The following is a 115,343-nucleotide window of genomic DNA, read 5'->3' as shown; positions in this document are numbered from 1 at the left end:
CCCGGATCGCCGCGCTGGTCCCGCCGGGCGAACGCGCCCTCGCCCCCAAGATCGCCCGGCACGGCGCCGACGAGGACAAGCACGGACGGATCTTCAACGCCCTCCTGAAGAAGCGCGGCCTCGAACCCGTCGAGGTGCCGTCCGACACCGACTACACGATGCTCCTGGAACGCCACGGCATCGGCCTCGCGCACGACAAGCTCAAGGGGGACCAGCCCCTCACCGTGCAGGACATCGTCACCTACCTGGCCCACAGCCGGGTCACCGAGCAGCGCGCCTCCGAGCAGATGGACCTGCTGCGCAAGCACTTCGCCGACCACCCCGACATCGGCCGTGCGGTACGGATGATCTCGGCCGACGAGGACAACCACCTCGCCTACTGCCACGAGGAACTGCTGCGCTTCGCCTACGCGGGACACGGCCGCGCCATCCAGCGGGCCCTGCGCGAGTGCGCGCTCGCCGAGATCCGCATCTACCGGGACGTCAGCCTCGCCGTGATGGCCCACATGGGCCGCCTCCTCGGCTGGTCCCGGGCCAAGGCGGCCGTCCTCGCCGCGGGCATCCACGCCGTGTACGCCTACGAGCGCGCCGCGGGCTGGCGCCGGATGGTCACCCTGGAGATGCCCGAGCGGCGCGGCGCCCTGAACGGCCCCGCCACCCCGGCACCGGAATTCGCCTGAACCGCGCGCGGAGCTACAGCCAGCCCCGCCGCTTGAACAACCGGTACAGCGCGAACTCCAGGACGACCATGCCCCCGATCACCGCCGGATACGACCACAGCCAGTGCAGCTCGGGCATGTGATCGAAGTTCATGCCGTAGATCCCCGCGATCATCGTGGGGACCGCGGCCATGGCCGCCCACGCCGAGATCTTCCGCATGTCGTCGTTCTGCCGCACGCTCATCTGCGCCAGATGCGCCGACAGGATGTCGGACACCAGCCGGTCCAGGCTCTCCACGGACTCGTTGACCCGCAGCAGGTGGTCGTTGACGTCGCGGAAGAAGGGCTGCGCCTCGCCGTCGACGAAGGGCACGTCCGCCGTCTTCAGGCCCGAGCCCGCGAGCCGGGCCAGCGGCATCGCCAGCGGCACGGTCGCCCGGCGGAACTCCTGGACCTGCCGCTTGAACGCGTAGATCCGCGAGGCGGTGTGCCGCGAGCCGCCGAGATGGGGCGAGAAGACCTCCGCCTCCAGCTCCTCCAGGTCGGTGCCGAGCTCGGTCGCCACGTCCAGATAGTGGTCCACGGTGGCGTCCGCGATCGAGTGGAGCACCGCCGTCGGCCCGTGCCGCAGCGTCTCCGGATCCGACTCCAGCCGCCGCCGGACCGCCTGCAGCGGCGACTCCTCACCGTGCCGCACGGTCACCACGAACGAGTCGCCCACGAAGACCATGACCTCGCCCGAGGTGACCGTGTCGCTCTGCGGCTCGTACGACACCGGCTTGAGGACCATGAACAGCGAGTCCTCGTACACCTCCAGCTTGGGGCGCTGATGGGCCTTGAGGGCGTCCTCGACCGCCAGCGGATGGAGCCCGAACTCCTGCGTGACCAGGTCGAACTCCTTCTCCGTCGGCTCGTGCAGGCCGATCCACACGAACGCGTGGCCCCCGGCACGGCACTGGGCCAGCGCCTCGGAGAGGTCGTCGGCGCCCTCGGTCCGGCGGCCGTCACGATAGATGGCGCAGTCGACGATCACGGTGCGCATTCTCCCGCCGTCATGGCCCCGCCGCACACCGGGGGCCGCTTTCCACTGGGCTCGCCGCACACCGGCGGCCGCTTTCCGCCGGTCCCGCCGGGCACCGGAGGCCGCTTTCCACAGGGCCCGCCGCCTTCCCGGGCCGTCCGTTTACGCTGGGCCGCATGCCCACCCTGATCCTCGTCCGGCACGGACGCTCCACCGCCAACACCGCGGGACTGCTCGCCGGCTGGACGCCCGGCGTCGCGCTCGACGAGCGCGGTACGCAGCAGGCCCAGGCCCTGCCCGGCCGGCTGGCCGGGCTGCCGATCGCCGAGGTCGTCACCAGCCCCCTCCAGCGCTGCCGGGAGACCGTCCAGCCGCTCCTCGAGGCCCGCCCCCAGGTCCCCGTGCACACCGAGGAGCGCATCGGGGAGGCCCACTACGGCGACTGGTCGGGCCGCAAGCTCGCCGAGCTCAAGGACGAGCCGCTGATGGACGTCGTCCAGGCGCATCCGTCCGCGGCCGCCTTCCCCGGTGGCGAATCGATGCGGGCCATGCAGCACCGCGCCGCCGAAGCGGTCCGCGAGTGGAACGCGCGCGTGGAGCGCGACCACGGCGGTGACGCGGTCTATCTCATGTGTTCGCACGGCGACATCATCAAGTCGCTCGTCGCCGACGCACTCGGACTTCATCTCGACCTCTTTCAGCGGATCTCTGTGGAACCGTGTTCCATCACAGCGATCCGTTACACCCGGCTAAGGCCCTTTCTCGTGCGTCTCGGGGACACCGGCGATCTCGCCTCCCTGGCCCCGCGCGAGGAAACCCCGGACGGCGACGCACCGGTCGGGGGCGGTGCGGGCGCACCGTGATCGTCGGCCGCAGTAGGGTGAAGCGGTCGAACCAGCACAGCAGTTGTCAACCCGTTCTCAGCCGACGCGGGCCGATGGCCGGCCGGCTCCCCTGCCGATTCAATGGAGACAGGACGTGTCCCGTCAGGTGTTCCTCTACGACCCCCCGGACCGCTTCGTGGCCGGTACGGTCGGGTTGCCCGGACGCCGTACCTTCTTCCTGCAGGCATCCTCCGGCCCCCGGGTGACGAGTGTGGCCCTGGAGAAGACCCAGGTCGCCGCGCTCGCCGAGCGCATGGACGAACTCCTGGACGAGGTCGTCCGGCGCACCGGAGGCAGCGCCCCGGTCCCGGCCATGGCCCCCACCGAGGTCTCCGACACCGCCCCCCTCGACACCCCCGTGGAGGAGGAGTTCCGCGTCGGCACCATGGCACTGGCCTGGGACGGCGAGGAACAGCGCATGATCGTCGAGGCGCAGGCCCTCGTGGAGGTCGAGGCGGAGTCCGACGAGGACCTCGCCGAGGCCGAGGAGCGGCTGCTCCAGGACGAGGAGAACGGGCCGCCCATGCTCCGCGTCCGGCTCACCGGAGCCCAGGCCCGCGCCTTCGCCAAACGGGCCCTCGACGTCGTCAACGCCGGCCGGCCCCCCTGCCCGCTGTGCAGCCTCCCGCTCGACCCGGAAGGACACGTATGTCCGCGCCAGAACGGATACCGCCGCGGAGCGTGACGACCGCCGAGCTGCTCGCCCGGGGCGAGCTGAAGGTACGCGGACGGATCCGCGAGGCCTCCAACGCGGTGCTCTACTGCTCCGTGTCCTACGAGGGCCATGAGGCCTTCTGCGTCTACAAGCCCGTCGCCGGGGAACGGCCGCTGTGGGACTTCCCCGACGGCACGCTCGCCCAGCGCGAGGTCGCCGCCTACGAGGTCTCCGAGGCGACCGGCTGGGGGCTCGTGCCCCCCACCGTGCTGCGCGACGGACCGTACGGCGAGGGCATGTGCCAGATGTGGATCGAGCCCTCCGCCACCGAGGACGGGGACGGGCTGCTCGCGCTCGTGCCGGGCGAGGAGCCCGCCGAGGGCTGGAAGGCCATCGGATTCGCCGAGGTCGGCGAGGGCGAGACGGCGCTGCTCGTGCACGCCGACGACGTCCGGCTGCGACGGCTCGCCGTCCTCGACGCCGTGATCAACAACGCCGACCGCAAGGGCGGCCATCTGCTGCCCGCGGAGGAGGGCCGCCTCTACGGCATCGACCACGGGGTCACCTTCAACGCCGAGAACAAGCTGCGCACCCTGCTGTGGGGATGGGCGGGCGAGCCGCTCACGGACGAGGCCCTCCAGGTCCTGGCCACCCTGCGCGAGGCCCTGGCCCCGGGCACACCCCTGGCCACCCGCCTGGCCGAACTCGTCACCCCGGCCGAGATCGAGGCCACCCGGGCGCGCGTCGAGGGCATGCTGGCCTCCGGAAGACACCCGGAGCCGAGCGGTGACTGGCCCGCGATCCCCTGGCCTCCGGTGTAGCGCGCCGCCGCGTCCGCACCGTACGACACGGTCCCACCGCCCTCGATCCATGCCCAGTTCGTATCCGGAAGTCCCGTCCGGTTACGCTCATGACATGTATGCCTGGCCCGCTTCTGAGGTCCCCGCCCTGCCTGGTGAGGGCCGCGACCTCCGGATCCACGACACCGCGACCGGTGGGCTCGTCACCCTTGCCCCCGGTCCCGTCGCCCGTATCTACGTGTGCGGCATCACGCCGTACGACGCCACCCACATGGGACACGCGGCGACCTACAACGCGTTCGACCTCGTGCAGCGCGTGTGGCTCGACACCAAGCGGCAGGTTCACTACGTCCAGAACGTGACGGACGTCGACGACCCGCTGCTGGAGCGGGCCGAGCGCGACGGCGTCGACTGGGTGGGACTCGCCGAGAAGGAGACCGCCCTCTTCCGCGAGGACATGACCGCCCTGCGGATGCTGCCGCCGCGCCACTACATAGGCGCCGTCGAGGCGATACCCGGCATCGTGCCGCTCGTCGAGCGGCTGCGGGACGCCGGAGCCGCCTACGAACTCGAAGGCGACGTGTACTTCTCCGTCGAGGCCGACCCCGACTTCGGCAAGGTGTCCAACCTGGACGCCGCCACGATGCGCCTGCTCTCCGCCGAACGCGGCGGCGACCCGGACCGGCCCGGCAAGAAGAACCCCCTCGACCCGATGCTGTGGATGGCCGCCCGCGAGGGCGAGCCGAGCTGGGACGGCGGCTCACTGGGCCGCGGCCGTCCCGGCTGGCACATCGAGTGCGTCGCCATCGCCCTCGACCACCTCGGCATGGGCTTCGACGTCCAGGGCGGCGGCTCCGACCTCGCCTTCCCGCACCACGAGATGGGCGCCTCGCACGCCCAGGTGCTGACCGGCGAGTTCCCCATGGCCAAGGCGTACGTCCACGCCGGCATGGTTGCCCTGGACGGCGAGAAGATGTCGAAGTCCAAGGGAAACCTCGTCTTCGTGTCCCGGCTGCGGCGTGACGGGGTCGACCCCGCCGCCATCCGGCTGGCGCTGCTCGCGCACCACTACCGGTCCGACTGGGAGTGGACGGACGCCGTCCTGGAGGAGGCCGTCGCGCGCCTGGAGGACTGGCGGGCCGCGGTGTCGCGTCCCGACGGGCCGTCCGCCGACGCGCTCGTCGAGGAGATCCGCGCCGCGCTCTCCGAGGACCTCGACGCACCGGCCGCGCTCGCCGCGGTCGACCGCTGGGCCGCGCTCCAGCACGAGACGGGCGGCACGGACGAGGGCGCCCCCGGCGTCGTCTCGCGGGCCGTCGACGCCCTTCTCGGCGTCGCGCTGTAGAACCCCTGTCCTGCCGCGCTCCCACGAGCGCGGCGGGACACCCGAGTGCCGGGCGGAGATCCTCCGCCCGGCACTCTTCGTGTTCCTGGAGCCCCGCGCCTACCTGGTCACGATGACGGACTGGAGGGCGCCGGTACCGGTGTCGTAGATCCCGTGGACCTGCTGCCCGAAGGCGAAGGCCCTCTGGACCACGTCATGGGTGACGGGGTCGGGGTGCACGAGGCGGCGCCAGCCGTTGTCGATGAACAGGTACAGCGCCCGCGGCTGGCCCGGGAGCGGGGTCACGACGTCCTGGAAGTGCTGGGCCGTGCCGATGGCCAGCGCCCGGGCCTCGACGGCGCTCGGCAGGATCATCGGCTCACCCTGCTGGATCTGCTGGATCTGCTGGATCTGCTGGCTCTGGTGCTGCTGCCCGCCGAGCTGCTGGAGCAGTTGCTGGAACGGCTGCTGCCGGCCGAGCTGCTGGAGCTGCTGCTGCAGGTGCTGCGGAACCTGCTGCCCGATCTCGTGCCGGTCGAAGGGCTGCTGGAACTGCTGCCCCGTCTGCGTCTGATCGGCCGGCATCTGCTGACCGATGGGCATCTGCTGGCCGATGCCCATCTGCTGCCCGAACGGCGTCTGCTGCCCGAACGGCTGCTGTTGGGCGATGCCCTGCTGCTGGTACGGCGACGTGCTCGGGTACTGCTGCTGGTAGGGCGACGTGCTCGGGTACTGCTGCTGTCCCTGCTGCCCTTGCTGGCTCATCTGCGGGATCACGCTCATGCGGGGGTGCCACCTTCCATCCGTGGTTGGTTGCGTTCCGTCCCGGTCCGGTGGGACCACGTCCTCAGCCCGTGACGACCAGGCCGACGATCTCGTCGTCCGAGAACCAGACCCGTACATCGGGCCGTCCCGCCGCGAAGGCGGCGTGCACCGCCTGCCGGATCTCGGCGGACGGCCGGTCGAGGTTGCGCCAGGCGCCGGACACGTACAGCCGGAGCCTCGGCGGGAGTTCGTGCGGATACGGCAGCAGCTCGTCCCAGTACCGCTCGGCGCGGCCCGAGCCGACCGCCTCCGGCAGCAGCCGGGTCACCGCCGCCTTGATGTCGGGCCGGCTGCCGATCCGCTGGGACGCGGGCCGGCCCGGCGCGTCCTGCTGCGGGGAACCCGTGCCCCGCAGCAGGACGCGCGCACGTTCCGAGGACATCGGTGGCCGGCCCGCGGCCTTGAGCATGCCCTGCAGCGCGGCCAGGGCGCCGACCACCACCGGGGAGGCGGAAGACGTCCCCGAGAACGTGTCCGTGTACCAGGTGATCTCCTCGGCCCCGCCCTGCAGATCGCCGGGCCGGTCCCAGAAGCCACCGGTGGTCGTGACCTCGCGTCCCCAGCCCTGGGCGTCCACGCGGGCGCCGTAGTTGGAGAACGCGAGCCGTGAACGGTCCGGCCCGTGGTCGCGGCCGTGGGTGCCGGGCGGCGGCGCGCCCGCGCCGACCAGGATCGCCCCGGAGGACGGGTTGGAGGGGTTGAAGGGATTGCGCCACCACTCGGGGAACTCCGCCGGCCGGCGTTCGTAGAGCGCGTCGTCCAGCGACTCGCCGCCGTTGCCGGCGGCCGCCACCACGAGGATGCCCCGGGAGGTCGCGTCCTGGATGGCCGCGAAGTCGTCGGGCCACCACTCCAGCGTGATGTAGCCCTCCTGGCTGTCGCGCTCCTCGAAGTCGAACCGGGGCCCCGGAGCGTGCAGTTCGACGAGGACGATGTCGCCGGGGCCCAGCCGCTCCGCCGCCGCGTGGATCGCCGCGGCCGTCCCGATGCCCCGGAACGACGCGGCCGCCGTCACGGCCTCCGGCGCGATGCCGGTGATCCCGTGCTCGTTGCGGTCCCCGCCGATCACGCCGATGACCGCGGTGCCGTGGTTGCGCCAGGCGAGGTCCGTGTGCGGCGTGCCCACGACCACCCCGGCGAGCTTCGACGCCAGGTCCTCGTGCCCGAGCTGCCAGGCACCCTCGACGTCGATCACCGTGACGCCCCGGCCCGCACCGCCCGGCCGCTGCCACGCCCAGTACGCGTCGACGCCCTCGGGTGCCGGGCGCAGGTAGCCCTGCCTGCTGGTGAAGTCGGGGGTGACCGGCGCCCCCTCCTTCAGCCGCCGGCCCTCGTCGGCGCTCCGGCCGGTCCACGCCGCCGGTTCCGGTGCCGCGGGAACGGCACCGGGCTTCACGTACGCCGCGTCGATGCCCGGCAGCGCGGCGATCCGGGCCCGCAGCTCCTGGGCGCGGCTGCGCGCGCCGCGCAGCCGGTAGAACAGCGCGAGGTCGGGCCCGCTGCCGGTGCCCGCCTCCGTGGACTGCCGGAGCCGGTCCTCGCTGCCGAACAGCGGCTCCAGGACGAGCTGTTCGTCGCTGAGGAACATGTCGAGGGCGGAGACGTCGGCGCCCGCCGCCGACCGCACGCCCTCGGCCCCGGCGCGCAGCCTGGCCTCCGGACGGGCGACGACGATCAGCTCCTGCTCGGCTCCTCGGTAGGTGAATCCGGCTCCGTCGGGCCCCGGCCCGGTCGTTCCCGGGCCTCGCGCCGGCTGTACCTGGTCGGTCATCGCGTACCGCTCCCTTCGATCCCTGGGGTGCCGGTCCCTGCGTGTGCCGTACGCCGCACAACCTGGCACGCCCCCGGCATCCCGTCCACCCCGAATTCGCCAACTTGGTTTGGGAACAAGTTGAATTGGGCAACGTGTGCAATCCGTCCTGAAACAGATGTCACGCCGCATTCACGCCAAAGGCCAAGGAGGCGGATGGGGTGTGGTGGGACGGCAGCGGCGTCCGGACACGCGGAAGGGGCGGTACGCGCGTGACGCGTACCGCCCCTTCCCGGCCCGTCGGGCCGTGTCCTCGATCCCCGCGGCTCGGCCGGGAGTTCAGCTCTCGGAGGAGTCCGTCCCGTCCGAGGTGTCCGGCGTGTCACCGGACCCGGGCCCGGATCCCGGCGTGCCGGGCGTGTCCGAAGGGCCCGGGGAGTCCTCGGAGCCCGGTGCGCGGTCCTGCGCGTCCGCGCCGGCGCCGTCGTCCGTCGCCTTCAGCGGTTCCCCGGCCCCGGTGTCCTGTCCGGCCTCCGACTCCGGGCGCTGGGGCAGCGGTGGCCGGGAGCGGCCGCCGGGGGTGTCACGGAGGTACGAGGCCGGCTCGCCGCTCTCCGTCGCGTGGCCCGGAGAACCGGCCGTCGGTCCGCCGCCGTCCCTGCGGCGCAGATAACGCTCGAACTCGCGGGCGATGGCCTCGCCGGACGCCTCCGGCAGCTCGGCGGTGTCCCGGGCCTCCTCCAGCGTCTGCACGTACTCGGCGACCTCACTGTCCTCGGCGGCGAGCTGGTCGACGCCGAGCTGCCAGGCCCGCGCGTCCTCGGGCAGCTCGCCCAGCGGGATGCGCAGGTCGATGAGGTCTTCCAGACGGTTCAGCAGCGCCAGCGTCGCCTTCGGGTTGGGCGGCTGAGACACGTAGTGCGGTACGGCCGCCCACAGGGACACGGCGGGTACGCCCGCGTGCGTGCACGCCTCCTGGAGGATGCCGACGATGCCCGTGGGGCCCTCGTACTTGGTCTCCTCCAGATCCATCGTGCGGGCCAGGTCGGAGTCCGAGGTGACACCGCTGACCGGCACCGGACGGGTGTGCGGGGTGTCGCCGAGCAGCGCGCCCAGGATCACCACCAGCTCCACGCCCAGTTCGTGCGCGAAGCCGAGCAGTTCGTTGCAGAACGAGCGCCAGCGCATCGACGGCTCGATGCCCCGGACCAGCACCAGGTCGCGCGGCTTCTCGCCGCCGATCCGGACCACCGACAGACGCGTGGTCGGCCAGGTGATCTTGCGTACGCCACCGTCCAGGAACACGGTGGGGCGGTTCACCTGGAAGTCGTAGTAGTCCTCGGCGTCCAGCGCCGCGAACACCTCGCCCTTCCATTCCCGGTCCAGGTGCGCGACCGCGGCGGAGGCGGCGTCGCCGGCGTCGTTCCAGCCCTCGAACGCGGCCACCATGACTGGGTCGATCAGCTCGGGAACCCCCTCCAGCTCGATCACCCAGCGCCTCCTTCCGATCTGCCCTCGCGTACGCCTCAACCTTACGGCGTGCCGAGGGGACCTCCGCAGCCCCCTTGCACGGGGGAGTGAACGGATCACTGCCCCGTCGAAGGCCCGGAAACACGCGAGCCCGCCACCGCGCCGCACCCGCCCGTCCGGGCCGCCGCCCGCCAACTCGTCCGCCCGCCATCGGCGTTGCCGTGCGGGAGACGGCCTCGGAGCACGCGGGCGCCCACCACAGGGGTGAGGGGCGGCACCCCCCGTGGGAGCCGCCCCTCACCCGTCCGTGGAGGCCTACTTGCCGTCGAGCAGGTCCTGCACCCTGCCGCGGACCTCGTCCGTGGCCAGACCCCGGATCGTCAGCGTCGTACGGCGGCGCAGCACGTCGTCCGCCGTCTCGGCCCACTCGTTGTCCCGGGCGTAGACGACCTGTGCCCAGATCTCCGGTGCGTCGGGGTGGACGCGCTCGCCGAGCGCCGGGTTCTCGTTCGCCAGCCGGGCGATGTCGAAGGCCAGCGAGCCGTAGTGGGTGGCGAGGTGCCGGGCCGTGTCGGCGGCCATGCGCGGACCGGGCGCGGGACCGTCCACCAGCAGGCGGTGGGCGACCGCGCGCGGGTTGGCGACACCCGGGAGCGGCAGCTTGCGCGGCAGCTCCGAGATCGGCTCGAAGTCCTCGCCGAGCGGCCGGCCCGGCAGCGCCTCCAGCTTCTTCATGACGGTCCGGCCGATGTGCCGGAAGGTGGTCCACTTGCCGCCCGCGACGGACAGCATGCCGCCGCGGCCCTCCGTGACGACCGTCTCGCGCTTGGCCTTCGACGTGTCGCCGGGACCGCCCGGCAGCACCCGCAGGCCCGCGAAGGAGTAGGTGATCAGGTCGCGCGAGAGCTGCTGGTCGCGGATGGAGAACGCGGCCTCGTCGAGTATCTGCGCCGTGTCCTTCTCGGTGACCGCGACGTCCGCCGGGTCGCCCTCGTACTCCTCGTCGGTGGTGCCGAGCAGCAGCATGTCCTCCCAGGGGAGGGCGAAGGTGATGCGGTACTTGTCGATCGGGGTGGCCAGCGCGGCCTTCCACGGAGAGGTGCGCTTGAGGACCAGGTGCGCGCCCTTGGACAGCCGGATCGACGGCGCCGCGTTCGGGTCCTCCAGCTTGCGCAGGTGGTCGACCCACGGGCCGGTCGCGTTCAGCACGAGACGGGCGTTCACGCCGAACTCGTCGCCGGACAGCCGGTCCCGCAGCTCCGCGCCCGTCACCCGGCCCCGGGTGAAGCGCAGGCCCGTGACCTCGGCGTGGTTCAGGACCGCGGCCCCCGACTCGACGGCGGCGCGGACCGTCATGAGGGCCATGCGGGAGTCGTTCATCTGGTCGTCGCCGTACACGGCCACGGCCTTGAGGTTGTCGGTGCGCAGCTCGGGCACGTCCTGCGCGGCCTTGGAGGGGCTGAGCAGGTGTCCGACGCCGTCACCGAACGCCGACAGCGCGGAGTAGGCGAAGACGCCCGCCCCGAGCTTCGCCGCGCCGTGCGGCCCGCCCTTGTACACGGGGAGGTAGAACGTGAGCGGATTCGCCAGGTGGGGTGCCACCTGGCGGGAGACCGCACGGCGCTCGAAGTGGTTCTCCGCCACCAGCTTCACCGCGCCGGTCTGCAGGTAGCGCAGCCCGCCGTGGAGGAGCTTGGAGGACGCGGAGGAGGTGGCGCCGGCGAAGTCGCCGGCGTCGACCAGAGCCACCCGCAGCCCGGACTGCGCGGCGTGCCAGGCGGTGGAGATGCCCAGGATGCCGCCGCCGATGACGAGAAGGTCGTACGTCGCCTTGGAGAGCTGCTCCCGGGTCTCGGCGCGGCTCGGGTTGGAGCCGGAGGCCGGGTGCGTACCGAGGGCAGGCACGGACTGCAGGGTGGACTGGCTGGTCATTGCGGGTTCTTACTCCTCGTCAGTTCTCGTCTTCGATCCAGCCCATGGTCCGCTCGACGGCCTTGAGCCAGCTCTTGTACTCACGGTCGCGGACGTCCGCGGCCATGTTGGGGGTCCATTCCGCGGCCCGGCGCCAGTTGGCGCGCAGGTCCTCGGTGTTGGTCCAGAAGCCGACGGCCAGACCGGCGGCGTAGGCGGCGCCGAGGCAGGTGGTCTCGGCGACCATCGGGCGCACCACGGGGGCGTCCAGGACGTCGGCCAGGGTCTGCATCAGCAGGTTGTTGGAGGTCATGCCGCCGTCGACCTTGAGCGCCGTGAGCTCGACGCCGGAGTCCTTGGTCATGGCGTCACTGATCTCACGGGTCTGCCAGGCGGTGGCCTCCAGGACGGCGCGCGCGATGTGCGCCTTGGTGACGTACCGGGTCAGGCCGGCGATCACACCGCGGGCGTCGGGACGCCAGTACGGGGCGAACAGACCGGAGAAGGCCGGCACGAAGTAGGCGCCGCCGTTGTCCTCGACCGAGGACGCGAGGGTCTCGATCTCGGCGGCGGACTGGATCAGGCCCATCTGGTCGCGCATCCACTGCACCAGCGAGCCGGTGACGGCGATGGAGCCTTCCAGGGCGTAGACCGGATCCTGGTCGCCGATCCGGTAGCCGACCGTGGTCAGCAGGCCCGAGTACGAGTTGATGATCTTGTCACCGGTGTTCATCAGCATGAACGTGCCGGTGCCGTACGTGGACTTGGCCTCGCCCTCGGCGAAACAGGTCTGGCCGAACAGGGCCGCCTGCTGGTCGCCGAGCGCGGAGGCGACCGGGATGCCGCCGAGCAGCTCGCCGAGCGGGCCGCCGGTGACCTCCCCGTACACCTCGGCGGAGGAGCGGATCTCCGGCAGCATCGCCAGCGGGACGCCGATCGACTCGGCGATCTTCTCGTCCCAGGCCAGGGTGTGCAGGTTCATCAGCATGGTGCGCGAGGCGTTGGTGACGTCGGTGACGTGCTTGCCGCCGTCGGGACCACCGGTCAGGTTCCAGATGACCCAGGTGTCCATCGTGCCGAAGAGGATGTCCCCGGCCTCGGCGCGCTCGCGCAGGCCCTCGACGTTGTCGAGCAGCCAGCGCGCCTTCGGGCCGGCGAAGTACGACGCGAGGGGCAGGCCGGTCTCGCGGCGGAAGCGGTCCTGGCCGACGTTGCGGCCGAGTTCCTTGCACAGCGCGTCGGTGCGGGTGTCCTGCCAGACGAGCGCGTTGTGGACGGGCTCACCGGTGTTCTTGTCCCACAGCAGCGTGGTCTCGCGCTGGTTGGTGATGCCGATGGCCTTGATGTCGTCACGGGTGATGCCGGCCTTCGAGATGGCCCCGGCGACGACCTCCTGGACGTTGGTCCAGATCTCGGCGGCGTCGTGCTCGACCCAGCCCGGCTTCGGGAAGATCTGCTCGTGCTCCTTCTGGTCGACGGAGACGATGCGTCCGTCGCGGTCGAAGACGATGCAGCGCGACGAGGTGGTGCCCTGGTCGATGGCGGCGATGAAGGGGCCGGCGGTGTGTGCGTCGGTCACGGTGTGCTCCTGGTTTCCGTGGGAGAGGGGCTGTATACGGCGCGGTGCTTCAAAGCGGTGCTGTGCGGCTCATGGTGCATGGGGCGCGGCTTCCAAGCGTGCTGGAGCGGGGGCTCCTAGGCGAAGGCGACGTTGTATATGCCTGCCGCGATCGCGCCGCCGATGAGCGGGCCGACGACCGGGATCCAGGCGTAGCTCCAGTCGGAACCACCCTTGTTGGGCAGGGGGAGCAGGGCGTGCACGATGCGCGGACCGAGGTCACGGGCCGGGTTGATCGCGTAGCCGGTGGGGCCACCGAGGGAGAGACCGATGCTCACCACCACGAAGGAGGTGATCAGGGCGCCGAGGACGCCGAGGCCGTCGCCGTTGTTGTTCAGTCCCTGCGTGAGGATCGCGAGGATCAGCACGACGGTCCCGATGATCTCGGTGGCGAGGTTCTGCACGGCGTTGCGGATCTCGGGGCCGGTGGAGAAGACGCCGAGCACCGGGCCGGCGGCCGCCTCCTCGGCCTCGACGGCCTTCGCGACCTTCTCCTCGGGAACCCCGACGATCTCGCTGTCGGTGAGGTGCGCGAGGAACTGGCCGTAGTAGGCCACCCAGACCAGTACCGCGCCGATCATGGCGCCGAGAAGCTGCCCGCCCCAGTAGGTGGCGAGGTTGCTGTAGTCGTCGTCCTTGATCGCGAGGGCGAGGCTCACGGCCGGGTTGAGGTGCGCGCCCGAGAGCGGCGCCGAGATGTAGACCGCGGTCATGACCGCGAAGCCCCACCCGAAGGCGATGGCCAGCCATCCGGCGGCTCGCGCCTTGGAGGCCTTCAGCGTGACGGCGGCGCACACGCCACCGCCGAGCAGGATGAGAACGGCGGTACCGATGGTCTCGCCGATGAAGATGTCGGAGCTGGACACCCGCGACTCCTTTGTCCTTCGTCCAGGGGAAGCCGAACCCCGGGTCCCACCGGTGGTTCGTGCTCTCGGGGAGTGAGAGCGATGTCGGCCCTGGCATTGGCACACCCTAACGCTTATTGCCGGTAGGTGTTCGACAATGCCGACCGATGGACGGGAGTCTTGCTCTCGCTTCGTCGACTCGTCAAGGGTTCGGTTATCGAAAGCGCGATCGTTATTGATTGCTGTGTGCTATCGATGCGTCGCCGCACGTCGCAGGGCATGCGAAAGAGGCCGGGAAGCATTCCGCTTCCCGGCCTCGAACCCAGCTGACCCCGGCCCTCACCCGGTACGAAAACGGGACCGAGGTGTGTGAAAAAGACCGCCGCGCGACGGACGCGTCAGCACCGCCGGCCGGGCGTGCCCACACAGGGGCCGCCCCGAGGGCGCTGTACGCGCCGGTACGGCCCCGCGAACGCCGTTCGCGTCAGAACCGCCCCGCGCCCAGGTCGCGCGACACCGCGCGGGCGCAGTCGCGTACCGCGGCGATCAGCTCCGGACGCAGCTCACCGTCCTTGCACACCCGCTCCACGGCCCCGGTGATGCCCACCGCGCCGACCGGCATGCGCCGCCGGTTGTGGATCGGGGCGGCGACCGAGGCGACACCCGTCCACGTCTCCTCGACGTCCTCCGCGTACCCCCGCGCGCGGGTCACGTCGAGAACGACCTCGAAGTCGTCCAATTCGCTGATCGTCCGCGGGGTGAACGGCTTGCGCTCGACCTCCAGAACCTCGCTGTGCGCCACCGGGTCGTAGGCGGACAGCACCTTGCCCAGGGCCGTGGAGTGCAGCGGCTGCATCGCCCCCACCTCCAGCACCTGGCGGCTGTCGTCGGGCCGGAAGACGTGGTGCACGATCAGCACGCCCTGCTGGTGCAGCACGCCCAGATAGACGCTCTCGCCGCTGGAGCGCGCCAGGTCGTCCGTCCACACCAGGGCGCGCGCCCGCAGTTCGTGCACGTCGAGATACGTGGTGCCCAGCCGCAGCAGCTCGGCGCCGAGCTGATAGCGCCCCGAGGCCGAGTCCTGCTCGACGAACCCCTCCTGCTGGAGGGTGCGCAGGATGCCATGGGCCGTACCCTTGGCCAGGCCGAGCGAGGAGGCGATGTCCGACAGGCCGAGCTGTCGCTCGCCGCCCGCGAGCAGCCGCAGCATCGCCGCTGCCCGTTCGAGCGACTGGATGTTCCGTGCCATCGCCGTGCTGCCTCCGTCCCCTTCGACCGTCGGCGCGACTGCCCGCAGCCGTTCGGCAATGTCGAACACTACCGGTCGTCACCGAGCTCCCGCCAATGGGTCGTCGCCCCGCGTTCCGACCGTCTCCACACCGCCGTCACCCACGCCACGCCCGTCCGCCTCGTGGACGCCCATGCCTCATCCGCGGTGCTCCGGGCTACCCTGACGGCGTGCGCCTTCCATGGGAAGCGCAAAGCCGACAGCCGTCGCACTCCAGGGAGCACCTTCATGGCCTCGTTGCCGAACCCGTCCCTTTCGTCCGGTCTTTCCGAAGGCCGTGAGCGAACCGACGCACTCCGAGAAGCGCTCGCCACCCGTGTCGTGGTGGCCGACGGCGCGATGGGCACGATGCTTCAGGCGCAGGACCCGACCCTCGAGGACTTCGAGAACCTCGAAGGCTGCAACGAGATCCTCAACATCACCCGCCCCGACATCGTGCGCTCCGTCCACGAGGCCTACTTCGAGGTCGGCGTCGACTGCGTCGAGACGAACACCTTCGGTGCGAACCACTCCGCCATGGCCGAGTACGACATCGCGGACCGCGTGCACGAACTCTCCGAGGCCGGCGCCAGGATCGCCCGCGAGGTCGCCGACGCGTTCGGCGCCCGCGACGGCCGCCAGCGCTGGGTCCTGGGCTCCATCGGCCCCGGCACCAAGCTGCCGACCCTCGGCCACGTCTCCTACGGCACCCTGCGCGACGGCTTCCAGGCCAACGCCGAGGGCCTGCTCGCCGGCGGCGCCGACGCCCTGATCGTCGAGACCACCCAGGACCTGCTCCAGACGAAGTCCTCCGTCCTCGGCGCGCACCGCGCCATGGAGGCCACCGGCGTCCGCGTGCCCCTGCTGGTCTCGATGGCCTTCGAGACCACCGGCACCATGCTCCTCGGCTCCGAGATCGGCGCCGCGCTGACCGCGCTGGAACCGCTCGGCATCGACATGATCGGCCTGAACTGCTCGACCGGCCCCGCCGAGATGAGCGAGCACCTGCGCTACCTCACCCGGCACTCCCGCATCCCCCTGCTGTGCATGCCGAACGCCGGCCTGCCGGTCCTGACGAAGGACGGCGCCCACTTCCCGCTGGACGCCGAGGGACTCGCCGACGCCCAGGAGAACTTCGTACGGGACTACGGCCTCTCCCTGATCGGCGGCTGCTGCGGCACCACCCCCGAGCACCTGCGCCAGGTGGTCGAGCGGGTCAACGGCCTCACGCCCGTCGAGCGCAACCCGCGGCCCGAGCCCGGCGCCGCCTCCCTCTACCAGACGGTCTCCTTCCGCCAGGACACCGCCTACATGGCGATCGGCGAGCGCACCAACGCCAACGGGTCGAAGAAGTTCCGCGAGGCCATGCTGGAAGCCCGCTGGGACGACTGCGTCGAGATGGCCCGCGACCAGATCCGCGAGGGCGCGCACATGCTCGACCTGTGCGTCGACTACGTCGGCCGCGACGGTGTCGCCGACATGGACGAACTCGCCGGCCGCTTCGCCACCGCCTCCACCCTGCCCATCGTGCTGGACTCCACCGAGGTCGACGTCCTGCGCGCCGGCCTGGAGCGCCTGGGCGGCCGGGCGGTCCTCAACTCGGTCAACTACGAGGACGGCGACGGACCCGAGTCCCGCTTCGCCAAGGTGACCCGGCTCGCCCGCGAGCACGGCGCCGCGCTCATCGCCCTGACCATCGACGAGGAGGGCCAGGCCCGCACGGTGGAGACCAAGGTCGCCATCGCCGAACGGCTCATCGAGGACCTCACCACCAACTGGGGCATCCACGAGTCCGACATCCTCATCGACTGCCTGACCTTCACGATCTGTACGGGCCAGGAGGAGTCCCGCAAGGACGGCATCGCGACCATCGAGGCCATCCGCGAGCTCAAGCGCCGCCGCCCCGACGTCCAGACCACGCTCGGCCTGTCCAACATCTCCTTCGGCCTCAACCCGGCCGCCCGCATCCTCCTCAACTCCGTCTTCCTCGACGAATGCGTCAAGGCCGGCCTGGACTCGGCGATCGTGCACGCCTCCAAGATCCTGCCGATCGCCCGCTTCAGCGAGGAGGAGGTCACCACCGCCCTCGACCTCATCCACGACCGGCGCGCCGAGGGCTACGACCCGCTGCAGAAGCTCATGGCCCTGTTCGAGGGCGCCACCACCAAGTCCCTCAAGGCGGGCAAGGCCGAGGAACTGGCCGCCCTCCCGCTGGACGAGCGCCTGAAGCGCCGGATCATCGACGGCGAGAAGAACGGCCTGGAGGCCGACCTCGCCGCCGCCCTCGAGGACCGCCCCGCCCTCGACATCGTCAACGAGACCCTCCTCGACGGCATGAAGGTCGTCGGCGAACTGTTCGGCTCCGGCCAGATGCAGCTCCCCTTCGTCCTCCAGTCCGCCGAGGTCATGAAGTCGGCCGTCGCCTACCTCGAACCCCACATGGAGAAGTCGGACGCGGAGGGCAAGGGCACCATCGTCCTGGCCACCGTGCGCGGCGACGTCCACGACATCGGCAAGAACCTCGTCGACATCATCCTGTCCAACAACGGCTACAACGTCGTCAACCTCGGCATCAAGCAGCCGGTCTCCGCGATCCTGGACGCCGCCGAGGAACACAAGGCCGACGTCATCGGCATGTCGGGACTCCTGGTCAAGTCCACGGTGATCATGAAGGAGAACCTGGAGGAGCTCAACCAGCGAGGCATGTCCGCCGACTACCCCGTCATCCTCGGCGGTGCGGCCCTGACCAGGGCCTACGTCGAACAGGACCTCCACGAGATCTACCAGGGCGAGGTCCGCTACGCCCGCGACGCCTTCGAGGGCCTGCGCCTCATGGACGCCCTCATCGGCGTCAAGCGCGGAGTCCCCGGCGCCGTACTGCCCGAACTCAAGCAGCGCCGGGTCCGCGCCACCGCGTCCGCCCCGATCGAGGAGCGCCCGCAGGAGGGCCACGTCCGCTCCGACGTCTCCACCGACAACCCCGTCCCCAAGACCCCCTTCACCGGCACCCGCGTGATCAAGGGCATCCAGCTCAAGGAGTACGCCTCCTGGCTGGACGAGGACGCCCTGTTCAAGGGCCAGTGGGGCCTCAAGCAGGCCCGCGTCGGCGACGGCCCCACCTACGACCAGCTCGTCGAGACCGAGGGCCGGCCCCGGCTGCGCGGACTGCTCGACCGGCTCCAGCGCGACAACCTGCTGGAAGCCGCCGTGGTCTACGGCTACTTCCCCTGCGTCTCCAAGGACGACGACCTGATCATCCTCGACGACCAGGGCAACGAGCGGACCCGCTTCACCTTCCCCCGCCAGAGCCGCGGCCGCCGGTTGTGCCTCGCCGACTTCTTCCGCCCCGAGGAATCCGGCGAGACCGACGTCGTCGGACTCCAGGTCGTCACCGTCGGCTCCCGCATCGGCGAGGAGACCGCCAAGCTCTTCGAGGCCAACGCCTACCGCGACTACCTCGAACTGCACGGCCTGTCCGTCCAGCTCGCCGAGGCCCTCGCCGAGTACTGGCACGCCCGCGTCCGCTCCGAACTGGGCTTCGCCGGCGAGGACCCCGACGAGATCACCGACATGTTCGCCCTCAAGTACCGCGGCGCCCGCTTCTCCCTCGGCTACGGCGCCTGCCCCAACCTGGAGGACCGCGCCAAGATCGCGCAGCTCCTGGAACCCGAGCGCATCGGCGTCCACCTCTCCGAGGAGTTCCAGCTCCACCCCGAGCAGTCGACCGACGCCATCGTCATCCACCACCCGGAGGCCAAGTACTTCAACGCACGGTGACGGTCCCGACGCGCCGCGGCCCGCGCCACGACGCACACTGATCGGATAAGTCGTACACTGGTCGGTCCACCGCAGGCCGGTTGTCCCCTGGCTCATCAGGGCACAGCCGGCCTGATCGTCCCTCAAGGAGGTGCGCCAGGATGACCAGTACGGTCCCCGCGCTCGGAACCCGTACGGCCGAAGGCTCAGCCCTGCAGGCCGTGCTCCTCGACATGGACGGAACCCTGGTGGACACCGAGGGCTTCTGGTGGGACGTGGAGGTCGCGGTCTTCGCGGCCCTCGGGCACGCGCTGGACGAGTCCTGGCGCCATGTGGTCGTCGGCGGCCCCATGACCCGCAGCGCCGGATTCCTCATCGAGGCCACCGGCGCCGACATCACCCTCCCCGAACTGTCCGTGCTGCTCAACGACGGTTTCGAGGAGCGCATCGGCCACTCGCTGCCGCTGATGCCGGGCGCCGCCAGACTCCTCGCCGAACTCGCCGCGCACGAGATCCCCACCGCCCTCGTCTCCGCCTCGCACCGGCGGATCATCGACCGCGTCCTGGGCGCGATCGGCTCCCACTTCTTCGCCCTGACCGTCGCCGGCGACGAGGTCGAACGGACCAAGCCGTTCCCCGACCCCTACCTCCTCGCGGCCGCCCGGCTCGGCGCCGAACCGGCCCGCTGCGCCGTCATCGAGGACACCTCGACCGGTGTCGCCTCCGCCGAGGCGGCGGGCTGCCAGGTCGTCGCCGTGCCCTCCGTCGCGCCCATCGCCCCGGCCGCCCGCCGCACGGTCGTGCATTCCCTCGAAGAGGTCGACCTGCCCTTTCTGCACCGTCTGATGACAAAAGCCATCTGACTGATCACTGAACGCCGAACAGCCCATCACTCAGCGTGCGGATCGCCGTGCGCGGGAAAGTCACGGCCCTTCCGTGTGGTAAGCGCGGGCGAGGGACTGCCGGAATGCATAACGGGGCGGATCAACGAATTCCGGGTGCGTCTCAATCAATTTTATGGTGTGACGTTCACCACGTGACGGAGGGTCGACAGCAAGGCCGACTTGTGCCCGCCCCGCCCATTCGTGAAGGTCCGGTGTGCCCTTGTGTCCCGATTGATGGAACGCTGCACTAATCCTTCCCGTGTCGGGTTATCGGTGCGTCCACGCCCGGTTTCGCAGCGTGAGCGGAAGAGCGCTCCCGCACAGGCCGGCCGACCTTGTGGTGCGGACTAATGTCATCGCGAGAACATCGCCGTATCCCCGTGACCGAGCCGCGCCACCCCTGCATGCCGGTTCGCGGAACCTACAGCTCTGGAGAAACACGAGCATGAACCGCAAGACTTTGGTGCTGCCGGCCGTGGTCGGCCTGCTCGCCCCAGTGCTCGCCGCGTGCGGCGGGTCCGCCAGCGGGGGCGACAGCGGGGATGCCATCGTTGTCGGTACCACGGACCAGTTCACCGCCTCGAAGGACGCCCCGGCGCCCTTCGACCCGGCGTACGCCTACGACGTCGGCACCTGGAACGTGCTCCGTCAGACCGTGCAGACGCTGATGGTGCAGCCGCGTGGTGACGGTGACCCGCAGCCCGAGGCCGCCGAGAAGTGCGGCTTCACCGACAGCGGCAACGAGCGCTACGTGTGCACGCTGCGCGAGGGCCTTGAGTTCTCCAACGGTGACGCGATCACCGCCAAGGACGTCAAGTTCTCGATCGACCGCGCCAGGGCCATCAAGGCCGACTCGGGCGTCTTCGCCCTGCTCTCGACCATCGACACCGTCGAGACCCGCGGCGACCGCGAGGTGATCTTCCACCTCAACAGCGCCGACGCGACCTTCCCGTTCAAGCTGTCGACCCCGGTCGCCGGCATCGTGAACCCGAACGACTACGAGAAGAACAAGCTGCGCGACGGCTTCTCGGTCGACGGTTCCGGCCCCTACACCGTGGAGACCGAGGTCAAGGACGACACCGTCGTCAAGGCCGTCTTCACGAAGAACTCCCACTACAAGGGGCAGTTGAAGGTCAAGAACTCCAAGGTCGAGCTGCGCTCCTACACGAGCGCGGACGACATGGGCACCGCCCTCGAAAAGGGCGACATCGACCTGATGACCCGCTCCATGACGCCGGACCAGATCAACAAGCTGGACAACGCGTCGGGCGGCAACATCAACCTGAACGAGATGCCGGGCCTCGAAATCCGCTACCTCGCCTTCAACACGAACTCCGCCTCGGTGAAGTCGACGGCCGTCCGTCAGGCGATGGCGCAGATCATCAACCGCGGCGAACTCGTCTCCAAGGTCTACGGATCGCAGGCCGAGCCGCTCTACTCGATGGTCCCGGCGACCATCGCGGGCCACGCCAACGCCTTCATCAACAAGTACGGCGACCCGAGCGTCAGCAGGGCCCAGGCGCTGCTCACCAAGGCCGGCATCAGCACCCCGGTCAAGGTCACCCTTCACTACACGACCGACCACTACGGTTCGGCCACCGAGAAGGAGTTCGAGGTCCTGAAGTCGCAGCTCAACAAGAGCGGCCTCTTCGACGTCAGCATCCAGGGCACGACCTGGGACAAGTTCGTCCCCGCCGAGCGCGCCGGCAAGTACGACGTCTGGGGCATGGGCTGGTTCCCCGACTTCCCCGACGCCGACAACTACCTGGCGCCGTTCCTCGACAAGGACAACTTCCTCAAGTCGCCCTACTCGAACTCCGACATCATCAAGAACCTCATCCCCGCCTCCCGGCGCGAAGAGGACCGCACCTCCTCCAAGGCCCTCACGACCATGCAGGACATCGTCGCCAACGACGTCCCGCTGATCCCGCTCTGGCAGGGCAAGCAGTACATCGCCGCGCGTGACGACATCACGGGCTCGGAGTGGGCGCTCAACTCGTCCTCCACGCTCCAGCTCTGGGAGCTGGGCCGAGGCGTCAGCGAGTAACCTGCCCCACCGACCCGGGGCCGACAGGTCCCGGGCCCGACCCGGGACCCGACGACGGTCCCGGGTCCTTCGGGTTCACAGACCCGGGTCCGCCGGGTCCGTACAACCCCGTGCGACGCCCAACCGCGCGACGTCAAAGGGCGCCCGTTCCACAAAGGAACGGGCGCCCTTTCACATTCGTATCCGCATTCACACCCGACGGAGGGGTGTACGACCCGTCGGCCCGGGCCCTACTGCGCCCCGGGACGCACCAGCCCACTCTCGTACGCGTACACCGCGGCCTGCACCCGGTCGCGCAGCCCCAGCTTCGTCAGAACATGCCCCACATGCGTCTTGACCGTGGTCTCGCTGACGAACAGATCGGCCGCGATCTCCGCGTTCGACAGACCACGCGCCACCAGCTTCAGCACCTCGACCTCACGATCGGTCAACGTGTGCAACGTGTCCGGAACCGGCTCGTCCCCCGACGGAAGATGACCCGCGTACTTGTCCAGCAGCCGCCGCGTGATGCTCGGCGCGAGCATCGCCTCACCCGCCGCGACCACCCGGATCGCCTGCACCAGCTCATTGGCCGGCGCGTCCTTGAGCAGGAACCCACTGGCACCCGCCCGAAGCGCCTCCACCACGTACTCGTCGAGGTCGAACGTCGTCAGCACCAGAACCTTCGCCGGACCGTCCCGGCCCGGACCCGTGATCTGCCGCGTCGCCTCGACACCGTCCATCCGCGGCATACGGATGTCCATCAGAACCACATCGGGCTGCAGGGCACGCACCTGATCGAGTGCCTGGAGACCGTCACCGGCCTCGCCGACGACCGCCAGGTCCGGCTCCGCTTCCAGAATCATCCGGAAGCCGGTGCGCAGCAGCGGCTGGTCGTCGACCAGTAGGACGCGGATGGCCACGTGAGTCTCCTTCGCTAGTCCGGCCCCATTCTGCCCTGCTCCACGACACCCGACCCGGGCGCCCTGACCGGGAGCGGATATGCCGGGGGAGTACCACCGAATTCCGGACACACGGCCTGGTGATCACACCAGCCGCACAGCTTCGTGGGCCGCGGCCGCCACTCACCCGTCTCCGTCGCCTCCCGGATCGCGTCCCACAGCGCCAGCAGCTTGCGCTCGACACGCTCCAGATCACCGATCTCCGGGTCGTACGTCAGCACGTCACCGCTGCCCAGATAGACGAGCTGAAGACGGCGCGGAACCACCCGCTTCAACCGCCACACCACCAGCGCGTAGAACTTCATCTGGAACAGCGCACCCTCGGCGTACTCCGGCCGCGGCGCCTTCCCCGTCTTGTAGTCCACGATCCGGACCTCGCCCGACGGAGCCACGTCGACCCGGTCGATGATCCCGCGCAGCGTCAGCCCCGAATCCAGCCGCGCCTCCACGAACAGCTCCCGCTCCGCCGGCTCCAGCCGCGTCGGATCCTCCAGCGTGAACCAGCGCTCCACCAGCCGCTCGGCCTCCCCGAGCCAGCGCGCGAGCCGCTCGCCCTCCGGATCGTCGGCGAACAGCTCCACGACCTCCGGCTTCGTCTCCCGCAGCCGGTCCCACTGCGCCGGGATCAGCGACTTGGCGCGAGGCGCGGTCCGGTCCGCGGCCGGAGCGTCGAAAAGCCGCTCCAGGACCGCGTGCACCAGCGTCCCCCTCGTCGCCGCCTCACTCGGCTTCTCCGGCAGCTTGTCGATCACCCGGAACCGGTACAGCAACGGACACTGCATGAAGTCACTGGCACGCGAGGGCGACAGCGAGGCGGGAGCGCGCGCGACCACCGGAGCCGGACCCCCGTCGACGGCTCCGCCGGCCACGGCCGATTCTTCGGGCACGGCGCCCTCGGTGCTGGTTTCCATGACAACAGACCATAAGGCCCGCCACCGACAGTGAACCCACGACCGACGCCGAAGCGGTCCCGGCGGGCACCGCGGCACGGAAAACAGAAGGGGTGCCGGGGCGGAACGCACCGCGGCAGCCGCATACCATCGACCCCAGACCCTCCCGTTCCGCATGGCCCGGGGGCGGGGGACGCTTCGAACGAGGGGACATCGTGGACGAGAGCGGCGGGAGCGGGCAGCCGCGGTCCGGCACCGAGGCCACCGAGCACCACGAGAGGCCGTCGGCCACCACCGGTCCGGCCTCGGGCGCGCGCCCCGGACCGGCAGGGCCCGGGACCACCGGGTCCCGGCCCACGGCCCCCGGACACGACTCCACCGAGCACACGGACGAAACCACGCCCCACGGCGAGCACACCGAGCCCGTCGACACCGTCGACACCTCCAGGGCTCCCGAGCCCTCCGAGCCCACCGAGAACTCGGGGGCCACAGATCCCTTCGGGGCCTCTGGGGCTTCCGGGGATCCTGGGCATTCTGGAAATCCTCGAGTTTCCGAGGCCACCGGAGCCTTCGAGCCCCCGGCCTCCGAGCCCACCGGGTCCTCCGAGTCCTCCGGGTCCTCCGAGTCCTCCGGGTCTGCTGAGCCCTCGGAGCGCTCCGCGCCCCTTGAGACCGCAGGGTCGCCCGGTGCTCCCAGGGTCCCCGAGGCTCCCGGTGCTTCCGAGGCCTCCGGCGTCTCCGGCGGCCCGTCCGGCCCCTTCGAGGCCGCCCGGCAGCCCGACGACCGGGGACAGGACCACGACGACCCCGCCGCCGCCCACCGCACCCCCGCCCGCACCGGCACCACCAAGGGACGCCCCCCGCGCCGCCCCAAGGACCCCGGCGGCGGACTCCTCATGGGCCGCCCCTTCGGCGTCCCCGTGTACGTCGCACCGAGCTGGTTCCTCGTCGCCGCCCTGATCACCTGGGTCTTCGGCGGCCAGCTCGACCGCGTCCTGCCCGACCTCGGCGCCGCCCGCTACCTCGTCTCCCTCTTCTTCGCCGTCGCCTTCTACGCCTCCGTCCTCGTCCACGAACTCGCCCACACCGTCGCCGCCCTCCGCTTCAAACTCCCCGTCCGCCGCATCCAGCTCCAGTTCTTCGGCGGCGTCTCGGAGATCGAGAAGGAAGCCGAGACCCCCGGCCGCGAGTTCGTCCTCGCCTTCGTCGGCCCGCTGCTCTCGCTCGTCCTGTCCGGCCTCTTCTACCTCGCCATGCTCCCCGTCGAGCCCGGCACCGTCCCCGGCGTGCTCCTCGCCGGCCTGATGGTCTCCAACCTCATCGTGGCCGCCTTCAACCTGCTCCCCGGCCTCCCCCTCGACGGCGGCCGCATGCTCCGGGCCGTCGTCTGGAAGATCACCGGCCGAGCCATGAGCGGCACCGTCGCCGCGGCCTGGGTCGGCCGCGCCCTCGCCGTCTCCGTCCTCATCGGCCTGCCCCTGCTCACCCAGTCCTCGGCACTGGGCGCCGCCCCCGAGAACGCCGGCAGCATGGACACCATCACCGACGCCCTCCTCGCCGCCATCCTCGCGGCGATCATCTGGACCGGCGCCGGCAACAGCCTCCGCATGGCCCGCCTGCGCGAACACCTCCCCGAACTGCGCGCCCGCTCCCTCACCCGCCGCGCCGTCCCCGTCGAGACCACCACCCCCCTTTCCGAGGCACTCCGCCGCGCCAACGACGTCGGCGCCCGCGCCCTCGTCGTCGTCGACGCCGACGGCGAACCCCTCTCTCTCGTCCGCGAGGCCGCCATCGTCGGCGTACCCGAACACCGCCGCCCCTGGGTCGCCGTCAGCGGCCTCGCCCAGGACCTCACCGACGGCATGCGCGTCTCCGCCGAACTCGCCGGAGAGGACCTCCTCGACGCCCTGCGCGCCAGCCCCGCCACCGAATACCTCGTCGTCGAGGACTCCGGCGAGATCTACGGCGTCCTGTCCGCCGCCGACGTGGAACGCGCCTTCGTCAAGGCCATGGCCCGCCCCTCCTGACCGTGGTCGGCGGCCCCGCCCGGGACCGGTAGGCTGTTCACATGTCCGAACCGACCGGTGCCGCCCGCAGGCGCGGGCCCTTCAAGGTCGGGGACCAGGTTCAGCTGACCGACCCCAAGGGCCGCCACTACACGTTCACGCTCGAGGCCGGGAAGAACTTCCACACCCACAAGGGTTCCTTCCCCCACGACGAGCTGATCGGCGCTCCCGAGGGCAGCGTTGTCCGCACCACGGGGAACGTCGCCTACCTCGCGCTGCGCCCCCTGCTCCCCGACTACGTCCTGTCCATGCCCCGCGGCGCCGCCGTGGTCTACCCCAAGGACGCGGGGCAGATCCTGGCCTTCGCCGACATCTTCCCCGGCGCCCGCGTCGTGGAAGCGGGGGTCGGCTCCGGCTCGCTGAGCAGCTTCCTGCTGCGCGCCATCGGCGACCAGGGCATGCTGCACTCCTACGAGCGCCGCGAGGACTTCGCCGAGATCGCCCAGCAGAACGTGGAGCGCTACTTCGGCGGCCCCCACCCCGCCTGGCAGCTCACCGTCGGTGACCTCCAGGACAACCTGAGCGACACCGACGTCGACCGCGTCATCCTCGACATGCTCGCCCCCTGGGAATGCCTGGAGGCCGTCTCCAAGGCACTCGTCCCCGGCGGCATCCTCTGCTGCTACGTGGCGACCACCACCCAGCTCGCGCGGACCGTCGAGTCGATCCGCGAGATCGGCTGCTTCAACGAGCCGACCGCCTGGGAATCGATGATCCGCAACTGGCACATCGAGGGCCTGGCCGTCCGCCCGGACCACCGCATGATCGGCCACACCGGCTTCCTGCTCACCGCCCGCCGCCTCGCGGACGGCGTCGAGCCGCCCATGCGCCGCCGCCGCCCCGCCAAGGGCGCGTACGGCGAGGACTACGCCGGCCCCAACGCCGACGGCGGCTCCGGCCGCTGACCCACCCAACGCATCCCGCCTGTGGCCGAGTTCCCGGAACCCTCCGGGAACTCGGCCACAGCGCTGTTCCGTTGACGCACCACCAGAAACCCCGCCCCGAACCACAGAAGCCCGAGGGCACACCCCAGGACGTCCCGGCCCCCCGCTGCCGAAGCGACCGCTTCCACCCGCCCGCCGGAGGCCTCGGGACGCGACCCGGCCTGTCCCACGGCCCGCGGCGGCTCGCCGCGGCGCCGCCCATTCCAGGTGATCCGCTCCGGGATCGAGGAGGGCCCCCGCGGCCGACTCGGTCCACGCGCGTGAGCCGAGGCTCGCTCGGAGTCACGGGGCGGCCCGGCGGCGACCGGGCCCGCGTCTTCCGGGCGGCCCCCGGAGCTAGCGGGGCCCGGGTTGCACAGACACCCCTGAGCCTGCTCCGCCCGGTGCTGCGCCGCGAGGCCTACGGCGGGGCCCGGCCCGGGCTCAGTCGTGGGACGTCCGGCGGTCTGGCCGGGGCTGTGTCATGGGGGCTTCGGGCAGGCCTGTCGGAGATCCGTCGTGGGGCTGTCCGGAGGGCCTGCCGGCGACGTGTCGTAGGGCCTCCCGCGGCCCCGGGTGGGGCCGTGCCGGGACCGTACGGCCGCCCCGGCGGAAACCGTGCCGGAACTCTTCACAACTCCGGACCCCGCCGTTCCACAGGGCTGTGACGTGTGGCACCATGCGGACACCCACCCCACCGGCACAGCCCTCGCGGGAGACACCCCTAGTGCAGCAATCCGTTGTCCCGGAACTGGCACATACGCAGGCCAGCCCCATCCAGTGGGTCGCCACGGCCACCGCCATCGCCGGAGTCGTGGCCCTGTCCTCCCTCGTCCAGCCGGATCCGGCGAGGGCGGCCCAGCCCGGCGCCGACCCCAAACCGGCGGCGGCCCCCGCGACCGCCCCCGACCCCACCGGAGTGGACTTCCCGATCGTCTGCGGCCCCGTCAAGGCCCTCGTCGAGAAGAAGGCCTCGGGAGACCTGGACGGCGACGGCCGCCCGGAGACCGTCGCGGTCGTCCGCTGCGACGCCGGCTCCGGCACCCCGCCCAGCGGCGTGTACGTCCTCACCCAGGCCGAGGGAGCCAAGGAACCCAGGGTCGTCGCGACCCTGATCGATCCCAAGGACCGCCTCAGCGTCACGGACTTCGCGGTGCGCGACGGAGCCGTCACCGCCACGCTCCTCGGCTATTCCTCGGCCGACGTACCGAGTTGCTGCCCGGACCTGAGAGAGAACGCCAAGTGGCAGTGGAAGAACGGCGCGTTCATCCGTTCCACACCGTCCGAAGCACGCGGCGCCTGAGCGCGCCCCCGGCGCGAGACCCGAACAAAAGAGGACACCCTCCGCGGCGCGGAGGGTGTGAGGAACCGGTCAGATGACGACACGGGGTGCCCGCGAGGTCACTCCGCGTCAGGTCCGAAGACTTCGACCTTGTCCGAAACGCGACGGACATGGATGCAGTCGCCCGGACACTCCTTCGCCGAGTCCACCACATCGCGCAGAAGCGGCAGGGGCACGGGCGTTGTGGCCCCCACGGCCTGCAGGAGCTCGTCCTCGTCGCCCTTCACATAGGCCAGACCGTCAATGTCCAGCTCAAAGACCTCGGGCGCGTACTGGACACAGATCCCGTCGCCGGTACAGAGATCCTGGTCGATCCAGACCTCAAGCGCCTCGCCGTCGACTCCGGCCTCCTGCTGCACGGTCATTTCTCCTGCCGTTTTCTGCGTCGAGCGAACCGAAGACTGGGGAATCGGGCCAGCTCTGACGGGTGTTGAACACTTCGACCCTACCTCCGCCCGCTTCCCAATCATGTTCGGTGGGTATTCCCCTGGCGTGAGGGAGAGCGCAAGGGTGAAGATCGGACACACCCCGACAGTCTTTGTGATCTAGGGGTTTCAATCGACACCCACCCAGGTAGGGTCTGGAAGCGTCCAGCTCCCCTTGGAGGAGGTGAGGACCGTGGCAGCCCACGACGACGACATGAACCGCGGCATCCGCCCGGGACGAGGGTCCGATGACCCCGCCGGGCAGATTGCCTACCTTGAGCAGGAGATCGCCGTCCTGCGACGCAAGCTCGCCGACTCTCCGCGACACACGAGGATTCTCGAAGAGCGGATCGTCGAGTTGCAGACCAACCTGGCAGGCGTGTCCGCACAGAACGAACGACTGGCGAACACACTCCGTGAGGCCCGCGACCAGATCGTGGCCCTCAAGGAGGAGGTCGACCGGCTCGCACAGCCGCCGGCCGGCTTCGGCGTCTTCCTCACGGCGAACGAGGACGGCACCGCCGACATCTTCACCGGGGGCCGCAAGCTCCGGGTGAACGTCAGCCCCAGCGTCGAGCTCGACGAGCTCAGGCGCGGCCAGGAAGTGATGCTCAACGAAGCCCTCAACGTGGTCGAGGCCATGGAATACGAGAGCGTCGGCGACATCGTCACCCTCAAGGAGATCCTGGAGGACGGCGAGCGCGCCCTCGTCCAGGGACACACGGACGAGGAACGGGTGGTACGGCTCGCCGAACCACTCCTGGACGTCAACATCCGTCCCGGAGACGCCCTGCTCCTCGAACCCCGTTCCGGCTACGTCTACGAAATCGTTCCCAAGAGCGAGGTCGAGGAACTCGTCCTCGAAGAGGTCCCGGACATCGGCTACGAGCAGATCGGCGGTCTGGGCGGCCAGATCGAGATGATCCGCGATGCGGTCGAGCTCCCCTACCTCTACCCCGACCTCTTCAAGGAACACGAACTGCGGCCCCCCAAGGGAGTCCTGCTCTACGGACCCCCCGGATGCGGAAAGACGCTCATCGCCAAGGCCGTGGCCAACTCACTGGCCAAGAAGGTCGCCGAAGTGACCGGCCAGGCCACCGGCAAGAGCTTCTTCCTCAACATCAAGGGCCCCGAGCTCCTGAACAAGTACGTCGGCGAGACCGAGCGGCAGATCCGCCTCGTCTTCCAGCGTGCCAGGGAGAAGGCCAGCGAGGGCACCCCCGTCATCGTCTTCTTCGACGAGATGGAATCCCTCTTCCGCACCCGCGGATCCGGCGTCAGCTCGGACGTGGAGAACACCATCGTCCCGCAGCTCCTCGCCGAGATCGACGGTGTCGAAGGCCTGCAGAACGTGGTCGTCATCGGCGCCTCCAACCGCGAGGACATGATCGACCCCGCCATCCTGCGGCCCGGCCGGCTCGACGTGAAGATCAAGATCGAACGCCCGGACGCCGAAGCGGCCAAGGACATCTTCCAGAAGTACCTCACCGAACGACTCCCCCTGCACTCCGAAGACGTCGGAGAGCACGGAGGCGACAGGGCGGCAACCGTCCACGGCATGATCCAGACAGCCGTGGAGCAGATGTACGCCGAGTCCGAGGAGAACCGCTTCCTGGAGGTCACCTACGCCAACGGCGACAAGGAAGTCCTTTACTTCAAGGACTTCAATTCCGGCGCCATGATCGAGAACATCGTGGGCCGCGCCAAGAAGATGGCCATCAAGGACTTCCTGGAACACAGCCAGAAGGGCCTCCGCGTCTCCCACCTCCTCCAGGCCTGCGTGGACGAGTTCAAGGAGAACGAGGACCTCCCGAACACCACCAACCCCGACGACTGGGCCCGCATCTCCGGAAAGAAGGGCGAACGGATCGTCTATATCCGTACGCTCATCACCGGAAAGCAGGGCGCGGACACCGGACGCTCCATCGACACGGTGGCCAACACCGGTCAGTACCTGTAAAAGACAGGGCGGCTGCGGGTGCCCTTCACGGGGCATCCGCAGCCGCCTGCTTTTCCGGTCACGGCCGGAACACAGCAATGACGCAAATGATCTCCCCACCAGCGCAGAGGCGTTCTAGGCTCTTTCGTACCGCCGAGTCGCGCAGTGCGGGGACGGGCACCGCACACGCACCGGAGCGCCAGCGGTACTTGAGCAGCGCCCCCGACCGAGGGCGCCGCCGGGCAAGGAGGGCCGCATGACCGTACGGCGAGTAATGGGCATCGAGACGGAGTACGGGATCTCCGTCCCCGGTCACCCCAACGCCAATGCCATGCTCACCTCGTCCCAGATCGTCAACGCCTACGCGGCGGCGATGCACCGGGCGCGCCGCGCCCGCTGGGACTTCGAGGAGGAGAACCCGCTGCGGGACGCGCGAGGCTTCGACCTCGCCCGGGAGGCCGCCGACTCCAGCCAGCTCACCGACGAGGACATCGGCCTGGCCAATGTCATCCTCACCAACGGTGCACGGCTGTACGTCGACCACGCACACCCGGAATACAGCTCCCCCGAAGTCACCAACCCGCGGGACGCCGTCCTGTGGGACAAGGCCGGCGAGCGCATCATGGCCGAGGCCGCGGAACGCGCCGCCCAGCTCCCCGGCGCCCAGCCGATCCACCTCTACAAGAACAACACCGACAACAAGGGCGCCTCCTACGGCACGCACGAGAACTACCTGATGAAGCGGGAGACCCCCTTCTCGGACATCGTGCGGCACCTCACGCCGTTCTTCGTCTCACGCCAGGTCGTCACCGGAGCGGGCCGCGTCGGCATCGGCCAGGACGGGCACGAGCACGGCTTCCAGCTCAGCCAGCGCGCCGACTACTTCGAGGTCGAGGTCGGCCTCGAGACCACCCTCAAGCGCCCCATCATCAACACCCGCGACGAACCGCACGCCGACGCCGAGAAGTACCGCCGGCTGCACGTGATCATCGGGGACGCCAACCTCTCCGAGATCTCGACCTACCTCAAGCTCGGCACGACAGCCCTCGTCCTCTCCATGATCGAGGACGGCTTCATCGCCGTCGACCTGGCCGTCGACCAGCCCGTACGCACCCTCCACCAGGTCTCCCACGACCCCACCCTCAAGCGCCTGGTCACGCTCCGCAGCGGCCGCACACTCACCGCGGTGCAACTGCAGATGGAGTACTTCGAGCTCTCCCGCAAGTACGTGGAGGAGCGCTTCGGGGCCGACGCCGACGAACAGACCAAGGACGTCCTCCTGCGCTGGGAGGACACCCTGAACCGCCTGGAGAACGACCCGATGAGCCTCTCCGGGGAGCTCGACTGGGTCGCCAAGCGGGAACTCATGGAGGGCTACCGGCGCCGCGACGGCCTCGACTGGGACGCCGCCCGGCTGCACCTGGTCGACCTCCAGTACGCCGACGTACGGGCCGACAAGGGCCTCTACAACCGTCTGGCGGCCCGGGGCAAGATGAAGCGCCTGCTGGACGAGAACGAGGTCGAGCGGGCCCGTACGACCCCGCCGGAGGACACCCGCGCCTACTTCCGCGGGCGCTGCCTGGAGCAGTACGCGGACGACGTGGCCGCGGCCTCCTGGGACTCGGTGATCTTCGACCTGCCCGGCCGGGACTCGCTCCAGCGCGTCCCAACCCTGGAGCCGCTTCGCGGAACGCGTAATCACGTCAAGGAGCTCCTGGACCGCTGCCGTACGGCGGAGGACCTGGTCAGGGTCCTTTCGGGCAACTGAGCTTCCGCCCGGACGGCACACGCCGGACAGGGTGGAATACCCGGCGTTACGGGAATCATCGAGGTGGTCCCCGTACGTTGTGGCAACTGCGGGGCCGATGTCGGACCCTGCTTGTAGGGTCTGATCAAGAACGTCGAACCGAGCGGGGTGAGGGTTATGGCGACCAAGGACACCGGCGGCGGACAGCAGAAGGCGACGCGTTCCACCGAGGAGGTCGAGGAACAGTCGCAGGACGCGCAGGCAACCGACGACCTCAAGGAACGCCAGGAAAAGCTGAGCGACGACGTCGACTCGGTTCTTGATGAAATTGACGATGTACTCGAAGAGAACGCCGAGGATTTCGTGAGGTCCTTCGTTCAGAAGGGTGGGCAGTAAGCCACCTTTTCCATCGAATCGTAGGCTCGAGTCGAGCGTGGCCGACGAAACAGGTGAGCGAAGCTGCTCGCGGTGTAAGCAGGACAAGCCGCGGGCGGCCTTCGCGAAGAACAGGTCCGTGTCTGACGGCCTTCAGGCGTACTGCCGGGAGTGCTCGGCGGAGTACTACCGGCAGCGTCAGGAAGCCAAGGGCAGGACGGTACGGGTCAAGGTGCCCGTGCCGCGCGGTCACAAGCGCTGCCCGCAGTGCGAGGCCGTGAAACCGCACTCCGCATGGGAGCGCAACAAATCCTCCTCGGACGGCTGGGCGAGCTATTGCCGTGAGTGTCGTGCGGAGCGAAACCGGGTCAGCTATTTCCAGCGCAAGTACGGCCTCACTCCGGCCGAGTTGGACGCGATGGTCGCGGAGCAGCGGGGAATCTGCTGTATCTGCCTAACCGCCCCTGCCGAACATGTGGATCACTGCCATCAGACGGGTAGGGTCCGAGGCGTACTGTGCTTCAGCTGCAATGCCGCGCTGGGGCAGTTCAAGGATCGGCCCGACGTCATGAGACGGGCTGCGACATACCTGGAAGGAAACGCGTGGAAGCCAACACTCGTAGCACCGGGCGTCTACCGGCTGCCTTCCTGACGCCCGGGTCGTCGTCCTTCATGGACTTCCTGTCCGAGCACCAGCCGGAGATGCTCCCGGGCAAGCGGCAACTGCCGCCCGTCCAGGGCGTGATCGAGGCCCCGCACGGCACGACGATCGTCGCCGTGACGTTCCCGGGCGGAGTCGTCCTCGCCGGTGACCGGCGGGCCACGATGGGCAACGTCATCGCCCAGCGCGACATCGAGAAGGTGTTCCCGGCCGACGAGTACTCGGCGGTGGGCATCGCCGGCACGGCGGGCCTGGCCGTGGAGATGGTGAAGCTGTTCCAGCTCGAACTGGAGCACTTCGAGAAGGTGGAGGGCGCGCAGCTCTCCCTGGAGGGCAAGGCGAACCGCCTGTCCACGATGATCCGTTCCAACCTCGGCATGGCCATGCAGGGTCTGGCCGTGGTGCCGCTCTTCGCGGGGTACGACGTGGACCGCGGCCGGGGCCGCATCTTCTCGTACGACGTCACGGGCGGTCGTTCCGAGGAGCACGGTTACGCGGCCACGGGTTCGGGCTCGCTCTTCGCGCGGGGCGCGATGAAGAAGCTCTACTCCAAGGATCTGACGGAGGACCAGGCCACCACGCTGGTGATCCAGGCCCTCTACGACGCGGCCGACGACGACTCGGCGACCGGTGGTCCCGATGTCGCGCGCCGGATCTACCCGATCGTCACGGTGATCACCGAGAGCGGTTTCCGCCGGCTCACGGACGAGGAGTCGTCCGATATCGCGCGCGTGATCCTGGAGGCGCGGCTCCAGCAGCCCGACGGCCCCCGTGCCGCGCTGTACTGAACGTCCGTCTCTCTTCCAGGTGATCCAGTGACTTCGACAGAAAGGGACGGATAGCCGGTGTCGACGCCGTTCTATGTCTCACCCCAGCAGGCGATGGCCGACCGGGCGGAGTACGCCCGCAAGGGCATCGCCCGTGGCCGCAGCCTGGTCGTGCTGCAGTATGCCGACGGCATCGTGTTCGTCGGCGAGAACCCGTCCCGTGCGCTGCACAAGTTCAGCGAGATCTATGACCGGATCGGCTTCGCGGCCGCCGGTAAGTACAACGAGTACGAGAATCTGCGGATCGGCGGTGTGCGGTACGCCGATCTGCGGGGCTACACGTACGACCGTGACGATGTGACGGCTCGTGGTCTGGCGAACGTGTACGCCCAGACGCTGGGCACGATCTTCTCGTCGGCGGCGGAGAAGCCGTACGAGGTGGAGTTGGTGGTCGCGGAGGTCGGGGAGACTCCGGACGGTGACCAGATCTACCGGCTGCCGCACGACGGTTCGATCGTGGACGAGCACGGTTCGGTGGCCGTGGGTGGCAATGCCGAGCAGATCAGTACGTATCTGGATACTCAGCACCGGGACGGCATGTCGCTGGCCGAGGCGCTGAAGCTGGCCGTCCAGTCGTTGTCCCGGGAGCCGAACGGCGGTGAGCGGGAGATTCCGGCGGAGCGGCTGGAGGTCGCGGTGCTGGACCGGACGCGTCCGCAGAAGCGGAAGTTCAAGCGGATCGTGGGTCGTCAGTTGTCGCGGTTGCTGGAGGTCGGGGGCGCCGAGACGGCGACGGAGGCCGAGGACGCGGACGACGACGAGTGAGGTGACCGGGTGCCCCTGTGGGGTGCCCGTACGGAAGGGGCCGCCCCGGTGCAGACCGGCGCGGCCCCTTCCGTGTGTCCGGGTCCGGAGGGTGCGGGCCTGGCGTGGGGTGCGGGTGTCAGGCGCCTGGAGGGGCTGTGGAGCCGCGTACGACCAGTTCGACGGGGATGTCCTCCTGTGGGGGTGTGCGGCCGTCCAGGACGGCGAGGAGGGCTTTCATGCCTTGTTCGCCGAATCGTTCGGCGTCGAGGCGGACCGTGGTGAGTTCGGGGTCGAGGGCGCGGGCGAGGGCGAGGTCGTCGAGTCCGGTGATGGAGATGTCGTCGGGGATGCGCAGGCCGAGGCGGCGGGCGGCCTTGTAGGCGCCGGCGGCGAGTTTGTCGTCGTCGCAGATGACGGCGGTGGGGCGGGGGCCCGGTGCGGTGAGGGCGCTGTGGGTGGCGGCGAGGGCGTCTTCGAAGGAGATGGGCGCGGGGGCGACGCGGAGGCTGGTTCCGGGGACTTCGACGAGGCAGGAGGCGAGTTCGCGGGCGCGGACCTCGAAGGTCCAGGAGGGGATGTCGGCGGCGAGGTGGAGGAAGCGTCGGTGGCCGAGGGTCAGGAGGTGGTCGGTGACCTGGCGTACGCCGTCGGCGATGTCGAGGTTGACGGTGGCGGCGCCCTGGCTGCCGGCGGGGTCGCTGTCGAGCATGACGAGGGGGAGCTGGTCGCCGCGGATGGCGGTGAGGGCGTCGGCGGCCATGGAGGAGGCGATGACGCCGTCGAGGGCGGCTTGTGCGGAGCCGAAGGGGTCGCGGGCGGGGCCGATGCCTTCGGGGGAGGGGTAGAGGACGACTCCGAAGCCGTGTTCGGCGGCGACGCGGGCGGCTCCGGTGTAGACGCCGGCGAAGAATTCGGTGGTGAGGGCGGGGACGACGAGGAGGACGGTGCGGGTGCGGCCGAGGCGGAGGTTGCGGGCGGCGAGGTTGGGGCGGTAGCCGAGTTCCTGGGCGGCGCCGCGGACGCGTTCGGCGGTGGCGGGGGAGACGCGGCCGCGCCATTTGTCGCCGAGGACGAGGGAGACGGCTGCCTGGGAGACGCCGGCGGCCTCGGCGACGTCCCGGCTGGTGGGGCGCGTGCTACCTCTTGCCACCGTGGGCCTGCTCCTTCGTCTGGACTCGCGGTCAGCGCACATGGTACGTATGGAGGCAGACGTTATACGTAACACTTGAACGTCGCGCGCTATCGAGAAGGGCATGCCATGGCTACGGGATACCTGGAGATCCTGAGGGCGAGGCACGCCGCCCGGCTCCTCGCCGGGACGCTGGTGGGGCGGCTGCCGAACGCGACCGCGGCCATCGCCGTCGTCCTGTTCGTGCGCGCCGAGGGCGGTACGTACAGCCTGGCGGGCGCGCTCGCGGCGGTGTACGGGGTGGCCAACGCGGTGGGGCAGCCGCTGCTGGGCCGGCTGGTGGACGTGCACGGCCAGCCGCGGGTGCAGTTGCCGGCGGCGGTGGTCTCGGCGCTCGGGATGGGTGTCTTCGCCGTGGCCGGGACGGAGCCGGTGGCGCTCGCGTACGCCGCGATGGCCGTGGCCGGGCTCTTCACGCCGCCGCTGGAGGGCGGTCTGCGGGCGCTGTGGCCCTCGGTGCTGCGCGAGGAGGAGCAGGTGCACACCGCGTACGCGATGGACGCGGTGGCGCAGGAGGTGATGTTCACCGTCGGACCGTTGCTGGTGACGCTGTGCGTGGCGCTCTGGTCCGCGGAGGCCGCCCTGTTGATCCTGGCGGTCGTCGGTGTCCTGGGGGCTCTTTCCGTGGTCGTCTCGCCGCCTTCGCGCGCGTGGCGTTCGGCTCCGCGTGAGGCGCACTGGCTCGGTGCTCTGCGTTCGCCGGGGCTGCTGGCGCTGCTGGGGGCGTTCCTGTTCGTCGGGATGGCGCTGGGTTCGATCACGGTGGCGGCGGTGTCGTACGCGGACGCGCACGGCGGGGACGCGGTGTACGGGTGGCTGATGGCGGGCATCGGGCTCGGCGCGCTGCTGGGCGGTGTGGTGTACGGCTCGCGGCGGTGGAGCGGGGCGCCGGAGCGGCGACTGCGGGTGCTGGTTGCTCTTCTGGCGGTGTGTTACGTCCCGCTGGTGCTGGTGCCGGGTCCGGTCGCGATGACGGTGCTGACGACGCTCGCGGGTGTGTTCCTGGCGCCGAGCATCGCGTGTGCCTTCGTGCTGGTGGACCGGCACGCGCCGACGGGTACGGTCACCGAGGCTTTCTCGTGGCTTGTGACGACGTTCACCGTGGGTGCTTCGGTGGGTACGGGCCTGGCGGGGCCGGTCGTGGAGTGGGGCGGGGCGGCCCGGGGGTTCGCGGTTCCGGGGGTCGCGGGTGCCGCCGCGCTGGTGGTTCTGCTGGCCACGGGCAGGGTCCTCGCAGCTACCGGGAGGGGCGGTGTTGTTGCGGCTTCATCGGAAAATGATCCAAACCGAGCTGTCGAACCCCGTTTCAGCTCAGGGGATCGGGCGTAATGTTCAGTCATGGACCGCCGCATTTTCGGGCTGGAGAACGAGTACGGCGTCACGTGTACGTTCAGGGGACAGCGCCGGCTGTCTCCCGACGAGGTGGCGCGGTACCTCTTCCGCCGTGTCGTGTCATGGGGCCGCAGCAGCAATGTCTTTCTGCGGAACGGTGCCCGCCTTTATCTCGACGTGGGATCACATCCGGAATACGCGACACCCGAGTGTGACAACGTGACGGAGCTCGTCACCCACGACAAGGCCGGCGAGCGCATTCTCGAAGGTCTCCTGGTGGATGCCGAACGGCGCCTGCACGAGGAAGGGATCGCGGGCGACGTCTATCTTTTCAAGAACAACACCGACTCGGCGGGCAACTCCTACGGATGCCACGAGAACTATCTGGTGGCCCGGCACGGGGAGTTCTCCCGGCTCGCGGACATTCTCATCCCGTTCCTCGTCACGCGGCAGTTGCTGTGCGGCGCGGGCAAGGTGCTGCAGACTCCGCGTGGTGCGGTGTACTGCGTCAGCCAGCGGGCAGAGCACATCTGGGAGGGCGTCAGTTCCGCGACGACGCGGTCCCGGCCCATCATCAACACGCGTGACGAGCCGCACGCGGACGCCGAGCGTTACCGCCGGCTGCATGTGATCGTCGGCGACTCGAACATGTCCGAGACGACGATGCTCCTCAAGGTCGGTGCCACGGATCTCGTGCTGCGCATGATCGAGGCGGGCACCGTCATGCGTGACCTGACGCTGGAGAACCCCATTCGGGCGATCCGGGAGGTCAGTCACGACATCACGGGGCGCCGGAAGGTGCGTCTGGCCAGTGGCCGTGAGGCCTCAGCGCTGGAGGTGCAGCGCGAGTACTACGAGAAGGCCGTGGACTTCTGTGAGCGCCGCGGTATCCGCACCGGGACCGTCGAGCAGGTCCTCGAACTGTGGGGCCGCGTGCTCGACTCGATCGAGGCGGAGGACCTCGACCGGATCGGCACGGAGATCGACTGGGTCATGAAGTACCAGCTCATCGAGCGGTACAGGGCGAAGCACAACATGACGATGTCGCATCCGCGGGTCGCGCAGATAGACCTCGCCTACCACGACATCCACCGTCGTCGCGGCCTCTACTACCTGCTGGAGAGGAAGGGGCAAGCCGCGCGGATCTGCAACGACTTGAAGATCTTCGAGGGCAAGTCGGTGCCTCCGCAGACCACTAGGGCGCGGCTGCGTGGTGACTTCATCCGGCGGGCGCAGGAGCAGCGGCGGGACTTCACCGTCGACTGGGTGCACCTGAAGCTCAACGATCAGGCGCAGCGCACGGTGTTGTGCAAGGACCCGTTCCGTTCGGTGGACGATCGGGTGGAGAAGCTCATCGCCGGAATGTGAGCCGGGAGTTCCGTGGGGGATGCGGAACGCAACGCGGGGCGCCGTACGTTTTCCGTACGGCGCCCTTCTCACGTCGTAGAGTTGCGCGCACGCCATCCACCAAGATCGACCGATACGAGGCTCCTACCGTGCGCCGACGCTCACTCCTTCTCTCCGTACCCGCTGGACTGGTCACGCTCGCCGGATGCGGTGACGACGGCAAGTCAGACACGGCGAAGTCCAGCAAGACCCCGTCGCCCTCGGCTTCGGCCGCGGCGTCCGCGCCGCCTCCGCCGAAGATCGTCGACGGTCCGCTGCCGGCGATCACGGCCGGTACGAAGTTCGGTGAGAAGCCGACGGTGGCCAAGGGCACGGGGGAGCCGTCGAAGGATCTCGCGGTCCGGACGGTGATCGCGGGGAACGGCAAGACGGTCGCGGAGAACGACTACATCCAGGCCAACTACCTGGGTCAGATCTGGGCCACGGCGAAGGTCTTCGACAACTCCTACGACCGGGGGACGCCGCTGGTGATCCAGTTGGCGCAGGGCGGGATCATCGACGGCTGGCGTTACGGCCTGGTCGGCAAGAAGACCGGCAGCCGGGTCGAGATGGCGGTGCCGCCGACCTGGGGTTACGGCTCGGAGGGCAACGCGCAGGCGGGTATCAAGGGCACGGACACGCTGGTGTTCGTGGTGGACATCGAGGACACGTTCAACTCGAAGAGTTCCGCCAAGGGCAAGGACGTGCCGCAGAAGGACGCCTCGCTGCCGACGGTCGGCACGAACACGGACGGTTCGGCTCCCAAGATCACGGTGCCGAAGAAGGACGCTCCGACGAAGCTCGTGGCGAACTACGTGATCGAGGGCGACGGCGACGAGGTCAAGGCCGACAGCAGTGTCCTGGTGCAGTACGAGGGTGTGCTGTGGGACAGCGGCAAGGAGTTCGACTCGACGTACAAGCGTGGTCAGCTCACGTCGTTCTCGCTGCAGCAGGTCGTCAAGGGCTGGGCGCAGGGGCTGACGGGCAAGAAGGTGGGCAGCCGCGTCCTCATCGTGATTCCGCCGGCTCTGGGCTACGGCGACAACCCGCCGGCCGGCAGCGGTATCAAGAAGGACTCCACGCTGGTGTTCTCGGTCGACATCCTGGCGAAGATGTAAACCCTCCGGGGATGTAAGACTGTCCGTGTTGTCCTTACGTACACAAAGCAGGAGCAAAGACGTGAGCATCGAGAAGCCCGAGATCGATTTCCCCGAGGGCGCGCCGCCGGCGGACCTTGAGATCAAGGACATCTGGGAGGGCGACGGCCCCGAGGCCAAGTCGGGTCAGAACGTCACGGTGCACTACGTGGGTGTGTCGTTCAGCACCGGTGAGGAGTTCGACGCGAGCTGGAACCGGGGCGAGCCGTTCCGTTTCCCGCTCGGCGGCGGCCGTGTCATCAAGGGCTGGGACAAGGGCGTGCAGGGCATGAAGGTCGGCGGCCGTCGCCGGCTGACCATCCCCGCGCACCTCGCCTACGGCAACCAGAGCCCGACCCCGGCGATCAAGCCGGGTGAGACGCTGATCTTCGTGGTCGACCTGATCGCGGTCTGATCACGGCGGACCGGATCCGGTCCGGATGGGATCATCCGGGGCCCATGCCCGTCCGGGCATGGGCCCTCGGCTTTTGCCGCGCCACTCCGGAGCGGTACGGTCATCGGTCGGAAGCACCATAGGAAGGGCGTCGATGGCCATTGCCAAGGCCGAGCGGCTGATGAACCTCGCACTGTGTCTGCTCGGGACGCGGCGGCCGCTCAGCAAGCGGGAACTCCGCGAGTCCATCGAGGCCTATCTGGAAGCCGGATCGGACGACAGCTTCAACCGGATGTTCGAGCGGGACAAGGACGATCTGCGCGAACTCGGCCTGGTCATCGAGACGGTGGAGAACCTCGACGGCGAGGTCGGCTATCTCGCCCGCCGCGACAGCAACCGCCTGCCGCCGATCACCCTCGATGCCGAGGAGGCCGCCGCCCTCGGTCTGGCCGCCAAGGTCTGGCAGCAGGCCCGCCTCGCCGGGGCCGCGAGCGGCGCGCTCCAGAAGCTGCGCGCCGCGGGTCTGCCCGAGGACGTGGACCCGTACGGATCCCATGGCGCCCTCGAACCGCACATCCCCGTGCACGAGGCGGCCTTCGAGCCGCTCATGCTCGCCTGCCGCGACCGCCGCCCGGTCGTCTTCGACTACCGCAAGGCCAACGCCGCGCAGCCCGGGACCCGGCACGTGGAGCCGTGGGCCCTGGAGTGCTGGCGCGGCCACTGGTATCTCGCGGGCTGGGACCGCGACCGCGGCGCCGAACGCGTCTTCAGGCTCTCCCGGATCACCGGCAAGGTCCGCGCCCGTGCGGGCAAGTACACCGCCGAGGTTCCGGACGTGGTGACCGTGCGCGAGACGGTGGCCGGCTGGGCGGGGGAGATCACCGACCGCTCCGCGCTGATCCGGCTGCGGTCCGGCGCCGGCTACCCGCTGCGCGCCAAGGCCGTCTCGGTGCGGGAACTGGGCGGGGGCTGGGACGAGTTGGAGATTCCGTACGGGCACGGTCTGGACGCCTTGCTGGTGGAGTTCGGGCCGGACGTGGTGGTCGTGGAGCCCGCCGAACTGCGGGCCGATGTGGTCGACCGGCTGCGCGCCGTGGCCAAGGGCTGAGGGGAAAAGTAAGAAAGTGGCAGGAAAACCGGCCAGGCCCACGAACGCGATCGACCAGACCCGGCGGATGCTGTCCCTGGTGACGTATCTGCGCGAGCGCCCCGGCGCCCACGTCAGTGACGTGGCCCGTGCCTTCGGGATCACCGAGGACGAGCTGATCTCCGACCTCGACGTGCTGCCGCTGTGCGGGACGAGTTTCCGCGGCGGGGATCTGCTCGACATCGACACCGACGGCGACCGGATCTGGTGGCACAACCCGGACGACGTCGCCGAGCCGCTGCGGATCGCCGCCGACGAGGCGACCGCGCTGCTGGTGGCCGCCCGCGCGGTGTCCACCCTGCCCGGCCTGCGCGAGGGCGACCGGCAGGCGCTGCTGCGGGCCACCGCGAAGGTGGAGGCCGCGTCGGGCGAGGCGGCCGGTGCCAGCTCCCGGCTGTCGGTTACCTTCGAGTCCGAGGGCGGCGTCTTCGCCGACGTGGACCGGGCGATCTCGGAGCGGCGCCGGCTGTGGATCCGCTACTACTCGCCCTCGCGGGACGAGCTCAGCGAACGCGAGATCGACCCGATCCGCCTGGTCAGCGTCGGTCACACCTATGTGGAGGCCTGGTGCCGGCGCTCCGAGGCGCGCCGCACCTTCCGGCTCGACCGGGTCGCCGAGATCCGCATCCTGGACGAGCCGTCCGCGCCGCCCGAGATCGAGCTGCGGGACCTGTCCGAGGGGCTCGTCCAGCCCGCGGCCGAGGATCCGGAGGTCGTGGTCGAGGTGGGTCCCGGCGGACGCTGGGTCGCCGAGTACTACCCGCACGACAGCGCGGATGAGCTGCCGGACGGCGGGCTGCGTATCACCTTGCGGACCCCCGACCCCGCCTCGCTGCGGCGGCTGGCCCTGCGTCTCGGCGGTGACGGCCGGATCGTCTCGCCGCAGGCTCTCGCGGACAGCGCCCGCAGCGCGGCCCGCGAGGCGCTCGCCGCCTACGACGGTCCCGGCGGGCCCGGGGTCCAGGACAGTCCGTACGAGGGGCGGGAGCAGGGGCTTTGAGGACGCCGACGTCTGGTGCGCAGGGAAGGCCGGGTGGCCCGGAGAAGCCGGGTTCCGTACGGCGGGCGGGTGGGACCGGACGTGCCGGGTCGGCCGCGGGCTCCGCGGCGCGCGCCGGGTCGGTCCCGGGCGGGCCGGAGATGTCGGTGGGGACGGCCTTCGCCGGGATGCGCCGGGTCGTCGAGGTCATGTTCAAGGCCGCCTGCCCCGACTGCCGGGCCGGTTTCGAGCTCACGCCCGGTGCCCTGCGCCTGGCCATCGGCGCCAGCAGCCGTACGACGTTCTACTCGTTCACCTGCCCCGCGTGCGGGTCGGCGGTCCGCAAGCCGGCGGGGGAACGCATCGTCGAACTGCTCACCGGGGGCGGGGTCCGCACACTGCGGCTGCACTCCACCCTCTAGGGTCGAGGTCATGTTCTGGCCGATGTTTGCGATCGCCGCGGGTTTCCTGGGAATCACCGTGCTCGGGATCCTCGCCGTCCGTGTCTTCCTGGAAGCGGAGCGTCTGGGCCGCCAGGTGGCCGATTCCGCGCGCCGTATCAGCACCGCCTCCGAGGACCTGGAAAGGGCCACGGTCGCGGCGGCACGCTCCATGGATACGGTATGAGTCGTTCCATGGATGCGTAATGCGTCACGCCAGCCTGTCGACTTGGTGCGGGGGCCAGGTACGCTCATGGACGCGGCCCGGAGAATGAGGCGCGGGCCGCGAACTGGGAGTACGCACAGGGATTGCCCCGCGTTCACCCCTGAGCGTTACGATCGCTGACATCACGATGATCGGACACATGTCCGATCGATCAGCCAGCACCCCGACCATGCAGCCTCGGTGAGAAGGTAAAGACTTATGTTCGGAAGGCTCGGAGCTCCCGAGATCATTCTCATCCTCGTCGTCATCATCCTGCTGTTCGGCGCGAAGAAGCTTCCGGACATGGCGCGCTCCCTCGGCAAGTCCGCCCGGATCCTCAAGAGCGAGGCCAAGGCGATGAAGGAAGAGGGCAGCAGCCCGGCCCCGGCCGGTCCGCCCGCCGACGAGCAGCAGCCCCCCGCGCAGCGCACCATCCAGGCGGCCCCCGGCGACGTGACCAGCTCGCGCCCGGTCAACGAGCCGACGGACACCACCCAGCGCTGACGCAGGGCCGGTGACCTCCGGCCCGCCGCATGAGATGAGGATGTGGGTTGCTCACGTCTGCCCGCAACACGGAGAAGGACCCCGAGGGGCGCATGCCCCTCGCGGACCATCTTCGCGAGCTCCGCAACCGGCTCGCGAAGGCGGTGCTGGCCATCGTCCTCGTGACGGTCGTCGCGGCCTTCTACTACAACGACATCATCAACTTCTTCACCAAGCCGGTCCTCGACTCCGTCGGGTGCCCGGAGACGTTCGCCGAACTGGCGAAGCAGCCCAAGAACCACCAGTGCGCGCAGATCACCATCAACGGTCTGCTCGCCCCGTTCACCCTGGCGCTGAAGGTCTCCCTGATGGCGGGCGTCGTGCTCGCCTCGCCGGTCTGGCTCTACCAGCTCTGGGCGTTCGTCGCCCCGGGTCTGCACAGGAGTGAGAAGAAGTACGCGTACGCGTTCGTCGGCACCGGCGTCCCGCTGTTCCTCGGCGGCGCGTTCTTCGCCTACAAGGTGCTTCCCACCACGGCGAAGGTCCTGATGGAGTTCACGCCGGACGGCGTGAACAACCTCCTGCCGCTGGACGACCTGCTCGACCTGGTCACGCGCATGGTCGTCGTGTTCGGTCTCTCCTTCGAGCTGCCCCTGCTGCTGGTGATGCTGAACCTCACGGGCATCCTCACCGGCAAGCGCATGCTCGGCTGGTGGCGCGGCATGATCATCGGCATCACGGTCTTCGCCGCCGTCGCCACGCCCAGCACCGACCCGCTGACGATGCTCGCGCTCGCCGGGCCGATCTGGATCCTGTACTTCGGCGCGGTCCTCTTCTCCCTGCTCAACGACCGGCGCAAGCGCCGGCGCGACGAGTCCGGTCCCGCCGACGACGAGGCCTCCGAGCTCGACCTCACCCCTGAGGACATCGGCGGCGTCGAGAGCGTGTCGCCGCCCCGCCGGACCCTTCCGGAGCAGGCCACGACGGACCGGGTCAACGGTTATGACGACGTGACCTGACGGAGCCCGTGACCTCGTAGGGTCACCCTGTGACCAGCGAGATCACCCTCATAGTCAACCCCACCGCGGGCCGCGGCCGGGGCGCCCGCGCGGCGCTTCCGGCCGCTTCGGCTTTGCGTGCCGCGGGATTCTCCGTCGATACGGTCCAGGGCGAGGACCCGGCGGACGCCTTGGCGCGGGCGCGCGAGGCGGTCGCCGGCGGCACCGGCGCGCTCGTCGCGGTCGGCGGGGACGGCATGGCGAACCTGGCCCTCCAGGCCGTCGCCGGAACCCGTACCCCCTTCGGACTGGTCGCCGCCGGCACCGGCAACGACTTCGCGCGGGCCCTCGGCCTGCCCGTGGGCGACCCGGCGGCCGCGGGCCGCATGATCGCCGAGGCGCTGAAGGGCGAGCGGCTGCGCGAGGTCGACCTGGGCCGGGTGAACGGCACCTGGTTCGGCACCGTCCTGGCCTCCGGGTTCGACTCCCGGGTCAACGACCGCGGGAACCGGATGCGCCTGCCCGTGGGCCGTTTCAAGTACGACGTCGCCATGGTCGCCGAACTGGCCGCCTTCCGGCCCGTCCCGTACCGCATCACGCTCGACGGCGGCGAGACGCTGGAGACCGAGGCGACGCTGGTGGCCGTCGGCAACGGATCGTCGTACGGCGGCGGCATGAGGATCTGTCCCGGCGCCAGCCTCGGCGACGGACTGTTCGACATCACGGTGGTCGGGGACTGCTCCCGCTCCACCCTGCTCAAGATCTTCCCCCGCGTCTACAAGGGCACCCACGTCGGCCATCCCGTGGTGAGCGTGCTGCGGGCGGCCAAGGTCGAACTCCTCGCCGAGGACGTCACCGGCTACGCGGACGGGGAGCCGCTGGGCCCGCTGCCGCTCACGGCGGAGTGCGTACGGGGCGCGGTGCGCGTCGCACTTCCCTGAGCTGCGGGGATCCGGGGTTTCACAGCCGCTTATCCGGATAATGATCGTCCTTGTGTCAGTGCCTCCCGGTAGTCTCGAAAGCACGATGACAGAGGACCTCTCACCGGCCGAGCGGTATGCGGCAGCACGCAGGCGCGCTGCCGAGCAGGCCACCGCGCTCGCCTCCTTCCGCGAGATGTACGACTTCGGCCTCGACCCCTTCCAGATCGAGGCCTGCCAGGCGCTCGAAGCGGGCAAGGGTGTGCTGGTGGCCGCGCCCACCGGCTCGGGCAAGACGATCGTCGGCGAGTTCGCCGTCCACCTCGCCCTCCAGCAGGGCAAGAAGTGCTTCTACACCACGCCGATCAAGGCGCTCTCCAACCAGAAGTACGCCGACCTGTGCCGCCGCTACGGCGCGGACAAGGTCGGCCTGCTCACCGGCGACAACAGCGTCAACTCCGAGGCACCGGTGGTCGTCATGACCACCGAGGTCCTGCGGAACATGCTGTACGCGGGCTCGCAGACCCTTCTCGGCCTCGGCTACGTGGTGATGGACGAGGTGCATTACCTCTCCGACCGCTTCCGTGGCGCCGTCTGGGAGGAAGTGATCATCCACCTCCCCGAGTCGGTGACCCTGGTGTCGCTCTCGGCGACGGTGTCGAACGCCGAGGAGTTCGGCGACTGGCTGGACACCGTGCGCGGCGACACCCAGGTGATCGTCTCCGAGCACCGGCCCGTCCCGCTGTTCCAGCACGTGCTGGCCGGGCGGCGGATGTACGACCTCTTCGAGGAGGGCGAGGGCCAGCGCAAGGCCGTCAACCCCGACCTCACGCGCATGGCGCGCATGGAGGCGAGCCGTCCCTCGTACCAGGACCGCAGACGCGGCCGCGCGATGCGCGAGGCCGACCGGGAGCGTGAGCGCAGACAGCGTTCGCGGATCTGGACGCCGGGCCGGCCCGAGGTCATCGAGCGGCTCGACGCCGAAGGGCTGCTGCCCGCCATCACGTTCATCTTCAGCCGCGCGGCCTGCGAGGCCGCCGTGCAGCAGTGCCTGTACGCGGGTCTGCGGCTGAACGACGACGCGGCGCGCGCCCGGGTGCGTGAACTCGTCGAGGAGCGCACCGCCTCCATCCCGGACGAGGACCTGCACGTCCTCGGCTACTTCGAGTGGCTGGAGGGTCTGGAGCGCGGCATCGCCGCCCACCACGCGGGCATGCTGCCCACGTTCAAGGAGGTCGTCGAGGAACTCTTCGTGCGCGGCCTCGTCAAGGCCGTCTTCGCGACGGAGACGCTCGCGCTGGGCATCAACATGCCGGCCCGCTCGGTGGTGCTGGAAAAGCTCGTCAAGTGGAACGGCGAGCAGCACGCCGACATCACCCCCGGTGAGTACACCCAGCTCACGGGCCGGGCCGGCCGCCGCGGTATCGATGTCGAGGGTCACGCGGTCGTGCTGTGGCAGCGCGGCTTCAGCCCCGAGCACCTCGCGGGACTCGCGGGCACCCGCACCTATCCGCTGCGCTCCAGCTTCAAGCCCTCGTACAACATGGCGGTGAACCTGGTCGAGCAGTTCGGCCGGCACCGCTCGCGCGAGCTGCTGGAGACGTCGTTCGCGCAGTTCCAGGCCGACAAGTCGGTCGTCGGGATCTCTCGGCAGGTGCAGCGCAACGAGGAGGGCCTCGAAGGCTACAAGGAGTCGATGACCTGCCATCTCGGGGACTTCGACGCGTACATGGGGCTGCGCCGCGAGCTGAAGGACCGTGAGACCGAGCTGGCGCGGCAGGGGATGTCCGAGCGCCGTGCCGAGGCGGCCGTCGCCCTGGAGAAGCTCAAGCCGGGTGACGTCATCCATGTGCCGACCGGCAAGTACGCGGGACTGGCGCTGGTGCTCGATCCCGGGCTGCCCGCGGGCCGGTCGAACGGCCACCGCGGGTTCGAGCAGCACGACGGGCCGCGTCCGTTGGTGCTCACCGCCGAGCGCCAGGTGAAGCGGCTGGCGTCGATGGACTTCCCGGTGCCGGTCGAGGCGCTCGACCGGATGCGGATCCCCAAGTCCTTCAACCCCCGTTCGCCGCAGTCCCGCAGAGACCTCGCCTCGGCGCTGCGCACGAAGGCCGGGCACATCGTCCCGGACCGGCACCGCAAGCGGCGCTCCGAGGCCGCCGACGACCGTGAGATCGCCCGGCTGCGCACGGCGATCCGCGCGCACCCCTGCCACGGCTGCAACGACCGCGAGGACCACGCCCGTTGGGCCGAGCGGTATCACCGGCTCAAGCGCGACACCTCGCAGCTCGAGCGCCGCATCGAGGGCCGGACGAACACCATCGCCCGTACCTTCGACCGGATCGTGGCCCTGCTCACCGAGCTGGACTATCTGCGCGGCGACGAGGTCACCGAGCACGGCAAGCGGCTCGCCCGGCTGTACGGCGAACTCGACCTGCTGGCCAGCGAATGCCTGCGCGCCGGCGTCTGGGACGGGCTCTCCCCGGCCGAACTGGCCGCCTGCGTCTCGGCGTTGGTGTACGAGTCCCGGGTCGCCGACGACGCGATGGCGCCGAAGGTGCCGTCCGGCAAGGCCAAGGCCGCCCTCGGCGAGATGGTGCGCATCTGGGGCCGGCTGGACGCGCTGGAGGAGGACTTCCGGATCAACCAGACGGAGGGTGTGGGCCAGCGCGAGCCGGACCTCGGCTTCGCCTGGGCCGCCCACGAGTGGGCGTCGGGCAAGGGCCTGGACGAGGTGCTGCGCGAGGCCGAGATGCCCGCCGGTGACTTCGTGCGCTGGTGCAAGCAGGTCATCGACGTCCTCGGCCAGATCGCGGCCGCGGCGCCCGTCTCGGGCGGCGAGAGGTCGACGGTCGCGAAGAACGCCCGTAAGGCGGTCGAGGCCCTGCTGCGCGGGGTCGTGGCCTACTCGTCGGTCGGCTGACCGACGGCGGTCCGCACCCCGCGCCCGTCGCGGCGGGGTGCGGTCAGCGGGCCTGCCGGCCGTCCAGGTAGGCGCGCCAGCCGCCGTGGCGGGTGATGTCCGGCGCGCCGTCCAGCGCGCCCGGTTCGCAGAGGAAGCCGGGTACGTGGGTGCCGTCGGCGAGTTCGACGCTGCCCAGGGCCATCGGGCGGGGGAGCGTGGCCAGCAGCCGTCCCAGGCCGTCGGCGGGCAGGCTCCACACCTCGGCCTCGACGGCGGCGCCGCCCGCGCCGACATGGACGAGTCCCGGCTTGGGCGGAGTGGTCGCCAGGGCGTGCAGACGGTAGACGGCGGCGGTGGTCGTCGTACGTTCCAGGCGGGCGCCCAGGGAGAGCAACTGCGGGTTCAGCGGCAGGCCGGACAGATGCGCTCCCACCACGGCGAGGCGGGTCGGCGGTTCCAGGAGGCGGGCGATCCGGGCGAGGCGTTCGTCGGTGAACGCCGGGCCGATCAGCATCACCCCGAAGGGATGTCCCGCGGGTGTCCGACCGGCCGGGACGGCGACCGCCGCCAGGTCGAACAGGTTCGTCGAGTTGGTGAAGCGGCCCAGACGGGCGTTGGCGCCCAGGGGGTCGGTGGCGACCTCGGCGAGGGTGGGATGGCCGGGGGTGGTCGGCAGGAGCAGCGCGTCGGCGTCGGCCAGTTCCGCCAGGGCACGGGCGCGCAGGGAGGCCAGCCGCTCCTGGTCCGCGTAGAGCTGGTGGGCCGGGACGTCCCGCGCGCGGGTGATGATCCCGGCGACGGTCGGGTCGAGCCCGGCACCCCCCTCGGAGATCTGCTTGTCGACAAAGCTCCCCACCGCGGTGTAGCGCTCGGCGACGAACGCGCCCTCGTAGAGCATCGCGGCGGCCTCGGTGAACGGGGCGAGGTCGAGGGTGCGCACGTCCGCACCCGCCGCGACGAGCGAGCGCACCGCCGCCTCGTAGGCCTCCGCCCAGCCCTCGTCCAGTTCGCCGAGCTGTGCCGTCGGCGGGACGGCGACGCGCCACGGGCCGGGCGCGCGCTGTGCCAGGGGCGGCAGTTCGCGTCCGGAGGGGGACGTGAGGTGGGCGAGGGCCTGCTCGGCCTCCGGGAGGGTGCGGGCGAACACGGTCACGCAGTCCAGGGAGGCGCAGGCCGGGACGACGCCGGTGGCCGGCACCAGGCCGCGGGTCGGCTTGAGGCCGACGACGCCGTTGAAGGCGGCGGGCACGCGGCCCGAGCCGGCGGTGTCCGTGCCGAGCGCCAGGTCGGCGATGCCGAGGGCCACCGCCACGGCCGATCCCGAGCTGGAGCCGCCGCTGATCCTTTCCGGGTCCAGGGCTCCCCGGACGGCGCCGTACGGGGAGCGGGTGCCGACCAGGCCGGTGGCGAACTGGTCCATGTTGGTGGTGCCGAGCACGAGGGCTCCGGCCGCCCGGAGGCGGGCGACCGCGGGGGCGTCGGCCTCGGGGGTGTAGGCGTAGGCCGGGCAGCCGGCGGTGGTGGGCAGGCCGGCCACGTCGATGTTGCCCTTCACGGCGAGGAGCCGGCCGGCGAGCGGGAGGCGCTCTCCGGCGGCGACCCGCTCGTCCACGGCACGGGCCTCGCGCTCGGCCTCCGCCCGGGGGCGCAGGTCGATCCAGATCTCGGGGCGGTCCACGGCCTCGATACGGGCGTACGCCAGGCGGACTCGGGTGAGGACGGACATCGCAGCTCCTGGTGACGGAGGTCGTGAGCGGGCGGAGAGGGGGCGATCGGGCGGGGCCGGCGGTCAGGGGGCCGACGGTTCCGGGGGCGCGAGCACGAGCAGGGCCGTGCCCGCCTCCACCTGGGCGCCCGGCCGGGTGAGGATCCGCTGGACCACGCCGTCGATCGGCGCGGGGACCCGTGACTCCATCTTCATCGCCTCCAGCGCGAGCAGCGGCTGCCCCGCCGTGACCTGGTCGCCCGGGGCCACGTTGAGCTGCCACACCGACGCGGCGAACTCGGCCTCGATCAGCCGGCCGCCCGCCGGGACGCTCACCTCGACGGCCGGCGCGGGGGCGCTCTGCGCCGCCTCGGCACGCGTGAACTCGCCCGCCGCCTCCCAGGCGTCCCGCTCGGCGGAGAACGCGTCGCCCTGCCGGGACCGGAACTCCGCGATGGACCCGGCGTTCTCGGCGAGGAAGGCCTCGTACGCGGCGAGCGAGAAGGTGCCCTCCTCGACGCGCGGCACGAAGCGGCCGGAGATGATGTCGGCCCGCAGTTCGAGGAGTTCGTCGGCCTCCACCGGGTACCACTTGATCCGGTCGAAGAAGCGCAGCAGCCAGGGCGAGCCCTGCTCGAACGCGCCGCGCTGCTGCCAGGGCGACCACACCTGGGTCGTACGGCCGACGAACTGGTAGCCGCCAGGGCCCTCCATGCCGTAGACGCACAGGTAGGCGCCGCCGATCCCGACCGAGTTCTCGGCGGTCCAGGTGCGGGCCGGGTTGTACTTCGTGGTGACCAGGCGGTGCCGCGGGTCGAGCGGGGTGGCGACCGGGGCACCGAGGTAGACGTCGCCGAGGCCGAGGACGAGGTACTCGGCGTCGAAGACGGTGCGGTACACGTCGTCCACGGAGTCCAGGCCGTTGACGCGGCGGATGAACTCGATGTTCCACGGGCACCAGGGGGCGTCGTCGCGGACGCCGGCCATGTAGCGGGCGATGGCCTCGCGCGTGGCCGGGTCGTCCCAGGACAGCGGGAGATGGACGGTGCGGGAGGGGACGACGAGCCGGTCGCTCGGGGGGAGGGCGCGAACGGTGCGCCGTACGGTGTCCAGGAGTTCGCGCTGGGGGAGCCGGCGCGGGTCGGTCTGGATCTGGAGCGAGCGGATGCCCGGGGTCAGATCGGTGACACCGTCGAGACCGGCCGCCGTGACCGCCTCCATCAGCGCGTGGACCCGCATGCGCAACGCGAGGTCCAGTTGCATGGGGCCGAATTCGACGAGCAGGTTGTCGTCGCCGCTGCGGCGGTACGTCACGTCGCCGTCCCGGGCGAGCACCCCGCCGTCGACGATCGCGGGCCGCGCGGAGCCGTCGTCGGCCAGCGGCGCGAAGCGCACGGTGTCGCCGGGGCGGAGCTGGCCGAGCTTCCAGCGTTCCGTGCTGACGACGGTCGCCGGGCACACGAAGCCGCCCAGGGAGGGGCCGTCCGGGCCGAGCAGCACCGGCATGTCGCCGGTGTAGTCGACGGCCCCGACCGAGTAGGGGGTGTCGTGGATGTTGGAGGGGTGCAGGCCGGCCTCGCCGCCGTCGGTGCGGGCCCAGCGGGGCTTGGGGCCGACGAGCCGCACGCCGGTGCGGGCCGAGTTGAAGTGGACCTTCCAGTCGGCGGCGTAGAAGTCGTGGATGTCGTCCTCGGTGAAGAACTCCGGCGCGGCGTGCGGTCCTTCGAGGGCCCCGATCCGCCACGCGGCGGTGAAGCCGGGGCGTTCGGCGGGCGGCACGGGTGTCCCGCGTCCGGTGACCGTGCCGCCGTGCAGGACGTCACCGGTCCGCAGGGTCCGGCCGCCGTGGCCGCCGAACCGGCCGAGGGTGAACGTGGCGGCGCTGCCGAGGAAGGCGGGCACGTCCAGGCCGCCGCCCGCGAACAGGACGTAGGTGCGCAGACCGTGGCCGGTGGGCGCCCCCACCTCCAGCACCGCTCCGGCCGGGACGGTCACCGGCTCCCACTGGGGGGCGGGCGACCCGTCCACGGTCACCGGCGCGGGTGCGCCCGTGACGCAGACCGTCGTGGCGTGGGTGAACCTCAACGCCGGTCCCTGCAAGGTGCATTCGAGTCCGGGCGCGCCCTCGGGGTTGCCGAGCGCGCGGTTGCCGAGCCGGAAGGAGAGGTCGTCCATCGGTCCGCACGGCGGCACCCCGACCTGCCAGTAGCCGGTGCGGCCGGGCCAGTCCTGCACGGTGGTGAGCGTGCCGCCGGACACGACCTCGACACGTGGGGTGGGATCGCTCACTCCGGCGAGCGTGGCGGTGGAGTGCTCCGCCTCCCGGAAGGCCGGTTCGGCGAGCGCGGCCCGCACCAGGCCGAGGTTGGTCTCGATGCCGTCCACGCGGGTCGCGGCCAGTGCCTCGTCGAGGCGTTCCAGGGCCTCGGCCCGGTCCGCCCCGTACGCGATGACCTTCGCGAGCATCGGGTCGTAGGAGGTGGTCACCTCGGTGCCGGTCTCGACCCAGCCGTCGACGCGGACCCCGCCGGGGAACGCCACCCGGGTCAACAGGCCCGCGCTGGGGCGGTGTTCGCGCGAGGGGTCCTCGGCGTACAGCCGGGCCTCGACGGCGTGTCCGCGCGGTGCGCCCGGTTCCCGTACGACATCGGACTCGCCCCGGGCCAGCCGCAGCATCCAGGCGACCAGGTCGACGCCGTAGATCTCCTCGGTGACCGGGTGTTCGACCTGGAGGCGGGTGTTGACCTCCAGGAAGTACGCCTCCTCGCGGGCGGCGTCGTAGACGAACTCGACGGTTCCGGCCGAGCGGTAGCCGACCGAGGCGCACAACTCGCGGGCGGCGGAGGCGAGCCGGTCGCGGACGGGGGCGGGCAGGCCGGGAGCGGGTGCCTCCTCCAGGACCTTCTGGTTGCGGCGCTGGAGCGAGCAGTCGCGGTCGCCGAAGGTCACGACACGGCCCCGGCCGTCGCCGAAGACCTGCACCTCGACATGGCGGGCGTGCTCCACCAGGCGCTCCAGGAACACCCCGGCCGAGGAGAAGGAGGCCGCCGCGACGCGCTGCACCCGGTCCCAGGCCTCCGACAGTTCCCCGGCGGACCGACATGCCGACATACCGATTCCGCCGCCACCGCCGGTGGCCTTGAGCATGACGGGGTAGCCGATGCGGGCGGCCGCCTCCAGGGCCTCGGGCAGGCCGGGGAGCAGTCCCGTGCCCGGTGCCAGTGGCACCCCGGCGGCCTCGGCCGCGGCCCGCGCCGTGTGCTTGGCGCCGAACAGTTCGAGCTGCTCCGGCGTGGGCCCGACGAACACGATCCCGGCGTCCTCGCAGCGGCGGGCGAACGCCGCGTCCTCGGACAGGAAGCCGTATCCGGGGTGGACGGCCCCTGCCCCGGTGTCCTTGGCGGCCTTCAGGACCAGGTCCGCGTCGAGGTAGGACTCCTTGGCGGGGGCGGGGCCGAGGCGTACGGCCTGGTCGGCGAGGCGGACATGGGGTGCGGCGCGGTCGGCGTCGGAGTACACGGCGACGGTGCGCAGGCCCAGTTCGCGGGCCGTGCGGATGATGCGGACGGCTATCTCGCCGCGGTTGGCGACCAGGAGGGTGTCGAAGCTCATGCGGAGGCCCCGATCGTCATCGCGACCGCGGTCGGCTCGAAGCCGTTGCACGGGTTGTTGATCTGGGGGCAGTTGGAGACGAGCACGATCACGTCGCGGTCGGCGCGCAGGGTCAGCCTGCGCCCCGGGGCGGAGAGGCCGTCGACGATGCCGAGGGTGCCGTCCTTCTCGACGGGCACGTTCATGTACCAGTTGATGTTCGACACGAGGTCGCGCTTGCCGAGGCCGTAACGGGAGCCCTCCGCGAGGAAGTTGTCCACGCAGGCGTGCTGGGCCCAGGTGTGGTGCCCGTAGCGCAGGGTGTTCGACTCCTTGGAGCAGGCGCCGCCGACCGTGTCGTGCCGGCCGACCTCGTCCTCGGTGACGGTCATCAGCGCGGTGTGCTCGTTCGACATCAGCACACTGCCCGTGGTCAGGAAGATGTTCCCCTGGGCCTGGATGGTGTCGGGCGCGCTGTAGCGGACGGCGGTGTCCGCGGCGTCGTACACGAGGAAGTCGACGGCCTGGTTGCCGTGCAGGTCGGTGACGGTGAGCGTCTGGCCGGCGCGCAGGAGCGCGGACCAGGCGGCGCGGGCCGGGACGGTGGCGTGTGTCATGCGAGCCCCCTCGTGGCAAGGAATTCGGCGGTGTTGAGAAAGGCGCGGCGGCCCTCGGGGGTGGCCTCCCACAGCGGGTCGCCCGCCGTGGTCGGCCGGGCGCGCCAGGCCAGCACCTCCAGGGGGGTGCTCGTGTAGGCGGGGCGCGGGTCGGCCGGGTGCGGCACGTTCGCGATCAGCACGGTGACGTCCTGCTCGGCGCGCAGGGTGACGGCGGCGCCGGGTCCGGCCGAGCCGGTGAAATCGACCGAGCCGTCGTCGCGTACCTCCACCCCCTGGAAGAGGGAGAGCGAGGGCGGCAGATCGCGGGGCGTGAGCCCGTTCTTGGCGGCGGCCAGCTTGAACAGCTCGCGGCCGGCCGGGGACGCGGACTGCGGGGTCCCGTCCCCGTAGCGCTCGGTGTTGCGTACGAGCGTGGAGGTGCCGCACAGGGCGTCGTGCCGGCCGGAGGTGTCGGCGACCAGAGACGCGAGCACCCGGCCCTGGTCGGAGAGGAGCAGCCGCCCCGCGCCCAGGTAGGCGTTCCACTGGACCTTGACGGTGTCGGCGACGTTCAGGCGCTCCCACGGCCGGTCCGCGACGTACAGCAGAAGGTGGGCGCAGGCGTCGCCGGCCAGGTCGGTCAGGCGCAGTTCGGTGCCCCGAGCCAGCACCTTGTGCGTGTAGTTGCCGCCCGCCACGGTCTCGGCCCACACGAGCGGGCCCGCCTCGGGCGGCGGGGCCGGCCAGTCGTGCGCGGGGACCACGGGCATCGCCTCGGCGCGGGTTCCCTGCTGGGCGCGGGCGTGATCGCGTGCTCCGTGCGTGGTCGCTGTCGCCATCGCGGGTCCTCCGGCTCTTCGGTCATTTCTGTCGCGCGACAGAAATTAGGCGCGGGGTGGGTCGCGGCCGTGTCCCGTGTGTTGCCGGGCGGTTACCTGTCCCTCACGTGGGCCGCGCCGCCGCCGAGGGGCCGCGCGCGCCGCGGCCCGGTGTCCGCCGTGCGCCTCGCGGCGCCCCGCCCGGGGCGCGTCGGGTGTGCGAGGATCGAACGCATGGGAACGGGTGGCGGACGCAGGGTCGGCAGGCCCCGGGCCGCGCAGCGGCCGGACAGCGGGCTGTCGCCGCGCGCCGAACTGCTGGACGCGGCCGCCGAGTTGTTCACGACGCGCGGATACGCGGCCACCACCACCCGGGCCGTCGCCGAGCGGGCGGGCATGCGCCAGGCGTCCATGTACCACTACGTCACCGGCAAGGAGGAGTTGCTCGCCGAGCTCCTGGAGTCCACGGTCACCCCCTCCCTGGCGTACGCCCGTGAACTCCTCGCCGACGACACGGCGTCCGCGGAGGGCCGGCTGTGGGAGCTGTGCCGTACCGACGTGGAGGTGCTCTGCGGGGGGCCGCACAATCTCGGCGGCCTCTATCTGCTGCCCGAGGTGCGCACCGAACGCTTCGCCGGCTTCCACGCCGTTCGGGCCGAACTCAAGGACACCTACCGCCAGTTGCTCGCCGCCACCGCGGCCGGAGGCGCGCTGGCCAAGAGTGAGCTCGATCTGCGGACGGATCTGCTGTTCGGGCTGATCGAGGGCGTCATCCTCGTGCACCGCTCCGATCCGCAGCGCCCGGTGTCCGCCTTCGCCGAGGCCACGGCGGACGCGGCGCTGCGCATCGCCGGGGTCTGATCCCTCACCGCCTCACCGCCTCACCGCCTCACCCACGCACCCACTCGTGGCCACACCGTTCGCATGCCCGTGCGTCCTCACGCAGCGTGTGCGAACGGGGGCACAGCGTGTAAATGGGGCTGAGGGTACTCCAGTCTTATGGGCGGTTTCAGGTGCTTGCTGAATATGACACAGCGTTGATCCGGTCGGACTAAGCTCGCCCGCGGCGCACCGAGTTGAGGCTTATTCGTGCGCTTGTTCCCAAAAGTTCCGAAGATCTGGTTTGACCCATGCCGATCTATGCCGATTCCCCCACAAACCTCCCCCACCCCCAGCCGACTTGTCTCAGAGGGCATACATGGTGAGTGTTCAATCGCCTCCCGGTGACAGTGAACTTCCCTACGCGCGCGTGCTGTTGCTGCCGGCCGTGCTGATGGCGGTGGCGACCGGCGCCGCCGTCGCCGTCGTGACCGAGCCGGCCCGGGGCGCGGTGGCCCTGTGCGGCGGCTTCGCCACGCTGCTGGTCATCGCGATCGGCGGCGAAGCCGTCCGCCGCGGCCGCGTCACCCGCGAACTGCGGGCCGACTTCGCGCGCCGCACCGCCTCCCTGGAACAGCGCCTCGCCGCGCACGATCAGGAGATCGTGCACTTCACCAGGGAAGTCCTGCCGTACGCGATCGACCGGCTGCACGAAGGGATCTCCCCGTCGGAGGTCATGCGCACCCTGGGCCGCGACCACCCGGAGTTCGGCGAGATCCCCGCGTCCCGGAAGGACCTGCTGAAGAAGCTGCTCAAGGTCATCGACGCCGAGGAGTCGATGCGCGACGCGGCCCAGCGCTCCTTCGTCAACATCGCCCGGCGCGTCCAGGCCATCGTCCACCAGCAGAACAACGAACTCCGCGAGATGGAGGAGGACCACGGGCGCAACCCAGAGGTCTTCGACGACCTGCTGCGCATCGACCACGGCACCGCGCTGATCGGCCGGCTCGCCGACTCCATCGCCGTGCTCGGCGGCGGCCGCCCCGGACGCCAGTGGCCCGAACCCGTACCGCTGTTCAGCGTCCTGCGCGGCGCGATGTCACGCATCCTGGAGTACCGGCGCATCGAGCTGCACAACATCGTCGACATCGCCGTCAACGGCGTCTCCGTCGAACCGCTCATCCACGCCCTGGCCGAGCTCCTGGACAACGCCACCCGGTACTCACCGCCCCACACCAAGGTGCACGTCACCGCGATCGAGGTGCAGACCGGCATCGCCATCGAGATCGAGGACGGCGGCGTCAGCCTCAGCGACGAGGCCCGCGGCAAGATCGAGGAGATGCTCCGGCTGGCCGCGGCGGGCGTCGACCCGAACACCATGGGGCAGGCGCCCCGGCTCGGGATGGCCGTCGTCGGACGACTCGCGCAGATGTACAACATGCAGATCTCGCTGCGGCAGTCCGCGTACGGCGGTGTCCGCGCCGTCCTCGTCGCACCGCGTGCCATGCTCACCACCGACTTCGCCCCCGGACTCGCGCACGGCATCGGGGCCAGCTCCGTGGCCGGCATCGACAACGGCGGCGTCGAGGGCCCCGCGCGCAAACCCAAGAAGCGCAAGCCGACCACCGGCCCCCGCATCCCCTCGTCCAGCGGCGCCCCCCTCGAGGACGACGTCCCGGTCGTCACGGAGTGGACGCCGAACGGTCTGCCGCAGCGCCGCAGCCGCATGAAGGTCCCGCTCAGCCAGCGGTACGCCGAGGCCCGCGCGGAACAGGAGGCCGCGGAGGCCGCGGAGGCCGCCGCCTCCTGGCAGCCCGACCCCGCGCCGCAGGAGACGGAGCCCGAACCGGGACTGTGGGTCGAGGCGTTCATGAACGGGCTCAAGGGTGACCCGGACCCGACCGCATTCAGCACGGACAGCCGGCCGGGCCCGGCCCAGGCCGACGACGAGGGGGACCTCAAGTGATCCAGCAGCGAGCCAACTTCGACTGGATGCTCAAGGAACTCGCCGACGGGGTGCCCGGCATCCAGCAGATCGTGGTGCTCTCCGCCGACGGACTGCGCATCGCCCGCTACGGCGGCGACCCGGACGCGGCCGACCGGGTCGCCGCGGCCTGCGCGGGCCTGCAGAGCCTCGCGGGAGCCGTCGCGAGCGAGATCCCCAAGAGCGACGGCCGGATGCGGATGGTCATCATCGAGATCAACGGCGGCTACTTCTACCTGATGTCGGCGGGAGCCAACGCCTACCTCGCCGTCCTCGCCAACCAGACCGCGGAACCCGGGCTGATGAGCAACCGCATGCGCGACCTCGTCGTCCGCATCGGCGCCCATCTCACCAGTCCGCCGCGCCGCAACGGGCAGACCGTATGAGCCCTCCGCAACGCCGACGGCGCCAGTCCAGGGAGCGGCCCCCCGAACCCCCCGCGCCCCCCACCCCCCTCACGGGCCCGGACGGCACCGCGGGGGAGGGGGAGGAGGGCCAGGGCGAACCGAAGGCTCCGGAACGCCTGTACGTCCTGACCGGCGGCGGTGAGGGCGGCGACCGGGCCGAGGTCGACCTGGTCACGCTGGTCGTCGCCCGTCCGGTCACCCCGCCGCCCGCGACCCAGCCGGAGCAGTCGGCGCTGCTGCGGCTGTGCAGAACCCCCCTGTCCGTGGCCGAGATCTCGGCCTATCTCAATCTGCCGTTCAGCGTGGTGACCGTCCTGCTCACCGAGCTGCTGGCGGCCGAACTGGTGCAGGCGCGCGCCCCGATCGTCCGTCAGGCGCTCCCCGACCGTTCCCTCCTCGAAGCGGTGATGCATGGACTTCAAAAGCTCTGACACCGTCACGGGCCCTCGCGCCGAGGACCACCTCCCGCACACGGCGCAGGCGGCGGTGAAGATCGTGATCGTGGGCGGCTTCGGAGTCGGCAAGACGACCATGGTGGGCTCCGTCAGCGAGATCAAGCCGCTGACGACCGAGGAGACCATGACGCAGGCCGGCATCGGCGTCGACGACAACTACGGGTCCGAGACCAAGACCGCCACCACCGTGGCCATGGACTTCGGCCGGATCTCGATCACGGACCAGCTCGTGCTCTACCTGTTCGGCACGCCGGGCCAGGAACGCTTCTGGTTCCTGTGGAACGGCCTGTTCGAGGGGGCGCTCGGCGCGGTCGTCCTGATCGACACCCGCCGCCTGGAGGTCAGCTTCGACGTCATCGGCCGCCTGGAGGAGCGCGGCGTGCCGTTCGTCGTCGCGGTCAACGACTTCCCCGACGCGCCCCGGTACCCGGTCGAGGACCTTCGGACCGCGCTCGATCTCGCCGAGGAGATCCCGATCGTGCGCTGCGACGCCCGCCGCAGGGCGTCCAGCCGGGACACCCTCATGACCCTGATGCGCTTCCTGCATTCCCTCGCGACGACGTCGGCGCGCCGCTGAAAGCCGTACGGTGAAACGGCATCCGTACGTCAACTGCCTATCCACAGAACGTACTTGAGCTTCGGAGCGATCATTGTGACGACCGAATCCCATTCCCCGGCCGGTACGGAAGAACCCGCGTTCGGCCCCCCGCCCGGCTGCCCCGCCCACGCGATGGGCCCCGGCGTCGGTCCGGGCGGACTGCGCCGCCTGTACGGGCCCGAGGCGGAGGACCTGGGCGCGCTCTACGAGAAGCTGCGGGCCGAACACGGCGCCGTCGCACCCGTGTTGCTGCACAACGACGTACCCATCTGGGTGGTCCTCGGCCATGCCGAGAACCTGCACATGGTCAGCACGCCCGCGCACTACGCCCGCGACAGCCGGCTGTGGACCGCCGTCCAGGACGGCACGGCGGGAGCGGACCACCCGCTCGCCCCCCACATCGCCTGGCAGCCCATCTGCTCCCACGCCGAGGGCGACGAACACCTCCGACTGCGCGGCGCCGTCACCGGCGCCATGTCCACCATCGACTTCCGCAGCCTGCGCCGCTACATCAACCGCGCGACCCAGCGCCTGGTCAACGCGTTCTGCCCGCTCGGCAAGGCCGATCTGGTCGGGCAGTTCGCCGAGCATCTGCCGATGTCCGTGCTCTGCGAGATCATCGGCATGCCCGAGGACTACAACGACCGCATGGTGCACGCCACCCGTGACCTGCTCAAGGGCACCGACACCGCCATCGCCAGCAACGAGTACGTCATGGGCGTGCTGACCCAGCACACGCTGCGGCGCCGCGCCGAGCCCGAGGACGACTTCACCAGCCATCTCATCAACCACCCGGCCCGGCTCACCGACGACGAGGTGGCCCAGCATCTGCGGCTCGTCCTGCTCGCCGCCTACGAGGCCACCGCCAACCTCATCGCCAACGTGCTGCGCATGCTGCTCACCGACCCGCGCTTCCGCGCCCAGCTCAACGGCGGGCAGATGACCGTGCCCGAGGCGGTCGAGCAGTCCCTGTGGAACGAGCCGCCGTTCAGCGCCGTCCTCGGCTACTTCGCCAAGCAGGAGACCGAGCTGGGCGGCCAGCGCATCCGCAAGGGCGACGGACTGCTCTTCGGGATCGCGCCCGGCAACGTCGACCCCCGCATCCGTCCCGACCTGGCCGCGAGCATGCAGGGCAACCGCTCCCACCTCGCCTTCGGCGGCGGTCCGCACGAGTGCCCGGGACAGGACATCGGCCGTGCCATCGCCGATGTCGGCGTCGACGCCCTGCTGTTGCGCCTGCCCGACGTCGAACTCGACTGCGACGAGAGTGAACTGCGCTGGCGCAGCACCATGTCCTCGCGCCACCTCGTCGATCTGCCCGTGCGCTTCGAGCCCAAGCCGACACAGGAGGTCACCCAGCGGCCGTCCGTGCGCGCCCTGCCCACCCCGCGGGCCGCCTGGCAGGTGACCACCGAGGACGCCGCCGCGCCGGTCGCGCCCGCACCGCTGCCCAAGGCCCCCGAGCAGGCCCCGTCCGCTCCCGCGTCCGCCGCCCGGCCCGGCGCCTGGCAGCGGCTCCTGCGCTGGTGGCGCGGTTACTGATCCCCGGTGTCCCGGCCCGACCAGGTGTCGTACGCGGTCCACGCCTCCAGCGTCCGCCCGCTGACGAACCGATGGGCCCGGCCGGTGACCGGATCGGTGAACTCCAGCGCCCGCGCCAGCAGTTGCAGCGGACGCCGGAAGTCACCGGCCGGCACCGGCCCGGTCACCACCGGGTACAGCGGGTCGCCCAGGATCGGTACGCCCAACGCGCTCATGTGCACCCGGAGCTGATGGGTCTGTCCGGTGCGCGGGGTCAGCCGGTACCGCCCGAGACCGTCGCGGTGCTCGACGAGGTCGATCCCGGTGACCGCGTTCGGCTCGCCCGCCACCTCCTGGGCGGCCATCACCCCGCGCTCCTTGAGGATGCGGCTGCTGACCGTGCGCGGCAGGCCCAGAGCGGAGTCGTACGGCGCCACGGCCTCGTACTCCTTGCCGACCAGCCGGTCGCGGAACAGCGACTGGTACGCGCCGCGCTCCTGGGGCCGTACGGTGAACAGCACGAGCCCCGCGGTCAGCCGGTCGAGCCGGTGCGCCGCGCCCAGTTCCGGCAGTTCCAGCTCCCGGCGCAGCCGGGCGAGTGCGGTCTCGGCGACATGGCTGCCACGTGGTGTGGTGGCCAGGAAGTGCGGTTTGTCGGCGACCACGATGTGCTCGTCGCGGTACACGACGTCGAGCGGGAACGGCACCCGCTCCTCGTGCGGCAGTTCTCGGTGGAACCACAGGAACAGCCCCGGGGCGTAGGACTCCTCGGCCGTCAGCGGCCGTCCGTCCGCGAGGACGATCAGCCCCTCGCCGATCATCGCGTCGATGACCCCGTCGCCCGCCGCGAGCCGTTCCACCAGATACGCCCGCGCCGTGGCCCAGCTCCCCTCGCGCGGCAGTCTGATCCGCACGGGGTCGACCCCGTGGCGCTGCGGGAGGGGAGCGGGCGGGATCCGGGGCTTGCGTCTCACCCGGTCAAGCGTACGAGGCCTCGGCGGCCTCGGGCGTCGCTGCCTTCGCCGACCGCGCCTCGAACGCCCGGTAGGCGGTGCCCACCACCAGCGTCACGCCGAGGAACAGCAGGGTGAACCAGCGGAAGTACCAGTGCCCGCCCGCCGGGTCGTACACCGCGGCCCGCGGCCACGCCAGGTTGACCGCCATGAAGAGCCCGTAGGCGAGGGCGAGCGCGTTGACGGGGACGCCCCAGCGGCCCAGCGAGAAGAGCGGGGCGCCCGTCTCGTCGGTGCCCTCCGTCGTGAAGCGCCCGCGCAGCCGGCGCACCAGCAGAGGGCCGGTGACCATCGCGTAGGCGAGGTACAGCATCACGATGCAGGTGGTCCCGATCGCCAGGAACGCGTCCGGGGAGGCGAAGTTCAGGAGCAGCAGGGCCGTCGCGAGGACGCCGACGACCAGGGCGGGCGCGACCGGCATGCCGGTGCGCGCGTCGACCTTCGCGAGCCGGGCGGAGAAGGGGAGGCGGCCGTCGCGGGCCATCGAGAAGAGCATGCGGCCCGCCGCGGTCTGGATGGCGAGGGTCGCCACCGCGATGGCCACCACGACGTCGGCGAGCAGCGCCCGGCCGACCCCGTCGCCGAGACTGCTGGTCAGGACGTAGCTCAGTCCGTCGACGCCGAGCCGGCCGTCGGTCAGGCTCGGGGCGGCGAGCAGCCCGCCGAGCACGATCAGCCCGCCGAGCAGTCCGGCCGCGCCGAGCGCGGTGAGGATCGTTCGGGGGGCGGTACGCCTCGGGTGGTGGGTCTCCTCGCTCATCTCTCCGGCGCTGTCGAAGCCGATCATGACGTACGCGGCCATGAACGAGCCCACCATCAGCGCCCCGAACAGGCCGGTGCCGCCGCTGCCGGTGTGGAAGGTGATGCCGGGGGAGCGCTCGGAGTGGGTGAACAGCAGCACGATGATCAGGACCGCGCCGATGATCTCGGCGGTGACGCCGATCCGGTTGACCGCGGACATCACCCGGTTGTCGAGGACGTTGACCAACGTGGTCAGGACGAGCAGGACGGCGCCCAGGACGGCCGCGTTGGCGGCGCCGTCGGGGCTGGTCGGGGCCGGGTCGTCGCCGATGAGCTGGAATCCCGGCCAGATCGCGGGCAGGACCATCTGCAGCGCGAGCGCCGCCGCGGCGACCACGACGATCTGTCCGATCACCATGATCCAGCCGGCGAACCAGCCGAAGGAGGGGTTCGACAGACGCGAGGACCACTGGTAGATCGCGCCGGAGATCGGATAGCGCGCGGCGAGTTCCGCGAAGCAGGCGGCGACGGCGAGCTGTCCGGCGAACACGGCCGGCCAGGTCCAGAAGAAGACCGGGCCGCCGAAGGAGTATCCGAAGGCGAAGAACTGGAAGACCGTGGTGAGGACGGAGATGAAGGAGAACCCGGCGGCGAACGAGGCGTACCGGCCGAGGCTGCGGTGCAGTTCCTGGCGGTAGCCGAACTCGGTCAGGGAGCGGTCGTCGGGCGAAGCGGGCGGATCGGGCCGTACGTCGGAGGGGGCTGTGGTGGTCACGGCGGCACCTGCCTTCGGCGCGAAGGGTGAGCGGGAAGGGCGAACAGGATTCCTGTCGGGTGACAGAAATTAGGGAGCCCCTGTTTCCCCCGCGTGACGCGCCCGTATCGACGACGGACCCAATCCCTCACGCCTCCGCCGCCGGGTCTCCGGGCCCCGCCGCTCGTGCCGGTGGCCGTACCCCCGCATACGCCAGGAGGCGGACCCGCGTCCTGCGGGTCCGCCTCCTGAGGCGTACGGGGTGGGAGGGCCGGTGTCAGGCGGCCGGTGCCTCCTGCTCCGCCTCCACCTGGGCGTTCCACTCACGCTTCGCGGCCTGCCAGCCGTCCTCGTTGTGGCCCAGGCGCCAGTAGCCGGAGATGGACAGGTCCTCGCGCGGGATCGCGCGCTCGACGCGCAGCAGCGCGCGCAGCTCCTTCACGAAGCCGGCCTCGCCGTGCACGAAGGCGTGCACCCGGCCCTCCGGGAACTCCAAGGCGCGTACGGCCTCCACCAGGGCCGCGCCGACGGGCCGGTCGCCGCGGTGCAGCCAGACGATCTCCGCGTCGGAGTCGATCTTCTGCTCCTCCTCGGGCCCGGAGACCTCGACGAACGCGCGGACGGTGGCGGCGTCGGGCAGCGACTCCAGCGCGGCGGCGATCGCGGGCAGCGCGCTCTCGTCACCGGCGAGCAGGTGCCAGTCGGCGGTCGTGTCGGGCGCGTAGGCGCCACCGGGGCCCATGAAACGGACGAGGTCGCCCGGCCGTGCCCGAAGGGCCCAGGGGCCGGCGAGCCCCTCGTCCCCGTGCACCACGAAGTCCAGGGTCAGTTCACGCGTCTCGGCGTCCCAGGCGCGCACGGTGTACGTCCGCGTCACCGGCCACTGCTCGCGCGGGAACTCCTCGCGGACGCGGTCCAGGTCGAAGGGCTCGGGGTAGGTGACCCCCGGGGGACCGAAGAGCAGCTTCACATAGTGGTCGGTCCTGCCGCCCGTGGCGAAGTCCGTCAGGGCGTCGCCTCCGAGGACCACCCGCTGCATGTGGGGCGTCAGCCGCTCGGTCCGCAGCACCTTCGCGGAGTGGGGCTTCCGGGGCTTGCGTTCCGGGCGCTCTGCCATGACTGCCTCCTGCTCGAATGGTTAGGCTTACCTAAGTTAGCATTCCTTCCTCTGTGACACCTATGCACGAAGGGGTATCCGTCGGGTCAAAAGTGTTCCGCTAAGCCTGCAGGGTCACGAGCAGGCGGTGCAACGAGCCCCCCAGACCCCAGCGCGCCGCCAGTTCCTCCAGCGCGGCGGGATCGCGCGGCGCGTGCGGCAGCGCGGTGTCCACCTCCGGCAGCGGCACGTCCCCGGCCACCTTGACGACCGTCGGCGCCACCGCGACGTACGGCCGCGACTCGTCGAGCCGCTTGCGCTGCGACGGCGTCAGCTTCGCCTTGGGGTCGTCGACCGCCGCCATGATGCCGGCCAGGTCCCCGAACTCGGCGAGCAGCTTGGCGGCCGTCTTCTCCCCGATGCCGGGCACCCCGGGCAGCCCGTCGCTCGGGTCGCCGCGCAGCAGCGCCAGATCCGCGTACCCGGGACCGTCGACCCCGTACTTCTCGCGCAGCCACGCCTCGTCGGTGAGCTGGAGCGTGCCGACACCCTTCAGGGGATACAGCACCCGCACCCCCCGCGCGTCGTCCACGAGCTGGTACAGGTCGCGGTCGCCGGTGACGATGTCCACCGGGCCGCCGGCGCGGCCGGTGAACGTGCCGATCACGTCGTCCGCCTCGTACCCGGCGACGCCCACGCGCGCGATGCCCAGCGCGTCCAGGACCTCCTCGATGACCGGCACCTGCGGGGAGAGTGTGTCCGGCACCTCCTCCTCGTCCGGGCCGGTCTCCGTCTCCACGGCGACCCGGTGCGCCTTGTACGACGGGATCAGGTCGACCCGCCACTGCGGACGCCAGTCCGCGTCCATGCAGGCCACCAGATCGTCCGGACGGTGGTCCTTGACCAGGCGGTCGATGAACTCCAGCAGTCCGCGCACCGCGTTCACGGGGGTGCCGTCCGGGGCCTTCACGGATTCCGGGACGCCGAAATAGGCGCGGAAGTACAGCGAGGCGGTGTCGAGGAGCATCAGTCGTCGCGTCTGCAGAGTCACGCTCCGCATCATGCCGTACGCCACTGACAGTGACCTGGACCACTCCCGTGTTTGCTCCGTGTAAGCGGGGGCAGGCGCCGCCTCTGAAGAACGCGGTTGTGAATTCAACCGTCCTCGGCAGCCGGGAACACGCGCGTCGTCCTTCCGCGTGCGCCCCTGCCCCGACGAGAGGCACCTGTGTCATCCAGGCTTGAAGCCGACCATCTCTACAAGGTGTTCGGAAGACGACCGGAAGCGGCGGTGGAACGACTCCGCCAGGGGGCCGACCGTGAGGAGCTGCGCGCCGACGGCACCACCGCCGCCGTGATCGACGCCTCCTTCACGGTGGAACCCGGCCAGATCTTCGTCGTCATGGGCCTGTCCGGATCCGGCAAGTCCACGCTGCTGCGCATGCTCAACGGACTGCTGGAGCCCACCGCGGGGCACGTGCGCTTCGACGGCCAGGACCTCACCGGGCTCAGCGCGCGCGAGCTGCGCGAGGTCCGCTCCCGGAAGATCAGCATGGTCTTCCAGCACTTCGCGCTGTTCCCGCACCGCAGCGTGCTGGAGAACGCCGGCTACGGCCTGGAGGTCCAGGGCGTACCCGCCGCCGAACGCCGTGAACGGGCGGCCGCGGCACTGGAACTGGCCGGACTCGCCGGCTGGGAGAAGTCCTGGCCCGACGAACTCTCCGGCGGCATGCAGCAGCGCGTGGGTCTCGCCCGCGCGCTCGCCACCGACGCCGATCTCCTGCTCATGGACGAGTCGTTCAGCGCGCTGGACCCGCTGATCCGCCGTGACATGCAGGACCAGCTCCTCGAACTCCAGAAGAAGCTCGAGAAGACCATCGTCTTCATCACGCACGACCTCAACGAGGCGATGCGCCTCGGCGACCGCATCGCCGTCATGCGCGACGGCCGCATCGTCCAGGAGGGCACCGCCGAGGACATCCTCGTCCGGCCCGCCGACGACTACGTCGCCTCCTTCACCCAGGACGTCGACCGTTCCCGGGTGCTGACCGCGGCCGCCGTCATGGACACGGACCTGCGCGGCGACGAGGCCGACTGCGCCTGCGAGACCGCCACGCCCGACACCCCGTTCGTGGACCTCTGCGCGCTGAGCGCCCGTCTCCCGCACCCGGTCGCCGTCGTCGACAAGAAGCACACCCTCGTCGGCGTCGTCCCGCGGCGCCGGCTCGTCGGCTTCCTCGGCGACGAGCAGGGCGGCCCCGGGACGTGTCCCGGTGGACAGGACAGCGGACACGGCAAGGGGGTGAAGGCCCATGCCTAGGATCCCCTTCGGCGACTGGGTCAACGACGCGGTCGACTGGCTGCTGAACCACATGGCGTGGCTCTTCGACTTCCTCAAGACCGTCTTCACGGGCACCTACGACGCCATCGACGCCGTCCTTCAGGCACCCCAGCCGCTGCTCCTCGCCGGCATCTTCGCCGTCATCGCCTTCTGGCTGCGCGGCACTTCGGCCGGTCTGCTCACCTTCGCCGGATTCGCCTTCATCGACTCCCTCGAACTGTGGGAGGACGCGATGGTGACCCTGTCCCTGGTCCTCGTCGCGACCCTCATCGCGCTCGTGGTCTCCGTGCCCGTGGGCATCTGGGCGGCCAGGTCCGACCGGGTCAGCGCCGTCGTCCGGCCGGTCCTCGACTTCATGCAGACGCTGCCCGCGATGATCTACCTCATCCCGGCCATCCTGTTCTTCGGAACCGGCGCCTCCGCCGGCATCGTCGCCACCCTGATCTTCGCGCTGGCCCCCGGCGTCCGTATGACCGAACTGGGCATCCGGCAGGTCGACAAGGAACTGGTCGAGGCCGCCGACGCGTTCGGCACCACCCCGCGCGCCACCCTGCTGCGCATCCAGCTCCCGCTGGCCCTGCCCACCGTCATGGCGGGCGTCAACCAGGTCATCATGCTGGGCCTGTCCATGGCCGCCATCGCGGGCATGGTCGGCACCGGCGGCCTCGGCGGCGACGTCAACGAGGCCATCGGCCAGTTGAACGTCGGCCTCGGCTCCGAGGCGGGCGTCGCGATCGTCATCCTCGCCATCTACCTCGACCGCATGACCGGCGCGCTCGGCACCCAGGTCTCCCCGCTCGGGCGGCGCGCCGCGGCCAAGGCGCGCGCCGCGCGGGGCCTGCGGATCTGGTCCTACCGCCCCCGTCCCGTCGTGGCCATGGCGGGCGTCGTCGTGCTCGCGCTCGTCGCGGCCGGGATGGGCGTCCTCGGCGGTGGGGGCACGGAGGCCACCGCCGCCGACGGCGAGAACGTCGGCCAGGGCAAGAAGGTCACCATCGGCTACATCCCCTGGGACGAGGGCGTCGCCTCCACCTTCCTCTGGAAGGAGATCCTGGAGGAGCGCGGCTACCAGGTCGACGTCAAGCAGTTCGACGCCGGCCCGCTGTACACCTCGCTCGCGCAGGGCGACGTGGACTTCGAGACCGACTCCTGGCTGCCGACCACGCACGCGCAGTACTGGAAGAAGTACGGCAAGCAGCTCGACGACCTGGGCTCCTGGTACGGCCCGACGTCCCTGGAGCTGTCGGTGCCCGCCTACATGAAGGGCATCGACTCCCTGGAGGACCTCAAGGGCAAGGCCGGCACCTTCGACGGGAAGATCACCGGCATCGAGTCCAGCGCCGGAATGATGGGCCTGCTCAAGAGCAAGGTGCTCAAGGCGTACGGGCTCGACAAGGAGTACAAGGTCGTCGACAGCTCCACGCCCGCGATGCTGGCCGAGCTGAAGCGCGCGTACGCCGCGAAGAAGCCGATCGTCGCCACGCTCTGGTCGCCGCACTGGGCCTACAGCGACTACAAGCTGAAGAAGCTGAAGGACCCCAAGGGCGCCTGGGGCAAGGGCGACGGCGTGCACACGCTGGCCCGCAAGGGCTTCGCGCAGGACGACCCGGTCGTCGGGAAGTGGCTGAAGGACTTCAAGCTGACCGAGAAGCAGCTCACCGGCCTCGAAGCCGAGATCAACAAGGTCGGCAAGGGCAAGCAGCAGGACGCCGTGCGCGCCTGGCTGAAGAAGAACCCGTCGGTCGTCGGCGAACTGGCCCCCGTCAAGAAGGCCGCCGCCGCCCCCGCCGAGGCGAAGCGTCCGCTGGACGTCGCCTGGTTCCCCTGGGACGAGGACGTCGCCATCACCTATCTGTGGAAGAACGTGCTCGCCCGGCGCGGCTACACGATCGACCTCAAGCAGATGGACGTCGGCCCCGTCTACACCGGCCTGGCCTCCGGCGACCTCGACCTCAACTTCGACGCCTGGCTGCCCTACGCCCAGTCCAACTACTGGGAGGCGCACAAGGACCACCTGAAGGACCTGGGCACCTGGTACGAACCGACCTCCCTGGAGATCGCGGTCCCCTCGTACGTGAAGGACGTCCGCTCCCTCGCCGACCTCAAGGGCAAGTCCAAGACCTTCGGCGGAAAGATCATCGGTATCGAGCCGGGCACCGGTGAGATGAACCTCCTCAAGAAGAAGGTGCTCCCGGGTTACGGCCTGGACAAGGAGTACGAGGTCGTCGACGGCTCCACGCCCGCGATGCTGGCCGAGCTGAAGCGCGCCTACGCCGAGAAGAAGCCGGTCGCGGTCGTGCTGTGGTCGCCGCACTGGGCGTACAGCCAGTACGAGCTCACCAAGCTCACGGACGACAAGAAGCTGTTCGGCGAGGGCAACACGATCCGGACCATCGCCTCGGAGGACTTCCCGAGCCGGTACCCGAAGCTGGCCGGGTGGATCAAGCACTTCAAGATGAGCGAGGCCGAACTCGGCAGCCTGGAGAGCGAGATCAAGCAGCGCGGCCAGGGGCACGAGGACGAAGCCGTCACCGCGTGGCTCGACGAGCACCCGGGCATCGTGGAACGCATGACTCCGCGGTAGCGGACGAGCGGTGCCCGCGGGCGTGGCCGAGCCGTCACGCCGGGGCACGCCGAGCGGTTCACTCCGAGGGGTGGTCCTCGTCGTCAGGGTCTCTTGACCCGTGCGACGAGGACCACCCCTCGTCGCGTTCCGCGCTCGCGGGCTCCTCCCCGCCCACCCGGCCGCCGGTCCGCACGCCGGTCCGCACGCCCGTCCGCACGCGCGGGCGACGGCGCCGGGGGTCGCGTACTGGCGTACGACAGAGATCCGGCCAACCGTCACGCGGCGCGCGTCCCGGACCGAGCCGCACCACCAACTGCGCCTCGACGCAACGGACTTCGGGATCCGCTCCGGCCGTCGAAGGGCCCTGGCGGGGTGTCCCGCCCCCGTGATCGGCCCTTATGCCGCGTACGAGGGGGTGGCGGCGCCGGGCGCGCGAGGGCTCGCGCGGTGGCGCGAACTGTAACCCTCACACTCCCTCGAAGTGACAGCGATGTGACGGGTCCATGAAACGGTTTGCCGAACATGCGTAGGGTGCAAACAACTCAACAGAAGCGGCGGGCCGGAAATCCGCACGGTTCGCGGACCGACGACGCGAGGGAGGGAGCCGGAGCGATGGGCGACCACAAAGAACAGCCCCTTCGGGTGGGCGCGGCCGTACGGCGACGACGCCGGGCTCTGCGGCTCACGCTCGCCGCCGTGTCCGAACGCAGCGGCCTGTCGGTGCCCTTTCTCAGCCAGGTGGAGAACGAGCGGGCGCGGCCCAGCCGAAGCTCCCTGGAGCGGGTCGCCGACGCCCTCGGCACCACGGCCGCCGATCTGCTCGCCGCCGCCGACCCGGCGTGCAGTGTCGACGTCGTACGCGCCGACGACGGGGCCGAGTTCACACCCGGGGCCCACGCCCGCCCCCTGGTGCGCGGTCACCACCAGCTCCACGCCACCGAGTTCACCGGCGACCACGAGGAGGCCCGCGAACTCCAGCACCGCAACGACAAGTTGATGTACGTCGCCGACGGCGGTGTCGAGGTCGAGGCGGAGGGACGGGCGCACCGGCTGGGCCGGGGAGACACGCTCTATCTGACGGGCGGTGTGCGGCACCGCTGGCGCGCCACCGTGCCGGACACCCGGGTCGTCGTCGTCGAGGTCGCCGACCACATCGACGCGGTGGAGGACCCGCACTCCTTCGGCAAGCGCTGAGCGGCCCCGGCTCGGGCCCCGGCTCGGGCGACGGGGAACCCCGCCGGGCGGGTGAGAGCGGCGCGCGAGAGGATGACGGGAGACGGGAGACAGGGCGGCGCGGGAGAGGCGGACCGGTATGCGGGTGGTGTCCCTCGTGCCCTCGCTGACCGAGGCCGTGGCCGTGTCCGTGCCCGGCGTCCTGGTCGGCGCCACCGACTGGTGCAGTCATCCGGCGGACCTGGACGTCACCCGGATCGGGGGCACCAAGAACCCCGACGTCGACGCCGTCGTACGGCTCGCGCCCGATCTGGTGGTCGCCAACGAGGAGGAGAACCGGGAGCCCGATCTGGCCGCCCTGCGGGAGGCGGGGATCGAGGTACTGGTCACCGAGGTGAGGGACGTGCCGGGCGCTCTTCGCGAACTGGACCGGGTGCTCGCCGCCTGCGGCGCGAACGGCCGCCCGCGCTGGCTGGACGCCGCGGAGGCCGCCTGGGCCGGGCCGACCGCTCCGGCGGCCCCCCGCAGGACCGCCGTCGTGCCGATCTGGCGCCGGCCCTGGATGGTGCTGGGCCGGGACACCTTCGCCGGAGACGTCCTGGCCAGGCTGGGCGTCGACAACGCGTACGCCGATCACGCCGAGCGCTACCCCCGCGTCCCCCTCACCGAACTGACCGCGTCGGGCGCCGACCTCGTGGTCCTGCCCGACGAGCCGTACCGCTTCACCGCCGACGACGGCCCGGAAGCCTTCCCCGGCCTGCCCTGCGCCCTCGTCGACGGCCGCCTGCTGACCTGGTACGGCCCGTCGCTGGCCGAGGCACCGGCCCTCCTCGGCGCGGCGCTGCGGCCCGCCGACCGCTGATCCGGGCCCCCGGCTCCGGGGCGGCCCGGGCCAGGCCCGGCCACCGGAGCCGAAGGGGCGCCACCGGAGCCGAACGGGCCACCAGAGCCGAACGGGCCGCCGGACCCTCGTTCCCTGCGGGGAGTTCCGGTCCGGCGGCGGGGTCCGATCAGGCCCCGGGCCGCTCGGAGGCCAGCAGCTCCCGGAGCTCGTCCATCGCCTCGCGCAGCCGGTCGGCGAACGTGCGCATCTGCGCGGCGACCGCCAGCGGCGTGCTCAGGTAGAGGTTGAAGCGGTCGGGGAGCAGGACATAGGCGACGCCGATGCACTGGCTGCTGGTCGAACCGAAGCCGAAGTACTGGATGTTGACGGACGGCGCCGAGCTGGTGCTCAGGTAGTCGTCCCGCATGACCGACCAGCCCGGCGTCCGGTACAGCGCGGGCTGCTCGGTCACTCCGAGCTCGGCCCCCCGCCGGCGCTGGATCAGCTCCAGCTCCCACAGGTGCTGCTCCGGCGCCTCCCCGGCCTGGCACGCCTTCGCGCGCGCCACATGGGCCTGCGTGGCCGCCCGGAACGCGGTGCGCCGGGTGTCCGCGTCCGCCGCCGGATCCTCCATCGCCGCCACGAAGGCCGTCATCTCGGGGGTGACCACGCGCATCGCCTCGGTCCGCCCGTGCCGGTACTGCCGAGTGGCGATCGACTCGTACGTGGCGCCCAGGTGCCCTTTGGCGCGCTGGTGGGCGAGCTGGTAGGCGGCCTGGACGAACGCGTCCGGCGAGACCCCCAGGGCCTTGGCCGCGCCGCTGCCGAAGTCCTCGAACGACAACGTGCTCGTCGCCGTGTTCTCCCCGTACGCCGCGAACGCCTCGGCGGCCCAGCGCGCCCGGTCCCGCAGCGCGTCGTCCAGTTCGAACACGATCGGTTCCAGCGCCGGAAGCCCCTGGGAGCGGGCGCCGGACCGCCGGGACTGCTCCTCGGCGGGGGTGTCGAGCAGGGCGTCGGTGAACGTGAGGATCGTCGTCCCGTCCAGCTCGCAGTGCTCGACGTTGATGCCCGCCCGGCCGTCGGCGAAGACGACGAAGGTCACGGCCTTGTCGAACCAGCGGTTGCCGCGGTCGCCGTACAGCAACTGGTCGCAGGCGTCCTGCGTGTCCGCGGGGGCGAAGTCCTCCAGAGCGAGGCAGAACAGGGCCGTCTCGACGTCTTCGAGGGCGGCGGCGTTGCGGGGGTGGCAGGCGAGGAGGGACTCCCGGGCGGCCGCCCACTCCGCGCGGGCCATGGTGGTGAGGTGGCCCACCGAGGTGTCCGCGCCGGCCGGTTCGGCCTTCATCACGGCGCGCAGCCCCGCCTCGAGGTCCTCCAGGCTGTGCGGGACACCGTCCGGACCCAGCACGTCCAGCCGGAACATGCCGCCGCGGAAGAACACCACGACGTGCCGGGCCCCGGACGGGCCGGGCCACTCGTCGGTGTAGGGGGCGCGGACGGTGTCCTGCTGCGCGCCGGGGATGCGCGTGGTGGAGAACAGGAACCTGTTCTGCACCATCGACTGAGGCGCGCCACGCTGCACGACCGGTGCGATCAGCCCCTGATCGAGCTGCCGCTTGTAGTCGAGCGCCCCGGCGACGAGCCCGGCCGCCCGCTCCACCTGGGCCTGGCCGGAGTCCCGGAACAGGAAGAAGAAGTTGGCGTTGAGCGCGATCCGGTCCCTGCGGCCGAGGTATCGGTAGGGCCAGAAGACGTCGAGCCAGCTCTGCACGCCCTCCGTGGCGTCGTACTCCTCCAGCGCGGCGTGCAGCACCCGGCCGGGGCCGCCGGGGCGGAGGAAGGCGGCGACCTCCGCCTCGGTCGCCGAGCGCTCGTCGGCGGTCAGCAGCGGTGCGCACCAGGCGAGGAACCTCTCGCAGCTCGCCTCCAGCGTGGGCAGTGGTACGCGCGGGAGGCTGTCCTCCTGGGCGAAGGTCGCGTTCCGCGACCCGTCCTGACTGGTCTTCAACTCTGTTCTCGATTCGAATCGTCGGTACCTGTGACGCCGTACGGCCGGGAAAGATAGAGCTGTGCGTAGAGCCAGCCTTCCGCCTCCAGGCCCCGTGGATCCACCCCCGCGGCGGACATGCCGTCGAGCACGCGTGTCTGCTCCTGAGGGGAGGCGAACCGCCGCTGTCTGAACACCTCGTCGACGCGGACGGTGCGGTAGCCCAGGTCCTCCAGCGCGCGTTCGACGGGGTCGAAGGGGAACATCCGCAGCACGAAGTGCGCCATCCAGGGCCGGCGGGTGCCCTGGGCCCGGACGACTCGTGTGAGGGTCCGCTCGGTGACGTAGCCGACGCAGCCCGTCGAGATCACCAGGTCCGTACCCGAGAGCTGGGCTCGCTGTCGCTCTGTGGGCTCGCGCTCCTCCAGGTCGGCGTGCACCACGTCGTCGAGGAACCCGGCCTCGTGCGCGTACGACAGCGCGCTGCCGGAGGTGTCGAGGCCGACGAAGCGGATGGCCTGCGGGGGCTGGCGCGAGCGGGCCATCTCGCGGTCGCGGGCCAGCAGCGCCTCGCGGCTCTCCTCCGCACGCCGTTCGTCGCCGTAGCGCGCGTACAGCTCGTCCATGGTCGCGTCGTACTTGAGCAGGGCGGCGTTGATCCCGTACGAGCAGCCGATGTCCAGCACCTGCGGCACCGCGACGTGCCGGGACTCCCGGTACTCCGTGATGATTTTGGTGAACCAGGGCTTGGCCTGCTGCGGCACGCCGTAGTCGAGCGGGCGCAGCACCCTGAAGTAGGTTCGCGGATCGGGCTGGTCGTAGATGTGGTCGAGTGTGACTTTTCCGGTCACGTCGAAACGCACAGGGCTTACTCCTCCGTGGGTCTGCGCAGGGGAAACGGCCTATGGCGACTACGCGTTCCGGCCGTCCGCGGGTCCGGCGGCGGGCGGCGTCCGCCCGTCGCGGCACTAGTCCAGGAGCCGGTCGCCGCGGACCGCCCGGCCCTCGGCCTCCAGGTGCTCGGGCAGCACCCGGCCGAAGAGCTGCCGGGTCCGCTCCACGCTCCCGATGACGCCGGGGCGCTCGCTGTAGGCGAAGATCGCGGAGTGCCGGGCGGTCTCGCCGCGCACCGGGCTCACGCGGTGCAGCGAGTAGCGCCCTTTGAACAGTTGCAGGTCGCCCGGTTGCAGGGGCAGGCGCCGTGTCAGCCGCTCGCCCCGGCCGTCCACGACGTCCCGGACGTCGGCGAAATTCTCGTCCTGTGCGGTTCTGATGTTCGGGCAGTACTCGAAGACGCCGCCGGACTCGGCCTGTTGGGTCAGCATGCTCACGGTGAACTCGTTGGTGTCGAAGTGCCAGGGGTGTTCCATGCCCGGCGCGACGACGTTGAGGACCAGCCCGGAGAGCGGGTCCGCCAGCTCGTGCAGCTCGGGCAGTTCGAAGCAGCGGGCGACGAAGTCCCGGAACACCGTGTCGGAGTAGAGGCGGCTGATGAGCGAGTCCGCGGGGATGCGGTCCCGCGCGACGAACGCGTTGCCCCGCTCGAAGGTTCTCCGGCCCGGATGGTCCTCCGGCAGCGCCGCGTCCACCGCGATGTTGTAGACGTTCACCGTCTCGACGTCGTGGTACGCCCGGGGAGCGATGGCCGAGCATTCTTGGCGCAGCACGTCGCGCAGCGAGGGGCGGATGAAGTCCGGCAGTACGGTGCAGCCGAGCGTCGACAGTTCACGCCGGGCACGGGAGACCACGGCCTGCCCCCGGTCGCCCGCGAGTTCCGACAGGGGATAGCGGTTCGTGTCGACCACCTGATCGAGCGTCAGGGCTTCCAAAGAGCGCATTCGATCCTCTCCACGTGCGGGCCGCCCGACCGGACCCCACTCTCGGCTCATCGGCAACTCGGTTGCCACGACGGGCACTTGAAGTTCCCACAGGGGCACCGCGCTGTCTGTGACACGTCACACTGCCCAACTGTGTGCTCCAGCATGCTTCCTTGGGCTCGACACGGGCCGGGTCGTCGTGCAGCAGGCGCGGGAGTCGGAGCGCCCCGCCCGAGGATCGGGGCGGCCACGAGAGGCAGTTGCGCCGAAGGCCTCTCGCCGTTGTGCCGAAGACCTCTCGTCGGTCTGCGAAGGCTTCTCGCCGTTCTGCCGAGGGCCCTTCGTTTGTTCTGTCGCTGCGCGGCGGAGTGTGATCAACGACGTTGACCTCGTATACGTGGCATGTGCAGACTCTGCGGGCCCGCGACGGTCGCCGGCGTACAAGGAGGTCCCCGCCATGTCCGGAGAGCGCGGTCACCGTGAGACCCTCGCCGCGATCGCCCGCAATCCCGCGGCGCCGGCCGACGTCCTGACGAGGCTGCTGGGAGAGGAGGCCGCCGCGGTCTGGAACACGGTCGCCTGGCGCGCGCTGCCGGACGAGGTGGTCGACGCCGTCGTCGCGCATCCCGACCGCAGGGTGCGGAGCGCCCTGACGGAGAACGTCTCGGTGGCGGCGGAACAACGGGCCAGGCTGGTGGACGATCCCGATCCGCGCGTCCGTCTCGGCCTGGCCCTCGGACCCCAGTGGTTCCGCGTCCCCACGCCACCCCTGCCGCTGACCGCCCAGCGGCGACTCCTCGCCGATCCGGATCCAGGAGTCCGCCGAAGCGCGGCCTTCTGCCGTGACACCGCCCCGAGCCTGGTCGCCGGGCTGGCCGACCACGAGGACGCGGAGTTCCGGCGGGCGGCCTGCCGCCAGTGGACCCTGTTGTCCGAGGACACCCGAGGCCGTCTGCTGCACGACGCCGCCGACGAGGTCCGCCGAGCGGCCATGATGGAGGCCTGCCGCGATGACGCGGCCTGCACGGACCTTCTGCTCGACGCGGGCATCGGCGGCGTCGACCGGTGGCAGGTGATCCGGCGCGGAGCCATGAGCACGTCGACCGCCGAACGGCTCGCGGCGAGCGCCGAGGAGCAGGACCGGCGGGAGCTGGCAACCAACCTCGGTGTTCCGATCGACATCGTCCGGCCGCTGGCGGACGACGCCTCGCACGGAGTCCGGCTGGCGGTGTCGGTGCGCCCCGAGCTGACGGAGGCCGAACGCTCCGCCGTCGATGTCACCATCAGACCGTCCGATCGGCTCGAACCCGTCGACTGGGTCTGCCTCTGCGCCGATCCCGACGTCCTGCGCCGGTGCGCCAGGTCCGCCAACATCCTGCTGCGGCGCAGCGCGGCCTACAGCCCGCACCTGCCCGCCGACGCCGTCGACCTGCTCGCGAAGGACGAGGACTACGCCGTACGACTTCTCCTGTGCGAGAACCAGCCGACCGTCGACGGCGAGGTCGTCCTGCGGACGTATCTGGACTGCAAGGTCATCACCAAGGGGGCTCTTCAGCGCCATCCGAACTTCCCGCGTTCCGGCAACGCGGAACGCTTCGCCGACGATCCGGATCCGGAGCTGCGACGGCTGGTGGGCCTGGACCGCGAAGCACCCGCCGACACGGTGGTCAGGCTGCTCTCCGACCCCGACCGCCGCGTACGTGCCATGGCGGCCGCGCACCCCGCCCTGCTGGTCGACCTCATCCTGGAAAGCTGCGGGAATCCGGAGACGTCCTCCAGCGCCCTCGGCAACCCGAGCCTTCCGCCGGAAGCCATGCACGGATACCTGGACGACGCGGGCGTCCCCCGCTAGCCGCACCGAGACGGTCTCGGCGGGCGCCGTTTACGTATCTTGCCGAGGGACAGGACGACCGGCCGTCCCCGCCGGGCCCGTCGCGCCCCTTGACCCTCCCCATCGAAGGAGACCGACCGCATGGAGTTCGACTTTTCCGGCCCGGTGATCGAATGGCGCGGACCGTCGCCGTACTACTTCGTCCGCGTGCCGGACGAGGAGTGCGCCGACATCCGCGAGGTGGCCGCGATGGCCACCTACGGCTGGGGCGTGATCCCGGTCGAGGCCCGGATCGCCGAGATCGTCTTCCGGACGTCGCTCTTCCCCCGGGACGGCGGCTATCTGCTGCCGCTCAAACTGGCGGTACGCAAACCGAGCGGCCTCTCGGCGGGCGACGAGGTACCGGTGAGGATGACGATCCACCTCGACGAACCCCGATAGTGCTGGGTTCGCGGTTCCTCCGCTGCCGTCGGCCCGGGGCTTGGCCGGCGATGGTGCCCTTCTGGACAGAGTGGGCCTCTTCCGCGCGGACGACTCGGCCCGCGGACCGGTTCGTGGCGATGTCCCCACGAGTCCGCGCACTCTCCGTCGGGTTTCTGGTGGGCGGGGAGGGGGGCAGGGTACGTTCGGCGGTCATCATTCCAACATGCCTGCGAACGCCAGTAGTTGATGGGCTGCAGGAACTCTGGGGGCGGCAGTGGATGTGCTGACGTTGGTGTCCGCGTTCGTGGCGCTCGTCGGCACTGCCGCGACGGCGGCGCTCGGCTACTGGACGCAGCGGCGCCTGCGTCTGGTGGAGCAGCGGAACCTCATGGACTCCTACGGGGCTTCGCTGGCCTGGGCCGCGTATGACCTGCAGTCCAGGTTGTACAACATCCTGCACGGCCATCAGACTGATTCCTCGCCAGGGCCTTACCTCGGCTTTCTGAGCTCCTTCCACCTGCAAGGCACACCGGAGCAGCGGGAGTACGTGCGGCGCAGCACGGTGTTCGTGCTCGCCGAGTACTTGGGATGGGTGGAGATCCTGCGGCGGGACATCCAGTTCCTCGACCTCGGTCGGTCACGGGCGAACCAGAGTGCCGTGACCGTCATCTCGTCCATCGGCACAGTGCTCAACCGCACTTCGTCCGCTGACGACGTGTTGCGTCTTTGGCGCGCCGAGCAACGGGCCATCGGGGAACTGATGGTGCATCCGGAGGGGGAGCCCGGCCGTCGCAGGTGCCTGGGTTACGCGGAATTCTGCGAAAAGCTTGATGGAGACGACGTGTTCCGCCGGTGGTTCGCGCCGCTCCTTGAGGACGTCGACCGGCTTGCCGGGGACACCGCGCTTGCTGTGCCCCGGCTCGCCGAACTCCAGCAGAAGCTCATCGACCTGATCGACATGTTGGACCCGAAGGCCGAGCGGTTCCCGCATTTTCGCCGGCAGACCCGCGTGGCGCCGGGCTTCGGAGGGTCCGGCTGAAACGCTTTGCCGGCCCTGGGCCGCCCGCCTGCTTCACCGAGGCGCCGTCAGCAGCTTTCCTGTGAGCAGGCCGTGGGCTGTTCGGGCCGTTGCCACCGTCCAGGCGGTCAGGAGCAGGGCGTACAGGGCGACGGCCAGGATCGTGAAGGCGGTCAGGCCGGTGTGGTGGGCCAGGCCCTCGGCGCCGGTGACGCAGGTGCCCACCGGGAAGGTGAAGGCCCACCAGGTCATCGCGAAACCCATGCCCTGACGGCGGGCCCGTACGACCATCGCGGCGGCCAGCGCGAGCCACAGCAGGGCGAAGCCCAGTACGGGGACGCCGTAGAGCACGGCGAGGAGGGCGAAGCCCTGGTCGTAGGGGGCCGGCACGACACCGGGGGCGGCGTCCGCGAACTTGCCCACCGCGGTCGTCGACTGGCCCAGCGGGCCGAGCACGAGGAACAGCGTCGGGGTGAGCGCGAGCGGCAGCGGACCCGAGGTGACGAGCCGCGCGAAGACCATCGGCAGCATCACGAAGGTGGCCACCAGGCTGATCCCGAACATCGCGACACAGGCGAGGAGCAGCGTCTCCCGGGGCTGTCCGGCCGGCAGGTGCGGGACGAGCAGGGGGCCGAGCGCGGCCGACACCATCGGGGCGACGATCGGCAGCAGCCACACGGGGGAGGCCTGGCCGGGCTCGATGCGATGCCGTACGACCATGAGGTACGGGACGGCCACGGCGGCGGTCAGTCCGATCAGCGTCCCGGCGGTGAACAGGACGGAGTCCACCGCGACGGCCGCCGGTGTCCCGATCCAGTCCCGGCCCACCAGGAGGGTCCCGCCGCCCACGGCGAGCAGGGCCATCGACAGGCAGCCGTAGAAGGGGGCCATGGCGGGGTCGAGGAGGTGGGCGCGGGCCTGGTCGCGGTGGTACGTCCAGTGCAGGGCGCGGGCGGTGAGCAGCGAGAGCAGCAGGGCGAGCGAGAGCGCCCACACGGCGGCGCAGGCGGTGCGCAGGCCCGGTACATGCACGGGGAGCCCGGCCCCGGCCGTGGCCACGATCGCGGTACCCATCACGGAGGCGTACCAGTTCGGGCCGAGATGCCGGACCGAGGCGACGACGCGGTTTCCCGGGACACGGGGGGTCTTCGTGCCGGGGACGGTTCCCGCCTGATGGGCGGACAGGGGCTGGGCTGCGGTGACCATGACACCACGGTCGCGCCGCCGTGAGCTCCCCACCAGGGAGTGCGCGCCTATGACGACATAAGCTGGCTTTATGAGCAGCAGCGCTGAGGATCGTCATGAGTAGCGGTGCTGAGGACCGGACCGGCGCCGGGATCGCGCACCGGGTCCCCGATCTGGGCGCCCTGGAACTGCTGCTGGCGGTGGCCCGCCTCGGCAGTCTCGGGCGCGCCGCACGCGAACTGGGGATCACCCAGCCGGCGGCCAGCAGCCGCATCCGTTCCATGGAGCGGCTGCTCGGGGTGGCGCTCGTCGACCGTTCGCCCCGCGGGTCCCGGCTCACCCGCGAGGGGGCGCTCGTCACGGACTGGGCCCGGCGGGTGGTGGACGCGGCCGAGGCGTTCGACGCCGGGGCGCAGGCGCTGCGCGACCGGCGCGACTCGCGGCTGCGGGTCGCCGCGAGCATGACCATCGCCGAGTACCTGCTGCCCGGCTGGCTGATCGCCCTGCGCGCGCAGCGTCCCGACACGGCCGTGTCGCTGCTCGCCGGGAACTCCGCCGCCGTCGCCGAGCGGCTGCTGGCCGGTGAGGCGGACCTCGGGTTCGTCGAGGGGCTCTCGGTGCCGTCCGGTCTCGACGCCACCGTCATCGCGCACGACCGGCTGATCGTCGTGACGGCGCCCGGGCATCCCTGGGCGCGCCGTCGGGCGCCCCTTGCCGCGGCGGAGCTGGCGGCCACGCCGCTCATCCTGCGCGAGGAGGGGTCCGGTACGCGGCAGGTCCTCGACTCCGCGCTCGGGGGGCTGGCCCGGCCGCTGATCGAGCTGTCCTCCACGACGGCGGTCAAGGCGTCCGCCGTCAGCGGTGCGGGGCCCGCGGTCCTGAGTGAACTCGCCCTGGGGGAGGAGCTGTCCGCCCATCGGCTGGTGGGCATCCCGCTCGCCGACGTGCGGCTGACCCGCGCTCTGCGGGCCGTCTGGCCGACGGGGCACCGACCCACCGGCCCGGCCCGCGACCTGCTGTCCCTGACGCGGGGGGCGTAGCGGACAGGCTTCCTTCGCCCCCTCCGCCCCTACCCGTCCCGTACCTGGGGGCTGCCGCCCCCAGACCCCGGCTTCGGCCTGAACGGCCCTCGTCCTCAATCGCCGGACGGGCTGAAAGCTTCCGGCGCCGCACCGATCCTCGCCGCCGCCGCGATCAGGCCCCGCATCACCCGAAGGTCGTCCCCCATCTCCGGGTGCCACTGGACTCCCAGGGTCCAGGCGGGGCCCGGGAGTTCGATGGCCTCCACGGTGCCGTCGGCCGCGTGGGCGCTGATCGTGAGGCCGGTGCCGAGGCGGTCCACCGCCTGATGGTGGTACGTCGGCACCGCGCACGGCTCCGGGACGAGACCGGCGTACCGCGTCCCCGGTACGGGTGTCACCTCGTGGTGTCCGATCACGCCGACGTCCTTCACGTGCCCGTCGAGGTGCTGGACGAGCGTGCCGCCCAGCGCCACGTTCAGGAGCTGGTGGCCCCGGCAGATGCCGAGAAGCGGGGTCCCGGTATCCAGCGCGGCCCGGATCAGGGCGAGTTCCCAGGCGTCGCGCTCGGGGGCGGGCGGGCCCGTACGCGGGGAGCGCTCGGCGTCGTACCGGGCGGGGTCGACGTCGGGGCCGCCCGCCACGACCACCGCGTCGAGCCGGGCGACCGCCTCACGCGCCAGGTCCGGATCGTCCGGCGGCAGCATCACGGCCAGCCCGCCCGCCCGCTGCACGAGCCGCGGATAGCCGGCCGGCAGCAGCGCGGCCTCCAGCTCCCACACGCCCCAGCGCGCGCCGGCCTCCAGATACGTACTCACACCGACCAGCGGCCTGCCCACGCGCTACTCCCTCGGTGGTTCCAGTGGCTTCCACGGCCTCGATGGCTGCATCGCTCCATGGCTGCATCGCTGCATCGCTTCATGGCTTCAATGGAAAGGTCTCATACCTTTGGGGTGGGGGAGTGAAACACGAGAGCTTCACGCGGCACGCCCGGCTCACGTCAGGAACCCCCGCAGCAGTGCCGCCGTGCCCGCGCAGTGCTCTCGCATGATCTCGCGCGCCCCGTCGGCGTCCCCGTCGAGAACCGCCTCGACGAGAGCGGTGTGCTGGCGCTGGGAGTGCTCCAGGTTGCGGACGAGGAGCGGGATGCAGTCGAGGAGGTCATTGACGCCGGCCCGTACGGCCGCGTAGCGCGAGGTGAGGGAAGGAGAGCCGGAGAGTTCGGCGAGGGTCAGGTGGAGCAGGGTGTCCAGACGCCGGTACTCCGCCAGCGGGGCGTCGTTCGTCCGCTCCAGCGCCTCACGCAGCCGCAGCGCCTGCTGCGCGTCGAGCCCGTGCGTCGCGCACAGCCCGGCCGCGCCCACCTCCAGGACCTCGCGGAAACGCAGTACGTCCTCGATGTCGACCGCGGCCACCCGCCGGCGCAGCTCGTGCTCGCCCGGGGTGTCCGTGCGGGCCAGCACGAACGTGCCGCCGTACCGGCCGCGCCGAGACTCGACCAGACCCTGGTCCTGGAGCACCTTCAGGACCTCGCGCAGCGTCACCCGGCTGATGCCCAGCCGCTCGGCCAACTCCCGCTCCGAGGGCAGCCGTTCACCGCCCGGCACCAGACCGAGCCGGACGATCTGGAGGATCTGCTCCAGCGCCTCCTCGAAGCCGTTGCCCGCCCGCACCGGCCGCAGGACCGGCGTCAGCCGGTCGTCGGTGCCGCGGTCGGGTTGCGCCCGCGTCATCAGGTCGCGCCCCCTTCCCAAGCAATGGTTCTCCGCAATACCTTATGGCCCTCGGCTGACCCAAGGAGGCTTTTCCGGTGGCAGACCGCACACCCCCGCTCTCCGTCGAGGAACTGCGCATCCTCGTCGAGGCCGGTGACATCGACACGGTCGTCCTGGCCTTCCCCGACATGCAGGGACGGCTCCAGGGCAAGCGGTTCGCCGCGGCCTTCTTCCTCGACGAGGTCCTGGAGCACGGGACGGAGGGCTGCAACTACCTCCTCGCCGTCGACACGGACATGAACACCGTCGACGGATACGCCATGTCCTCCTGGGACCGGGGATACGGCGACTTCGCCATGCACCCCGATCTCACGACCCTGCGCCGCGTGCCCTGGAACGCCGGCACCGCCCTGCTGGTCGCCGACCTCGCCTGGAACGACGGCTCCCCGGTCGTCGCCGCCCCCCGCCAGATCCTGTGCCGCCAGCTCGACCGCCTCGCCGAGCTCGGCTACACCGCACAGGTCGGCACCGAGCTGGAGTTCATCGTCTTCAAGGACACCTACGAACAGGCCTGGGACAGCGGCTACCGGGGGCTCACCCCGGCCAACCAGTACAACATCGACTACTCGGTCCTCGGGACCGGACGCATCGAGCCCCTGCTGCGCCGCATCCGCAACGAGATGCAGGCCGCCGGGCTCACCGTCGAGTCCGCCAAGGGCGAGTGCAACCCCGGCCAGCACGAGATCGCCTTCAGGTACGACGAAGCCCTCGTCACCTGCGACCAGCACGCCGTCTACAAGACCGGCGCCAAGGAGATCGCCTCCCAGGAGGGCGTCTCCCTCACCTTCATGGCCAAGTACAACGAGCGCGAGGGCAACTCCTGCCACATCCACCTCTCCCTGGCCGACGCGGACGGCACCAACGTGATGGCGGGCACCGCCCAGGACCCCGGCGGCATGTCGGAGGTCATGCGCCACTTCCTGGCCGGACAGCTCGCCGCGCTGCGTGACTTCTCCCTCCTGTACGCGCCCAACATCAACTCGTACAAGCGCTTCCAGCCCGGCTCCTTCGCCCCGACCGCCGTCGCCTGGGGCCACGACAACCGCACCTGCGCGCTCCGCGTCGTCGGCCACGGCCGCTCCCTGCGCTTCGAGAACCGGCTGCCCGGCGGCGACGTCAACCCGCACCTGGCCGTCGCCGGACTCGTGGCGGCGGGGCTGTACGGCATCGAGCGGAAGCTGGAGCTGCCTGAAGCCTGCGCGGGCAACGCCTACAGCGCCGCGTACGAGCACGTCCCCACCACCCTGCGCGAGGCCGCCGAGCTCTGGGAGAACAGCCCGATCGCCCGGGCCGCCTTCGGCGACGAGGTGGTCGAGCACTACCGCAACATGGCGCGCGTCGAACTGGAGGCCTTCGACGCCGCGGTGACCGACTGGGAGCTGCGCCGCTCCTTCGAACGCATGTGAGGACCCCCTTGCCGCACCCCCACGCATCCCAGCCACCCGCGTCCCAGCCGTCCACCCCACCCCCGTACGAGCACGAACTGCGGGTGCTCGACCCGGCCACCGAGGAGATCGTCGCCACCGTCCCGGCCGCGACCGCACAGGACGTGGACGACGCCGTCGTACGGGCCGGCCGGGCGCAGGCCGGATGGGCTGCGCTCGCGCCCGCCGACCGGGCCAGGCTGCTGCGCCGCTTCGCCTCCGTAGTCGACGGCCACCTAGAGGAACTGGCCCGCCTGGAGGTCCGCGAGGCCGGCCACACCCTCGGCAACGCCCGCTGGGAGGCGGGCAACGTGCGCGATCTGCTCGACTATGCCGCCGGGGGAGTGGAACGCCTGACCGGGCGTCAGATCCCGGTCCCCGGCGGCCTCGACATCACCCTCCTCGAACCGCTCGGGGTCGTCGGCGTCATCGCGCCGTGGAACTTCCCGATGCCCATCGCCGCCTGGGGCACCGCGCCCGCCCTCGCCGCGGGCAACGCCGTCATCCTCAAACCCGCCGAGACGACCCCGCTCACGGCACTGCGGCTGGCCGAACTCGCCCTGGAGGCAGGCCTGCCCGAGCACCTCTTCCAGGTACTGCCCGGCGCCGGTCCCGTCGCGGGCGACGCGCTCGTCTCCCACCCCGGTGTCGCCAAGATCGTCTTCACCGGGTCGACCACCGTCGGCAAGCAGGTGCTGGCGAAGGGCTCCGCCCTCCTCAAGCGCGTCACCCTCGAACTCGGCGGCAAGAGTCCGAACATCGTCTTCGCCGACGCCGACATCGAGGCCGCCGCCGCCTCCGCCCCCATGTCCTTCCTCGACAACTCCGGCCAGGACTGCTGCGCCCGCACCCGCATCCTCGTCCAGCGCTCCGTCCACGACCGCTTCCTCGAACTCCTCGCCCCCGCCGTCGAGTCGGTCGTCGTCGGCGACCCCTCCGACGAGCGGACCCAGATGGGCCCGCTCATCTCCGCGGCCCAGCTGGAACGCGTACGGTCCTACGTCGACGCCGACGCCCCCGGCATCCGGGGCAAGGCTCCCGGGGGCCCGGGCTTCTGGTTCGCGCCCACCGTGCTCACCGGCGTCGAACCCGGCGCGCGCGTGGCCGTGGAGGAGGTGTTCGGCCCCGTCGCCGTCGTGCTGCCCTTCGAGGACGAGGCCGACGCCGTCCGGCTCGCCAACGCCACCGACTACGGCCTGTCCGGTTCCATCTGGACCCGTGACGTCGGCCGCGCCCTGCGCGTCTCCCAGGCCGTCCGCGCCGGCAACCTGTCCGTCAACTCCCACTCCAGCGTCCGCTACTGGACCCCCTTCGGCGGCTTCAAGCAGTCGGGGATCGGCCGCGAACTCGGCCCGGACGCCCTCACCGCCTTCACCGAGACCAAGAACGTCTTCATCAGCACGGAGGGTCCCGCACAGTGACTTCAGACACCCCCCAGACCGTCTGCCGCCGCCTGGTGGGCCGCACCGCCGTCATCACCGGCGCCGCCAGCGGCATCGGCCTCGCCACCGCGCGCCGGCTCGCCTCCGAGGGCGCCCACGTCGTCTGCGGCGACATCGACGAGCAGCACGGGAAGGCCGTCGCCGAGGAGGTCGGCGGCACGTTCGTCAAGGTCGACGTGACCGACCCGGAGCAGGTCGAGACCCTGTTCAGGACGGCGTACGACACCTACGGCTCGGTCGACATCGCCTTCAACAACGCGGGCATCTCGCCGCCCGACGACGACTCCATCCTGGACACCGGCCTGGAGGCCTGGAAGCGCGTCCAGGAGGTCAACCTCACCTCCGTCTACCTGTGCTGCAAGTCGGCCATCCCCTACATGCGCCGCCAGGGCAGGGGCTCCATCATCAACACCGCCTCCTTCGTGGCCCGCATGGGCGCGGCGACCTCCCAGATCTCGTACACGGCGTCCAAGGGCGGGGTGCTGGCCATGTCCCGTGAACTGGGCGTCCAGTTCGCCCGGGAGGGCATCCGGGTCAACGCCCTGTGCCCCGGACCGGTCAACACCCCGCTGCTCCAGGAGCTGTTCGCCAAGGACCCCGAGCGGGCCGCGCGCCGGCTCGTGCACATCCCGGTCGGACGGTTCGCCGAGGCGGACGAGATCGCGGCGGCCGTCGCCTTCCTCGCCAGCGACGACTCGTCCTTCGTGAACGCCACCGACTTCCTGGTGGACGGGGGCATTTCGGGCGCCTACGTCACCCCGCTGTAGCGGAGACGGCCGGTCCGCGGGGTGGGCGGCGACCCGGTCCCGCCCACCCCACGGACCCCGTGCGCCGGCGCCGGAGGGACGTCTCGACGCCGTGGCGAACGCCGCCCGCCGCGGCACTAGAGTGCCGGGATGAGCATGACGCCCCCTCCCGGCTGGTACCGCGACCCGTCGTACCCGCTCGTCGAGCGCTGGTGGGACGGAACCGCGTGGACCGACCACCGGCGTCAGCCCGAAGCTCCCCAACAGCCCCTGATACCGGCCCCGTCGACCGGCGGATCCGGCTCCGGCCGGGCCAAGGCCGTCGCGCTCGTGACGGCCGCCGTCGTCCTCGTGGCCGCGATCGTCACCGGCGGCGTACTGCTGCGCGACGACGGCGGCGGTGACGAGGCCGCGACACGGAACACGCCCGCGACCACGTCGCCCACGGCTTCCGACGACCCTTCGCCGTCCCCGTCGGGCCCCTCGCCGTCGGCCGGTGACCCGTCCGTCGTCGTCGACGAACTCGACGGCATCACCTTCCCGGTCCTCGACGGCTGGGCCAAACCGCAGTACGTCGCCGACCACGACACGGTGCTGACGACCCCGCGGACCTACGACTGCCCGGGCGACCCCGGTCTGTGCCGGCACGGCCGGGTCGACGTCCGTACCGCGACGGCCACCGACGAGACCTCGCCGAAGGCCCTCGCCGAGGGGGACATCGAGGACGCCGCCGACAGCGCGTACGGCCACGACCTCGTCGGCAGCAGGCCCTTCCGCGGCATCACCTCCCACCGGCTGGTGAAGTCCGGCTCGGTCGCCGTCGCCGGACGCGCCGGGTATCTCGTGCGCTGGAAGGTCAAGACCGGTGTGGGGCCCGGGGGTTACGTCGAGTCGCTGGCGTTTCCGTCCAGCGTGGGCACGCAGTCCCTGGTCATCGTCCGGTTCGCCGTCGACGTCGGCGCCGACGCCCCGCCGGTGTCCGACATCGACCGGATCACCGCAGGCATCCGCTCGGTGGGCCAGAAGGACGCGGGCGGCGGTGTGGGCAGCAGCATCGGACCGTCCCGGTGACCGGCGCCCGCCCGGCCGGGTGACGGGCGTCTCCGGTCCGGGCGGGGGCGACCCGGCGCACCGTGCCGGCGGCGCGATGCCGCCGGTCGGACGCGCGTGATCGGCGTGGGGATCAGAGGAAGGTGTGGCCCTCGCCGCGGTAGGTCGGGACAGAGGCCGTGACCGTGTCGCCCTCCACCAGGTGCAGCGTGTCGAACCGCTCGCACAGCTCACCGGCCTTCGCGTGCCGGAACCACACCTTGTCGCCGATGAGCAGATCGTCCGCCGGGGCGCCGAGCAGCGGGGTCTGCACCTCGCCGGGTCCCTCCTGGGGGTCGTACGACAGTCCCTCGGGCAGATACGGGACGGGCAGCCGGTCCGGGCCCGCGGCACCGGACGCGGGGTAGCCGCCGCCCAGCACGGTCACCACGCCCACGCCCGGCCGCCGCACCACGGGCTGGGCGAACAGCGCCGCCGGGCGCCCGGTGAAGGACGTGTAGTTGTCGAAGAGCCTCGGCACGTACAGACCCGAACCGGCCGCGATCTCGGTGACCGCGTCCTCGGCGGCCGTGTGCTGGACGCTGCCGGTGCCGCCGCCGTTGACGAATTCGAGGTCCGGCTCCACGGCCCGGACCGCCCGCACGACCTCCGCGCGCCGCTGGGCGAGCTCCTTGCGGGCGGTGGCCTGCATCAGCCGCACGGCACGCGAGCGCAGCGGCCGTCCCGAGACCGCGTCGCCGACACCGGCGATGTGACCCTCGTACGCCATGATCCCCACCAGCTTGAACCCCGGGGCACGCTTGACGGCACGGGCCATCTCGGCCACCTGGGCGGGGGAGTACAGCGGCGAACGCAGCGCCCCGACCCGGACCCGGCCGCCGAACAGCTTGAGCGAGGTGTCCAGCTCCAGACAGACCCGCACGACCTCGGTGCCGCCTTCGCGTGCCTCGTCGATGAGACGGAGCTGCGCCGGATCGTCGACCATGACCGTCACCGCGGCGGCGAGCTTGGGGTCGGAGGTCAGCTCGGCGTAGCCCTTGCGGTCGGCCGACGGATAGGCCAGCAGGACGTCGTCGAAACCGGACCTGGCCAGCCACAGCGATTCGCCGAGCGTGAACGACATGAGCCCCGCGAAACCGTCGCGTTCCAGGACGCGTTCCAACAGGGTGCGGCAGCGCACCGACTTGCTGGCGACCCGGATCGGCTTCCCGCCGGCCCTGCGGAGCAGATCGTCCGCGTTCGCGTCGAAGGCCTCCAGGTCCACGATGGCGACGGGGGCGTCGAGGTGAGCGGTGGCCCGGTCGTAGCGGGCCCTGTCGGAGGCACGGGCAGTCATGGACGAAGACTGCCAGACTCCATTACCGCAGGGTAGGGGGACGTTCCGGGCAGATGCCCCGGGGCCTCGGACTGGTTCCCGCCCGGGGCGCGTCAACCCGTAGAGTGACGCGGACGCAGGGAGGAACGACCCTGCCCCGGTGGGCCCTGCCCGGGGTGACGGTCTTCCGGCGCGGGTATGCGTGCCCGTGGCGACCTCTCGCGCGACACGAAACGGCTCGCCGAGCTACGGGGCGTCCGACAGCCCGGTACGAGGAAACGGGGGGTGCATGAGTACGGAAGCGCGGCGCGCCTCGAATCCCCCGCGTCCCTCCACCTCACCGGCCGCTGCCCCCGGGACTCCGCCGCCCCCGGTGAACCCGCCGGCCGCTCAGGCTCCGGCCCACCCCTCGGTCCCGGTTCCGCCGAAGCCCGTCCGCTCGCCCGGTCCCGACCTGTCGGCCGGGGAGGACTGGTCCGCCGAGGAAGCCGCGCCCGGCACCCAGGGTTCCCCCACCGGATCCGGGCAGGCCGCGTCCGGCCCCGCTCCGTCGGTCCCGCCGCGCCCCGCGAGCCCGCCCCGCGACGCGGCTCCGTCGGTGCCGCCCCAGCCCGTACGGCCCCCGGCCGCGCCGGAACGGTCCGCCGCACCTGAATCACCGGCGCCGAGGCCCACCTCGCTGGTCCGCCCGAGGGCCGCCTCGACGAGTGGCTCCGGCCCCGCCTCCTCCGGCGGCCAGGCGCCCACCGGCGCGACCGGCTCTCCGGGGCGGGCCGCGCCCCGTACGCCCGCCGCTTCCGCCGCACCCGGCGCCCCGGGTTCCACCGCTCCCGGGGCTCCGGAGTCCGTCTCACCCGGCAGCCCGTGGTCGACCGCACCGGGCACACCGGGATCCGAGGAGCGACGGTCGTCTTCGACCGGTACTTCGGGGTCCGGCGGGTCTCGCCCTGTGTCGTCCGGTACCTCGGGATCCGAGGAGCGACCGTCGTCTCCGACCGGTACTTCGGGTTCCGGCGCGTCTCGCCCTGTGTCGTCCGGAACGCCGGGATCCGAGGAGCGACGGTCGTCTTCGACCGGCAGTCCGGGTTCCGGCGCGTCTCGCCCTGTGTCGTCCGGAACGCCGGGATCCGAGGAGCAACCGTCGTCTCCGACCGGCCCCTCAGGCTCCGCTGCGCCTCGCTCCGTCTCGTCCGGCACCTCAGGCTCCGCCGCGCCTCGCTCCGTCTCGTCCGATGCGCCGGGATCCGACCCGTGGCGGTCGGCCTCGACCGATACGCCGCGGTCCGACGCGGCGCGGCCCGCTCCGGCCGGTTCGTCGTCGTCCGGTGGGTCGCGCACCCCGGCGGCGTCCACAGCGCCGCGTCCCGCGTCGGATGGCGCCCCGCCGGAGCGCCCGGCGCCGCCGTCGGTGGCCTCGCAGCGCTCCGCGCCGGACGCCGCTTCGCCGGTTTCCGGATCCGCTTCGCGACCCGAGGCCCGGCGTTACCCCCACCTGCGGCCCGAGAGCAGGACGGCCCCGCAGACCCCGCCGCCCCCCGCGGCCTCCGCGCGTTTCCCCGACGCCCCGCCGGCGTCCGCCGCACCGGCACGCTCCGACGGGGCGCCGTACTCCGCGGGCCCCGCGGGCCCCGCGCGCTCCGACGGGCCGCCTCACACCGCGGGCCCCTCGCGGCCCGGCGGAACGCAGCGTCCCGCGCAGCGCCCCGCCCGGCTGTCGCACCCGGTCGCCCCGCAGCGCCCGGCCGAGCCCCCGCGTGCCTTCGAAGCCCCGCGCCCCTCGGAGTCCGCGCCGCCGTCCGAACCCGTGTCCTCCTCGGACCCGACGCGCGCCTTCGGCGCCCCGCGGGCCTCCGAGCCCGCGCACCCCTCCGGGCTTCAGCGCCCCGCCGAGACCGCGCGGCCCTCCGCCCCTTCGCGTCCCTCCGGGCCCCCGCCCTCCACCGATCCCTCACCCGCCTTCGAGCCGTCGGGCCCGTCCGAAGGGGCCGGAGCGGCCGGGCGGAACCTCGGTTTCGGGGAGCGGTTCGGTGAGGTCACACGGGAGACGCGGTCCGGGCGGGACGGGTCCGGCGTGGGCTCCGCGAGTGCGCCTCCGTACGTTCCGCCCCCGTCGCCGGCGCCGCCCGCCGAGGCCGACCCGGGCGCGCGGCGCCCCTTCGTATCGTTCGCGCAGCCCGAGACGTACCGCGGCGACATCGCGCGGGTGCGTCCGTTCCGGGGTCGGATCCGGCCGGGTGCCGTGACCGCCGCGACCTGCCTCGTGCTCGGACTCGGCCTCATCGGCGGCGCGGTGACCGGCAGTTGGCTCACCGGCGACGACACGGCCGCACCCGGTTCGCCCGGCGCGTTCACGGCGGCCGGGGACCTCTGGCACAGCGTTCCCGTGGACCGGCTCTTCCCGCCGACCGTGCGCGGCGACGGCGCGGGCCCCGGCGGCTCGGACCGTACCTGGACCCGGATCGCCGTCGCCCCCGACACCGGCTGCAAGGACGCCTTCGACCCGCTGCTGCGCCAGGCGCTCGCCCCCGTCGGCTGTCTGCGGCTGCTGCGGGCCACCTACGTGGACGCGACCCGCAGTCATGTCACCACCGTCGGCCTGCTGTTCACCAAGGCGGACGCGGCGGGCATGACCTCCCTGAAGGCCCGTTTCCGCAAGGAGGGCCTGGACCGGCGCACCGACCTGCTGCCCCTCCCGTACGCGGCGAAGGGCACCGCCGCCGAGGGCTTCGGCAAGGCGCAGCGTGCCTCGTGGACCGTGTCCGTCCTGACGGACGCCCCCGTCGTCGTGTACGCGGTCTCCGGATTCGCCGACGGGCGTACGGTCGCCGCCCCGCAGCCCGCCGCCGAGGCGATGAAGCCGGAGGCGACCACGGCCGCGGCCCAGTCGGGCCTCGGTCATGAGGCGCAGGGCCTCGCCGACCGGGTCGAGCGAGGCCTTCGCAAGACCGTCGACTCGTCCTCGGAGAAGCCGTCATGACCCGCGACGACGGCCCCGACGGCCGCATCAGGCAGTCCCGTACGACCGCACCCGCCGCCATGACCGGACCTGCGGGCGCGACCGCATCCGCCGACACGACCGGTCCCTCGGGCATGACCGCATCCGCCGACGCGAGCGCGGTGACGGTCCCCGGTGACCGCCCCCGGCGTCCGCGCCCGGCCCCGAAGGCCCGCCGACCCCGGCTCTCCCGCAGGTCCGGAGTCCTCACCGCGTTCCTGGCCGCCTCCCTCGTGCTGGTGCCCGCCGCCACCGCGCACGCCGACGGCATACGGGCCCAGCAGTGGGGCCTCGACGCGATGCACACGCAGCAGGCGTGGCGCACGACCAAGGGCAAGGGCATCACCGTCGCCGTCCTCGACACCGGCGTCGACGCCCAACACCCGGACCTCAAGGGCAATGTGCTCGGCGACAAGGACATGGTCGGCTTCGGCGCGAGCCGCGGCGACGCGACCTGGGCGCGGCACGGCACCGCCATGGCGGGCATCATCGCCGGGCACGGTCACGGGCCGGGCCGCGCCAACGGCGTGATGGGGATCGCCCCCGAGGCGAAGATCCTGCCCGTCCGCGTCATCCTGGAGGACAAGGATCCGGCCCGCTCCAAGGCTCGCAACACCCGTGGCAACGCCCTCGCGGAGGGCATCCGCTGGGCCACCGACCACGGCGCCGACGTCATCAACCTCTCCCTGGGCGACGACTCCAGGTCCGCCCACCCCGAACCCGCCGAGGACGAGGCCGTCCAGTACGCGCTGAAGAAGGGGGTCGCCGTCGTCGCCTCCGCCGGCAACGGCGGGGAGAAGGGCGACCACATCTCGTACCCCGCCGCCTACCCCGGCGTCATCGCGGCGACCGCCGTGGACCGCTACGGAACGCACGCCTCCTTCTCCACCCGCCGCTGGTACGCCACCGTCAGCGCCCCGGGCGTCGACGTGGTCATCGCCGACCCGGACGACCGGTACTACGAGGGCTGGGGCACCAGTGCGGCCTCCGCGTTCGTCTCCGGCGCGGTCGCACTCGTCAAGGCCGCCCACCCGGGCCTGTCCCCGGCGCAGATCAAGCAGTTGCTGGAGGACACGGCCCGCAACGTGCCCTCGGGCGGCCGCGACGACTCACGCGGCTACGGCTTCGTCGACCCGGCCGCGGCCATCAAGGCGGCCGGCCGGATCGACCCGGAAGGCGGCCCGAAGGCGGCGGCGTACGGCCACAAGTACTTCGGCACGGGGCCCGACGCCCCCGCCGACGGCGGCGGTTCGGCCGACTGGGCCGCCCCCCTCGCGGGCGCGCTGGGCCTGGGCCTGCTGGCGGCGGCGGTGTTCCTGTGGCGCGGCCGCAGACCCACGAACCCGTTCGAACGGCCTTAGCGGGAAACGCTGTTCGGCGACCGGCGACCGGCGACCGGTTCGAACGGCCTCAGCGGGAAAGGCCGTTCGGCGACCGGCGACCCGGGAACGCCGCTCGGCGGCTCAGTCCTCGGCCGTGTCCCGGAACGCGGACACCGCCGCCTTCGACACCGCCTCCACCAGCGAAATGCCCTTCGCCTGCGTGGAGTTGCCGTTCGACAGCGTCGCCACCAGGTAGTCGTGGCCGTCGGACGAGATCCGCCCGATGCTGTTGATGTCCCACAGGCCCGTCGTGCTGCGCGCCAGCCACCCGTTCTTCAGCGCCCATCGAGATCCGTCGCCGGCGGCGGACACGCCCCACCGCTGGTCGGTCTCGATCTCGCCCATCAAGCCCTGGAGATAGGACCGCGAGGCCGCGCTCAGTTCGGAATCGTCCCCGAACACCTGCCGCAGCAGGGTCAGTTGGTCGCTCGCGATGGTCTGGGTCAGACCCCACAGCTCGCCGTCGCCGCCCTGGGTGTCCGTCAGGCCGAAGCGCTTGTTCGCGGCGTCCAGGCCGTCGGCCCGGCCGATGGCGGCCCACAGCGCGGTCGCCGAGGCGTTGTCGCTGTTCTCGATCATCGCGGTGGCGTACGTCTTCTCCCGCGCGGTGAGATGCCGGTCCGCTTCCTGCGCCTGGAGCAGCAGCGCGGCCAGGATGTTCACCTTGACGATGCTCGCGGTGTCGAAGGCCGTGTCGCCGTAGGCGGCGCTCTCGCCCGAGCCGACGTCGAGGACGGCGACCGACGTCTTCGCTCCCGCCGCCACCGTCACCGACTCGAGCGCCTTCGCGAGCAGCGCGTCCCGGTCCACGGAGGGCTCCGCCACGGGTTCCACCGACGCCTCCTCGCTCCCGGCCGGCGACGCGGAGGGCGAGGCCGACGCCGCCGACGATACGACGGCGGGGCCGTCGTGCGCCTGCGCCTTCATGTAGACGGTCCCGGCGGCCGTGGTGCCGACGAGGACGACCGAAGCCACCGCGGTGTACAGAAGTGGCGTGCGTCGGGAGGGCCGGGCGCGACGCCCGCGTGCTCTTTGACGGTCCATCCGGCGATGCTCGACCGCCGGGCTGTGGCATCCGTTAGACGCGTGTGAAAGACGTGTCAGGGAAAACTGAGAAACTCATGAATCGTGTCGCCCGCGCGTTACAGGGCCCGCACAAGCGCAGCAGCATCCCCCCGATAGGGTCGGGGATCGTGGCGAACAAGAACATTCCCGACCCCGGCTTCCCCGACGACGACGGCTCCGCCGACCCCCGGCTGAGCGCCGCGCTCGCGGCCTGGTCCGCCGACCGCGCCGCCGTACCGCCGGTCCTTGAGGCGCTCACGGGCGCCCGGCTGCTCGTGCCCGTCGTGGCGATGCTCGGCGAGGTCGAGGTGGACGAGAACGGGCTGCGCCGCGAGAAGACCAGTGACATGGCGGTGCCCACGCTCAAGGCCGGGAACCGCACGGCCCTGCCGGCCTTCACCTCGACGGAGGCGCTGGCCCGCTGGGATCCCGAGGCCCGCCCCGTCGCCGTACGCCTGAACCAGGTCCTGGAGGCCGCGGTCCACGAGAAGGCCGACACGATCGTGCTGGACCTGGCCGGGCCCGTGTCCTACGAGCTGACGGGTTCCGCCCTGCTGGCGCTCGCCGAGGGGCGTACGACGGCCGATCCGCTCGCCGATCCCGCCGTGGTCGAGGCGGTACGGGCCGCGGTCGCCGCCGAGCCCCTGGTGGCCCGTGCCCATCTCGGCCCCGGTCCGGCGGACGGCACCCTCGCGCTGGTGCTCGACCCGTCGGCCGCCCCCGCCGAGACCGCTCGCGCGGTGGCCGAGCGCCTCGCGGCCGACGAAACACTCAGGGCCCGCCTGGTGCGCGGTCTCGACCTGGCACTGCTGCCGGCCGAGGCGACGCCTCCGGGCGAGCCCCTGTACGTACGCGGATAGGCACGCGGGCGGGTCCGTGTCCGTACGGAGGTCCGTACGGACACGGGCACGGGTCAGCCGTAGACCGGGCCCGTGTACTTCTCGCCGGGGCCCTGGCCCGGCTCGTCCGGGACGAGGGAGGCCTCGCGGAAGGCGAGCTGGAGGGACTTCAGGCCGTCGCGCAGCGGCGCGGCGTGGAAGGAGCTGATCTCGGTCGCGCTCGCGTCGAGCAGGCCGGCGAGCGCGGTGACCAGCTTGCGCGCCTCGTCCAGGTCCTTGTGCTCGTCGCCCTCCTCGGTGAGACCGAGCTTCACGGCGGCGGCGCTCATCAGGTTCACGGCGACCGTCACGATGACCTCGACCGCGGGGACCTCGGCGATGTCGCGGGTCATGGTGTCGTAGTCGGGGTTCTGGGGAGGGGTGTCACTCATGCCTCACACGATAGGCCCCGGTGCGCGTGCCCCCGTCCACGGGAGCCTTCCGGCCGGTGGGGAGGGGTGCCCCGGCCCCGCGAGCGGCGGCGAGGAGGCCTCCGGTTAGCGCGTACCCGGCGGAACTGCTAACCTTTTGTAACGACCGGCCGGACACGATGTGCCCGGCCCACAAGTGGAGGCTCCGATCTCCCACCTGACCGTCCTCCGGGACGGCGGGTCATCCGGTCAGGCGGCCGCCATCGTTCCGTACGGACGATGGAGTCGCCCGAATGCGCGCCCCGCGGTTGACCGCGGCGGTGCTCCGGTTTCATGGAGCCCCGCCTGTGTCCCGTCCGGGGCATTTTTCATGCCCTGCGGTGGTTGGTCAAAGTGTCATCAGAGACATACGCGGCTGTCCGCCAGACCGCCGTGTGGTGCTACCGAGGAGGATCCATCAGCGCCGAGCCCCGCATCAACGACCGGATTCGCGTTCCCGAAGTGCGACTTGTCGGTCCCAGCGGCGAGCAGGTCGGGATTGTTCCGCTTGCCAAGGCCCTTGAGCTTGCTCAGGAGTACGACCTCGACCTCGTCGAGGTGGCGGCGAACGCCCGTCCGCCCGTCTGCAAGCTCATGGACTACGGCAAGTTCAAGTACGAATCGGCCATGAAGGCCCGTGAGGCGCGCAAGAACCAGGCGCACACGGTCATCAAGGAGATGAAGCTCCGGCCGAAGATCGACCCGCACGACTATGACACGAAGAAGGGTCACGTCGTCCGGTTCCTCAAGCAGGGCGACAAGGTCAAGATCACGATCATGTTCCGTGGTCGCGAGCAGTCCCGGCCGGAGCTCGGCTACCGACTGCTGCAGCGTCTCGCCACGGACGTCGAGGACCTCGGGTTCATCGAGTCGAACCCGAAGCAGGACGGCCGAAACATGATCATGGTTCTCGGTCCGCACAAGAAGAAGACCGAGGCGATGGCCGAGGCCCGTGAGGCCCAGGCCGCCCGCAAGGCGGAAGCGAAGGCCAACCCGGGTCGCTCGCAGAACGCCGCCGAAGAGGTCGACGCCGACGGTGGCGACACCGAGAGCGCGCCCGCCGAGGCCGAGTCGGCCGAGACCCCGGCCGAGGCATCAGCCGAGGCCTGATCCCAGGGCCCCCGCCCCGGGATGTCAATCGATACATATGACGTTCCACCCGTGCCCGGTCCCGCGACCGGGCACCGGAACGCCACTGACGAGGAGAGAACGGCGCTATGCCGAAGAACAAGTCGCACAGCGGTGCCAGCAAGCGCTTCAAGATCACCGGCTCCGGCAAGGTGCTCCGTGAGCGCGCCGGCAAGCGCCACCTGCTCGAGCACAAGTCGTCCCGCGTGACGCGCCGTCTCACCGGCACCGCCGAGATGGCCCCGGGCGACGCCGCGAAGATCAAGAAGCTTCTCGGCAAGTGACGTACCGGCGCCCAGCGCCGTACGTCTGATCCGGGACCCAATCGATTTCGGGCCGTGTGAGTCCAACCACGGCCCCGCTACAAGGAGTTAAAAAGTGGCACGCGTCAAGCGGGCAGTCAACGCCCACAAGAAGCGCCGGGCGATCCTCGAGGCGGCCTCCGGCTACCGCGGTCAGCGTTCGCGCCTGTACCGCAAGGCCAAGGAGCAGGTCACCCACTCGCTGGTCTACAACTACAACGACCGCAAGAAGCGCAAGGGCGACTTCCGTCAGCTGTGGATCCAGCGCATCAACGCTGCGGCCCGCCAGAACGGCATGACGTACAACCGCCTCATCCAGGGTCTGAAGGCCGCCAACATCGAGGTGGACCGCAAGATCCTCGCGGAGCTGGCCGTCAACGACGCCAACGCGTTCGCCGCGCTCGTCGAGGTCGCGCAGAAGGCCCTGCCGTCGGACGTCAACGCGCCGAAGGCCGCGTGACGCTGCGCTGGCATCAGCCGACGTGACTGAAGGACCCGCAGGTCATGCCTGCGGGTCCTTTGCTGCTGACGCCCGCTGCGGCTGTCTGCCCGGGTGCCGGTGCCGGCCGGTGGGGGCTGATCGCTCCCCGAGTTCTCGGCTCCGCTCGAACAGGGGGGACCCCCGTCGCGGCGGAGCCGCAGATCGACAGAGCCCCGCGCCCCCAGGGGTTGCAGTCGTCCCCAGATATCGAAGGTGAACCAGAACATGGCCTCCGCCAGCCCCGAGCTGATCTCGCCCCGCTCTCCCCGTGTCTCCGCCGCGCGGCGGCTGGCCCGGCGGAACTTCCGGGGCAAGGAGCGGCTGTTCCTCGCCGAGGGGCCGCAGGCCGTGCGGGAGGCGGCGGCACACGGCGGTGACACGCTCGTCGAGCTGTTCGCCACCGTGGAGGCCGCCGAGCGGTACGCCGACCTCGTCGCGGAGGCCCGCACCGCCGGAGCCCGGGTCCACCTGGCCGACGAGCAGGTCATCGCGGACATCTCCACCACCGTGACCCCGCAGGGAATCGTCGGCGTGTGCCGGTTCGTCGACACCCCCTTCGAGGAGATCCTCGCCGCCCGCCCGAAACTGGTCGCCGTGCTCGCCCACGTCCGCGACCCCGGGAACGCCGGAACCGTGCTGCGCTGCGCGGACGCCGCGGGCGCCGAGGCCGTCGTCCTCACCGACGCCTCCGTCGACCTCTACAACCCCAAGGCCGTACGCGCCTCCGTCGGGTCCCTGTTCCATCTGCCCGTCGCGGTCGGTGTGCCCGTCGAGCAGGCCGTGGCCGGGCTCAAGGACGCCGGCGTCCGCATCCTCGCCGCCGACGGCGCCGGGGAGGACGACCTCGACGACGAACTCGACAAGGGGACCATGGGCGGCCCCACCGCCTGGGTCTTCGGCAACGAGGCCTGGGGGCTTCCGGAGGAGACCCGCGCGCTGGCCGATGCCGTCGTGCGCGTTCCGATCCACGGAAAGGCCGAAAGCCTGAACCTGGCCACGGCCGCGGCCGTATGTCTCTACGCGTCAGCCCGTGCACAGCGCGCCTCCACAGGGTGCCGCTCCGTCACCGGCAGCTAGTAGGGTGACGGGCCCGGGGGCCCTCTGCGCCAGACGAGAGGTGGGGTACGGGGATGAGTGTCGGCACGGGCGGTGCCCAGGGCGCGCTGCGAGCGCGGGACGCGCGCGGCCCTTCCGCGCCCCGGCACGATGACACCGCCGGAGCCGGTCCCGGCCTCGGCATAGACCCGGACGACCTGCCCGACGGGATCGTCGTCGCCGACGAACACGGCCGGGTCGTCTGCTTCAACGCCGCCGCCGCCCGGATCACCGCGGTCCCCGCCGCCGAGGCGCTCGGCCGCCGGCTCGAAGCCGCCCTCCCGCTGGAGGACCTCGAAGGCCGCCGCTGGTGGCAGCTCACGGACCCCTACGGCGGACTCGCCATCCGCAACGGCCAGCCCGAACGGAACCTCCTGCTCCCCGGCGGCCGCGAGATCCTCGTCTCCGCCCGCTACGTGCGCACCCACCCCACCGGACCGGTCCGCAGGGTCGTCGTCTGCCTGCGCGACACCGAGGCCCGCCGCCGCACCGAGCGCAGTCACGCCGAGCTGATCGCCACGGTCGCGCACGAACTGCGTTCGCCGCTCACCTCCGTCAAGGGCTTCACCGCGACCCTGCTCGCGAAATGGGAACGCTTCACCGACGACCAGAAGAAACTGATGCTGGAGACCGTCGACGCCGACGCGAACCGCGTCACCCGTCTCATCGCCGAGCTCCTCGACATCTCCCGCATCGACTCCGGCCGCCTCGAAGTGCGCCGCCAGCCCGTCGACATCGGCGCCGCCGTCGGCCGGCACATCCAGGCGTACGTGGCCTCGGGCCAGCCCGCCGACCGCTTCCTGCTGCGCATCGAGCAGCCCCTGCCCGCCCTGTGGGCCGACCCCGACAAGATCGACCAGGTGCTCAGCAACCTGATCGAAAATGCGGTGCGCCACGGCGAGGGAACCGTCACCATCGACGTGGCACCCTCCACGTCCCCGCGCGAGCGGCCGGACGAGGAGGGCACGGCGAACGCCGTCACGTCGGTCACCGTGAGCGACGAGGGCACCGGAATCCCGGAGGAGTCCATGAACCGCGTCTTCACCCGCTTCTGGCGGGGCAGCAAGCGCGGCGGCACCGGCCTCGGGCTCTACATCGTCAAGGGCATCGTCGAAGCCCACGGCGGCGGCATCACGGTCGGCCGCGCCCCCGGCGGGGGAGCGGAGTTCCGATTTACGCTGCCCGTGGGCACCCCGGCGTATCTGCTCTAGCGCCGCAGCGGCCCCCACGGGCGCCTCCGCACGGGAACACCGCGAGGACGCCCCGTCCTGGGCGGACCCTCACCCCCGTTAGACTCGGCTTTTGGCACCTTTGCGTCCACTCATCTGCGGACGACTTCGTCTCCGAGTCGATGACGGGGACCCTCAGCCAGCCAACCGGAAGCACGGGAAGAGATGTCGGCACCTAATAAGTCGTACGACCCTGTAGAGGTCGAGGCCTTGAAACCGGAAGAGATCGAGCGCATGCGGGACGAGGCGCTCGCCGCCTTCGCCGCCGCCGGTGACCTCGACGCGCTCCAGGAGGCCAAGGTCGCCCACACCGGCGGCACCTCCCCGCTGGCCCTCGCCAACCGCGAGATCGGCGCACTGCCCCCGCAGGCCAAGGCCGCGGCCGGCAAGCTCGTCGGCCAGGCCCGCGGCGCCGTGAACAAGGCCCTGGCCGGCCGCCAGGCCGAACTGGAGGCCGAGCGCGACGCGCGCGTACTGGTCGAGGAGGCGGTCGACGTCACCCTGCCGTACGACCGTGTGCCGTCCGGCGCCCGGCACCCGCTGACCACCATGATGGAGCGGGTCGCGGACGTCTTCGTGTCCATGGGATACGAGGTCGCCGAGGGCCCCGAGGTCGAGGCGGAGTGGTTCAACTTCGACGCCCTGAACTTCGGCCCCGACCACCCGGCCCGCCAGATGCAGGACACCTTCTTCGTCCAGGGCCCCGAGGGCACCCACGGCGACGAGTCCGGTGTCGTGCTGCGCACCCACACCTCGCCGGTGCAGGCCCGCGCCCTGCTCGACCGGGAGCCGCCCGTCTACGTCGTGTGCCCCGGCCGCGTCTACCGCACGGACGAGCTCGACGCCACGCACACCCCGGTCTTCCACCAGATCGAGCTGCTGGCCGTCGACGAGGGCCTGACCATGGCCGACCTCAAGGGCACCCTGGACCACATGGTCCAGTCGCTCTTCGGCTCGGACATGAAGACCCGGCTGCGCCCGAACTACTTCCCCTTCACCGAGCCGTCCGCCGAGATGGACATGCTCTGCTACGTCTGCAAGGGCGAGTCCGTCGGCAACCCCGACCGCCCCTGCCGGACCTGCTCCTCCGAGGGCTGGATCGAGCTCGGCGGCTGCGGCATGGTCAACCCGCGGGTGCTCGTCGCCTGTGGCGTCGACCCGGAGAAGTACAGCGGATTCGCCTTCGGATTCGGTATCGAGCGGATGCTGATGTTCCGTCACAACGTTGAAGACATGCGAGACATGGTCGAGGGTGACGTCCGGTTCACCCGGCCGTTCGGGATGGAGATCTGATGCGGGTCCCGCTTTCTTGGCTGCGGGAGTACGTCGACCTGCCGGCGACGGAGACCGGGCGCGACGTCCAGGCCAAGCTCATTTCGGCAGGCCTCGAGGTCGAGACCGTCGAGCAGCTCGGCGCCGACCTCAAGGGCCCCCTGGTCGTCGGCCAGGTGCTCACCATCGAGGAACTGACGGAGTTCAAGAAGCCCATCCGCTTCTGCACCGTCGACGTCGGCACCGCCAACGGCACCGGTGAGCCCCAGGAGATCGTCTGCGGCGCGCGCAACTTCGCCGTCGGCGACAAGGTCGTCGTGGTCCTGCCCGGCGCCGTCCTGCCCGGCGACTTCGCGATCGCCGCGCGCAAGACGTACGGCAAGACCTCGCACGGCATGATCTGCTCCGGCGACGAGCTGGGCATGGGCGACGACGGCAGCGGCGGCATCATCGTGCTGCCGCCGGAGATGGAGCCCGGCACCGACGCGATCGAGCTGCTCCAGCTCGTCGACGAGGTCCTCGACATCGCGGTCACGCCCGACCGCGGCTACGCCCTGTCGCTGCGCGGGGTGGCCCGTGAGGCCGCCATCGCCTACGGCCTGCCGCTGCGCGACCCCGCGCTGCTCGACGTACCGGCCCCGAACGCGTTCGGCCACCCGGTGCAGATCAGCGACCCGATGGGCTGCGACCGCTTCACCGCGCGCACGGTGACCGGCCTCGACCCCGACGCCCAGTCCCCGATCTGGCTGCGCCGCCGGCTGCAGAAGGCCGGCATGCGCCCGGTCTCGCTCGCCGTCGACGTCACCAACTACGTCATGCTGGAGCTCGGCCAGCCGCTGCACGCCTACGACCGCAGCCGGGTCCAGGGCACGATCGGCGTGCGCCGCGCCGAGCAGGGCGAGAAGCTCACCACGCTCGACGGCGTCAAGCGCACGCTGGACGCCGGCGACCTGGTCATCACCGACGACCGCGGCCCCATCGGCCTCGCGGGCGTCATGGGCGGCGCCCACACCGAGATCGACGACACCGAGGGCACCACCACCGAGGTCGTCATCGAGGCCGCGCACTTCGACCCGATCTCCATCGCGCGCACGGCCCGCCGGCACAAGCTCGCCTCCGAGGCGTCCAAGCGCTTCGAGCGCGGCTCCGACCCCGAGGCCACCTCGGCCGCGGCCCAGCGGACCGTCGACCTCCTCGTGCTCCTCGCCGGCGGCACCGCCGACGCCGGGGTCACCGAGGTCATCGCGCCGTCCGCGCCGCACACCATCACCATCCCGGCGGACCACCCGGACAAGGTGGCCGGTGTCGCGTACGGCCGCGAGACCGTCGTACGCCGCCTCCAGGAGGTCGGCTGCGACGTCTACGGGCAGGACGAGCTGATCGTCACCGTGCCGTCCTGGCGGCCCGACCTGACCGACCCGAACGACCTCGCCGAAGAGGTCATCCGGCTCGAGGGCTACGAGAACCTGCCCTCCACGCTGCCCAAGCCCCCGGCGGGCCTCGGCCTCACCGACCGGCAGCGGCTGCACCGCCGGGCCGGCCGCGCGCTGGCCGGCGCCGGCTACGTCGAGGCGCCGAACTACCCGTTCATCGGCGAGCACGTCTTCGACCAGTTCGGCCTCGCCGACGACGACCCGAAGCGCAAGGTCGTCAAGCTGGTCAACCCGCTCTCCGACGAGGAGCCCGCGCTCCGTACGACGCTGCTGCCGGGCCTGCTCCAGGCCCTGCGCCGCAACGACGGACGCGGCAGCCACGACCTGGCGCTCTTCGAGACCGGTCTGGTCTTCCACCCCCGGGAGGAACTGCGTGTCGCCGGGCGGCTGCCCGTCGACCGCCGTCCCAGCGACGAGGAGATCGCGTCCCTGACCGCCGCGCTTCCCGCCCAGCCCCGGCACGCCGCCGTCGTCCTCGCGGGCGCCCGCGAGCAGGCCGGCTGGTGGGGCAAGGGACGCCCGGCCGACTGGGCCGACGCGATCGAGGCCGCGCGCGTCCTGGCCCGCGAGTCGGGGACCGAACTCCTCGTCCGCTCGGGCCAGTACGGGCCGTGGCACCCGGGCCGCTGCGCCGAGCTCGCGGTGGTCCTGGACGGCGCGGAGCAGGTCATCGGGTACGCCGGTGAGCTGCACCCCGGTGTCCTGAAGACGCTGGGCCTGCCCGCGCGCACCTGCGCGATGGAGCTGGACCTGGACGCGCTGGAGCGGGCGAGCTCGGGCCACCCCAAGGGCCCGAAGATCTCGACCTTCCCGGTCGCCACGCAGGACGTCGCCCTGGTCGTCGACAAGAGCGTCCCGCACGCGGACGTCGAGGCGGCCCTGCACGAGGGCGCCGGTGAACTCCTGGAGTCCATCCGGCTGTTCGACGAGTACGAGAGCGCCCAGCTCGGCGAGGACAAGAAGTCCCTCGCCTACGCGCTGCGCTTCCGTGCCGCCGACCGCACGCTGACCGTCGACGAGGCCTCCGCGGCCCGTGACGCGGCGGTCGCGCTCGCAGCAGAGCGCACGGGAGCCGTGCTGCGCGGAGCCTGACGGCTCCACCGGGTACGCCGGGGAACCGGGCACCACGATCGCGGACCGTTCCGCGACCGGGGCGCCCGGTTCCCCGCTCCCGTCTCCGGGGTTCCCCAGGCCCCTGCGCACGCCTTCCACCGGGCCTCATGCGCGGTTCCCCCGGCTCCTGCCTGCATAAATGCGGGTGTCCGAAGACACCTCACTCATTTGGGTGACATGTCCGGGCGATCCTGCCCGGCCGGGTCGGCGCTCGACAGAATCGGAGCGGTCTCTCCGAGGCCGTCTGCGCCGTCCGTGCCTATTGGGGGGCCAATCGGCATGATCCGTAACAAGGCTGGAGCTCCCCGCAGGGCGACGCTCCGGACGCATTCGCGGAACCCGGCCAGAGCGGTCCTCGGACCGCGTCGTCGCCGTGACCGGCTGAGGGCCGGATTCGACCGGGCGATACGCGGTCGCGGACCCCGCCCCGGGTCCACCCGCGGCGACCGACGGGGCCTCCTCGGCCACCGGGTCCCGCGCACCGCCGACCGGCCGCCACTGCGCCGGGCGGTGAACCTGGGGCTGCCCGCCGTCTGGGGCGCGCTGGCGATCTCGTACAAGATGGCCTGTCCGCTCGCCCAGGAGAACGGACTGGGTTCCCGCGTCGTCACCAGCGCGGTCTTCTTCGCGGTCGGAGCCGGTCTGATGGTCCACGTCAGAAGGGCGCTGCTGCGCGAGCTCCGGCAGATCCGCAGAATCGCGGGAGCCGCGCAGAACGTCCTGCTGCGCCCGCTGCCGCCGCGCGTCGGCGGGCTGGACATCGCCGCGGCCCAGCTCTCCGCGGACCACGGAGCGAGCATCGGCGGCGATCTGTACGAGGCGATCGCCACCGAGCACGGCGTGCGGGTCGTGATGGGGGACGTCCGCGGGCACGGACTGGGGGCCATCGGAACCGTCGCCGCCGTCCTCGGCAGCTTCCGCGAGGCCGCGCACGACGAACCCGAACTCGGCGGCGTCCTCAGAAGACTCGAACGGGCGCTGGCCCGGCACCTGTGCGAGCGGGACCGGGCCGAACACACCCTCCCCGGGCCCGAGTCGGACCGCCACACCGCCGAGGAGTTCGTCACCGTCCTGCTCCTGGAGATCCGCCGGGACGGCGAGGTGCACGCCCTCAACTGCGGACACCCCTGGCCGTATCTGCTGACCCGGGGCCGCGTCCGGCCGTTCGTGCGCGCCGAACCGCTGCCCCCGCTCGGGCCGTTCCCGCTGCCCGCACGCCTGCCGGCCCGGTCCTGCGGCCCGCTCCGCCCCGGCGAGGGGCTCTTCCTGCACACCGACGGCGCCGAGGACGCGCGGGACGCCCGGGGCCGCTTCTTCCCGCTGCTCCCCGCCCTCTCCGCCGCCGTCCGCGACGGGCCCCTCGAACCGCAGGCCGTGCTGCGCGCGGTGTTCACCGGCCTGCTGCGCCACACCGGCGGCAGGCCCGACGACGACGTCGCCCTCCTGGTCCTGCACAACGACCGCCGCCCCGTCGCCCTGAACCACGGCCGTGTCGCCCAGCACGTGCCCCGCTGAGGCGCGTCCGGCCGTCCCCGGGAACGGACCGGCCACGGGACCCACTCCCGGACGACCGGAGTCCCGCGGCCGACCCGGCCGGACCGGCTCTGCCGTCCGCCCGGCCACGGAGTGTCGGGCAGGCGGCCGGGCGGACGGCGCGGAGCGGGCCGCCGTACTGTACGAGGGGGAGCCGGCGGCCCGGCCGGCCTCTTGCGAGGCATTTCAGTCAACCGGTGCGAAACTCTCCGCGACAGCGCGCGCACAGCGCGGATACGGGCATTCCCATCACACCCCGTGTGAAAGGGGACGCACTACTCTCTCTGGTGCGGTCGGGAGCGGTCGCCCGGCCGGCGCCGTCGGCAACGAGCCACTCGGGGGGCCTCCCATGCAGCCCAACACTCTGCTCGACGCGATCCTCGACGAGGCGGGCATCTCGCACGCGGGACTCGCGGCCCACGTCAACCAGGCGGGCCGCGCCCGCGGTCTGGCCCTGCGCTACGAACACACCGCCGTGGCCCGCTGGTTGAAGGGCCAGCGACCGCGCGGACAGGTGCCCGACCTGATCTGCGAGGTGCTCGCGGGGCGCCTGCACCGGCCCGTCACCCTGGACGACATCGGCCTCGGGGTCCCCGGCGAGCCCTCCACCCCGCACGCCGGCTCGCTCTCCGGCTTCGTCGAACGCGCCACCGCCCTGTGGCGCTCCGACGAACAGCAGCGCCCGCACATCCTCGGCGCCCAGGCCGTCACCGGAACCCCCGCCGTCATGCCGGTGTGGGAGTGGGAGAACCCGCCCGAGGACGTGGACGTCTCCCGCGGCGGCCGCCATCAGGTCAGCATGGCCGACATCGACATGCTGCGCGCGGCACGGGCCCACTACGAGCAGATGTACCGCAAGGCCGGGGGCATAGCGACCCGCACCCGGATCGTCGGCTTCCTCAACTCCGAGACCGCGCCCCTGCTGCGCGGCAGCTACACCGACGCCACCGGGCGTCAACTCCACCGTGCGACGGGCGGGTTGGTGGCCATCGCGGGCATCTGCGCCTACGACTCCGACGCGCACGGACTGGCCCAGCGCTACTTCCACCAGGCGCTGCGCCTGGCGAAGGCCAGTGGGGACAGGGGACTTGGCGCCTACGTCATAGCCCTGCTGGTCAACCAGTCCCTGTTCATGCGCGAGTACCGGCAGGCGGTCGCCTTCGCCGAGGCCGCGCTGCGCGCCGCGGGGCGCCACATCACGCCGGCCCTCGCCTCCGACCTCTACGCCATGCAGGCGAAGGCGTACGCGCACCTCGGCGACGGCAGCAGCGCACTGTCCTGCATACGGCGTGCCGAGCAGGCCGCCGAGCGCATCCGGCGCGGTTACGAGCCCGACGAGACCGGCTATGTCCAGCCGGGACTGGTCAACGTACAGGTGGCGGAGGCGCTGCTCAGCCTCGGCGACCTGGTGGCCGCCGCGGAGCACGCCGCGGCCGCCGTCGACAATCCGGCGCACGACCGGGGCCGGGTGCACCGGCTGGCCATGCTCAGCCAGATCGAACTGCGCCAGGGCAACGCCGACAAAGCGGTGGCGACGGCTGTTCAAATGGCCGAGCAGGCACGGGGAATGGAGTCCCAGCGGCTGCGCGACAGACTGCGCGCGGTACGCGAACACCTGGTGCGCAGCGGCTGCGCGGGGACGACCGAGGCCGCTGAACTCATCGACGGCGCACTGCGCGTACCGCTGTAGGAAGCGGCCCCGCACACCCCTTCGTTCACCGCCGCCGTGCTGCGTCCCGACCCCAGTGAGCCCTGCTGTCGGGACGCGGCTGCTGCGATATTGCCTTCACTCGGCGGAAGGTGGCAGAACCGTGCAGTGGACGAAACAGAATGAACAAACTGTGTATGAAAACCGCTGGTTCAGCGTCAATCTCGCAGATGTGGAGCTGCCGGACGGGCGGCATCTCGATCACTTCCTGATACGGCTGCGGCCCGTCGCCGTGGCGACGGTGGTGAACGAGGCCAACGAGGTGCTGCTGCTGTGGCGGCACCGCTTCATCACCGACAGCTGGGGATGGGAGCTGCCGGCGGGCGTCGTGGAGGACGGCGAGGACATCGCCGCGGCGGCGGCCCGCGAACTGGAGGAGGAGACCGGGTGGCGGCCGGGACCCCTGCGGCATCTGATGAGTGTCGAGCCCTCCAACGGGCTCACCGACGCCCGGCATCACATCTACTGGGCCGACGAGGGCGCGTACATCGGACACCCCGTGGACGACTTCGAGTCGGACCGCCGGGAGTGGGTTCCCCTCAAACTCGTACCCGACATGGTCGCCCGCGGTGAGGTCCCGGCCGCCAACATGGCGGCCGCGCTGCTGCTCCTGCACCATCTCAGGCTCGGACAGGACGTGTTGCCCTGATCGGCCCCCGGCGTCCCGGGCCCTAGTGGCCGAGAGCCTGCCAGACCGCGACGGCCAGGGCGCCCACGGCCGCGACGACGGCGACGGTGGGCAGTGGCCAGCGGGTGTGTTCGAGCGCGACGATCCGTGTGCTCAGGTCATCGAGATCCTTGGCCGTCTGGTCGTCGCGCTGGGTGAGTAGTGCCAGTCCTCCCTCGATGCGGGTGAACCCCACTTCGAGCGACCGGCGTAACTCCGCGATCTCCTTCGGTGCCGCGGGATGCTCGGGGTCGGCGGTCACGAGTCCGCTCCTTTCCGTGGTCGGCACATCCCTGTGTCTGCGTACGGAAAGTCAACTCGCCCGGTGCACGGGTGGGGAGAGTGTGCGCCGGGCATATGCGAGCCCGGTGCGCACACGGCGTGTGAACGACGCGGGCCCGGCACCCCGAAGGGTGCCGGGCCCGCGCGAACTCCGCGAAGCGGAGCGGGTGTTCAGCCGGTGGTCGGCAGGTCAGCCGTAGGTGTAGAACCCGGAACCGGACTTGCGGCCCAGGCGGCCGGCGTCGACCATGCGCTGGAGCAGCGGGGGAGCGGCGTACAGCGGCTCCTTGTACTCCTCGTACATCGAGTACGCGACCGAGGCCACCGTGTCGAGACCGATCAGGTCGGACAGCTTGAGCGGGCCCATCGGGTGGGCGCAGCCCATCTCCATGCCGTTGTCGATGTCCTCGCGGCTCGCGATCCCCGACTCGAACATCCGGATCGCGGACAGGAGGTACGGGATCAGCAGCGCGTTGACGACGAAGCCCGAGCGGTCCTGGGCGCGGATCGCGTGCTTGCCGAGCGCCTTCTCGGCGAAGAGCTGGGCGCGGCCGATGGTGCCCTCGGAGGTGGTCAGCGCCGGGATCAGCTCCACGAGCTGCTGCACCGGGGCCGGGTTGAAGAAGTGGATGCCGATGACCTGGTCGGGGCGCGAGGTCGCGACGGCCAGCTTCACCAGCGGGATCGAGGAGGTGTTGGAGGCCAGGATCGCGTCCGGCCTGGTCACCACCTGATCCAGCACCTGGAAGATCTCGGTCTTCACCTGCTCGTTCTCGACGACGGCCTCGATCACCAGGTCACGGTCGGCGAACTCGCCGAGGTCCGTGGTGAAGCTCAGCCGGTCCTGGGTGGCCTTGAGCTCGTCGTCGGAGATCTTTCCGCGCTCGGCGGCCTTGGACAGGGAGGAGAAGAGCCGGGTCCGGCCGATCTCCAGGGCTTCGCCGGTGGTCTCGGCGACCTTCACGTCCAGTCCGGCGCGGGCGCACACCTCGGCAATGCCCGCTCCCATCTGGCCGCAGCCCACCACTCCGACGCGTTCGATGTCGGTCACATCGTCCCCTTCGCTGATCCGCACTGCCTGGCAGGTTGTCCGTTGTTCGGTCCCTGCTCCGAACGTGCACGTTACTCCCAAGTATCGATGATCGATCGTCGGGGTGGTGCATGCTGTGTCCCGATACGGCACGTGACCGGACGGATCCGCGACGTAAGGGGTACGGATATGGGGCGACTGCCACGCCGGGCGTTCGCGGCGGCCGCGCTCGCGACACTGTCGGGGATCGGTACGGCGGGGGACGCGGCGGCCGCCCAGGACGCGGCCGCGCCGCGTGGGGCGACGGCCCCGGCCGCCATGCGGGGCATGTGGCTCGCGACCGCCTCGAACCGCGACTGGCCCTCCCGCCCCGGCCTGAGCCCCGCCCGCCAGCGCGCCGAGCTGCTGGGCCACCTGGACACGGCGGTGCGCCTGCGTCTGAACACCGTGATCCTCCAGGTCCGGCCCGCCGCCGACGCGCTGTGGCCCTCGCCGTACGAGCCGTGGTCCCGTTACCTGACCGGCGTCCAGGGCGAGGCTCCCGGCTGGGACCCGCTGGGGACCGCGGTGCGCGAGGCCCACGCCCGCGGCCTGGAACTGCACGCCTGGTTCAACCCGTACCGCGTCTCGGGACAGCCCGACCCCCGGAAACTCGCGCCCTCGCACCCCGCGCGGCTGCACCCGGACTGGACCGTGCGCCACGGCGGGAAGCTCTACTACAACCCCGGACTGCCCGCGGTCCGCACCTTCGTCCGGACCGCCATGCTCGACGCGGTGCGCCGGTACCCCGTCGACGGAGTGCACTGGGACGACTACTTCTACCCGTACCCGGTGCGGGGCGAGCGCTTCGACGACGACGCGGCGTACGCCGGCCACGGGGCGGGCTTCCCGGACAGGGCGTCCTGGCGGCGGCACAACGTCGACCTGCTGGTGCGGGAGATGGCCGAGGGCATCAGGAAGGTCCGGCCCGGGGTCCGCTTCGGCATCAGCCCCTTCGGCGTCTGGCGGAACGCCTCGACCGACCCGCTCGGCTCACCGACCCGGGCCGGCATCGAGACGTACGACGACCTGTACGCCGACACCAGGAAATGGGTCGCGCGGCGCTGGATCGACTACATCTGCCCCCAGCTCTACTGGAACATCGGCTTCGCCGCCGCCGACTACGCGAAGCTGCTGCCCTGGTGGGCGCAGGTGACCCGCGGCACGGGCGTCCACCTCTACGCGGGCGAGGCGCTGTACAAGGCGGGCGACCCGGCGCAGCCCGCCGCCTGGCAGGACCCGGCCGAACTCTCCCGCCATCTCACCCTGGCCCGCCGTCACGCCGAGGTGCGCGGGCATGTCTTCTTCTCGGCCTCGGAGGCGGCCGCGGACCGGATCGGCGCGATGGCACGGGTCGTCGCCGACCACTACCGGCAGCCGGCGAAAGCCCCGCGCTGAGCGTGCGCCGGCCTCCCGGCGCCCGCCCGGATCGTCCTACCGCGGCGGCATCTCACGGTGGCGGATCTCGGAGTCCGGGCCCGGCGAGCACACCGCCTCGTGACCGTCCTCGAACCGCACGCGGTAGGGGGGAGAGCCTTCCGCTCCCATGACCTCGGTGATCTCCGCGACCTTGTCGTGCTGTCCGACGGTCCGGCCGTGCTGCACGAGCTTGTCGCCTTTGGTTGCGTGCATCTGAACGGTCTCCTCCCTAGGGTCAGCCCCGTGCCCGCTGGGTCAGAGCGATGCAGACGAGGACGGCCGCCGCCGTCAGGGGTGCCGCCGGGGTGAGCCGCTCGCCCAGGAGCAGTACCGACCACACCAGTGTGAGCAGCGGCTGGGCGAGCTGCAACTGGCTGGCCTTGGGGATGCCGATCGACGCCATGCCCCGGTACCAGACGACCAGGCCGAGGAACTGCGAACCGGCCGCGACCCACAGCAGCCCGGTCACGCTGTGCGCCGTGAGGTGGACGGGTTCGTACGACAGCGCCACCAGCGCGCCCGGAACGCTGAGGGGCAGACACAGGACCAGGGCCCAGCCGATGACCTGCCAGCCCGGCATCACCCGGGCCAGCCGGCCGCCCTCGGTGTAGCCGGCCGCGCAGATCAGCAGGGCCCCGAAGAGATAGGCGTCCGCGCCGGTCAGGGCGCCGCCGCTCTGCTGCACGGTGAACGCGATCACGGCCGCCGCGCCCGCGCACGCGGCCAGCCAGAACGTCCGTGACGGCCGCGCGCCGGTGCGCAGCGCCGAGAACAGCGCCGTCGTGAGCGGGAGCAGCCCGACGACGACGGCCGCGTGGGCGGTGGTCGACGTCCGCAGCGCGAGCGTGGTCAGGAGCGGGAAGCCGAGGACGACCCCGGCGGCGACGACGGCGAGGCCCGCCAGATGCCGCCGGTCCGGCCGGGGGACCCGCAGCGCGAGCAGACAGCCGCCCGCGAGGACCGCCGCCAGGACGCAGCGCACGGTCACCAGCGACCAGGGGCCGAAGCCCTCCAGGCCCCAGGCCGTCGCGGGGAAGGTGAGGGAGAAGGCGGTGACACCCAGCGCCGCCTGGACGGTGCCCGAACGGCGGTCCGCCGGAGCGGGGCTCCGGGGCGCGGCGGTGGCCGGAGGGGAGGTCGCGGTCCCGGCGTCGACCGCTATCCCGGTCCGGTCGATAGCGCTACTCTGTGCTCTCATGCAAGAGCGTAGCAGTGTGGGCGATCTGGCGGAACGGCTGCGACAGGAGCTGGACCGCTACTCTCCTGGTGGAAAGCTGCCCTCCAGCCGGGCACTCGTCGAGCGGTTCCGTGTGAGCCCGGTGACCGTGTCACGGGCGCTGGCGCAGCTCGCCGCCGAGGGACTCGTGGTCACCCGGCCCGGCGCGGGTGCCTTCAAGGCCCGCCCCCGGCCCTCCCTCGCCTCCACCGGGGACACCTCCTGGCAGGAGATCGCGCTCAGCGCCGACACCTCGGCCGAGGCCGTCCCCCGCACCGTGGACGCCTCCGGCGTCCTCGTCTCGCTCGCCGCGCCGGCGCCCGGCGTCGTCGAGTTCAACGGCGGCTATCTGCACCCCTCGCTCCAGCCGGAGCGGGCCATGGGCGCCGCCCTGTCCCGGGCCGGGCGCCGCCCCGGAGCCTGGTCCCGGCCGCCCATGGAAGGGCTGCCCGAACTGCGCGAGTGGTTCGCGCGCGGCATCGGCGGGGCGATCGGCGCGGCCGAGGTGCTGGTCGCGGCCGGCGGCCAGACCGCCCTGACGACCGCCCTGCGCGCGCTCGCGCCGCCCGGCGCCCCGGTCCTGGTCGAGTCGCCCACGTATCCGGGCATGCTGGCCATCGCCCGCGCCGCCGGTCTTCGCCCCGTGCCGGTCCCGGTGGACCCCGACGGGGTGAAACCCGAGCTCCTGGCCGACGCCTTCAAGGCCACCGGCGCCCGGGTCTTCGTCTGTCAGCCGCTGTTCCAGAACCCGACCGGCGCCGTGCTCGCGCCCGAACGGCGCGGCGAGGTGCTGCGCATCGCGCGGGAGGCCGGGGCCTTCGTGGTCGAGGACGACTTCGTGCGCCGCCTGGTCCACGAGGACGCGGGCCCGCTGCCGCGTCCGCTGGCCGCCGAGGACCCGGACGGCGTCGTGGTGCACGTCGGCTCCCTCACCAAGGCCACCTCGCCCAGCTTCCGGGTCAGCGCCCTGGCGGCCCGCGGTCCGGTGCTGGAGCGGCTGCGGGCCATCCAGGTCGTCGACACCTTCTTCGTGCCGCGCCCGCTCCAGGAAGCCGCGCTCGAACTCGTCGGCTCACCGGCCTGGCCGCGTCATCTGCGCACAGTTTCGGCCGAGTTGAAGACCCGTCGGGACACCATGACCGCCGCGCTGCGGCTGCGTCTGCCCGAACTCGCCCTGCCGCACGTCCCGTTCGGCGGCTACCACCTGTGGGCGCGGCTGCCCGACGGCACCGACGAGTCCGCGCTCGTCGCCGCCGCCCTGCGCGCGGGGGTGGCCGTGACCCCCGGCCGCCCCTACTACAGCGCCGAACCCCCGGCCGCCCAGATCCGGTTGAGTTTCGCGGCGGTGGCGGGCACGGAGGAGATCACGGAGGGCGTACGACGGCTGGCGGCGGCGTACGACGAGGTACGGACCTGAGCGGATCCGGCCGGACTCCGCACCCCGCGGGACCGCGGGGCCCCGACGACGGGCGAACCGGATCCGAAGGGCCCGCACAGCGGGCGCACAGACCACTGGCCGATGTTCTGTGCATATTCGACTACTCCGAGTGACACCCTTGACCTGCGGAGGCAGGCGCTCCACGATCTGCCCATGCATCTTCGGGTCACGTTCGTCGCGGCGGCGCGAAGCTCCGCGCTGCTGGCGGAGCGCTTCGAGGACGACCGGCCGCTGGACCAGGCGGGGTGGGAGGAAGCCCAGCGCGCCGCCGCCGGGCTGCTGCCGCTGGCCGCGGCCGAGCTGCGCTACTGCGCTCCGACACCCCGCAGCCGGGCCACCGGCGACGTCCTCGGCTACGCCCCGCTGGTCCAGCTCGCGCTGCGTGACTGCGACATGGGCCGCTGGCGGGGCTTCACCCTGGGCGAGGCCATGGCCCGCGAGCCGGAGGCCGTGGACTCCTGGCTCTCCGATCCCCGCTCCACACCCCACGGCGGTGAGAGCCTGCTGGCCTTCATCGCCCGGGTCGGGGCCTGGCTCGACACCCGGCCGGGGGAGGACGGCGGCAGCATCGTCGCGGTCGCCGAGCCGTCGGTGGTGCGGGCCGCGCTGGTCTACGCGCTCAAGGCACCGCCCTCGACGTACTGGAACATCGACGTCCGGCCCCTGTCGGCGATCACCGTGACGGGCCGGGCGGGCCGCTGGAATCTGCGCGTCGACGGGGCGCCGGCTCAGGTCGGGCGCGTGTAGCCGGTGCTCAGCACCAGGTCCTTCGCCGGTCCCCGTACCCGCCAGACGGACCGCCAGTGGTTCTCGTCCCGCACGCTGAACTCGCCCCGGTAGAGATCCGCCGCGCACGGATGGTCGGCGACGTACCGCCCGCCCGTCAGGTCCAGGTCGTGGAAGGGCCGGCCGTCGGAGAACCGTACGAGAGCGGTCCCGGGGGTGCGGCCCGGCAGGAACCGCAGTGTCCGCTCGGCCGGCCGCGCGACGCCCTGCCACACGAACGTGCCCGACTCCCGGTGCAGCAGCCCGCCGTCGTCGCCCAGGGGCTCGAAGACCGTGGTGCCGGTGAAGCGGCCCTCCGCGTCGCTCGCGAGGTCCCGTACGGTCCGCTCGACCCGCCAGCTTCCGGCCAGGTACGCCAGCACGTCCTCGACCGGCCAGAACTCGCCCATGTCAGGAGCTTCGGCGGGGCTTGCCGCGCTTCGCGCCGCCCTTCGGGCCGCCGTTGCCGCTGCGGGGGTTCTTGGCCGTGGCCCTGCCGCCGCCCTTGCCGCCCGTCTTGCCGGGCGCGGGCTTGCGCCGGCTGCCGCCCGCGTCCGCCTTCCGGGGGGACGCCTTCGCGGACTTCGCCGCGCCCTTCTGTTGTGCGGCGGGCGGGGTCTGGGAACGCCCTCGGGTGCTGTTCACCGTGCGTCCGCGCACGATGCCGATGAAGTCCTCGACCAGCTCGGTCGTCCGCTCCTCGGGCCAGGCCAGCGCGACCCGCGACTCGGGGGCGTCGGTGACCGTCCGGTACGTGAGGTCCTTGCGGTGGTGGAGCCGGGCCAGGGACTGCGGCACGACCACGACCCCGATGCCCGCCGCGACGAGTTCCACGGCGTCCTCGGTGCCGGCGGGCCGCTCCAGCGCCGGCTTGCCCGGCAGCCGCTCCCAGTCCAGCGGGTCGTCCTCGGGGTGCAGCACGATGTCGTCGGCGAGGTCCTCGCCGCTGACCTGCTCGACCGCCGCCACGATGTGGTCCTTGGGGACCACGACGACCGTCGTCTCGGTGTAGAGGGGGATCGCGCTGAGGTCGGTCCCGTCGACCGGCAGCCGGACGAAGCCCGCGTCGGCGTCGCCGCGCCGCAGGACGTCGTACACCTCGGCGGCGGGCACCGGGACGAGGACCAGGGGCACGTCGGGCAGGCGCTCGTTCCAGATCCGCACCCACTTCGAGGGCGTCACCCCCGGGACGTAGGCGAGCCTGAACGAGGGGGGTGTTTCGGAGCCGGTCACCCCGTCAGATTACCCGGCGTCGCCATCGGCGCCGTACCGGCGATGGTCGGCGGGGGCCCGAGCGGTCGATACCCTTGACCCATGAGTTCGCACCAGACCGCCCAGACGATGAAGCCCGCCACCGCGGCGAAGAAGCTGGGTGTGTACCTCGAGGCCACCCCCGCCGAGTTCCAGGAGGGCGTCGTCTCGCGTGCCGAGCTGAACGCGCTGCAGAACGACCCGCCCGCGTGGCTCCAGGAGCTGCGCCGTACCGGCCCGCACCCGCGTCCCGTCGTCGCCGCCAAGCTCGGTGTCTCCATCGCGGGGCTCGCCCGCGGCGGCGTCAGCGAGGCCCTCACCACCGAGCAGATCGAGGCGCTGAAGACGGAGGACCCCGAGTGGCTGCGGCGTGAGCGCGCCACGCAGGCCGAGGTCCGCAAGGAGTCGGCGCGCATCAAGCAGAAGAACGCGGAGCAGGACGACAAGCGCTCCTGACCGAAGGCTCCCCGCCCGGGGCCGCCACCGGCGGCACCCGGGCAGCCGTGGCGCCCCGCGGGGAGCTCAGCCGCCGGTTCCCGGGGTGCCGTGCCCGTCGGAGCCGGGCGTTCCGGAGCCGCCCGCGCCGGGCGGGGAGTTCTGGCCGCCCGAGTTGCCGAACGCCTTGACCAGCAGGTAGATCACCGCGCCCGGCGGGATCAGGAAGATGATGACGGGGAACTGGAACGTGCCCGTCGTCTGATGGGCGACGTACCACCCGTAGCAGGCGAGGAATATCCCGCCCAGAGCGGCCCAGGCGCGGTTCTTGACCGAGTTGCCGGGTACGAAGGCCGCTCCGATCAGGATGATGCCCGACAGGACGGCGAAGATCTCGTACGCGCTCCAGTGAGCGGACGTCGACGATGACACGGGCGGTCCTCCAGTGGTTCTCGGTGCGGTTCAGGGGTGCCTGAGCGAGGTCACGCTCATGACGGTCAGGGGAGCGGGGAGCGCGCCCGAGCGGAGGGTGACGGCGAGCTGCCGGGCCGACTCCCGGGTGAAGCTTCCGGAGATCTCGGCGGTGCCGCCGTCGAGCTGCTGACTGACGGACGGGGCGGAGATC

Annotated in this window: 102 protein-coding genes (2 of these 102 running past the window's edge); 64 read left to right on the top strand and 38 right to left on the bottom strand. The window is 71.4% G+C overall.

Annotation, left to right across the window (positions count from 1 at the left end; genetic code table 11):
- Positions 1–680, top strand: the 3' portion of a protein-coding gene (locus ACFRIC_RS24490) for a ferritin-like domain-containing protein (protein ID WP_382789243.1). Its footprint begins 109 nt before the window's first position; 680 of the gene's 789 nt are visible here — the last part of the coding sequence; its start codon lies beyond the left edge, outside the window; its stop codon occupies positions 678–680.
- Between the two features lie 13 nt (positions 681–693).
- Here the strand turns inward: ACFRIC_RS24490 and corA are convergent, their stop codons facing one another.
- Positions 694–1,692 carry a magnesium/cobalt transporter CorA gene (gene corA / locus ACFRIC_RS24485; RefSeq protein ID WP_382789615.1) on the bottom strand — a complete coding sequence of 333 codons (999 nt, stop codon included), beginning with the start codon at positions 1,690–1,692 and terminating at the stop codon, positions 694–696.
- Positions 1,693–1,856: 164 nt separating this feature from the next.
- Between corA and ACFRIC_RS24480 the strand changes: the two genes are divergently transcribed.
- The 4 genes from ACFRIC_RS24480 (at position 1,857) to mshC (ending at position 5,364) form a co-directional block, all read left to right on the top strand.
- Positions 1,857–2,543: a histidine phosphatase family protein gene (locus ACFRIC_RS24480; protein WP_382789240.1), complete on the top strand. Its 687-nt coding sequence runs from the start codon at positions 1,857–1,859 to the stop codon at positions 2,541–2,543.
- Between the two features lie 115 nt (positions 2,544–2,658).
- Positions 2,659–3,249 carry a DUF3090 domain-containing protein gene (locus tag ACFRIC_RS24475; RefSeq protein WP_326788750.1) on the top strand — a complete coding sequence of 197 codons (591 nt, stop codon included), beginning with the start codon at positions 2,659–2,661 and terminating at the stop codon, positions 3,247–3,249.
- Positions 3,213–4,040, top strand: coding sequence for an SCO1664 family protein (locus ACFRIC_RS24470; protein WP_382789237.1), 828 nt, complete (start codon positions 3,213–3,215; stop codon positions 4,038–4,040). The genes ACFRIC_RS24475 and ACFRIC_RS24470 overlap by 37 nt, the downstream gene beginning before the upstream one ends.
- A gap of 94 nt (positions 4,041–4,134) precedes the next feature.
- A complete protein-coding gene (mshC, locus tag ACFRIC_RS24465; RefSeq protein ID WP_382789234.1) occupies positions 4,135–5,364 on the top strand; it encodes a cysteine--1-D-myo-inosityl 2-amino-2-deoxy-alpha-D-glucopyranoside ligase in 1,230 nt (409 codons plus the stop codon).
- A 99-nt stretch (positions 5,365–5,463) separates the two neighbouring features.
- Here mshC and ACFRIC_RS24460 read toward each other — a convergent pair whose 3' ends face one another.
- The 7 genes from ACFRIC_RS24460 to ACFRIC_RS24430 all read right to left on the bottom strand — a co-directional run bounded on the left by ACFRIC_RS24460 (position 5,464) and on the right by ACFRIC_RS24430 (position 15,011).
- Positions 5,464–6,126, bottom strand: a complete 663-nt coding sequence (locus ACFRIC_RS24460; RefSeq protein ID WP_382789231.1) for a hypothetical protein — start codon at positions 6,124–6,126, stop codon at positions 5,464–5,466.
- Positions 6,127–6,190: 64 nt separating this feature from the next.
- On the bottom strand, positions 6,191–7,939 hold the full coding sequence (locus ACFRIC_RS24455; RefSeq protein WP_382789228.1) for a S8 family peptidase: 1,749 nt from the start codon (positions 7,937–7,939) through the stop codon (positions 6,191–6,193).
- A 318-nt stretch (positions 7,940–8,257) separates the two neighbouring features.
- Positions 8,258–9,409 carry a PAC2 family protein gene (locus tag ACFRIC_RS24450; protein ID WP_382789226.1) on the bottom strand — a complete coding sequence of 384 codons (1,152 nt, stop codon included), beginning with the start codon at positions 9,407–9,409 and terminating at the stop codon, positions 8,258–8,260.
- 294 nt (positions 9,410–9,703) lie between these two features.
- Positions 9,704–11,320 carry an FAD-dependent oxidoreductase gene (locus ACFRIC_RS24445; RefSeq protein ID WP_382789223.1) on the bottom strand — a complete coding sequence of 539 codons (1,617 nt, stop codon included), beginning with the start codon at positions 11,318–11,320 and terminating at the stop codon, positions 9,704–9,706.
- A gap of 19 nt (positions 11,321–11,339) precedes the next feature.
- Positions 11,340–12,878 (bottom strand): glycerol kinase GlpK, encoded by a 1,539-nt coding sequence (glpK, locus tag ACFRIC_RS24440; RefSeq protein WP_382789220.1) that lies wholly within the window; start codon positions 12,876–12,878, stop codon positions 11,340–11,342.
- Between the two features lie 116 nt (positions 12,879–12,994).
- Positions 12,995–13,783 (bottom strand): MIP/aquaporin family protein, encoded by a 789-nt coding sequence (locus ACFRIC_RS24435; protein ID WP_382789217.1) that lies wholly within the window; start codon positions 13,781–13,783, stop codon positions 12,995–12,997.
- A gap of 463 nt (positions 13,784–14,246) precedes the next feature.
- Entirely contained in the window at positions 14,247–15,011 is a 765-nt protein-coding gene (locus ACFRIC_RS24430; protein ID WP_355774955.1) for an IclR family transcriptional regulator, read from the bottom strand.
- 267 nt (positions 15,012–15,278) lie between these two features.
- Between ACFRIC_RS24430 and metH the strand changes: the two genes are divergently transcribed.
- From metH to ACFRIC_RS24415, 3 genes are all read left to right on the top strand, one after another.
- Entirely contained in the window at positions 15,279–18,806 is a 3,528-nt protein-coding gene (gene metH, locus ACFRIC_RS24425) for a methionine synthase (protein ID WP_382789213.1), read from the top strand.
- A 140-nt stretch (positions 18,807–18,946) separates the two neighbouring features.
- Complete coding sequence (locus ACFRIC_RS24420; protein WP_382789211.1) at positions 18,947–19,648, top strand: HAD family hydrolase; 702 nt, start codon at positions 18,947–18,949, stop codon at positions 19,646–19,648.
- 466 nt (positions 19,649–20,114) lie between these two features.
- Positions 20,115–21,716, top strand: a complete 1,602-nt coding sequence (locus ACFRIC_RS24415; RefSeq protein WP_382789208.1) for an ABC transporter substrate-binding protein — start codon at positions 20,115–20,117, stop codon at positions 21,714–21,716.
- A gap of 230 nt (positions 21,717–21,946) precedes the next feature.
- Here the strand turns inward: ACFRIC_RS24415 and ACFRIC_RS24410 are convergent, their stop codons facing one another.
- On the bottom strand, positions 21,947–22,618 hold the full coding sequence (locus ACFRIC_RS24410) for a response regulator transcription factor (protein WP_037628456.1): 672 nt from the start codon (positions 22,616–22,618) through the stop codon (positions 21,947–21,949).
- 14 nt (positions 22,619–22,632) lie between these two features.
- Positions 22,633–23,568: a RecB family exonuclease gene (locus ACFRIC_RS24405; protein ID WP_382789206.1), complete on the bottom strand. Its 936-nt coding sequence runs from the start codon at positions 23,566–23,568 to the stop codon at positions 22,633–22,635.
- A 194-nt stretch (positions 23,569–23,762) separates the two neighbouring features.
- Between ACFRIC_RS24405 and ACFRIC_RS24400 the strand changes: the two genes are divergently transcribed.
- The 3 genes from ACFRIC_RS24400 to ACFRIC_RS24390 all read left to right on the top strand — a co-directional run bounded on the left by ACFRIC_RS24400 (position 23,763) and on the right by ACFRIC_RS24390 (position 27,839).
- Complete coding sequence (locus ACFRIC_RS24400; protein WP_382789204.1) at positions 23,763–25,574, top strand: site-2 protease family protein; 1,812 nt, start codon at positions 23,763–23,765, stop codon at positions 25,572–25,574.
- Positions 25,575–25,615: 41 nt separating this feature from the next.
- Positions 25,616–26,518, top strand: a complete 903-nt coding sequence (locus tag ACFRIC_RS24395; RefSeq protein ID WP_269658250.1) for a tRNA (adenine-N1)-methyltransferase — start codon at positions 25,616–25,618, stop codon at positions 26,516–26,518.
- A 745-nt stretch (positions 26,519–27,263) separates the two neighbouring features.
- A complete protein-coding gene (locus ACFRIC_RS24390; RefSeq protein ID WP_382789200.1) occupies positions 27,264–27,839 on the top strand; it encodes a hypothetical protein in 576 nt (191 codons plus the stop codon).
- 98 nt (positions 27,840–27,937) lie between these two features.
- On the opposite strand, the gene ACFRIC_RS24385 is transcribed toward ACFRIC_RS24390, so the two are convergent.
- A complete protein-coding gene (locus tag ACFRIC_RS24385) occupies positions 27,938–28,243 on the bottom strand; it encodes a ferredoxin (RefSeq protein WP_382789197.1) in 306 nt (101 codons plus the stop codon).
- Positions 28,244–28,496: 253 nt separating this feature from the next.
- On the opposite strand from ACFRIC_RS24385, the gene arc reads away from it, so the two are divergent.
- The 6 genes from arc to prcA all read left to right on the top strand — a co-directional run bounded on the left by arc (position 28,497) and on the right by prcA (position 34,617).
- Complete coding sequence (gene arc / locus ACFRIC_RS24380; RefSeq protein WP_339128326.1) at positions 28,497–30,263, top strand: proteasome ATPase; 1,767 nt, start codon at positions 28,497–28,499, stop codon at positions 30,261–30,263.
- Positions 30,264–30,498: 235 nt separating this feature from the next.
- Entirely contained in the window at positions 30,499–32,010 is a 1,512-nt protein-coding gene (gene dop / locus ACFRIC_RS24375; RefSeq protein ID WP_382789194.1) for a depupylase/deamidase Dop, read from the top strand.
- A 156-nt stretch (positions 32,011–32,166) separates the two neighbouring features.
- Complete coding sequence (locus ACFRIC_RS24370; protein WP_355769302.1) at positions 32,167–32,385, top strand: ubiquitin-like protein Pup; 219 nt, start codon at positions 32,167–32,169, stop codon at positions 32,383–32,385.
- A 37-nt stretch (positions 32,386–32,422) separates the two neighbouring features.
- Entirely contained in the window at positions 32,423–33,016 is a 594-nt protein-coding gene (locus ACFRIC_RS24365; RefSeq protein ID WP_382789191.1) for an endonuclease VII domain-containing protein, read from the top strand.
- Positions 32,968–33,813 (top strand): proteasome subunit beta, encoded by an 846-nt coding sequence (gene prcB, locus ACFRIC_RS24360; protein WP_382789189.1) that lies wholly within the window; start codon positions 32,968–32,970, stop codon positions 33,811–33,813. Before ACFRIC_RS24365 ends, prcB begins: the two co-directional genes overlap by 49 nt.
- A gap of 57 nt (positions 33,814–33,870) precedes the next feature.
- Positions 33,871–34,617 (top strand): proteasome subunit alpha, encoded by a 747-nt coding sequence (prcA, locus tag ACFRIC_RS24355; RefSeq protein WP_355769308.1) that lies wholly within the window; start codon positions 33,871–33,873, stop codon positions 34,615–34,617.
- A 118-nt stretch (positions 34,618–34,735) separates the two neighbouring features.
- Here prcA and ACFRIC_RS24350 read toward each other — a convergent pair whose 3' ends face one another.
- A complete protein-coding gene (locus ACFRIC_RS24350) occupies positions 34,736–35,749 on the bottom strand; it encodes a LacI family DNA-binding transcriptional regulator (RefSeq protein ID WP_382789185.1) in 1,014 nt (337 codons plus the stop codon).
- 108 nt (positions 35,750–35,857) lie between these two features.
- Here ACFRIC_RS24350 and ACFRIC_RS24345 point away from each other — a divergent pair, with 108 nt between their 5' ends.
- The 12 genes from ACFRIC_RS24345 (at position 35,858) to ACFRIC_RS24290 (ending at position 48,131) form a co-directional block, all read left to right on the top strand.
- Positions 35,858–37,117, top strand: a complete 1,260-nt coding sequence (locus tag ACFRIC_RS24345) for an MFS transporter (RefSeq protein ID WP_382789181.1) — start codon at positions 35,858–35,860, stop codon at positions 37,115–37,117.
- 9 nt (positions 37,118–37,126) lie between these two features.
- Positions 37,127–38,488, top strand: a complete 1,362-nt coding sequence (gene pafA / locus ACFRIC_RS24340; protein WP_019066118.1) for a Pup--protein ligase — start codon at positions 37,127–37,129, stop codon at positions 38,486–38,488.
- 128 nt (positions 38,489–38,616) lie between these two features.
- Positions 38,617–39,624, top strand: a complete 1,008-nt coding sequence (locus tag ACFRIC_RS24335) for an FKBP-type peptidyl-prolyl cis-trans isomerase (RefSeq protein ID WP_382789179.1) — start codon at positions 38,617–38,619, stop codon at positions 39,622–39,624.
- Positions 39,625–39,685: 61 nt separating this feature from the next.
- Positions 39,686–40,057 carry an FKBP-type peptidyl-prolyl cis-trans isomerase gene (locus tag ACFRIC_RS24330; protein WP_382789176.1) on the top strand — a complete coding sequence of 124 codons (372 nt, stop codon included), beginning with the start codon at positions 39,686–39,688 and terminating at the stop codon, positions 40,055–40,057.
- 133 nt (positions 40,058–40,190) lie between these two features.
- Positions 40,191–41,144 carry a helix-turn-helix transcriptional regulator gene (locus ACFRIC_RS24325; protein ID WP_382789173.1) on the top strand — a complete coding sequence of 318 codons (954 nt, stop codon included), beginning with the start codon at positions 40,191–40,193 and terminating at the stop codon, positions 41,142–41,144.
- Positions 41,145–41,160: 16 nt separating this feature from the next.
- Positions 41,161–42,183 (top strand): helix-turn-helix transcriptional regulator, encoded by a 1,023-nt coding sequence (locus tag ACFRIC_RS24320; RefSeq protein WP_382789170.1) that lies wholly within the window; start codon positions 41,161–41,163, stop codon positions 42,181–42,183.
- A gap of 140 nt (positions 42,184–42,323) precedes the next feature.
- Entirely contained in the window at positions 42,324–42,584 is a 261-nt protein-coding gene (locus tag ACFRIC_RS24315; protein WP_103553753.1) for a hypothetical protein, read from the top strand.
- A 10-nt stretch (positions 42,585–42,594) separates the two neighbouring features.
- Entirely contained in the window at positions 42,595–42,789 is a 195-nt protein-coding gene (locus ACFRIC_RS24310; RefSeq protein ID WP_382789167.1) for a hypothetical protein, read from the top strand.
- Positions 42,790–43,026: 237 nt separating this feature from the next.
- Positions 43,027–43,311 (top strand): Sec-independent protein translocase subunit TatA, encoded by a 285-nt coding sequence (gene tatA / locus ACFRIC_RS24305; RefSeq protein WP_382789164.1) that lies wholly within the window; start codon positions 43,027–43,029, stop codon positions 43,309–43,311.
- Positions 43,312–43,358: 47 nt separating this feature from the next.
- Positions 43,359–44,309 (top strand): twin-arginine translocase subunit TatC, encoded by a 951-nt coding sequence (gene tatC, locus ACFRIC_RS24300; RefSeq protein WP_382789162.1) that lies wholly within the window; start codon positions 43,359–43,361, stop codon positions 44,307–44,309.
- Between the two features lie 29 nt (positions 44,310–44,338).
- A complete protein-coding gene (locus tag ACFRIC_RS24295) occupies positions 44,339–45,229 on the top strand; it encodes a diacylglycerol kinase (protein WP_382789159.1) in 891 nt (296 codons plus the stop codon).
- Positions 45,230–45,269: 40 nt separating this feature from the next.
- Positions 45,270–48,131, top strand: a complete 2,862-nt coding sequence (locus tag ACFRIC_RS24290) for a DEAD/DEAH box helicase (RefSeq protein ID WP_382789156.1) — start codon at positions 45,270–45,272, stop codon at positions 48,129–48,131.
- A gap of 43 nt (positions 48,132–48,174) precedes the next feature.
- Here ACFRIC_RS24290 and atzF read toward each other — a convergent pair whose 3' ends face one another.
- From atzF to ACFRIC_RS24270, 4 genes are all read right to left on the bottom strand, one after another.
- Positions 48,175–49,839, bottom strand: a complete 1,665-nt coding sequence (gene atzF, locus ACFRIC_RS24285; protein WP_382789154.1) for an allophanate hydrolase — start codon at positions 49,837–49,839, stop codon at positions 48,175–48,177.
- 63 nt (positions 49,840–49,902) lie between these two features.
- Entirely contained in the window at positions 49,903–53,430 is a 3,528-nt protein-coding gene (locus tag ACFRIC_RS24280; protein WP_382789150.1) for a 5-oxoprolinase/urea amidolyase family protein, read from the bottom strand.
- On the bottom strand, positions 53,427–54,026 hold the full coding sequence (locus tag ACFRIC_RS24275; protein ID WP_382789148.1) for an urea amidolyase associated protein UAAP2: 600 nt from the start codon (positions 54,024–54,026) through the stop codon (positions 53,427–53,429). The genes ACFRIC_RS24280 and ACFRIC_RS24275 overlap by 4 nt, the downstream gene beginning before the upstream one ends.
- Positions 54,023–54,847, bottom strand: a complete 825-nt coding sequence (locus tag ACFRIC_RS24270; RefSeq protein ID WP_382789145.1) for an urea amidolyase associated protein UAAP1 — start codon at positions 54,845–54,847, stop codon at positions 54,023–54,025. The genes ACFRIC_RS24275 and ACFRIC_RS24270 overlap by 4 nt, the downstream gene beginning before the upstream one ends.
- A gap of 213 nt (positions 54,848–55,060) precedes the next feature.
- Between ACFRIC_RS24270 and ACFRIC_RS24265 the strand changes: the two genes are divergently transcribed.
- The 6 genes from ACFRIC_RS24265 (at position 55,061) to ACFRIC_RS24240 (ending at position 60,631) form a co-directional block, all read left to right on the top strand.
- On the top strand, positions 55,061–55,687 hold the full coding sequence (locus tag ACFRIC_RS24265; protein ID WP_355770996.1) for a helix-turn-helix domain-containing protein: 627 nt from the start codon (positions 55,061–55,063) through the stop codon (positions 55,685–55,687).
- Between the two features lie 337 nt (positions 55,688–56,024).
- Positions 56,025–57,611 carry a sensor histidine kinase gene (locus tag ACFRIC_RS24260; RefSeq protein WP_382789142.1) on the top strand — a complete coding sequence of 529 codons (1,587 nt, stop codon included), beginning with the start codon at positions 56,025–56,027 and terminating at the stop codon, positions 57,609–57,611.
- The gene (locus tag ACFRIC_RS24255) at positions 57,608–58,015 is read left to right on the top strand and encodes a roadblock/LC7 domain-containing protein (RefSeq protein ID WP_382789139.1); all 408 of its coding nucleotides are present in this window, start codon (positions 57,608–57,610) and stop codon (positions 58,013–58,015) included. Before ACFRIC_RS24260 ends, ACFRIC_RS24255 begins: the two co-directional genes overlap by 4 nt.
- Positions 58,012–58,467 carry a DUF742 domain-containing protein gene (locus tag ACFRIC_RS24250; RefSeq protein ID WP_382789137.1) on the top strand — a complete coding sequence of 152 codons (456 nt, stop codon included), beginning with the start codon at positions 58,012–58,014 and terminating at the stop codon, positions 58,465–58,467. Before ACFRIC_RS24255 ends, ACFRIC_RS24250 begins: the two co-directional genes overlap by 4 nt.
- Positions 58,448–59,068, top strand: coding sequence for an ATP/GTP-binding protein (locus ACFRIC_RS24245; RefSeq protein ID WP_382789134.1), 621 nt, complete (start codon positions 58,448–58,450; stop codon positions 59,066–59,068). The genes ACFRIC_RS24250 and ACFRIC_RS24245 overlap by 20 nt, the downstream gene beginning before the upstream one ends.
- Before the next feature lie 75 nt (positions 59,069–59,143).
- On the top strand, positions 59,144–60,631 hold the full coding sequence (locus ACFRIC_RS24240) for a cytochrome P450 (RefSeq protein WP_382789131.1): 1,488 nt from the start codon (positions 59,144–59,146) through the stop codon (positions 60,629–60,631).
- Here ACFRIC_RS24240 and ACFRIC_RS24235 read toward each other — a convergent pair.
- From ACFRIC_RS24235 to ACFRIC_RS24220, 4 genes are all read right to left on the bottom strand, one after another.
- Positions 60,625–61,584: an RluA family pseudouridine synthase gene (locus ACFRIC_RS24235; RefSeq protein WP_382789128.1), complete on the bottom strand. Its 960-nt coding sequence runs from the start codon at positions 61,582–61,584 to the stop codon at positions 60,625–60,627. The genes ACFRIC_RS24240 and ACFRIC_RS24235 overlap by 7 nt on opposite strands.
- A gap of 4 nt (positions 61,585–61,588) precedes the next feature.
- Positions 61,589–63,139, bottom strand: coding sequence for an amino acid permease (locus ACFRIC_RS24230; protein WP_382789125.1), 1,551 nt, complete (start codon positions 63,137–63,139; stop codon positions 61,589–61,591).
- Between the two features lie 256 nt (positions 63,140–63,395).
- On the bottom strand, positions 63,396–64,235 hold the full coding sequence (locus ACFRIC_RS24225; RefSeq protein WP_382789123.1) for a siderophore-interacting protein: 840 nt from the start codon (positions 64,233–64,235) through the stop codon (positions 63,396–63,398).
- A gap of 100 nt (positions 64,236–64,335) precedes the next feature.
- On the bottom strand, positions 64,336–65,274 hold the full coding sequence (locus ACFRIC_RS24220) for a 5'-3' exonuclease H3TH domain-containing protein (protein ID WP_382789612.1): 939 nt from the start codon (positions 65,272–65,274) through the stop codon (positions 64,336–64,338).
- Positions 65,275–65,442: 168 nt separating this feature from the next.
- On the opposite strand from ACFRIC_RS24220, the gene ACFRIC_RS24215 reads away from it, so the two are divergent.
- The 4 genes from ACFRIC_RS24215 to ACFRIC_RS24200 all read left to right on the top strand — a co-directional run bounded on the left by ACFRIC_RS24215 (position 65,443) and on the right by ACFRIC_RS24200 (position 71,156).
- Positions 65,443–66,534 carry a glycine betaine/L-proline ABC transporter ATP-binding protein gene (locus ACFRIC_RS24215; protein ID WP_382789120.1) on the top strand — a complete coding sequence of 364 codons (1,092 nt, stop codon included), beginning with the start codon at positions 65,443–65,445 and terminating at the stop codon, positions 66,532–66,534.
- Complete coding sequence (locus ACFRIC_RS24210; protein WP_382789117.1) at positions 66,527–69,139, top strand: ABC transporter permease/substrate binding protein; 2,613 nt, start codon at positions 66,527–66,529, stop codon at positions 69,137–69,139. Before ACFRIC_RS24215 ends, ACFRIC_RS24210 begins: the two co-directional genes overlap by 8 nt.
- Positions 69,140–69,733: 594 nt before the next feature.
- Positions 69,734–70,315: a helix-turn-helix domain-containing protein gene (locus tag ACFRIC_RS24205; RefSeq protein WP_382789114.1), complete on the top strand. Its 582-nt coding sequence runs from the start codon at positions 69,734–69,736 to the stop codon at positions 70,313–70,315.
- A 118-nt stretch (positions 70,316–70,433) separates the two neighbouring features.
- A complete protein-coding gene (locus tag ACFRIC_RS24200) occupies positions 70,434–71,156 on the top strand; it encodes a helical backbone metal receptor (RefSeq protein WP_382789112.1) in 723 nt (240 codons plus the stop codon).
- A 148-nt stretch (positions 71,157–71,304) separates the two neighbouring features.
- On the opposite strand, the gene ACFRIC_RS24195 is transcribed toward ACFRIC_RS24200, so the two are convergent.
- From ACFRIC_RS24195 to ACFRIC_RS24185, 3 genes are all read right to left on the bottom strand, one after another.
- Positions 71,305–73,128, bottom strand: a complete 1,824-nt coding sequence (locus tag ACFRIC_RS24195) for a choline/carnitine O-acyltransferase (protein WP_382789109.1) — start codon at positions 73,126–73,128, stop codon at positions 71,305–71,307.
- A complete protein-coding gene (locus tag ACFRIC_RS24190; RefSeq protein WP_382789107.1) occupies positions 73,125–73,970 on the bottom strand; it encodes a class I SAM-dependent methyltransferase in 846 nt (281 codons plus the stop codon). Before ACFRIC_RS24190 ends, ACFRIC_RS24195 begins: the two co-directional genes overlap by 4 nt.
- Before the next feature lie 105 nt (positions 73,971–74,075).
- Positions 74,076–74,945, bottom strand: a complete 870-nt coding sequence (locus ACFRIC_RS24185) for an arpA protein (RefSeq protein ID WP_382789105.1) — start codon at positions 74,943–74,945, stop codon at positions 74,076–74,078.
- A gap of 436 nt (positions 74,946–75,381) precedes the next feature.
- Between ACFRIC_RS24185 and ACFRIC_RS24180 the strand changes: the two genes are divergently transcribed.
- The 3 genes from ACFRIC_RS24180 (at position 75,382) to ACFRIC_RS24170 (ending at position 78,217) form a co-directional block, all read left to right on the top strand.
- A complete protein-coding gene (locus tag ACFRIC_RS24180; RefSeq protein WP_382789102.1) occupies positions 75,382–76,776 on the top strand; it encodes a hypothetical protein in 1,395 nt (464 codons plus the stop codon).
- 120 nt (positions 76,777–76,896) lie between these two features.
- Positions 76,897–77,196: a DUF1905 domain-containing protein gene (locus ACFRIC_RS24175; RefSeq protein WP_382789100.1), complete on the top strand. Its 300-nt coding sequence runs from the start codon at positions 76,897–76,899 to the stop codon at positions 77,194–77,196.
- Between the two features lie 256 nt (positions 77,197–77,452).
- Positions 77,453–78,217 carry a hypothetical protein gene (locus tag ACFRIC_RS24170; RefSeq protein WP_382789097.1) on the top strand — a complete coding sequence of 255 codons (765 nt, stop codon included), beginning with the start codon at positions 77,453–77,455 and terminating at the stop codon, positions 78,215–78,217.
- A gap of 33 nt (positions 78,218–78,250) precedes the next feature.
- Here the strand turns inward: ACFRIC_RS24170 and ACFRIC_RS24165 are convergent, their stop codons facing one another.
- Positions 78,251–79,402: a TDT family transporter gene (locus ACFRIC_RS24165; RefSeq protein WP_382789094.1), complete on the bottom strand. Its 1,152-nt coding sequence runs from the start codon at positions 79,400–79,402 to the stop codon at positions 78,251–78,253.
- Positions 79,403–79,497: 95 nt separating this feature from the next.
- On the opposite strand from ACFRIC_RS24165, the gene ACFRIC_RS24160 reads away from it, so the two are divergent.
- Positions 79,498–80,421: a LysR family transcriptional regulator gene (locus ACFRIC_RS24160; RefSeq protein WP_382789091.1), complete on the top strand. Its 924-nt coding sequence runs from the start codon at positions 79,498–79,500 to the stop codon at positions 80,419–80,421.
- Between the two features lie 95 nt (positions 80,422–80,516).
- Here the strand turns inward: ACFRIC_RS24160 and ACFRIC_RS24155 are convergent, their stop codons facing one another.
- Both ACFRIC_RS24155 and ACFRIC_RS24150 read right to left on the bottom strand, forming a co-directional pair.
- On the bottom strand, positions 80,517–81,239 hold the full coding sequence (locus ACFRIC_RS24155) for a gamma-glutamyl-gamma-aminobutyrate hydrolase family protein (RefSeq protein ID WP_382789089.1): 723 nt from the start codon (positions 81,237–81,239) through the stop codon (positions 80,517–80,519).
- Positions 81,240–81,395: 156 nt separating this feature from the next.
- A complete protein-coding gene (locus ACFRIC_RS24150; protein WP_382789087.1) occupies positions 81,396–82,133 on the bottom strand; it encodes a FadR/GntR family transcriptional regulator in 738 nt (245 codons plus the stop codon).
- A 77-nt stretch (positions 82,134–82,210) separates the two neighbouring features.
- Between ACFRIC_RS24150 and ACFRIC_RS24145 the strand changes: the two genes are divergently transcribed.
- The 4 genes from ACFRIC_RS24145 (at position 82,211) to ACFRIC_RS24130 (ending at position 86,858) form a co-directional block, all read left to right on the top strand.
- A complete protein-coding gene (locus ACFRIC_RS24145) occupies positions 82,211–83,581 on the top strand; it encodes a glutamine synthetase family protein (protein ID WP_382789085.1) in 1,371 nt (456 codons plus the stop codon).
- 83 nt (positions 83,582–83,664) lie between these two features.
- Positions 83,665–85,020, top strand: a complete 1,356-nt coding sequence (locus ACFRIC_RS24140) for an aldehyde dehydrogenase family protein (protein WP_382789609.1) — start codon at positions 83,665–83,667, stop codon at positions 85,018–85,020.
- Entirely contained in the window at positions 85,017–85,808 is a 792-nt protein-coding gene (locus ACFRIC_RS24135) for a 3-oxoacyl-ACP reductase (protein ID WP_382789082.1), read from the top strand. Before ACFRIC_RS24140 ends, ACFRIC_RS24135 begins: the two co-directional genes overlap by 4 nt.
- Before the next feature lie 129 nt (positions 85,809–85,937).
- The gene (locus tag ACFRIC_RS24130; protein ID WP_382789079.1) at positions 85,938–86,858 is read left to right on the top strand and encodes a DUF2510 domain-containing protein; all 921 of its coding nucleotides are present in this window, start codon (positions 85,938–85,940) and stop codon (positions 86,856–86,858) included.
- A gap of 112 nt (positions 86,859–86,970) precedes the next feature.
- Here the strand turns inward: ACFRIC_RS24130 and ACFRIC_RS24125 are convergent, their stop codons facing one another.
- Together ACFRIC_RS24125 and ACFRIC_RS24120 are read right to left on the bottom strand one after the other, a co-directional pair.
- Entirely contained in the window at positions 86,971–88,173 is a 1,203-nt protein-coding gene (locus ACFRIC_RS24125) for an amino acid deaminase/aldolase (protein ID WP_382789077.1), read from the bottom strand.
- A 369-nt stretch (positions 88,174–88,542) separates the two neighbouring features.
- Positions 88,543–89,037, bottom strand: coding sequence for a hypothetical protein (locus tag ACFRIC_RS24120; RefSeq protein WP_382789074.1), 495 nt, complete (start codon positions 89,035–89,037; stop codon positions 88,543–88,545).
- A 1,354-nt stretch (positions 89,038–90,391) separates the two neighbouring features.
- Between ACFRIC_RS24120 and ACFRIC_RS24115 the strand changes: the two genes are divergently transcribed.
- Positions 90,392–91,129 (top strand): hypothetical protein, encoded by a 738-nt coding sequence (locus ACFRIC_RS24115; RefSeq protein ID WP_382789071.1) that lies wholly within the window; start codon positions 90,392–90,394, stop codon positions 91,127–91,129.
- Between the two features lie 113 nt (positions 91,130–91,242).
- The gene (gene mycP, locus ACFRIC_RS24110) at positions 91,243–92,508 is read left to right on the top strand and encodes a type VII secretion-associated serine protease mycosin (RefSeq protein ID WP_382789606.1); all 1,266 of its coding nucleotides are present in this window, start codon (positions 91,243–91,245) and stop codon (positions 92,506–92,508) included.
- 102 nt (positions 92,509–92,610) lie between these two features.
- Here the strand turns inward: mycP and ACFRIC_RS24105 are convergent, their stop codons facing one another.
- Positions 92,611–93,573 carry a serine hydrolase gene (locus tag ACFRIC_RS24105; RefSeq protein ID WP_382789068.1) on the bottom strand — a complete coding sequence of 321 codons (963 nt, stop codon included), beginning with the start codon at positions 93,571–93,573 and terminating at the stop codon, positions 92,611–92,613.
- 149 nt (positions 93,574–93,722) lie between these two features.
- Here ACFRIC_RS24105 and ACFRIC_RS24100 point away from each other — a divergent pair, with 149 nt between their 5' ends.
- Positions 93,723–94,454 carry an SseB family protein gene (locus tag ACFRIC_RS24100; protein ID WP_382789066.1) on the top strand — a complete coding sequence of 244 codons (732 nt, stop codon included), beginning with the start codon at positions 93,723–93,725 and terminating at the stop codon, positions 94,452–94,454.
- 53 nt (positions 94,455–94,507) lie between these two features.
- On the opposite strand, the gene ACFRIC_RS24095 is transcribed toward ACFRIC_RS24100, so the two are convergent.
- Positions 94,508–94,864 (bottom strand): DUF1844 domain-containing protein, encoded by a 357-nt coding sequence (locus tag ACFRIC_RS24095; RefSeq protein WP_151468384.1) that lies wholly within the window; start codon positions 94,862–94,864, stop codon positions 94,508–94,510.
- Between the two features lie 411 nt (positions 94,865–95,275).
- Here ACFRIC_RS24095 and infC point away from each other — a divergent pair, with 411 nt between their 5' ends.
- The 10 genes from infC to ACFRIC_RS24045 all read left to right on the top strand — a co-directional run bounded on the left by infC (position 95,276) and on the right by ACFRIC_RS24045 (position 106,825).
- Positions 95,276–95,992 (top strand): translation initiation factor IF-3, encoded by a 717-nt coding sequence (infC, locus tag ACFRIC_RS24090; protein ID WP_382789603.1) that lies wholly within the window; start codon positions 95,276–95,278, stop codon positions 95,990–95,992.
- A gap of 107 nt (positions 95,993–96,099) precedes the next feature.
- Positions 96,100–96,294 carry a 50S ribosomal protein L35 gene (rpmI, locus tag ACFRIC_RS24085; protein WP_006374321.1) on the top strand — a complete coding sequence of 65 codons (195 nt, stop codon included), beginning with the start codon at positions 96,100–96,102 and terminating at the stop codon, positions 96,292–96,294.
- 94 nt (positions 96,295–96,388) lie between these two features.
- Entirely contained in the window at positions 96,389–96,772 is a 384-nt protein-coding gene (gene rplT / locus ACFRIC_RS24080; RefSeq protein WP_003970214.1) for a 50S ribosomal protein L20, read from the top strand.
- A 246-nt stretch (positions 96,773–97,018) separates the two neighbouring features.
- Positions 97,019–97,870, top strand: a complete 852-nt coding sequence (locus ACFRIC_RS24075; RefSeq protein WP_382789062.1) for a TrmH family RNA methyltransferase — start codon at positions 97,019–97,021, stop codon at positions 97,868–97,870.
- 53 nt (positions 97,871–97,923) lie between these two features.
- On the top strand, positions 97,924–99,099 hold the full coding sequence (locus tag ACFRIC_RS24070) for an ATP-binding protein (RefSeq protein WP_382789059.1): 1,176 nt from the start codon (positions 97,924–97,926) through the stop codon (positions 99,097–99,099).
- Positions 99,100–99,282: 183 nt separating this feature from the next.
- Entirely contained in the window at positions 99,283–100,410 is a 1,128-nt protein-coding gene (gene pheS / locus ACFRIC_RS24065; RefSeq protein WP_382789057.1) for a phenylalanine--tRNA ligase subunit alpha, read from the top strand.
- Positions 100,410–102,914 carry a phenylalanine--tRNA ligase subunit beta gene (gene pheT / locus ACFRIC_RS24060; protein ID WP_382789054.1) on the top strand — a complete coding sequence of 835 codons (2,505 nt, stop codon included), beginning with the start codon at positions 100,410–100,412 and terminating at the stop codon, positions 102,912–102,914. The genes pheS and pheT overlap by 1 nt, the downstream gene beginning before the upstream one ends.
- Positions 102,915–103,451: 537 nt before the next feature.
- Positions 103,452–104,450 (top strand): PP2C family protein-serine/threonine phosphatase, encoded by a 999-nt coding sequence (locus ACFRIC_RS24055; protein ID WP_382789600.1) that lies wholly within the window; start codon positions 103,452–103,454, stop codon positions 104,448–104,450.
- A 367-nt stretch (positions 104,451–104,817) separates the two neighbouring features.
- Positions 104,818–106,158, top strand: a complete 1,341-nt coding sequence (locus tag ACFRIC_RS24050) for a transcriptional regulator (RefSeq protein ID WP_382789051.1) — start codon at positions 104,818–104,820, stop codon at positions 106,156–106,158.
- 121 nt (positions 106,159–106,279) lie between these two features.
- Positions 106,280–106,825, top strand: coding sequence for an NUDIX domain-containing protein (locus ACFRIC_RS24045; protein WP_382789048.1), 546 nt, complete (start codon positions 106,280–106,282; stop codon positions 106,823–106,825).
- 22 nt (positions 106,826–106,847) lie between these two features.
- Here ACFRIC_RS24045 and ACFRIC_RS24040 read toward each other — a convergent pair whose 3' ends face one another.
- Positions 106,848–107,105 carry a hypothetical protein gene (locus tag ACFRIC_RS24040; protein ID WP_103547884.1) on the bottom strand — a complete coding sequence of 86 codons (258 nt, stop codon included), beginning with the start codon at positions 107,103–107,105 and terminating at the stop codon, positions 106,848–106,850.
- A gap of 210 nt (positions 107,106–107,315) precedes the next feature.
- Positions 107,316–108,176: a 3-hydroxybutyryl-CoA dehydrogenase gene (locus ACFRIC_RS24035; protein ID WP_382789045.1), complete on the bottom strand. Its 861-nt coding sequence runs from the start codon at positions 108,174–108,176 to the stop codon at positions 107,316–107,318.
- A 168-nt stretch (positions 108,177–108,344) separates the two neighbouring features.
- On the opposite strand from ACFRIC_RS24035, the gene ACFRIC_RS24030 reads away from it, so the two are divergent.
- Entirely contained in the window at positions 108,345–109,592 is a 1,248-nt protein-coding gene (locus tag ACFRIC_RS24030; protein WP_382789042.1) for a glycoside hydrolase family 10 protein, read from the top strand.
- Between the two features lie 36 nt (positions 109,593–109,628).
- On the opposite strand, the gene ACFRIC_RS24025 is transcribed toward ACFRIC_RS24030, so the two are convergent.
- Positions 109,629–109,826: a DUF1918 domain-containing protein gene (locus ACFRIC_RS24025; RefSeq protein WP_339128264.1), complete on the bottom strand. Its 198-nt coding sequence runs from the start codon at positions 109,824–109,826 to the stop codon at positions 109,629–109,631.
- Between the two features lie 22 nt (positions 109,827–109,848).
- Positions 109,849–110,811 (bottom strand): DMT family transporter, encoded by a 963-nt coding sequence (locus ACFRIC_RS24020; protein WP_382789040.1) that lies wholly within the window; start codon positions 110,809–110,811, stop codon positions 109,849–109,851.
- Between ACFRIC_RS24020 and ACFRIC_RS24015 the strand changes: the two genes are divergently transcribed.
- Positions 110,810–112,246 carry a PLP-dependent aminotransferase family protein gene (locus tag ACFRIC_RS24015; RefSeq protein ID WP_382789037.1) on the top strand — a complete coding sequence of 479 codons (1,437 nt, stop codon included), beginning with the start codon at positions 110,810–110,812 and terminating at the stop codon, positions 112,244–112,246. The genes ACFRIC_RS24020 and ACFRIC_RS24015 overlap by 2 nt on opposite strands.
- A gap of 174 nt (positions 112,247–112,420) precedes the next feature.
- The gene (locus ACFRIC_RS24010; protein WP_037628345.1) at positions 112,421–113,014 is read left to right on the top strand and encodes a histidine phosphatase family protein; all 594 of its coding nucleotides are present in this window, start codon (positions 112,421–112,423) and stop codon (positions 113,012–113,014) included.
- On the opposite strand, the gene ACFRIC_RS24005 is transcribed toward ACFRIC_RS24010, so the two are convergent.
- Together ACFRIC_RS24005 and ACFRIC_RS24000 are read right to left on the bottom strand one after the other, a co-directional pair.
- A complete protein-coding gene (locus ACFRIC_RS24005) occupies positions 112,996–113,442 on the bottom strand; it encodes a DUF6314 family protein (protein ID WP_382789034.1) in 447 nt (148 codons plus the stop codon). The genes ACFRIC_RS24010 and ACFRIC_RS24005 overlap by 19 nt on opposite strands.
- Before the next feature lies 1 nt (position 113,443).
- Positions 113,444–114,265 carry a LysR substrate-binding domain-containing protein gene (locus tag ACFRIC_RS24000; protein ID WP_382789031.1) on the bottom strand — a complete coding sequence of 274 codons (822 nt, stop codon included), beginning with the start codon at positions 114,263–114,265 and terminating at the stop codon, positions 113,444–113,446.
- Positions 114,266–114,346: 81 nt separating this feature from the next.
- On the opposite strand from ACFRIC_RS24000, the gene ACFRIC_RS23995 reads away from it, so the two are divergent.
- The gene (locus tag ACFRIC_RS23995) at positions 114,347–114,739 is read left to right on the top strand and encodes a DUF5997 family protein (protein ID WP_382789029.1); all 393 of its coding nucleotides are present in this window, start codon (positions 114,347–114,349) and stop codon (positions 114,737–114,739) included.
- Positions 114,740–114,805: 66 nt separating this feature from the next.
- Here the strand turns inward: ACFRIC_RS23995 and ACFRIC_RS23990 are convergent, their stop codons facing one another.
- Both ACFRIC_RS23990 and ACFRIC_RS23985 read right to left on the bottom strand, forming a co-directional pair.
- Positions 114,806–115,150, bottom strand: coding sequence for a hypothetical protein (locus ACFRIC_RS23990; RefSeq protein ID WP_382789027.1), 345 nt, complete (start codon positions 115,148–115,150; stop codon positions 114,806–114,808).
- Between the two features lie 30 nt (positions 115,151–115,180).
- Positions 115,181–115,343 carry the 3' end of a hypothetical protein gene (locus tag ACFRIC_RS23985; protein ID WP_382789024.1) on the bottom strand. It continues 857 nt past the right edge of the window, so only the last 163 of its 1,020 coding nucleotides appear in the window; its start codon lies beyond the right edge, outside the window; the stop codon is at positions 115,181–115,183.

Origin of the sequence: Streptomyces sp. NPDC056738, assembly GCF_042790435.1 — a bacterium.
Classification (GTDB): domain Bacteria; phylum Actinomycetota; class Actinomycetes; order Streptomycetales; family Streptomycetaceae; genus Streptomyces.
The sequence above is the reverse complement of the archived record's forward strand: the minus strand, read 5'-3'. Positions and strand labels throughout refer to the sequence as shown.

Bases quoted from the DNA above. Each gene is read 5' to 3' on its own strand.
- ACFRIC_RS24480 (WP_382789240.1), top strand. From the start codon at position 1,857: ATGCCCACCCTGATCCTCGTCCGGCACGGACGCTCCACCGCCAACACC.
- ACFRIC_RS24470 (WP_382789237.1), top strand. From the start codon at position 3,213: ATGTCCGCGCCAGAACGGATACCGCCGCGGAGCGTGACGACCGCCGAG.
- mshC (WP_382789234.1), top strand. From the start codon at position 4,135: ATGTATGCCTGGCCCGCTTCTGAGGTCCCCGCCCTGCCTGGTGAGGGC.
- ACFRIC_RS24460 (WP_382789231.1), bottom strand. From the start codon at position 6,126: ATGAGCGTGATCCCGCAGATGAGCCAGCAAGGGCAGCAGGGACAGCAG.
- ACFRIC_RS24455 (WP_382789228.1), bottom strand. From the start codon at position 7,939: ATGACCGACCAGGTACAGCCGGCGCGAGGCCCGGGAACGACCGGGCCG.
- ACFRIC_RS24445 (WP_382789223.1), bottom strand. From the start codon at position 11,320: ATGACCAGCCAGTCCACCCTGCAGTCCGTGCCTGCCCTCGGTACGCAC.
- ACFRIC_RS24430 (WP_355774955.1), bottom strand. From the start codon at position 15,011: ATGGCACGGAACATCCAGTCGCTCGAACGGGCAGCGGCGATGCTGCGG.
- metH (WP_382789213.1), top strand. From the start codon at position 15,279: ATGGCCTCGTTGCCGAACCCGTCCCTTTCGTCCGGTCTTTCCGAAGGC.
- ACFRIC_RS24420 (WP_382789211.1), top strand. From the start codon at position 18,947: ATGACCAGTACGGTCCCCGCGCTCGGAACCCGTACGGCCGAAGGCTCA.
- ACFRIC_RS24415 (WP_382789208.1), top strand. From the start codon at position 20,115: ATGAACCGCAAGACTTTGGTGCTGCCGGCCGTGGTCGGCCTGCTCGCC.
- ACFRIC_RS24405 (WP_382789206.1), bottom strand. From the start codon at position 23,568: ATGGAAACCAGCACCGAGGGCGCCGTGCCCGAAGAATCGGCCGTGGCC.
- ACFRIC_RS24395 (WP_269658250.1), top strand. From the start codon at position 25,616: ATGTCCGAACCGACCGGTGCCGCCCGCAGGCGCGGGCCCTTCAAGGTC.
- ACFRIC_RS24385 (WP_382789197.1), bottom strand. From the start codon at position 28,243: ATGACCGTGCAGCAGGAGGCCGGAGTCGACGGCGAGGCGCTTGAGGTC.
- dop (WP_382789194.1), top strand. From the start codon at position 30,499: ATGACCGTACGGCGAGTAATGGGCATCGAGACGGAGTACGGGATCTCC.
- ACFRIC_RS24370 (WP_355769302.1), top strand. From the start codon at position 32,167: ATGGCGACCAAGGACACCGGCGGCGGACAGCAGAAGGCGACGCGTTCC.
- ACFRIC_RS24345 (WP_382789181.1), top strand. From the start codon at position 35,858: ATGGCTACGGGATACCTGGAGATCCTGAGGGCGAGGCACGCCGCCCGG.
- pafA (WP_019066118.1), top strand. From the start codon at position 37,127: ATGGACCGCCGCATTTTCGGGCTGGAGAACGAGTACGGCGTCACGTGT.
- ACFRIC_RS24325 (WP_382789173.1), top strand. From the start codon at position 40,191: ATGGCCATTGCCAAGGCCGAGCGGCTGATGAACCTCGCACTGTGTCTG.
- ACFRIC_RS24315 (WP_103553753.1), top strand. From the start codon at position 42,324: ATGTCGGTGGGGACGGCCTTCGCCGGGATGCGCCGGGTCGTCGAGGTC.
- ACFRIC_RS24310 (WP_382789167.1), top strand. From the start codon at position 42,595: ATGTTCTGGCCGATGTTTGCGATCGCCGCGGGTTTCCTGGGAATCACC.
- tatA (WP_382789164.1), top strand. From the start codon at position 43,027: ATGTTCGGAAGGCTCGGAGCTCCCGAGATCATTCTCATCCTCGTCGTC.
- ACFRIC_RS24290 (WP_382789156.1), top strand. From the start codon at position 45,270: ATGATCGTCCTTGTGTCAGTGCCTCCCGGTAGTCTCGAAAGCACGATG.
- atzF (WP_382789154.1), bottom strand. From the start codon at position 49,839: ATGTCCGTCCTCACCCGAGTCCGCCTGGCGTACGCCCGTATCGAGGCC.
- ACFRIC_RS24280 (WP_382789150.1), bottom strand. From the start codon at position 53,430: ATGAGCTTCGACACCCTCCTGGTCGCCAACCGCGGCGAGATAGCCGTC.
- ACFRIC_RS24275 (WP_382789148.1), bottom strand. From the start codon at position 54,026: ATGACACACGCCACCGTCCCGGCCCGCGCCGCCTGGTCCGCGCTCCTG.
- ACFRIC_RS24270 (WP_382789145.1), bottom strand. From the start codon at position 54,847: ATGGCGACAGCGACCACGCACGGAGCACGCGATCACGCCCGCGCCCAG.
- ACFRIC_RS24265 (WP_355770996.1), top strand. From the start codon at position 55,061: ATGGGAACGGGTGGCGGACGCAGGGTCGGCAGGCCCCGGGCCGCGCAG.
- ACFRIC_RS24260 (WP_382789142.1), top strand. From the start codon at position 56,025: ATGGTGAGTGTTCAATCGCCTCCCGGTGACAGTGAACTTCCCTACGCG.
- ACFRIC_RS24250 (WP_382789137.1), top strand. From the start codon at position 58,012: ATGAGCCCTCCGCAACGCCGACGGCGCCAGTCCAGGGAGCGGCCCCCC.
- ACFRIC_RS24245 (WP_382789134.1), top strand. From the start codon at position 58,448: ATGGACTTCAAAAGCTCTGACACCGTCACGGGCCCTCGCGCCGAGGAC.
- ACFRIC_RS24225 (WP_382789123.1), bottom strand. From the start codon at position 64,235: ATGGCAGAGCGCCCGGAACGCAAGCCCCGGAAGCCCCACTCCGCGAAG.
- ACFRIC_RS24220 (WP_382789612.1), bottom strand. From the start codon at position 65,274: ATGCGGAGCGTGACTCTGCAGACGCGACGACTGATGCTCCTCGACACC.
- ACFRIC_RS24210 (WP_382789117.1), top strand. From the start codon at position 66,527: ATGCCTAGGATCCCCTTCGGCGACTGGGTCAACGACGCGGTCGACTGG.
- ACFRIC_RS24205 (WP_382789114.1), top strand. From the start codon at position 69,734: ATGGGCGACCACAAAGAACAGCCCCTTCGGGTGGGCGCGGCCGTACGG.
- ACFRIC_RS24200 (WP_382789112.1), top strand. From the start codon at position 70,434: ATGCGGGTGGTGTCCCTCGTGCCCTCGCTGACCGAGGCCGTGGCCGTG.
- ACFRIC_RS24185 (WP_382789105.1), bottom strand. From the start codon at position 74,945: ATGCGCTCTTTGGAAGCCCTGACGCTCGATCAGGTGGTCGACACGAAC.
- ACFRIC_RS24180 (WP_382789102.1), top strand. From the start codon at position 75,382: ATGTCCGGAGAGCGCGGTCACCGTGAGACCCTCGCCGCGATCGCCCGC.
- ACFRIC_RS24175 (WP_382789100.1), top strand. From the start codon at position 76,897: ATGGAGTTCGACTTTTCCGGCCCGGTGATCGAATGGCGCGGACCGTCG.
- ACFRIC_RS24165 (WP_382789094.1), bottom strand. From the start codon at position 79,402: ATGGTCACCGCAGCCCAGCCCCTGTCCGCCCATCAGGCGGGAACCGTC.
- ACFRIC_RS24160 (WP_382789091.1), top strand. From the start codon at position 79,498: ATGAGTAGCGGTGCTGAGGACCGGACCGGCGCCGGGATCGCGCACCGG.
- ACFRIC_RS24150 (WP_382789087.1), bottom strand. From the start codon at position 82,133: ATGACGCGGGCGCAACCCGACCGCGGCACCGACGACCGGCTGACGCCG.
- ACFRIC_RS24130 (WP_382789079.1), top strand. From the start codon at position 85,938: ATGAGCATGACGCCCCCTCCCGGCTGGTACCGCGACCCGTCGTACCCG.
- ACFRIC_RS24125 (WP_382789077.1), bottom strand. From the start codon at position 88,173: ATGACTGCCCGTGCCTCCGACAGGGCCCGCTACGACCGGGCCACCGCT.
- mycP (WP_382789606.1), top strand. From the start codon at position 91,243: ATGACCGCATCCGCCGACGCGAGCGCGGTGACGGTCCCCGGTGACCGC.
- ACFRIC_RS24105 (WP_382789068.1), bottom strand. From the start codon at position 93,573: ATGGACCGTCAAAGAGCACGCGGGCGTCGCGCCCGGCCCTCCCGACGC.
- ACFRIC_RS24095 (WP_151468384.1), bottom strand. From the start codon at position 94,864: ATGAGTGACACCCCTCCCCAGAACCCCGACTACGACACCATGACCCGC.
- rpmI (WP_006374321.1), top strand. From the start codon at position 96,100: ATGCCGAAGAACAAGTCGCACAGCGGTGCCAGCAAGCGCTTCAAGATC.
- ACFRIC_RS24075 (WP_382789062.1), top strand. From the start codon at position 97,019: ATGGCCTCCGCCAGCCCCGAGCTGATCTCGCCCCGCTCTCCCCGTGTC.
- ACFRIC_RS24070 (WP_382789059.1), top strand. From the start codon at position 97,924: ATGAGTGTCGGCACGGGCGGTGCCCAGGGCGCGCTGCGAGCGCGGGAC.
- pheS (WP_382789057.1), top strand. From the start codon at position 99,283: ATGTCGGCACCTAATAAGTCGTACGACCCTGTAGAGGTCGAGGCCTTG.
- pheT (WP_382789054.1), top strand. From the start codon at position 100,410: ATGCGGGTCCCGCTTTCTTGGCTGCGGGAGTACGTCGACCTGCCGGCG.
- ACFRIC_RS24050 (WP_382789051.1), top strand. From the start codon at position 104,818: ATGCAGCCCAACACTCTGCTCGACGCGATCCTCGACGAGGCGGGCATC.
- ACFRIC_RS24030 (WP_382789042.1), top strand. From the start codon at position 108,345: ATGGGGCGACTGCCACGCCGGGCGTTCGCGGCGGCCGCGCTCGCGACA.
- ACFRIC_RS24025 (WP_339128264.1), bottom strand. From the start codon at position 109,826: ATGCACGCAACCAAAGGCGACAAGCTCGTGCAGCACGGCCGGACCGTC.
- ACFRIC_RS24015 (WP_382789037.1), top strand. From the start codon at position 110,810: ATGCAAGAGCGTAGCAGTGTGGGCGATCTGGCGGAACGGCTGCGACAG.
- ACFRIC_RS24020 (WP_382789040.1), bottom strand. From the start codon at position 110,811: ATGAGAGCACAGAGTAGCGCTATCGACCGGACCGGGATAGCGGTCGAC.
- ACFRIC_RS24010 (WP_037628345.1), top strand. From the start codon at position 112,421: ATGCATCTTCGGGTCACGTTCGTCGCGGCGGCGCGAAGCTCCGCGCTG.
- ACFRIC_RS24005 (WP_382789034.1), bottom strand. From the start codon at position 113,442: ATGGGCGAGTTCTGGCCGGTCGAGGACGTGCTGGCGTACCTGGCCGGA.
- ACFRIC_RS23995 (WP_382789029.1), top strand. From the start codon at position 114,347: ATGAGTTCGCACCAGACCGCCCAGACGATGAAGCCCGCCACCGCGGCG.